General features: G+C 70.4%; 114 protein-coding genes, 7 pseudogenes and 1 riboswitch. Of the genes and pseudogenes, 53 read left to right on the top strand and 68 right to left on the bottom strand.

Annotated elements, in window-relative coordinates; all coding sequences use genetic code 11:
• Positions 1–91 precede the first annotated feature (91 nt).
• The 9 genes from ABZ876_RS31410 to ABZ876_RS31370 form a co-directional block, all read right to left on the bottom strand.
• Complete coding sequence (locus ABZ876_RS31410) at positions 92–1,018, bottom strand: NAD-dependent epimerase/dehydratase family protein (protein WP_361788296.1); 927 nt, start codon at positions 1,016–1,018, stop codon at positions 92–94.
• 7 nt (positions 1,019–1,025) lie between these two features.
• Entirely contained in the window at positions 1,026–1,739 is a 714-nt protein-coding gene (locus tag ABZ876_RS31405; RefSeq protein ID WP_361788294.1) for a sugar phosphate nucleotidyltransferase, read from the bottom strand.
• A gap of 45 nt (positions 1,740–1,784) precedes the next feature.
• Positions 1,785–2,786, bottom strand: coding sequence for a GDP-mannose 4,6-dehydratase (locus ABZ876_RS31400; protein WP_361788292.1), 1,002 nt, complete (start codon positions 2,784–2,786; stop codon positions 1,785–1,787).
• 123 nt (positions 2,787–2,909) lie between these two features.
• Complete coding sequence (locus tag ABZ876_RS31395) at positions 2,910–4,322, bottom strand: hypothetical protein (RefSeq protein WP_361788290.1); 1,413 nt, start codon at positions 4,320–4,322, stop codon at positions 2,910–2,912.
• Entirely contained in the window at positions 4,319–5,983 is a 1,665-nt protein-coding gene (gene pelF, locus ABZ876_RS31390) for a GT4 family glycosyltransferase PelF (RefSeq protein WP_361788288.1), read from the bottom strand. Before pelF ends, ABZ876_RS31395 begins: the two co-directional genes overlap by 4 nt.
• An 85-nt stretch (positions 5,984–6,068) precedes the next feature.
• Positions 6,069–8,204: a hypothetical protein gene (locus ABZ876_RS31385; protein WP_361788286.1), complete on the bottom strand. Its 2,136-nt coding sequence runs from the start codon at positions 8,202–8,204 to the stop codon at positions 6,069–6,071.
• Between the two features lie 398 nt (positions 8,205–8,602).
• Entirely contained in the window at positions 8,603–9,112 is a 510-nt protein-coding gene (locus ABZ876_RS31380; protein WP_361788284.1) for a hypothetical protein, read from the bottom strand.
• Between the two features lie 378 nt (positions 9,113–9,490).
• Positions 9,491–9,634, bottom strand: coding sequence for a hypothetical protein (locus ABZ876_RS31375; RefSeq protein WP_361788282.1), 144 nt, complete (start codon positions 9,632–9,634; stop codon positions 9,491–9,493).
• A 184-nt stretch (positions 9,635–9,818) separates the two neighbouring features.
• Positions 9,819–11,222 carry an amino acid permease gene (locus ABZ876_RS31370; RefSeq protein ID WP_361788280.1) on the bottom strand — a complete coding sequence of 468 codons (1,404 nt, stop codon included), beginning with the start codon at positions 11,220–11,222 and terminating at the stop codon, positions 9,819–9,821.
• Between the two features lie 400 nt (positions 11,223–11,622).
• Here ABZ876_RS31370 and ABZ876_RS31365 point away from each other — a divergent pair.
• A pseudogene (locus ABZ876_RS31365) lies at positions 11,623–12,101 on the top strand (molybdenum metabolism regulator); the annotation flags it as partial.
• Positions 12,102–12,210: 109 nt separating this feature from the next.
• Here the strand turns inward: ABZ876_RS31365 and ABZ876_RS31360 are convergent.
• Entirely contained in the window at positions 12,211–12,804 is a 594-nt protein-coding gene (locus ABZ876_RS31360; protein ID WP_361788278.1) for a TetR-like C-terminal domain-containing protein, read from the bottom strand.
• Positions 12,805–12,908: 104 nt separating this feature from the next.
• Between ABZ876_RS31360 and ABZ876_RS31355 the strand changes: the two genes are divergently transcribed.
• Complete coding sequence (locus ABZ876_RS31355; protein ID WP_361788276.1) at positions 12,909–13,691, top strand: SDR family oxidoreductase; 783 nt, start codon at positions 12,909–12,911, stop codon at positions 13,689–13,691.
• An 87-nt stretch (positions 13,692–13,778) separates the two neighbouring features.
• On the opposite strand, the gene ABZ876_RS31350 is transcribed toward ABZ876_RS31355, so the two are convergent.
• On the bottom strand, positions 13,779–14,258 hold the full coding sequence (locus ABZ876_RS31350; protein WP_361788274.1) for a MarR family transcriptional regulator: 480 nt from the start codon (positions 14,256–14,258) through the stop codon (positions 13,779–13,781).
• 104 nt (positions 14,259–14,362) lie between these two features.
• Between ABZ876_RS31350 and ABZ876_RS31345 the strand changes: the two genes are divergently transcribed.
• On the top strand, positions 14,363–15,244 hold the full coding sequence (locus ABZ876_RS31345; protein ID WP_361788272.1) for an NmrA/HSCARG family protein: 882 nt from the start codon (positions 14,363–14,365) through the stop codon (positions 15,242–15,244).
• 22 nt (positions 15,245–15,266) lie between these two features.
• Positions 15,267–15,692, top strand: a complete 426-nt coding sequence (locus tag ABZ876_RS31340) for a MarR family winged helix-turn-helix transcriptional regulator (RefSeq protein WP_361788270.1) — start codon at positions 15,267–15,269, stop codon at positions 15,690–15,692.
• Between the two features lie 633 nt (positions 15,693–16,325).
• Here the strand turns inward: ABZ876_RS31340 and ABZ876_RS31335 are convergent.
• Positions 16,326–16,817, bottom strand: coding sequence for a helix-turn-helix domain-containing protein (locus tag ABZ876_RS31335; RefSeq protein WP_361788268.1), 492 nt, complete (start codon positions 16,815–16,817; stop codon positions 16,326–16,328).
• A gap of 106 nt (positions 16,818–16,923) precedes the next feature.
• Here ABZ876_RS31335 and ABZ876_RS31330 point away from each other — a divergent pair, with 106 nt between their 5' ends.
• Together ABZ876_RS31330 and ABZ876_RS31325 are read left to right on the top strand one after the other, a co-directional pair.
• Positions 16,924–17,622 (top strand): SDR family oxidoreductase, encoded by a 699-nt coding sequence (locus ABZ876_RS31330; protein WP_361788266.1) that lies wholly within the window; start codon positions 16,924–16,926, stop codon positions 17,620–17,622.
• A 147-nt stretch (positions 17,623–17,769) separates the two neighbouring features.
• Entirely contained in the window at positions 17,770–17,988 is a 219-nt protein-coding gene (locus ABZ876_RS31325) for a hypothetical protein (RefSeq protein ID WP_361788264.1), read from the top strand.
• Between the two features lie 120 nt (positions 17,989–18,108).
• On the opposite strand, the gene ABZ876_RS31320 is transcribed toward ABZ876_RS31325, so the two are convergent.
• Positions 18,109–18,990 (bottom strand): MBL fold metallo-hydrolase, encoded by an 882-nt coding sequence (locus ABZ876_RS31320; protein WP_361788262.1) that lies wholly within the window; start codon positions 18,988–18,990, stop codon positions 18,109–18,111.
• A gap of 12 nt (positions 18,991–19,002) precedes the next feature.
• Positions 19,003–19,072: riboswitch (guanidine-III (ykkC-III) riboswitch) on the bottom strand.
• Between the two features lie 424 nt (positions 19,073–19,496).
• Here ABZ876_RS31320 and ABZ876_RS31315 point away from each other — a divergent pair.
• The 8 genes from ABZ876_RS31315 to ABZ876_RS31280 all read left to right on the top strand — a co-directional run bounded on the left by ABZ876_RS31315 (position 19,497) and on the right by ABZ876_RS31280 (position 27,367).
• Entirely contained in the window at positions 19,497–19,658 is a 162-nt protein-coding gene (locus ABZ876_RS31315; RefSeq protein ID WP_361788260.1) for a hypothetical protein, read from the top strand.
• A 36-nt stretch (positions 19,659–19,694) separates the two neighbouring features.
• Positions 19,695–22,397 carry a CHAT domain-containing protein gene (locus tag ABZ876_RS31310; RefSeq protein ID WP_361788258.1) on the top strand — a complete coding sequence of 901 codons (2,703 nt, stop codon included), beginning with the start codon at positions 19,695–19,697 and terminating at the stop codon, positions 22,395–22,397.
• A 16-nt stretch (positions 22,398–22,413) separates the two neighbouring features.
• Positions 22,414–22,776, top strand: coding sequence for a hypothetical protein (locus tag ABZ876_RS31305; protein WP_361788256.1), 363 nt, complete (start codon positions 22,414–22,416; stop codon positions 22,774–22,776).
• A 2-nt stretch (positions 22,777–22,778) separates the two neighbouring features.
• Positions 22,779–23,720, top strand: coding sequence for a hypothetical protein (locus ABZ876_RS31300; RefSeq protein ID WP_361788254.1), 942 nt, complete (start codon positions 22,779–22,781; stop codon positions 23,718–23,720).
• Positions 23,721–23,861: 141 nt separating this feature from the next.
• Positions 23,862–24,293: a DUF6234 family protein gene (locus ABZ876_RS31295; RefSeq protein ID WP_361788252.1), complete on the top strand. Its 432-nt coding sequence runs from the start codon at positions 23,862–23,864 to the stop codon at positions 24,291–24,293.
• 141 nt (positions 24,294–24,434) lie between these two features.
• Positions 24,435–25,934 carry an AlkA N-terminal domain-containing protein gene (locus ABZ876_RS31290; protein WP_361788250.1) on the top strand — a complete coding sequence of 500 codons (1,500 nt, stop codon included), beginning with the start codon at positions 24,435–24,437 and terminating at the stop codon, positions 25,932–25,934.
• 132 nt (positions 25,935–26,066) lie between these two features.
• On the top strand, positions 26,067–26,573 hold the full coding sequence (locus ABZ876_RS31285; RefSeq protein ID WP_361788248.1) for a methylated-DNA--[protein]-cysteine S-methyltransferase: 507 nt from the start codon (positions 26,067–26,069) through the stop codon (positions 26,571–26,573).
• A 62-nt stretch (positions 26,574–26,635) separates the two neighbouring features.
• Positions 26,636–27,367: a 2OG-Fe(II) oxygenase gene (locus tag ABZ876_RS31280; RefSeq protein WP_361788246.1), complete on the top strand. Its 732-nt coding sequence runs from the start codon at positions 26,636–26,638 to the stop codon at positions 27,365–27,367.
• A gap of 42 nt (positions 27,368–27,409) precedes the next feature.
• On the opposite strand, the gene ABZ876_RS31275 is transcribed toward ABZ876_RS31280, so the two are convergent.
• The 5 genes from ABZ876_RS31275 to ABZ876_RS31255 all read right to left on the bottom strand — a co-directional run bounded on the left by ABZ876_RS31275 (position 27,410) and on the right by ABZ876_RS31255 (position 31,356).
• Entirely contained in the window at positions 27,410–28,111 is a 702-nt protein-coding gene (locus tag ABZ876_RS31275; RefSeq protein ID WP_361788244.1) for a hypothetical protein, read from the bottom strand.
• Positions 28,112–28,344: 233 nt separating this feature from the next.
• Positions 28,345–29,229: a hypothetical protein gene (locus ABZ876_RS31270; protein ID WP_361788242.1), complete on the bottom strand. Its 885-nt coding sequence runs from the start codon at positions 29,227–29,229 to the stop codon at positions 28,345–28,347.
• Positions 29,226–29,966 (bottom strand): MerR family transcriptional regulator, encoded by a 741-nt coding sequence (locus ABZ876_RS31265; RefSeq protein WP_361788240.1) that lies wholly within the window; start codon positions 29,964–29,966, stop codon positions 29,226–29,228. The genes ABZ876_RS31270 and ABZ876_RS31265 overlap by 4 nt, the downstream gene beginning before the upstream one ends.
• Before the next feature lie 145 nt (positions 29,967–30,111).
• Positions 30,112–30,444: a hypothetical protein gene (locus ABZ876_RS31260; protein WP_361788238.1), complete on the bottom strand. Its 333-nt coding sequence runs from the start codon at positions 30,442–30,444 to the stop codon at positions 30,112–30,114.
• A 99-nt stretch (positions 30,445–30,543) separates the two neighbouring features.
• Positions 30,544–31,356: a TetR/AcrR family transcriptional regulator gene (locus tag ABZ876_RS31255; RefSeq protein ID WP_361788236.1), complete on the bottom strand. Its 813-nt coding sequence runs from the start codon at positions 31,354–31,356 to the stop codon at positions 30,544–30,546.
• Between the two features lie 89 nt (positions 31,357–31,445).
• On the opposite strand from ABZ876_RS31255, the gene ABZ876_RS31250 reads away from it, so the two are divergent.
• Positions 31,446–31,835: a VOC family protein gene (locus ABZ876_RS31250; RefSeq protein ID WP_361788234.1), complete on the top strand. Its 390-nt coding sequence runs from the start codon at positions 31,446–31,448 to the stop codon at positions 31,833–31,835.
• 54 nt (positions 31,836–31,889) lie between these two features.
• On the opposite strand, the gene ABZ876_RS31245 is transcribed toward ABZ876_RS31250, so the two are convergent.
• The 3 genes from ABZ876_RS31245 to ABZ876_RS31235 all read right to left on the bottom strand — a co-directional run bounded on the left by ABZ876_RS31245 (position 31,890) and on the right by ABZ876_RS31235 (position 35,054).
• Positions 31,890–33,413: a protein kinase gene (locus ABZ876_RS31245; protein WP_361788232.1), complete on the bottom strand. Its 1,524-nt coding sequence runs from the start codon at positions 33,411–33,413 to the stop codon at positions 31,890–31,892.
• Between the two features lie 238 nt (positions 33,414–33,651).
• A complete protein-coding gene (locus ABZ876_RS31240; RefSeq protein ID WP_361788230.1) occupies positions 33,652–34,464 on the bottom strand; it encodes a cytochrome c oxidase assembly protein in 813 nt (270 codons plus the stop codon).
• Positions 34,465–34,481: 17 nt separating this feature from the next.
• Positions 34,482–35,054, bottom strand: a complete 573-nt coding sequence (locus tag ABZ876_RS31235) for a DUF2243 domain-containing protein (RefSeq protein ID WP_361788228.1) — start codon at positions 35,052–35,054, stop codon at positions 34,482–34,484.
• Positions 35,055–35,346: 292 nt separating this feature from the next.
• Between ABZ876_RS31235 and ABZ876_RS31230 the strand changes: the two genes are divergently transcribed.
• Complete coding sequence (locus ABZ876_RS31230) at positions 35,347–36,117, top strand: DUF998 domain-containing protein (protein WP_361788226.1); 771 nt, start codon at positions 35,347–35,349, stop codon at positions 36,115–36,117.
• A 99-nt stretch (positions 36,118–36,216) separates the two neighbouring features.
• Here the strand turns inward: ABZ876_RS31230 and ABZ876_RS31225 are convergent, their stop codons facing one another.
• Complete coding sequence (locus ABZ876_RS31225) at positions 36,217–36,468, bottom strand: WhiB family transcriptional regulator (protein ID WP_361788224.1); 252 nt, start codon at positions 36,466–36,468, stop codon at positions 36,217–36,219.
• A 156-nt stretch (positions 36,469–36,624) separates the two neighbouring features.
• Positions 36,625–37,023 carry a helix-turn-helix domain-containing protein gene (locus ABZ876_RS31220; RefSeq protein WP_361788222.1) on the bottom strand — a complete coding sequence of 133 codons (399 nt, stop codon included), beginning with the start codon at positions 37,021–37,023 and terminating at the stop codon, positions 36,625–36,627.
• A 140-nt stretch (positions 37,024–37,163) separates the two neighbouring features.
• On the opposite strand from ABZ876_RS31220, the gene ABZ876_RS31215 reads away from it, so the two are divergent.
• Positions 37,164–38,009: an NAD(P)H-binding protein gene (locus ABZ876_RS31215; protein WP_361788220.1), complete on the top strand. Its 846-nt coding sequence runs from the start codon at positions 37,164–37,166 to the stop codon at positions 38,007–38,009.
• A gap of 95 nt (positions 38,010–38,104) precedes the next feature.
• Here ABZ876_RS31215 and ABZ876_RS31210 read toward each other — a convergent pair whose 3' ends face one another.
• Positions 38,105–39,064: a helix-turn-helix domain-containing protein gene (locus ABZ876_RS31210; protein WP_361788218.1), complete on the bottom strand. Its 960-nt coding sequence runs from the start codon at positions 39,062–39,064 to the stop codon at positions 38,105–38,107.
• Between the two features lie 144 nt (positions 39,065–39,208).
• Here ABZ876_RS31210 and ABZ876_RS31205 point away from each other — a divergent pair, with 144 nt between their 5' ends.
• A complete protein-coding gene (locus ABZ876_RS31205) occupies positions 39,209–39,508 on the top strand; it encodes an antibiotic biosynthesis monooxygenase (protein WP_361788310.1) in 300 nt (99 codons plus the stop codon).
• 141 nt (positions 39,509–39,649) lie between these two features.
• On the opposite strand, the gene ABZ876_RS31200 is transcribed toward ABZ876_RS31205, so the two are convergent.
• A complete protein-coding gene (locus ABZ876_RS31200; RefSeq protein WP_361788216.1) occupies positions 39,650–40,429 on the bottom strand; it encodes a PIG-L family deacetylase in 780 nt (259 codons plus the stop codon).
• Between the two features lie 61 nt (positions 40,430–40,490).
• Positions 40,491–40,847, bottom strand: a complete 357-nt coding sequence (locus ABZ876_RS31195) for a hypothetical protein (RefSeq protein ID WP_361788214.1) — start codon at positions 40,845–40,847, stop codon at positions 40,491–40,493.
• A gap of 247 nt (positions 40,848–41,094) precedes the next feature.
• On the opposite strand from ABZ876_RS31195, the gene ABZ876_RS31190 reads away from it, so the two are divergent.
• Positions 41,095–42,669: an alpha/beta hydrolase gene (locus ABZ876_RS31190; protein WP_361788212.1), complete on the top strand. Its 1,575-nt coding sequence runs from the start codon at positions 41,095–41,097 to the stop codon at positions 42,667–42,669.
• A gap of 146 nt (positions 42,670–42,815) precedes the next feature.
• Here ABZ876_RS31190 and ABZ876_RS31185 read toward each other — a convergent pair whose 3' ends face one another.
• The 6 genes from ABZ876_RS31185 to ABZ876_RS31160 form a co-directional block, all read right to left on the bottom strand.
• Positions 42,816–43,340 carry a S26 family signal peptidase gene (locus ABZ876_RS31185; protein ID WP_361788210.1) on the bottom strand — a complete coding sequence of 175 codons (525 nt, stop codon included), beginning with the start codon at positions 43,338–43,340 and terminating at the stop codon, positions 42,816–42,818.
• An 11-nt stretch (positions 43,341–43,351) separates the two neighbouring features.
• Positions 43,352–45,253 (bottom strand): ABC transporter ATP-binding protein, encoded by a 1,902-nt coding sequence (locus ABZ876_RS31180; RefSeq protein WP_361788208.1) that lies wholly within the window; start codon positions 45,251–45,253, stop codon positions 43,352–43,354.
• Positions 45,250–45,801 carry a redoxin family protein gene (locus ABZ876_RS31175; protein ID WP_361788206.1) on the bottom strand — a complete coding sequence of 184 codons (552 nt, stop codon included), beginning with the start codon at positions 45,799–45,801 and terminating at the stop codon, positions 45,250–45,252. Before ABZ876_RS31175 ends, ABZ876_RS31180 begins: the two co-directional genes overlap by 4 nt.
• Positions 45,802–45,803: 2 nt before the next feature.
• Positions 45,804–46,355 carry a MauE/DoxX family redox-associated membrane protein gene (locus ABZ876_RS31170; protein WP_361788204.1) on the bottom strand — a complete coding sequence of 184 codons (552 nt, stop codon included), beginning with the start codon at positions 46,353–46,355 and terminating at the stop codon, positions 45,804–45,806.
• Positions 46,356–46,485: 130 nt separating this feature from the next.
• On the bottom strand, positions 46,486–46,686 hold the full coding sequence (locus ABZ876_RS31165; RefSeq protein ID WP_361788202.1) for a hypothetical protein: 201 nt from the start codon (positions 46,684–46,686) through the stop codon (positions 46,486–46,488).
• A 366-nt stretch (positions 46,687–47,052) separates the two neighbouring features.
• Positions 47,053–48,030, bottom strand: a complete 978-nt coding sequence (locus tag ABZ876_RS31160; protein WP_361788200.1) for a helix-turn-helix transcriptional regulator — start codon at positions 48,028–48,030, stop codon at positions 47,053–47,055.
• 266 nt (positions 48,031–48,296) lie between these two features.
• Between ABZ876_RS31160 and ABZ876_RS31155 the strand changes: the two genes are divergently transcribed.
• Positions 48,297–49,025, top strand: coding sequence for a GntR family transcriptional regulator (locus ABZ876_RS31155; protein WP_361788198.1), 729 nt, complete (start codon positions 48,297–48,299; stop codon positions 49,023–49,025).
• 337 nt (positions 49,026–49,362) lie between these two features.
• Entirely contained in the window at positions 49,363–50,511 is a 1,149-nt protein-coding gene (locus ABZ876_RS31150) for a DUF3103 family protein (protein ID WP_361788196.1), read from the top strand.
• 129 nt (positions 50,512–50,640) lie between these two features.
• On the opposite strand, the gene ABZ876_RS31145 is transcribed toward ABZ876_RS31150, so the two are convergent.
• Positions 50,641–51,633, bottom strand: a complete 993-nt coding sequence (locus ABZ876_RS31145) for a LuxR C-terminal-related transcriptional regulator (RefSeq protein ID WP_361788308.1) — start codon at positions 51,631–51,633, stop codon at positions 50,641–50,643.
• Between the two features lie 372 nt (positions 51,634–52,005).
• Here ABZ876_RS31145 and ABZ876_RS31140 point away from each other — a divergent pair, with 372 nt between their 5' ends.
• The 8 genes from ABZ876_RS31140 (at position 52,006) to ABZ876_RS31105 (ending at position 57,680) form a co-directional block, all read left to right on the top strand.
• On the top strand, positions 52,006–52,224 hold the full coding sequence (locus ABZ876_RS31140) for a hypothetical protein (protein ID WP_361788194.1): 219 nt from the start codon (positions 52,006–52,008) through the stop codon (positions 52,222–52,224).
• Positions 52,217–52,795 (top strand): SDR family NAD(P)-dependent oxidoreductase, encoded by a 579-nt coding sequence (locus tag ABZ876_RS31135; protein ID WP_361788192.1) that lies wholly within the window; start codon positions 52,217–52,219, stop codon positions 52,793–52,795. The genes ABZ876_RS31140 and ABZ876_RS31135 overlap by 8 nt, the downstream gene beginning before the upstream one ends.
• A 64-nt stretch (positions 52,796–52,859) precedes the next feature.
• Positions 52,860–53,750, top strand: coding sequence for a helix-turn-helix domain-containing protein (locus ABZ876_RS31130; protein ID WP_361788190.1), 891 nt, complete (start codon positions 52,860–52,862; stop codon positions 53,748–53,750).
• Positions 53,751–53,829: 79 nt separating this feature from the next.
• Positions 53,830–54,003, top strand: coding sequence for a hypothetical protein (locus ABZ876_RS31125; protein WP_361788188.1), 174 nt, complete (start codon positions 53,830–53,832; stop codon positions 54,001–54,003).
• 126 nt (positions 54,004–54,129) lie between these two features.
• Positions 54,130–54,801, top strand: coding sequence for a MauE/DoxX family redox-associated membrane protein (locus ABZ876_RS31120; protein ID WP_361788186.1), 672 nt, complete (start codon positions 54,130–54,132; stop codon positions 54,799–54,801).
• Positions 54,710–55,255 (top strand): hypothetical protein, encoded by a 546-nt coding sequence (locus ABZ876_RS31115; protein ID WP_361788184.1) that lies wholly within the window; start codon positions 54,710–54,712, stop codon positions 55,253–55,255. Before ABZ876_RS31120 ends, ABZ876_RS31115 begins: the two co-directional genes overlap by 92 nt.
• Positions 55,252–57,090 (top strand): ABC transporter ATP-binding protein, encoded by a 1,839-nt coding sequence (locus ABZ876_RS31110; protein ID WP_361788182.1) that lies wholly within the window; start codon positions 55,252–55,254, stop codon positions 57,088–57,090. Before ABZ876_RS31115 ends, ABZ876_RS31110 begins: the two co-directional genes overlap by 4 nt.
• Entirely contained in the window at positions 57,090–57,680 is a 591-nt protein-coding gene (locus ABZ876_RS31105; RefSeq protein WP_361788180.1) for a S26 family signal peptidase, read from the top strand. The genes ABZ876_RS31110 and ABZ876_RS31105 overlap by 1 nt, the downstream gene beginning before the upstream one ends.
• Before the next feature lie 529 nt (positions 57,681–58,209).
• Here the strand turns inward: ABZ876_RS31105 and ABZ876_RS31100 are convergent.
• Positions 58,210–58,860, bottom strand: coding sequence for a maleylpyruvate isomerase family mycothiol-dependent enzyme (locus ABZ876_RS31100; protein ID WP_361788178.1), 651 nt, complete (start codon positions 58,858–58,860; stop codon positions 58,210–58,212).
• A gap of 42 nt (positions 58,861–58,902) precedes the next feature.
• Between ABZ876_RS31100 and ABZ876_RS31095 the strand changes: the two genes are divergently transcribed.
• The gene (locus ABZ876_RS31095) at positions 58,903–59,835 is read left to right on the top strand and encodes a LysR substrate-binding domain-containing protein (RefSeq protein WP_361788176.1); all 933 of its coding nucleotides are present in this window, start codon (positions 58,903–58,905) and stop codon (positions 59,833–59,835) included.
• Here the strand turns inward: ABZ876_RS31095 and ABZ876_RS31090 are convergent.
• The 4 genes from ABZ876_RS31090 to ABZ876_RS31075 form a co-directional block, all read right to left on the bottom strand.
• Positions 59,817–60,047, bottom strand: a complete 231-nt coding sequence (locus ABZ876_RS31090; protein WP_361788174.1) for a hypothetical protein — start codon at positions 60,045–60,047, stop codon at positions 59,817–59,819. The two genes, ABZ876_RS31095 and ABZ876_RS31090, sit on opposite strands and share 19 nt — an antisense overlap.
• Before the next feature lie 73 nt (positions 60,048–60,120).
• Positions 60,121–60,507, bottom strand: coding sequence for a VOC family protein (locus ABZ876_RS31085; protein ID WP_361788173.1), 387 nt, complete (start codon positions 60,505–60,507; stop codon positions 60,121–60,123).
• Positions 60,504–60,797 carry a metalloregulator ArsR/SmtB family transcription factor gene (locus ABZ876_RS31080; protein ID WP_361788171.1) on the bottom strand — a complete coding sequence of 98 codons (294 nt, stop codon included), beginning with the start codon at positions 60,795–60,797 and terminating at the stop codon, positions 60,504–60,506. Before ABZ876_RS31080 ends, ABZ876_RS31085 begins: the two co-directional genes overlap by 4 nt.
• 172 nt (positions 60,798–60,969) lie before the next feature.
• The gene (locus ABZ876_RS31075; protein ID WP_361788169.1) at positions 60,970–61,398 is read right to left on the bottom strand and encodes a MerR family transcriptional regulator; all 429 of its coding nucleotides are present in this window, start codon (positions 61,396–61,398) and stop codon (positions 60,970–60,972) included.
• Positions 61,399–61,606: 208 nt separating this feature from the next.
• On the opposite strand from ABZ876_RS31075, the gene ABZ876_RS31070 reads away from it, so the two are divergent.
• Together ABZ876_RS31070 and ABZ876_RS31065 are read left to right on the top strand one after the other, a co-directional pair.
• Positions 61,607–63,010, top strand: coding sequence for a glutamine synthetase family protein (locus ABZ876_RS31070; RefSeq protein ID WP_361788167.1), 1,404 nt, complete (start codon positions 61,607–61,609; stop codon positions 63,008–63,010).
• Between the two features lie 52 nt (positions 63,011–63,062).
• On the top strand, positions 63,063–64,268 hold the full coding sequence (locus ABZ876_RS31065) for an amidohydrolase family protein (protein ID WP_361788165.1): 1,206 nt from the start codon (positions 63,063–63,065) through the stop codon (positions 64,266–64,268).
• 371 nt (positions 64,269–64,639) lie between these two features.
• Here the strand turns inward: ABZ876_RS31065 and ABZ876_RS31060 are convergent, their stop codons facing one another.
• The 4 genes and pseudogenes from ABZ876_RS31060 to ABZ876_RS31045 form a co-directional block, all read right to left on the bottom strand.
• Positions 64,640–65,200: a hypothetical protein gene (locus tag ABZ876_RS31060; RefSeq protein ID WP_361788163.1), complete on the bottom strand. Its 561-nt coding sequence runs from the start codon at positions 65,198–65,200 to the stop codon at positions 64,640–64,642.
• 53 nt (positions 65,201–65,253) lie between these two features.
• Positions 65,254–65,379: pseudogene (locus ABZ876_RS31055) on the bottom strand (IS982 family transposase); the annotation flags it as partial.
• 138 nt (positions 65,380–65,517) lie between these two features.
• Positions 65,518–66,888: a VWA domain-containing protein gene (locus ABZ876_RS31050; protein ID WP_361788161.1), complete on the bottom strand. Its 1,371-nt coding sequence runs from the start codon at positions 66,886–66,888 to the stop codon at positions 65,518–65,520.
• A complete protein-coding gene (locus ABZ876_RS31045; RefSeq protein WP_361788306.1) occupies positions 66,885–67,742 on the bottom strand; it encodes a MoxR family ATPase in 858 nt (285 codons plus the stop codon). The genes ABZ876_RS31050 and ABZ876_RS31045 overlap by 4 nt, the downstream gene beginning before the upstream one ends.
• A gap of 253 nt (positions 67,743–67,995) precedes the next feature.
• On the opposite strand from ABZ876_RS31045, the gene ABZ876_RS31040 reads away from it, so the two are divergent.
• The 8 genes from ABZ876_RS31040 (at position 67,996) to ABZ876_RS31005 (ending at position 77,914) form a co-directional block, all read left to right on the top strand.
• Positions 67,996–68,271 (top strand): hypothetical protein, encoded by a 276-nt coding sequence (locus ABZ876_RS31040; protein ID WP_361788159.1) that lies wholly within the window; start codon positions 67,996–67,998, stop codon positions 68,269–68,271.
• Positions 68,272–68,808: 537 nt separating this feature from the next.
• Positions 68,809–71,532, top strand: a complete 2,724-nt coding sequence (locus tag ABZ876_RS31035) for a phosphoenolpyruvate synthase (RefSeq protein ID WP_361788157.1) — start codon at positions 68,809–68,811, stop codon at positions 71,530–71,532.
• Positions 71,529–73,181: a hypothetical protein gene (locus tag ABZ876_RS31030; protein WP_361788155.1), complete on the top strand. Its 1,653-nt coding sequence runs from the start codon at positions 71,529–71,531 to the stop codon at positions 73,179–73,181. Before ABZ876_RS31035 ends, ABZ876_RS31030 begins: the two co-directional genes overlap by 4 nt.
• Before the next feature lie 112 nt (positions 73,182–73,293).
• Positions 73,294–74,379, top strand: coding sequence for an SDR family oxidoreductase (locus ABZ876_RS31025; protein WP_361788153.1), 1,086 nt, complete (start codon positions 73,294–73,296; stop codon positions 74,377–74,379).
• Complete coding sequence (locus ABZ876_RS31020) at positions 74,376–75,323, top strand: nucleoside-diphosphate kinase (RefSeq protein WP_361788151.1); 948 nt, start codon at positions 74,376–74,378, stop codon at positions 75,321–75,323. Before ABZ876_RS31025 ends, ABZ876_RS31020 begins: the two co-directional genes overlap by 4 nt.
• Before the next feature lie 9 nt (positions 75,324–75,332).
• Positions 75,333–76,316, top strand: a complete 984-nt coding sequence (locus tag ABZ876_RS31015; protein WP_361788149.1) for a ScbA/BarX family gamma-butyrolactone biosynthesis protein — start codon at positions 75,333–75,335, stop codon at positions 76,314–76,316.
• Between the two features lie 54 nt (positions 76,317–76,370).
• Positions 76,371–77,270, top strand: a complete 900-nt coding sequence (locus ABZ876_RS31010; RefSeq protein WP_361788147.1) for a hypothetical protein — start codon at positions 76,371–76,373, stop codon at positions 77,268–77,270.
• Positions 77,267–77,914 carry a nitroreductase family protein gene (locus tag ABZ876_RS31005; RefSeq protein WP_361788145.1) on the top strand — a complete coding sequence of 216 codons (648 nt, stop codon included), beginning with the start codon at positions 77,267–77,269 and terminating at the stop codon, positions 77,912–77,914. The genes ABZ876_RS31010 and ABZ876_RS31005 overlap by 4 nt, the downstream gene beginning before the upstream one ends.
• 103 nt (positions 77,915–78,017) lie before the next feature.
• Here the strand turns inward: ABZ876_RS31005 and ABZ876_RS31000 are convergent.
• The 6 genes and pseudogenes from ABZ876_RS31000 to ABZ876_RS30975 all read right to left on the bottom strand — a co-directional run.
• Positions 78,018–78,362 (bottom strand): annotated as a pseudogene (locus tag ABZ876_RS31000) (DUF6114 domain-containing protein); the annotation flags it as partial.
• A gap of 136 nt (positions 78,363–78,498) precedes the next feature.
• Positions 78,499–79,122 carry a DUF6230 family protein gene (locus ABZ876_RS30995; RefSeq protein ID WP_361788143.1) on the bottom strand — a complete coding sequence of 208 codons (624 nt, stop codon included), beginning with the start codon at positions 79,120–79,122 and terminating at the stop codon, positions 78,499–78,501.
• A gap of 415 nt (positions 79,123–79,537) precedes the next feature.
• Positions 79,538–80,524, bottom strand: coding sequence for a M4 family metallopeptidase (locus ABZ876_RS30990; RefSeq protein ID WP_361788141.1), 987 nt, complete (start codon positions 80,522–80,524; stop codon positions 79,538–79,540).
• 497 nt (positions 80,525–81,021) lie between these two features.
• Positions 81,022–81,528, bottom strand: coding sequence for a hypothetical protein (locus tag ABZ876_RS30985; protein ID WP_361788140.1), 507 nt, complete (start codon positions 81,526–81,528; stop codon positions 81,022–81,024).
• 341 nt (positions 81,529–81,869) lie between these two features.
• Entirely contained in the window at positions 81,870–82,757 is an 888-nt protein-coding gene (locus tag ABZ876_RS30980; RefSeq protein WP_361788138.1) for a prohibitin family protein, read from the bottom strand.
• 233 nt (positions 82,758–82,990) lie between these two features.
• Positions 82,991–83,440 (bottom strand): hypothetical protein, encoded by a 450-nt coding sequence (locus ABZ876_RS30975; RefSeq protein ID WP_361788136.1) that lies wholly within the window; start codon positions 83,438–83,440, stop codon positions 82,991–82,993.
• Between the two features lie 360 nt (positions 83,441–83,800).
• On the opposite strand from ABZ876_RS30975, the gene ABZ876_RS30970 reads away from it, so the two are divergent.
• Both ABZ876_RS30970 and ABZ876_RS30965 read left to right on the top strand, forming a co-directional pair.
• Positions 83,801–84,379 carry a hypothetical protein gene (locus ABZ876_RS30970; protein ID WP_361788134.1) on the top strand — a complete coding sequence of 193 codons (579 nt, stop codon included), beginning with the start codon at positions 83,801–83,803 and terminating at the stop codon, positions 84,377–84,379.
• A gap of 118 nt (positions 84,380–84,497) precedes the next feature.
• Positions 84,498–85,004 (top strand): DUF6584 family protein, encoded by a 507-nt coding sequence (locus ABZ876_RS30965; protein ID WP_361788132.1) that lies wholly within the window; start codon positions 84,498–84,500, stop codon positions 85,002–85,004.
• A 35-nt stretch (positions 85,005–85,039) separates the two neighbouring features.
• Here ABZ876_RS30965 and ABZ876_RS30960 read toward each other — a convergent pair whose 3' ends face one another.
• The 7 genes from ABZ876_RS30960 to ABZ876_RS30930 form a co-directional block, all read right to left on the bottom strand.
• Positions 85,040–85,855, bottom strand: a complete 816-nt coding sequence (locus tag ABZ876_RS30960) for an enoyl-CoA hydratase/isomerase family protein (protein WP_361788130.1) — start codon at positions 85,853–85,855, stop codon at positions 85,040–85,042.
• Positions 85,852–86,988 (bottom strand): cytochrome P450, encoded by a 1,137-nt coding sequence (locus tag ABZ876_RS30955; RefSeq protein ID WP_361788304.1) that lies wholly within the window; start codon positions 86,986–86,988, stop codon positions 85,852–85,854. The genes ABZ876_RS30960 and ABZ876_RS30955 overlap by 4 nt, the downstream gene beginning before the upstream one ends.
• Positions 86,989–87,222: 234 nt before the next feature.
• On the bottom strand, positions 87,223–88,533 hold the full coding sequence (locus ABZ876_RS30950; RefSeq protein WP_361788128.1) for a cytochrome P450: 1,311 nt from the start codon (positions 88,531–88,533) through the stop codon (positions 87,223–87,225).
• Positions 88,534–88,655: 122 nt separating this feature from the next.
• Positions 88,656–89,246 carry an ATP/GTP-binding protein gene (locus ABZ876_RS30945; RefSeq protein WP_361788127.1) on the bottom strand — a complete coding sequence of 197 codons (591 nt, stop codon included), beginning with the start codon at positions 89,244–89,246 and terminating at the stop codon, positions 88,656–88,658.
• The gene (locus tag ABZ876_RS30940) at positions 89,221–89,595 is read right to left on the bottom strand and encodes a DUF742 domain-containing protein (protein WP_361788125.1); all 375 of its coding nucleotides are present in this window, start codon (positions 89,593–89,595) and stop codon (positions 89,221–89,223) included. Before ABZ876_RS30940 ends, ABZ876_RS30945 begins: the two co-directional genes overlap by 26 nt.
• Positions 89,592–90,005 carry a roadblock/LC7 domain-containing protein gene (locus ABZ876_RS30935; protein WP_361788123.1) on the bottom strand — a complete coding sequence of 138 codons (414 nt, stop codon included), beginning with the start codon at positions 90,003–90,005 and terminating at the stop codon, positions 89,592–89,594. Before ABZ876_RS30935 ends, ABZ876_RS30940 begins: the two co-directional genes overlap by 4 nt.
• Positions 90,002–91,207: an ATP-binding protein gene (locus ABZ876_RS30930; RefSeq protein WP_361788121.1), complete on the bottom strand. Its 1,206-nt coding sequence runs from the start codon at positions 91,205–91,207 to the stop codon at positions 90,002–90,004. Before ABZ876_RS30930 ends, ABZ876_RS30935 begins: the two co-directional genes overlap by 4 nt.
• Positions 91,208–91,487: 280 nt before the next feature.
• Here ABZ876_RS30930 and ABZ876_RS30925 point away from each other — a divergent pair.
• Positions 91,488–91,723, top strand: a pseudogene (locus ABZ876_RS30925) (IS630 family transposase); the annotation flags it as partial.
• Positions 91,724–91,805: 82 nt separating this feature from the next.
• Here the strand turns inward: ABZ876_RS30925 and ABZ876_RS30920 are convergent.
• The 10 genes and pseudogenes from ABZ876_RS30920 to ABZ876_RS30875 form a co-directional block, all read right to left on the bottom strand.
• Positions 91,806–92,447 (bottom strand): hypothetical protein, encoded by a 642-nt coding sequence (locus ABZ876_RS30920; protein WP_361788119.1) that lies wholly within the window; start codon positions 92,445–92,447, stop codon positions 91,806–91,808.
• Positions 92,448–92,562: 115 nt separating this feature from the next.
• A pseudogene (locus ABZ876_RS30915) lies at positions 92,563–92,685 on the bottom strand (IS5/IS1182 family transposase); the annotation flags it as partial.
• 116 nt (positions 92,686–92,801) lie between these two features.
• Positions 92,802–93,566 carry an alpha/beta hydrolase gene (locus ABZ876_RS30910; protein ID WP_361788117.1) on the bottom strand — a complete coding sequence of 255 codons (765 nt, stop codon included), beginning with the start codon at positions 93,564–93,566 and terminating at the stop codon, positions 92,802–92,804.
• Positions 93,563–93,793: a hypothetical protein gene (locus ABZ876_RS30905; RefSeq protein WP_361788115.1), complete on the bottom strand. Its 231-nt coding sequence runs from the start codon at positions 93,791–93,793 to the stop codon at positions 93,563–93,565. Before ABZ876_RS30905 ends, ABZ876_RS30910 begins: the two co-directional genes overlap by 4 nt.
• Before the next feature lie 81 nt (positions 93,794–93,874).
• Entirely contained in the window at positions 93,875–94,291 is a 417-nt protein-coding gene (locus ABZ876_RS30900) for a DUF3995 domain-containing protein (RefSeq protein ID WP_361788113.1), read from the bottom strand.
• 626 nt (positions 94,292–94,917) lie between these two features.
• Positions 94,918–96,336, bottom strand: coding sequence for an FAD-dependent monooxygenase (locus tag ABZ876_RS30895; RefSeq protein ID WP_361788111.1), 1,419 nt, complete (start codon positions 96,334–96,336; stop codon positions 94,918–94,920).
• Positions 96,333–97,538: an MAB_1171c family putative transporter gene (locus ABZ876_RS30890; protein WP_361788109.1), complete on the bottom strand. Its 1,206-nt coding sequence runs from the start codon at positions 97,536–97,538 to the stop codon at positions 96,333–96,335. The genes ABZ876_RS30895 and ABZ876_RS30890 overlap by 4 nt, the downstream gene beginning before the upstream one ends.
• Positions 97,538–98,074 (bottom strand): toxin-antitoxin system, toxin component, encoded by a 537-nt coding sequence (locus ABZ876_RS30885; protein ID WP_361788302.1) that lies wholly within the window; start codon positions 98,072–98,074, stop codon positions 97,538–97,540. The genes ABZ876_RS30890 and ABZ876_RS30885 overlap by 1 nt, the downstream gene beginning before the upstream one ends.
• A 41-nt stretch (positions 98,075–98,115) precedes the next feature.
• Positions 98,116–98,739 (bottom strand): hypothetical protein, encoded by a 624-nt coding sequence (locus ABZ876_RS30880; RefSeq protein WP_361788107.1) that lies wholly within the window; start codon positions 98,737–98,739, stop codon positions 98,116–98,118.
• Between the two features lie 181 nt (positions 98,740–98,920).
• Positions 98,921–99,811 carry a hypothetical protein gene (locus ABZ876_RS30875; RefSeq protein WP_361788106.1) on the bottom strand — a complete coding sequence of 297 codons (891 nt, stop codon included), beginning with the start codon at positions 99,809–99,811 and terminating at the stop codon, positions 98,921–98,923.
• Between the two features lie 158 nt (positions 99,812–99,969).
• Here ABZ876_RS30875 and ABZ876_RS30870 point away from each other — a divergent pair, with 158 nt between their 5' ends.
• Together ABZ876_RS30870 and ABZ876_RS30865 are read left to right on the top strand one after the other, a co-directional pair.
• A complete protein-coding gene (locus tag ABZ876_RS30870) occupies positions 99,970–100,095 on the top strand; it encodes a hypothetical protein (protein WP_361788312.1) in 126 nt (41 codons plus the stop codon).
• 8 nt (positions 100,096–100,103) lie between these two features.
• A pseudogene (locus ABZ876_RS30865) lies at positions 100,104–100,242 on the top strand (IS5/IS1182 family transposase); the annotation flags it as partial.
• Here ABZ876_RS30865 and ABZ876_RS30860 read toward each other — a convergent pair.
• Positions 100,185–100,438: pseudogene (locus ABZ876_RS30860) on the bottom strand (SAM-dependent methyltransferase); the annotation flags it as partial. The pseudogenes ABZ876_RS30865 and ABZ876_RS30860 overlap by 58 nt on opposite strands.
• Before the next feature lie 225 nt (positions 100,439–100,663).
• On the opposite strand from ABZ876_RS30860, the gene ABZ876_RS30855 reads away from it, so the two are divergent.
• Positions 100,664–101,050 carry an IS110 family transposase gene (locus ABZ876_RS30855; RefSeq protein ID WP_361788104.1) on the top strand — a complete coding sequence of 129 codons (387 nt, stop codon included), beginning with the start codon at positions 100,664–100,666 and terminating at the stop codon, positions 101,048–101,050.
• 371 nt (positions 101,051–101,421) lie between these two features.
• On the opposite strand, the gene ABZ876_RS30850 is transcribed toward ABZ876_RS30855, so the two are convergent.
• Positions 101,422–101,889, bottom strand: coding sequence for a MarR family transcriptional regulator (locus ABZ876_RS30850; protein ID WP_361788102.1), 468 nt, complete (start codon positions 101,887–101,889; stop codon positions 101,422–101,424).
• A gap of 123 nt (positions 101,890–102,012) precedes the next feature.
• Between ABZ876_RS30850 and ABZ876_RS30845 the strand changes: the two genes are divergently transcribed.
• Positions 102,013–102,387 carry an HGxxPAAW family protein gene (locus tag ABZ876_RS30845; protein ID WP_361788100.1) on the top strand — a complete coding sequence of 125 codons (375 nt, stop codon included), beginning with the start codon at positions 102,013–102,015 and terminating at the stop codon, positions 102,385–102,387.
• A gap of 91 nt (positions 102,388–102,478) precedes the next feature.
• Here the strand turns inward: ABZ876_RS30845 and ABZ876_RS30840 are convergent, their stop codons facing one another.
• Complete coding sequence (locus ABZ876_RS30840) at positions 102,479–103,102, bottom strand: TetR family transcriptional regulator (protein WP_361788098.1); 624 nt, start codon at positions 103,100–103,102, stop codon at positions 102,479–102,481.
• Positions 103,103–103,184: 82 nt separating this feature from the next.
• Here ABZ876_RS30840 and ABZ876_RS30835 point away from each other — a divergent pair, with 82 nt between their 5' ends.
• The 6 genes from ABZ876_RS30835 to ABZ876_RS30810 all read left to right on the top strand — a co-directional run.
• A complete protein-coding gene (locus tag ABZ876_RS30835; RefSeq protein ID WP_361788300.1) occupies positions 103,185–104,120 on the top strand; it encodes an oxidoreductase in 936 nt (311 codons plus the stop codon).
• A 22-nt stretch (positions 104,121–104,142) separates the two neighbouring features.
• The gene (locus ABZ876_RS30830) at positions 104,143–104,943 is read left to right on the top strand and encodes an alpha/beta fold hydrolase (protein WP_361788096.1); all 801 of its coding nucleotides are present in this window, start codon (positions 104,143–104,145) and stop codon (positions 104,941–104,943) included.
• A gap of 181 nt (positions 104,944–105,124) precedes the next feature.
• Entirely contained in the window at positions 105,125–106,255 is a 1,131-nt protein-coding gene (locus tag ABZ876_RS30825) for a cytochrome P450 (RefSeq protein ID WP_361788094.1), read from the top strand.
• Between the two features lie 2 nt (positions 106,256–106,257).
• Complete coding sequence (locus tag ABZ876_RS30820) at positions 106,258–106,467, top strand: ferredoxin (protein WP_361788298.1); 210 nt, start codon at positions 106,258–106,260, stop codon at positions 106,465–106,467.
• A 332-nt stretch (positions 106,468–106,799) separates the two neighbouring features.
• Positions 106,800–107,342 carry a response regulator transcription factor gene (locus ABZ876_RS30815; RefSeq protein ID WP_361788092.1) on the top strand — a complete coding sequence of 181 codons (543 nt, stop codon included), beginning with the start codon at positions 106,800–106,802 and terminating at the stop codon, positions 107,340–107,342.
• A gap of 263 nt (positions 107,343–107,605) precedes the next feature.
• On the top strand, positions 107,606–112,095 hold a 4,490-nt coding region (locus ABZ876_RS30810), incomplete at its 3' end, for a beta-ketoacyl synthase N-terminal-like domain-containing protein (protein ID WP_361788090.1).

The raw sequence follows: 112,095 nt of genomic DNA, 5'->3' as shown, positions 1-112,095 counted from the left end.
CCGGCTGGTGCTGATCGTGTAAGAGCTGGCGGACCGCTGGTCCCCAGCCAACGTGAGCCAGGAATCCCCGTCCTTTAGGGCGGGGAGGATGTCAAGGGACACGCTCGCCTTCCGGGCGTGGGGAGGTGCCGGCGGCCGTGGCCGCCCACAGCGCGGCGAGCGCGTCGTCCAGCGTGTGGGACGGCCGCCAGCCGAGGGCTTCCGCCGCTGCGGTGATGTCGGAACACTGCCAGGAAATCTCGGCCGAGCGGGCCGAGCCGCCCGTGTCCTCCTCCGTACGCCCACGGAAACCCGCCGCGCGGGCCAGTCCCCTCACCAGATCGCGTACGGGGACGGCCTGGCCGGCGCCGATGTTGAGGACCCGTGGCAGCGGACCGGGAGCGGCCACCGCCAAGTCAACCGCCCGTGCGACATCGCGCACGTCCACGAAGTCACGGAACGCGGACAGATCACCGAGCCGCAGCACCGCCTCCGGGTCCTCCCCGGCCGCGCGCAGCAGCGCCGCCGTCCGGCCGGGCAGCCCGCTGGACGGCGCACCGGGCCCCACCGGGTTGCCCACCCGCAGTACCACCGCGTCCAGGCCCGAGGCGGCCACCGCGACCGTGCCCGCGAGTTTGGTCGCACCGTACGGGGTGACCGGCCGGGTGGCCGCCGACTCCGTCGTCCGCGTGTCCGGCACGCCCGGGCCGTACTCGGCGGCCGAGCCCAGGTGGACCAGACGCGCCGCGGGCGCCGCCTCCCGCAGCGCCGCGCACAGCACCGCCGGGCCGCGGGCGTTGACCTCGGCGAGGGTCACGGCGTCGCCGCCGGTCGCACCCGCGCAGTTGACCACGGCGTCGGGCGCCACCGACGCCAGGGTCTTCGCCAGCGACTCAGGCCGGCCGGACGCGAGGTCGACGGCGACGTCGGCGCCGGGGGAGCGGCCGCCGACGAGGACCGGCACGCCCGGCCGGGCGCGCAGCCGCTCGACGACGTGACCGCCCAGAAAACCGGTTCCGCCCAGGACGAGAATGCGCATGCGGTGCTCAGGCTCCCTTGAGCAGAAGTGACTTGCGCGAGGTGAACTCGGCGTTGGCCCGGTCGTAGTCGTCCGGACGGCCGATGTCCAGCCAGTATCCGTCGAACTCGTAGGCGTACGGCGGTTTCTGGTCTCTCAGCAGGTCCAGGACCAGTTCGTCGAAGCCCAGCGGCAGCCCGGGGGTGTAGCCGTCGAGAGTCCCACGGGACACTCCGTAGACCCCCATGGAGACGCGGTAGTCCATGCTGGGCTTCTCGGTGAAGGCGACGACCTTGCCGGACTCCGTGGTCAGCACCCCGAAGTCGATGTGCACCTTGCGGGCGTAGGTGGCGATGGTCAGCGGTGCTCCCGACTCCCGGTGGGTGCGCAGCACATCTGCGTAGTCCAGGTCGGTGAGGACATCGCCGTTCATCACCAGGAACGTCTCGGGCAGCCGGTGGCGCAGGTTCAGCAGCGGGCCCATGGTGCCCAGGGGGCTCTCCTCGGTGGCGTAGTCGACGGTCATGCCCCACTGGGACCCGTCGCCGACGTAGGCGCGGATGATCTCGCCCAGATGGCCGATGGCGATGGTGCAGTGGGTGAAACCGGCCGTGCAGAGCTGACGCAGCACGATCTCCAGGATGGCGTGCTGGTCGCCGATGGGGACGAGCGGCTTGGGCAGTGCGGTGGTGTAGGGCCGCAGCCGGACGCCCTTGCCTCCCGCCAGGATCACTGCGTGCATGGGGCTCCTCCTTCGTCGGTGCCGGGGACGACGTGCAGGCTGGGATCAGATGTTGTAGATGCCGGTCTTGTACCGGTCCAGGTTGGCCGGATCGCGGAAGAACTCCACGGTGTGAGCGAGCCCTTCCTCCAGGGTGCGGGCGGGCTCCCAGCCGGTTGCCGCGGCCAGCCGGGACGCGTCCGCGACCAGCCGCATCACCTCGGAGTTCGCGGGGCGGATACGCTCGGCGTCCTCCCGCACCTCGAGTGCGGTGTCCATCACCTTGCCGATCAGCGCGACGAGGTCGCCCACCGAGATCTCCCCGCCGGTACCGGCGTTGAAGGTGCGGCCCACGACCCGCTCGGCCGGCGCGCCGCCCACCGCGAGGAACGCCTGCGCGGTGTCCTTGACGTAGGTGAAGTCCCGTGTGGGACGCAGGTCCCCGAGGGTCAGGGTGCGCTCGCCGGCCGCCACCTGGCCGATGACGGTGGGGATCACCGCGCGCATCGACTGGCGGGGTCCGAAGGTGTTGAACGGTCTGAGTGTCACCACCGGAGTACCGAAGCTCGCGTGGTAGCCGTCCGCCAGCCGGTCCCCGCCCGCCTTCGACGCGGCGTACGGGGACTGGGTGTTGATGGGGTGGTCCTCGGTGATCGGCACGGTTTGTGCGGTGCCGTACGTCTCGCTGGTGGAGGTGTGCACCAGCCGGGGCGTGCCGAGGGCACGCACCGCCTCCAGCACGTTCAGCGTGCCCGTGACATTGGTGTCCACGTAGCTGTGCGGCGCCCGGTAGGAGTACGGGATCGCGATGAGCGCGGCCAGGTGGTAGGCGACGTCGGCGCCGTCCAGCAGGGCGCGGACCGAGCCGGGGTCCCGGACGTCACCGAGGACGATCTCCACGTGGTCCAGGACGTCCGGGGCGAGGGTCTCCAGCCATCCGTAGGAGGAGAAGGAGTTGTACAGGACCATGGCCCTGACCCGGTGCCCGGCGGCGACCAGCGCCTCGGTGAGGTGGGAGCCGATGAAACCCTCGGCTCCGGTGACGGCGGCGAGCGGTGCGGAGGTCAACTCGTGTGTCCTTCCGGTCGGTTCGTGTGCGTGGTCGTGCGGGGACCCCCGGTGCCGTGCGGTGGCACCCGGAGGGCGGCGAGGCGGGCCTGCCGTACGGCGGGCCGCGCACCGGCCGGTTCTTCAGGCGTGTGGGGCCGGTCGTCCGAGCCGGCGCAGCGCGCACACCGTCAGACACAGCGAGGCGGCGGCGCAGCACAGGGGCAGGAACACCGGGCCCGGTGGCAGGTGCAGCAGCGTGACCGCCCCGGTGCCGGCTGCGGCCGCGAGGCAGATCACCGCCGGCGGCCAGGCCGCTCCGAACGCCTGGAGGAGCAGTGCGATCCACAGCGTGGCCGCGAGCAGCGGCAGCGCGACCGGCTCGGCGCCGGTGAGGAGTGCGGCGGGCAGCAGAGGCCCGACGTAGGCGAGCAGGCACAGGGCCAGGACGCCCGCCGAACGCAGAAGGAATCCGGCGGGTGTCGCGGTCGCGCGCAGCGCCGCGACCGACAGCCCTCGGTAGCGGTACAGCAGCCATTCGGCCGGCCCCATGCTCACGGTCAGCACGATCACCGCGTACGGCTCCCGGCGTCCCTCCAGCAGCACCAGCGTGCCCGCGGCCAGTCCGAACAGGCCGTACGGCAGGGACGACAGCAGCCGGGGCCGGCTGCCGACCGCTGCCGAGGGGAGGGCGAGGACCTGCCGCAGGACCCGGCCGACAGCGGCGAGCGTCGCGACCAGCGCCAGCAGCGGCAGACCGACCCGCAGCAGCCTCCCCGGCTCCCACCACGGGAGTACGGCAGCACCGGCGACCAATGGGGACAGTGCGGCCAGCAGCAGCCACTCCCCGCCCAGCACCAACAGCACCCCCGCCGCCGCCAGATACACCGACTGCGCGGCCGCCGCCAGGATGATGCGGCCGCCCCCGGCGGGCAGCGCGGCGAGGAGCGTGGCCACCGCCGCGCCCAGGGGCGCGCCGGTCAGCAGCGCGCGCCCGGCCTCCCGTCGCCCCGTCGCCATCCGCAGATGGGCGCGGTGGCCGAGGGCCTGCCCCCATGCCCAGGACGCGAGCCCCGCCACGATCAGGACGCTGGTGTGCCGACCGGGGTGCCACAGGGGTGCCGTGAGCAGATAGGCCAGTCCCGGCAGGGCGAACAGCACACCGCGCAGCAGACAGCGCACAGTGTCCGGGCGCCAGGGGTCGGGTGCCGGCACAGGCTCGGGGAAGGCCCGCGGTACGCGCTCGTAGAGCGCGGCGGCGAGGGAGAAAAGGTCCGGGTGCCCGTACCGCTCCTTGATCACGTCGGCGGACAGTCCCTCAGCCTCCAGCAGCGCGGCCACCTCATAGGGGTGGACGGCGGGACCGACGCGGTCGGCCAGCTCGGCGGCCAGCCGGCTGACGGCCTCCTCGTCGGGGCCGCGCCACGGAAGCCGCAGCGCCAGGGTGCCGTCGTCGGCCGGGCGAGGACTCGGCGCCCGCCTCCCGGTCCCGGCCAGCCGCAGTGCCAGCGTGTCCTGTTCCGTCCCGTTCGGCTCGAGCGCCATCGGCCCGCTCATCCGGCCAGGCTCCTCATGCCGGTGGCCGCCGGGGCCGCGGCGTTCGCGTCGTCCGACGCGTCCGGGTCCGCCGCGGGATCCGGGCCGTCCGGCGGGGACTGCGCGGCCGCTCGCGTGGCTACGGCAACCGCAGGCCGGGCGCCCGGCGGAGACTGCGGAACCGGCGCCGGCGACTTCGACGGTGGGGCCGGCGCGGACGCGGATGCCGAGGAGGCATGGGCGAGCGTCGGAAGTTCCAGGTAGATGGAGCGGAAGGTGTCGATGGTCTGGCGCAGGGTGAACTGCTCGATCACCCGCATCCGCGCAGCCTCTCCCATCGCCCGGCGGCGCGCGGGGTCGCTCAGCAACTCGAGCGCGGCCGCGGCCATGGCCGCCGGATCGCGCGGTGGAACCACGAGGCCGGTGCCGCCGACGGCCTCCCGCACCCCGCCCACGTCGGTGGAGACCGTGGCCCGCCCGCACGACATGGCCTCGATCAGGGTGAACGGGAAGCCCTCGCTGATGCTGGAGAGCATCACGACGTTGCCGGCCGCGTAGGCGTCCTTGATGTCGTCGACCCGGCCTTCGAAGGTGACCGCGTCCGCGTGCCCGAGGTCGGCGGCCAGCGCCTCGCATCGTTCCCGGTAGGCCTCCCCGCCACGAGGCGTCCCGCCGAACAGCCGAAGCCGGGCCCCGGGTATGCGCTCCCGGACGAGGGAGAAGGCGCGGACGAGCGTCTCCAGGTCCTTGATCGGGTCGACCCGGCCGGCCCAGCTCAAAGTGGGCACCTCCGGCTCGGGCCCGGCCGGCGGGAACGCGGCGGGATCCACGCCGTTGTAGACGGTGCGGATCGACTCCGGGACGGCACCGCCCTGTTCCTCCCACAGCCGGTTGTAGCGGTTGCCCGGCGTGATCAGGACCGCCCTGCGGTAGCTCTCCTCCGCCAGCAGCCGGAAGAAGCCGAGGACGACGGCCTTCACCGGCCAGCGGTAGGGGGCGGTGCGATAGCCGAGGTAGCGCTCGCGCAGATAGACCCCGTGCTCGGTCAACAGCAGCGGAACCTCGTACCGTTCCAGGCCGGCCAGACCCGGCAGGACGGCGACGCCGCCGCTGACCGCGTGCGCGACCCCTTCCCTGGGCGGCGGCGCGGCCAGGGGACGCAGGGCGTGCTCCAGCAGGGCTGTCGCGGTGAGCGCGTCGTGCAGGGTCGGGCGGGCCTCACGCACGGCCAGGCCCGGCCGGTTCCACACCCCGGCCAGGATCGCGATCGCCCGGTCGCCGCGCAGGAACGGGCTCAGTGCCCCGTCGGCCGCCGCCCGCGCCATCTCGTACAGCGCGGGGCCGAACCCGTCCTCGGCGCACGGATCGAGCAGCGCGGTCAGAAACCGCTCGTAGGCGGCGACCAGCCGGTTGCGGACGCGGCCCTGCGGCGGCCGGCCGTCCGGCGGGGCGCCCCACATCGGGACGGACCGGACACTGGCGATGTGGGCGGGCAGGTCCCACACGACGGGCTCGCGACCGGTGCCGGTGACGGCGATGACGTCGAAGGCGACGTCGGGCATGCCCTGGACCAGCTGGTCGCACCAGACACTGACGCCACCGTGACTGTGCGGATAGGTGCCTTCGGTGAGCAGGGTGACGCGCGTCGCGCCGGGGCGTCGCGCGCCGTGGTGAACGTGCATCGATGTGCTCCACGGCCGAGGTGTGGGGTGGGCGTGCCGGTCCCGGCCGCAGCTGGGCGGCCGGGACCTTCGGTCGGTGCGCCGTTCAGTGGTCCATGTCGTGGGAGGCCTGTGGCGTCACACCCTCGGGGAGACGGGTGTCCGGGGCGGGGCCGGTGGCCGGGGCCGGCCGGGTGACGCGGGCGGTCCGGGGCGGAGCCGCGGCGGACGTCGGCAGGGTGAAGGTGAGCGGGCCGCCGGAGGAGGGCGCCCAGGCGGACACCTCGCCCGCATAGGCGGTGCCGAAGGCGCTGCCGGACAGCCGGGTCCCGGTGGGCAGGGTCGCGGTCGCCGCCACGCCGTTCGGTGCCTGGATGGTCACGGTGTCGCCGACGCGGTAGGCGGTGATCCGGCCCGCGCGCAGGGCGGAGTCCCAGGCGGCACGACGTTGCAGTTCGGTGCCGATCTCCTTCATCCGCAGGTTCACCACGGGGCTGTTGTCCGCGAACAGGGCGTCGTATCCGTCCAGGACACCGGTGAGGACCGGGTAGGCGATGCGGTCCTCGGCGAGGTTGGACTGATGGATGAAGTGGGGCTTCGGGTCGTTGGACAGCACATGGCCGAGGGCGATCCGGGTCTCCAGCGGAACGATGTGGCCGGAGTAGCCGGTGGTGGTGTCCAGCGGTGCCGGCAGGCAGGTGGTGGTGGCCGGGTTGTCCTCGCAGATGCCGCTTCCGCCCTGGGCGCGGGCGGTGTACAGCCAGTTGTACTCGTCGACCTCCTCGGCGGCGTGACCGGCGTTGTAGAAGACGTTCATCGGGTAGCGGGGGACCGTCATGGCCGCACCGACCCGACGCTGCTCCGGCTCACGGGAGTTGTCCGCGGCGAGCCAGGTGACGTGGTTGTCGGCGAGGGCGGGCACGAGATCGGGGTTGTCGTCGGGCTGCTGCGGCAGCACCTTCAGCCCCGAGTGCTCGCCGGTGACCAACTCGCTGTCGTCCAGTGGCAGTCCGGCGATGAGTCCCCAGGCCCGATTGTTGGCGATCTCGTCGGAGATGGCGGTACGGCTGACCCACTGGGTGCTGCCGTCGGCGTTGGTGGCGCACCTCCAGGGCACCACGGTGGTGTCCTGTTCGCAGCCGAGGAAGGCATGCGTATAGGTGTGGTTGACCCAGCGGAACCGGTTGCGGTCGGCGATCAGCTTGTCGGCGAGCTGGTCCACGCCGTTGTTGTCCTCGCGCTGGTCCAGGCTGCCGGAACCGTTGAAGACCATGTCGAGGGTGAAGTGGTGGCTGTTCTGCCAGGCGGTGGCGTAGTCGACGTCGGCGGCGGTCATGCGGATCGGGTGGGGCGTGCCCGCGCCGCCTGTGCAGTCGACGTCTCCGGGAGTGCAGTTGAGCCGGGTGTCCCAGCGGTCGTCGGCGGCGAAGACGTCGTCGACGTGCACGGCGAAGTAGTTCCGGGAGGCCCCGAGGTGCACGCCCCCGGTCATCCACTCCACGACGCCCCGGGCCAGCAGCCGGAACTGCTGCTGGTACTGGTTGTAGACGAAGGTGACGACGAGTTCACGGCGCCCGTCGTGCCGGTACTCACCCACCAGCGAGCCCCGCTTCGACGTTCCCGGGACCGGCGCGTCGACGTACGGGGTGAAGTCCGCACCTGGGGCGGGCGCCGACAGATAGGCGTAACTCTCGTTCAGCTCGTTGGAGTTGTCCTCGAAGGGAACCGATCCGTCGAGATAACCGAAGGGCCCCGACTTGCCTGCGGCGGTCACCTCCGCCCGGACACCGTCGAGGCTCCCCGAGTAGCCGCCCAGCACCGGATACTGCAGGCCGGCCTCGGGGCGGGCGTAGGTGTAGGCGTCGACCTGAGGGATCGAGTACGTCTGCTCGTAGGCCGCGAGCGCCGCCATCTCGGGCGAGCCCGTGGCGAACGGGTTGTCGTTGGGCAGGACCACGGCCTGGAACCTGGCCCGCGGCCGGCCGTCCACCGTGTCGGCGAGGAAACCCGAGTCGATGACCGGCCGGTCGGGACGGTCGAGGTCGATCTCGGTGTACGGCGTTCCCGCGGCGTCCAGCTCGGCCGCGATGGCCTCGGTGGCCGGGCCGCCGTCACTCACCAGCAGGACGCGCAGGTCGATACGGGGTGCGGCGGTGTCTGCGTGGGCCGCGCCGGCCGGCAGCCCCAGTGCTGCGATGAGTGTGCCCACCGTCAGCGCGCTGGTGCGTATGGTCCGCTTCATGCGGTGAAGTCCCCTCCCCGGGCAGGGGCGAGTACAGCTCCCATGGAGCGGACGCACCCCCTGGCGTGACGCCGGCGCCCCCTCAGAAGCCGGTCATCGACGCTCTCGTCGCGTTACATGGTGATGTCTCTGTGTAGCTTTCGTGGTCATGCTGCGGAACATGACGGAAAAGCGAAGGTGGTCAACTTGTCGCAACCGCAAAGGAATCGACCTCGCGTCCACCGGCGCCGCCCGTGCCGGAGAGGTGCGTCGAAGGTCGCGTGTGCAGGTCCGGGGCCTGAACGCCGCGCCGGCCGACCGAGGGGGTCCGCCGGCCGAAGTGCCGGGGTTCCGGGCCGCGGCGGGCGCCCGGGCGCAGGCTGAATTCAGGTCGGTCCACCGCGGAACCGGACGGAGCGTCAGGCGCAGAGCACCCGGGTTTCGGGCGTGTAGACCGGGCCGCCGCTGGTGTTCGTGCTGTCGCTGAACTCGGTGTAGTAGTACGAGTAGAAGCCGATGTCGCCGTTACAGCCGGAGTCGGCGGCGATGTGGAGCGTCAGCGTGACGGTACGGCTCTGCCCGGGCGGGATGGTGGCGCCGTAGTTGCCGCCGAGGTTGGCCGGACCCGTGCCGGAGCAGGGAGTACTGCCGGCGGCCGTGGCCAGGGTGCAGCCGGTGAAGCTGTACTTCAGGTCGGGGCGCTGGGTGGTCAGCCATGTCGGGTCGATCGTCTGGTGCACGAACCAGATGTCGTAGGTCTTGTTGTTGGTGATCGTCATCGACAGGTTCACCGTGCCACCCGGTGTGGTGGTGCTGCTGTCGGTGGCGAACGTCAGCGTGGCCGGCGCGGGATCCGCGCTCGCGGCGGGGGCGAGACCGAACACGGCGAGGACGAAGGCGAGGACGGCGGTGAGGCCGAAGCGTCTCATCTGAGGTGATCGCATGGCCCGGGAGGCTAGGCACAACGTGAGCGCACCGTCTGCCCCTCCGGGCGAGCCGCGCGCACACGTCGGCCGGAAGTGATCCTTATGCGAAGACCGCGCGGTGAATCTGTGACGGTTACCCGCCGGCTGCGTCCGTGCACGGCACGGACGGGGTGGCACGGCGATCCACCGGACGGGTGGATCCGGAAGCGACGGCGACGCGGCCGGACGCTATTGGCGCATTACGAGACCGCGGAGCCGTGCGGTGGATGACTGTCCCGCGCTCCGAGCCTGTCGATTTCCACGGCGCGTCCAGCCACGCACACAAAGGTGTCCGTTGGTTACCGGCTCCGGTGAACCGGTGCGCCCGAGCCTGTGACGCTGTCAGACGGCGACCGCCTCGCCCATCTCCTCCTCGGCCGCCTCGTCTTCGGCGTCCTGGCAGATCCTGAAGGCGTCCGAGAAGGGCCTGGACCTGCTGAAGCGGGCCAACCGGCAGCGTCGTGCCTCCTTCGCGAAGCGGTTCACCGGCTGGAGCGACGCCGACGTGGCACGGTTGGCCGACTACCTGCGGTGTTACAACGCAGCCGACGTCGACTGAGCTCGGGGCGGCAGCACCAGACGGTCGGGCTCCCTGCACCGGTCGCCCGGCAACGGGGGCGGGGAGTGGTGTTCGGCGGGCCCGACCGCGTGATGACCTGGGGGCGGTGGGTCAGGCCGTGTTCCGCCGACGGGCTGCCATCACCGCGTAGACCATGATCCCGGCGAACAGGAACAGTACGCCCTGGTACACCGCCGCGTACCCGGCGCCCGCGACGAGCCACAGGGTGAAGGCCGCCGCGACCGCCGTGACCACGGCGTCCCGGGCCAGCCGCGCCCGGTCGACCCGCTCGCTCCGGCCGGAGACGAGGTGGAAGATCTGCGCGGCGGTGGCCAGCAGATACGGCACGGTCGCGGTGAACGTGGTGACGAGAACCAGGGCCTCGAACACCCCTCCCGAGCCGGATGTGTAGGTGGAGACGGTGAGCAGCGAGGCGAGAACGACGGTGACGCCGACGCCGACGGTGGGAACGCCTCGCCGCCGGCGTGCGAAGACGGCGGGGAACAGGCCGTCCTGCGCGGCCGCGTACGGTGTCTGGGCGCTCAGCAGGGTCCAGCCGTTGAGGCAGCCGGTCATCGACACGAGCGCGGCGAGCGCCACGGCCCAGCCGCCCCAGGAGCCGCCGAACATGGCGTTCACGGCGTCCGAGAAGGGGGCGGTGGAGTGCACCAGGCGGTCGTGCGCGACCGTGCCGAAGACGGACAGCGTGCCCAGCAGGTAGACCAGTGCGGCGCCCGTGGTGCCGATGACGGTGGCGCGCCCGACATTGCGCCGGGCGTTCTTGACCTCGCCCGCGCTGACGGCGGCGGACTCCACACCGAGGTAGGAGAACAGCAGGACCGCGGCGGAGGCGGACACTGCGCCGACCGCACTGCCGCCGTTCGCCTGGAAAGGGCCGAGGTTGTGCGGATCGAAGAAGAACAGCCCGCCGACCGCGACGAGCAGGAGCGGCACGAACTTCAGCACGGTGGACAGGAGTTGGACGGCACCCACGTAACGGGTGCCCGCGAAGTTGGCGAGGGCGGGCAGCCACTGGAGGGTGAGCGCGGCCAAGCACGCGGTCCAGCGGTGGCCGTTGACCGGGATCAGTACGTCGAGGTAGCCGACGGCGGCGACGGCGAGCGCCGCGTTCGACACCCAGGTGGTGATCCAGTACGCCCAGGCGGCGAGGAAACCGGCGAAGTCGCCGAAGGCCTCGCGGGCGTAGACATAGGGTCCGCCGGTACGAGGGTCCCGCTCGGCGAGCCGTCCGAAGAGCAGGGCGAGTGCGATGGCGCCGACGGTCAGGACGCCGAAGGCGACCAGGCTGACCGTGCCGTACGGGGCGACGGAGGCCGGGAGCAGGAAGATGCCGCCGCCGATGATGTTGCCCATGACCAGCGCGGTGGCGACGGGCAGTCCGAAGCGGCGGGCATGCCTGCCGGGGTTCCCGGCGGGATCTTCGGTGGGGGCGGGGGCCGCGGGGGTCTCCTGCGGGGCCGGAGCCGACGGTCGGACGGTTCCGGTGACGTGCATAGGGTGGTGCGCCTCTCTCGAACAGAAGCCCGGGATCGCCGGGAGCGGGCTCATTGTCCGACATGAGCCCACATGACTCCAAATCGAGCGCCTTTGTCCTGTGTGTCCGGTCGGGCGCCGCAAAAGGTACGCCTTCGGGGGCCCTGGGCCGGGAATCGTCCAGCGGCCAGCTCCCGAGTGGGCTGTGACACCTCTGTTGCCGGAACTATGGGCTCCGTCACAGCTGCCACGGCGTTGTCCTGATGGGCTCGGTGGATGGCGTTCCTGCTCCTGCTGCTCATCCCGGCCGGATCGGTCGTCCCCTCAGCCCTAGTCGGCCACGGACTCGGCACCCTCGGCCGAGTCGGCCTCCGACGCGCCGGCCGCCGAGTGTGGTTCCGGAGCGGAACCTCCCTCCCGCGCGGCGTCATCCGTCTACTGCTTCGGCCAGGACGGCACGCGCCTGTGGAAGCTCGGTACGGGCGGAGGGTCGGCGCTGTCGATGCAGTACCGCGACGAGCGGCTGTACTTGGTGACACGGACGGCTCGCTGGTGTGCGCGGACGCGAGCGAGGCGGCCGTCTCCGCGGCTCAGCAGGGCACCGTGCCGGTGGCGCGGGACGTCAAACTCGCCGCGGCCCTGCCGACTTACGCGTCGGCCACGGCCGCGGGCGCGGTGGCCACCGTCGCCCACGCCCCCTCCGGGGCGGTCGTCGTCGAGTGCGTCCAGGACGGTGGCCGCCTCCGCGTGCACGTGGTGTCCGACGGCTATGACTCGTCGTGGAACGTCCAGTTCCCGCGCGCGATACGGGAGCCCGGGGCGCGCTACGTGGTGGACGCCCTGCATGCGGCGGCCGGCGGCTTCTACCGGGTCCGGGGTGACATCCGACGGCTGCTGTAGGGCGGAAGGGGGAGGGGCCGTCCCGCGGCAGGAGGCCCCGACAGCGCCGGTGGTCGGCGGTGAGCGGGGCTGCGGGGCAGGGGCCCCGGGAGGCGTCGAGTCGCGGCACTCATGGGGTGGCCCGCAGCCCGGCCAGGAGCACCTGAAGGGAGAGATCGGCGGCCTCGTCCAACGGGGTGTCGTCGAGCAGTCCACCGACGGCCAGGGTGGCCAGACCGTGCACGGTGGAGAAGGCGACCTGGGCCAGCCGGACCGGATCGCCGGGACGGACGACGCCGCTCTGCTGTGCCTCGGCGATCACCCGGGCGGCGATCTCCAGGGCCTGGTGCCCGAGTGCGCGCAGTTCCTGGGTGGCCTGCTCGTCGTGTTTGGCGGCGAACATCAGCTGCAGCAGCGCGGCGCGCTCGACCGCGAACCCCAGATACGCCCGGCCGAGGCCGGTCAGCCGCTGTTCGACCGCCCCACGATCGTCCGCCGCCGTCTGGAGGCGACGGTTCAGTTCGGTGAAGCCGCTGACCACCAGCGCGTCCAGCACCGCCTGGCGGTCGCGGAAGTGGCGGGTCGGGGCGGCATGACTGACGCCGAGGTCGCGGGCGAGACCGCGCAGGGAAAGCCCGACGGGCCCCGACTCGGTCAGCACGGCCTCGGCCCGTTCCAGCAGGGCGGCCCTCAGGTTGCCGTGATGGTAGGAGCCTTCGGGCACAGCGCTCTCCTCAATGTTGGCGGTTGACTACAATGTTTTAGGTTGCCTACATTGATTATCCCGTACACCCGGCAAGGGAAGTGGAGCAACCGACGATGGCAGGCATGTCCTATCGAGGCACGACAGCCCTGATCACCGGCGCCAGCGCCGGCCTGGGCGAGGAGTTCGCCCGCCAGTGGGCCGAGCGAGGCGCCGGCGTCGTCCTCGTCGCTCGTCGCCTCGACCGGCTCCACGAGCTCGCCGCGGACCTGGAGAAGAGTCATGGCATCACCGCGACACCGATCGCCGCGGACCTGGCCCGGCCGGGGGCCGGAGCGGCGCTGCGGGCGGATCTCGACGCGCGTGGCATCACTGTGCAGACCCTGATCAACAACGCCGGCTTCGGGAGCCACGGGGCGTTCCTGGAGCAGGACCCGGAGCAGATCGCCCGCATGATCCAGCTCAATATCGGGGCGGTCTCCGAGCTGTCGCGGGTCTTCCTGCCGGACTTGGTGGCCGACGGCCGGGGCGCCCTGGTGACGGTGGCGAGCACTGCCGCCTACCAGCCGACCCCGGCCATGGCGGTCTACGGCGCCACCAAGGCGTTCGTGCTCAGCCTTACGGAGGCTCTCGCCTACGAGACCCGCCGGTCCTCGCTGCGCGTGCTCGCGGTGTCGCCCGGGCCGGTCAGCACCGAATTCTTCGACGTGGTCGGTACCCGCGACGCGATGGTCGGGCGCGTCGCCACCCCTGCCGAGGTGGTGACGGCGACCCGCCGCGCCCTGGGGCGCGGCAGCACCCCGCCGAGCGTGGTCGCGGGGCTGGGCAACCGTCTGTCGGCACTGGCACCCCGGTTCGCGCCACGCCGAGTCGTCCTCGCTGTCGCAGGGCGTGCGCTCAAGGCCTGAGGGCCGGATCGCCCCACGGCGCCTGCCGCGTCCCGCGCCTGCCGCAGGCCATCGGGTCATCCGCGCCCTGCCCGGCGGCTTCCCGGCTCAGTCCGGCTTCGGCATGGACCGCAGGCGCCGCATCTGGGCGTGGCTGAGGTCCTGCGCCCGGCGCATATGCCGGGTGATCACCTCCAGTTCGTCCTCGGTGTGCTCGTCGAGCAGTGCCTGCCAGGCCTGGCCGAGCTCGTCCCACACCGCGGTGACGCGGGCGATGCGCTCCGGCACCGTGGTGACCAGCACCCGGCGGCGATCCCGCCGGTCGGGTGTGCGCACCACGTAGCCCCCTCGTTCCAGCCGGTCCACCAGTCGTGTGGCCGAGCCCGTGGTCAGGCCGGTCATCTCGGCTATCTGTTTGACCGTCAAGGGCTCGGGCCGTGCCGTCAGCAGGCTCAGGCACTGCACGTCGGTCGCGTGCATTCCGAGGTGCTCGGCGACGGCCTGGTTGAACAGCACATACGCCGCCAGGTGGCGGCGGGACTCAAAGGACAGCTCCTCGTACAGCCGGCTCCGACGCGAGTCTCCCACTCCGGACTCACCTCCAAAAAAAGCTGCGCGACGCAGCGAATCTGGGTAGTCTGCTGCGCGACGCAGTTGATGCGTCACGCAGCTACTCTACCTTTGGGAGAACCATGCTCACCATCGCAGTCACCGGCGCCACCGGAGCCCAGGGCGGAGCCACCGCCCGCGCCCTGCTCGCTGCCGGACACCGCGTCCGCGGGCTCACCCGTCACCCCGACTCGCCGGCCGCCGGCGTCCTGCGAGCCGTCGGAGCCGAGGTGTGCCACGCCGACTTCGACGACCGCGCCTCTCTGGACGCCGCCCTCGCGGGAGTGGACTCCCTCTTCGCGGTCACCACCCCGTTCGGCACCGACATCGCCACCGAAGTGCGACAGGGCAAGGCCCTCGTCGACGCCGCGGCGGCCGCCCGCCTCGGGCACATCGTGCTCACCTCCGCCGCCCATGCCGACCGCGGCACCGGCGTCCCGCACTACGAGAGCAAGTACCTGGTCGAGCAGCACATGCGCACTGCCGGCGTGCCCTGGACGGTGATCGCCCCGGCGGCGTTCATGGACAACTTCGCCGGCGGCTGGAGCCTCGACGGGCTGCGCGACGGCAGCTTCGCCTGGCCCATGCCCGCCGACCGGCCGCTCACTCTCATACCGGCCGCCGACATAGGCGCCTTCGCCGCGTTGGCGTTCGAGCGCCGTGACGAGTTCACCGGACGCCGGATCGACATCGCCTCCGACGAGCTCACCTCCGGCCGGATCGCGGACGCCCTCGCAGCGGCCACCGGGCGCCCGATCCGCCACCAGGAAGTACCGCTGTCCCATGTCCGGACCCACTCCGCCGATCTGGCGGCCATGTTCGAGTACTTCACCACCGTCGGCCTCGACGTCGACGTCACCGGGCTGCGACGCGACTACCCCGAAGTCGGCTGGCACACCTTTGCCGACTGGGCCGCCGGTCAGGACTGGTCCGCACTCCTGACCCCCGCGCCCGCCCAGCAGTGACCTACCCAAGGAGCACAACTTCGTGAAGCCCATCGGCTACTGGCTCAACCGCACCGACAGAGTCATCACGCATTACATGAACGACATGCTGGAGGAGTTCGGCCTCACCAGGATCGCCTGGCAGGTCCTCCGACTCATCGACGACACGCACGAGGCCACCGACGGGGAACTTCTCGCGGCCCTCGAGGCCAACGCCGACACCGCCACGCTGACCGCGGCCATCGACACCGTGCTCGCCGACGGCTGGGCGACCCGTCACGCACCGTCCCGGCTCGCCCTCACCCCTGATGGCCGTCGGCGTCTGGCTCGTGTCGCCGAGCGCGTCGACGCGTTCCGCGAACTGTCCATGACCGGCATCTCCCGGGACGAGTACCGCACCGCCGTCCAGGTCCTTGAACGGATGACCCACAACCTGGAAGCGGTGGCGATGAGCGGCAGCCGTCGATAGCGACACCGCCAGGACGCCGGCAGGCGACCTCGCCCTGCCGGGCCCCCACTGTGAGGCTCCGGGCTCGATGTCTGCTTCGTCGCTTGTGAACGGACGGCTACGCGGCTGAGCCCTGCTGATGCACCACATGAACGATCACGGGGCGTCCGTGCATTGGACGGATCGATTGAGGGATCCCTCCGTTCACGGCATGCCCGCCGTCGGTACCGGGGCGTCTCTCACCACGAGCGCCTATGCCACCGCCATTCCCCACACCGCTTCCCGTCCGGCCCCCGGCGGCCGCGGCCACCGCCGGATGGGCCTCGCCCTCCTCCACGCCGGGACCGCGACCCTCGGGCTCCGCTACCTCACGCAGGCCCTGCTGCCGCTCGCCTTCCGTGACTCGGGGCCGATGGCGAGCGCACGCAGGTGGAGTGCGCCCGGCGAGGCGTGCGGAGTGGCGCCGGCCGTCCTGCAGATAGGCCAGGGTCTGGCGGGGCCTGTGCAGGGCCTTCCGCTCGGGATGAAAGTCATGCGTCAAGGAAACCTCCATGGCCGGTCGCGGGTGGCGGTGGCCGGATGCCGGTCACCGGAAGGCCGATGGTGGGTGCCGGGCCGAACCGGCCGCGGCGGTGTCAGTCGCCCCCGCCGGGTTCAGGCGCCCTCAGGGTTGGTGCGGATGAGGCCCGGACCGCGGTCGACGACCGTGTCCCCGTACCCGACATCGTGGCCGTCGTCACAGCGGAGTTCCGCGCGCACCGGGGCGCCGCACCCCTTGTGGCGTACGACCAGCGCGGGACCCTGCTCGTCCGTGGCCCAGGTGTCGCCCCACTGCCGCAGCGCCATGAGCACGGGCCGGAAATCACGGCCTTTCTCGGTCAGCTGGTAGGCGTACCGGGTGCGCTGGCCGGGTTCCTGATAGGGGACACGCTCCAGGAGCCCCGCGGCGGTCAGTTCCTTCAGACGTGCCGCGGCGGCGGGCTCGCCGACGCCCACGCGCTTGGCGAAGTCGTCGAACCGGGACGTGCCCAAGAAGGCTTCGCGCAGGATCAGCAGCGCCGTCTTGGTGCCGACGATCTCGAGGGTGCGGGCGATGGGGCAGTTGGTCATGGACCAGGTGTCGCGTTCCGTCAGCAGATCAGTCATGTTCCCAGCCTAGCCTGACTTGCCTCATCGGTAGCCAGACGTTAGCGTCATGGCTGACTTCTAAAAATATTAGTCAGCTGTTGGGCGCAGCCCCCGAGGAGGAATCATGGACATCAGCACCGCAAAGGCCCTGGTCACCGGAGCCAACCGCGGCCTCGGCAGGGCGCTCGCTCAAGAACTGGCCGCCCGCGGCGCCACCGTGTACGCCGGGGTCCGGCGGCCAGAGCAGGTCGACCTGCCCGGCGGGAAGACGATCCGGCTGGACATCACCGACCCCGCCTCCGTCGCCGCGGCGGCCGAGGAGGCCGGTGACGTCAACGTGTTGATCAACAACGCCGGAACCTTGACAGGGGCGGATCTGCTGACGAGCGGCTGGGACGACATCCGGCTGGAGATGGAGACCCACTACCTGGGCACCCTTCGCATGATCAGGGCATTCGCCCCGGTGATCGAGGCGCAGGGCGGCGGGTCGGTCCTCAACATCGCGTCCGTCCTGTCGTGGATCAGCCTCCCCACCACCGGCGCCTACTCCGCCGCCAAGGCCGCGCAGTGGAGCATGACCAACGCCCTGCGCCTGCAGCTGGCGCCCAAGGGCATCACCGTGGCCGGACTCCACGTCGGCTACATGGACACCGGCATGGCCCGCCATGTCAGGGACTCCAAGACCCACCCGTCGGACGTCGCCCGCGCGGCCGTGGACGGCATCGCCTCCGGCGCACACGAGATCGTCGTCGACGACCGCAGCCGCCACGTGCAGTCCCGCCTCTCCGGCGGCGTCGCCGCGCTCTACCCGCAGCTCGGCTGAGAAGAGGAAACAGGTGCCTTCGACTCCTGTCCCCGCCCCGCCGCGAGGGCTGGACCGGCTCAGACGCGTCGCCGGTGAGCACACCGGCAGCCCGCTCCCCACGCCCCCGCCCTCCCGGCTCTCCCCGGCCGTCACCCTCGTCGCCATGTGCCCCGCGCCGCCTGGCCCGCCGTCGAGCACGCCGTCTCCACCGGAGCCGGCAGGGGAGCGGCGCCACCGAATGTGACCGCCGCGGTGGCCGATGCCTTCACCTCCGGAGTACACGCCGGCATGGCCGTCATCGCCGTGGTCTTCCTGTGCGCAGCCCTCGCCGCGGCCCTCCTGGTCCACAACCGGCCGCACCACACCACGGCCACGACGAACTGACACCACAGGCGAGCCGAGCCGAAGCCGGCACAAGCGGATGCCCACGGCCGCGATCAGGCGCGCGGCACCCGCTGGTCAGGCGTGCGGGCACCCGCTGGTCAGGCGCGCGGCACCCGCTGGTCAGGCGCGCGGGCAGAGGATGAACTCGGGAAAGGCGTGTCGACCGGGCCGGTTGCCGACCTCCGCGAGCGCCGCACGGATCTCATGCAGGTGGCGAGTGGTCATCTGCAACGGAGGCTCGTCAGGCTGGTAGGTGGTGCGGATCGGGTAATCCACGCCCGGCTGCCGGGTCATCTCGATATGACAGCCGAGCACATGGGTGACCGGCCGGCTGTCGGAGAACTCGATCAGACGGTCGATGGACCGGACGAAGGCGGCCCGGTCCTGGATATAGAGCCTGCCCGGGTAGACCGTGTCACCCGTGAGCAGAAACCGGGTCCACGGGTCGTAGAAGGTCACCGCCGCCTCGTGATGGCCGGGGGTGGCCAAGGTCTCCAGCACCCGGCCCCCCAGGTCCACCCGCGCCACGGCGCCGGGGTCTTCCCCGAACCCGAAGAACTCCCAGGCCGTCGCCAGATCGGCGCCCACCACCGTGGTGGCGGGACGGTCCGTGAACTGGGCGTCGCCCGCGATGTGGTCGCCGTGCGGGTGGGTGTGCAGGACCAGCAGGCCGTAGTCGTCCCGGGGGTGCCGGGCGAGCCACTGTGCGACGAGTTCGTCGACAGTCCGGCGCAAGGGGAAGAACTCCGCGGAGGCGGTGGCACCGGTGTCGATCAACACCGCCTTGGCATTCCCGAACAGCAGAAACAGAAAGGGCGCCTCGTAGTTGATCGCCATGTTCTGCCGCAGGATGAACGTGTGCTCGTCGTACCGGTGAATCTGGATGTCCGGGTCGGTGTTGTGCTTGGCCGACGGCGAGCCATGGATCCACCGGATGTCGAGCGCCCCCGGGTCGGGCACCCCACCCGTGGCGAAATCCACCGACGACCTGCCTGCCACCACGACGACTCCTCCGGTGCGTCGTCTTGGCGGACCGGGTACGGCGCACATCTCGTCCGGGGCAGGCCCGGATACGAGCCTCCACGGGGAAGCTACCACGGCATTCGCGCGGCTCCGGAGGACATCGGGGCCACTCCGGCTGCCCACCACTCTCCTCCCTGCAACGTGGTGGCCAAGCGGTGCTCGTATGGCTGGGCTGGGTACCGCGACCGCGACGCGACCGTGATCGGGCGCCGCAGGCCGAGTTCCCCGAGCGCGCTGTCGATGGGTCCGAGGGGCTTGCCGAGCCGGGAGATGCCGATGTGGTCGGCCGCGGCGAAACGGCGGGCGTCGATCGGCCCGTGATCGACCCGGACCTGACGAGCCCCACCGTGGCCGCCCCGTGACATCGCCGCAACCGCAGCGCGGCTGCCGCTCGACCCCTCGTGGGAGGGGTCCGGCCAGGTCGCCCGCCTCGGCCCGGAAGACCTGTCGCCCAACGAGACGGCGAGCGCCTCACCGGATTCGGGATGACCGACGCGATGGCGCAGGCGATGGTCGACATGTTCGACGCCGAGGCCTCGACAACGCCGAGCCGCACGGCGGAGTTGCGCTCGCGGGCCTCGCTCCGCAAGCGGAGCAGCGGCCACCAATATCCCGAAGAGGAAGTGCGCGGTGACAGACCGTGCTAATTAAGGTGCGTGCGCGAGTACCCCTTGGCTTCCGGCATGGCCGGTCAACTCGGCTGGCTGGTCCTGCCAACCGTTCCCGACGAACTGGCACCGTTGGTCGACCGTAGCGATGCACTGCTGACAGCCTGGTGGCGGGACCACGAGATCGACGCCCTGGAACGGCTCGTCGCCACCTGGTCGGAGATCCTCGATCACCCGCACTTCCACGCCGCCGAGGCGGATTTCCGGTTGCTCTGCCAGGACCGTGCCGCAGTGTGCCTGTGCTGGCACGCGCTCGAGACCGGACAGGGCGAAGAGCTGGACGAGGCCCACGCCCGTCTGACGGAGATCCTCGCCGCCGCTCCGTCCTGGGCCGCCGATGTGGAGTACCACCTGGGCATCATCGAGGAGGGGCGGGCGCAGCTGCGTAATTCCCTGGCTCAGGCCCTCGTGGCGGAGCGCCGGCTTCGCGCCGTGCTCGCCGCACTGCCTCCCGAGGAGGCCCGATTACGCCCGCGCTGCATGGATGTCCTGGCCCGGACCCTTCTGTGGCTGCACAGGCATGATCGCGACCGCGGAAGCACGGACGAGGCCATCGCCCTGCACCGGGCCGCCGTCACACTGATGCCGCGCGACAGCGCCTACCGCGGGGTGATCGTAGTCATGCTCGCCTCGTCGCTGCGGGCACGGTTCAAGGAGACGGGGCGGCTCTCGGATCTGAACGAGGCGCTGACGCTGCTCCAGGAGACCATCAGGGGCATCGAGTTCTTGAGTGTCGCCGCTTACGGACACACGACACTCGGCGGGCTGCTGCGCGAACGCTACGTGCGCTCCGGCGACTTTGCCGATCTCCAGCGCTCGCTGGAAGCACACGCCGATGCCGTCCGGTTCGCGCCCGAAGGCCGCAGAAGTTGGCTGGTGGCGCTGAACAATCAGGCCAACGCCTTGAACGCGGCCTACTCCGTCACCCGCGATCGGACCCTGCTCGAACAGGCCATCGACAGCCTGACCCTGGTGGTCGAAGCGACCGACCCGCAGGACCACTCCTACCCGGCCCGGCTGAACAACCTGGGCAACAGCCTGACCTTCGGCTACGACGAGACGGGCGATCCCGCCTATCGGGACCGCGCCATCGTCATGTACGAGAACGCCATCGCCCATTCACCGGCTGACGACCAGGAGCTGTCGTCGCGCTATCTCAACCTCGCCACCAAGCTCGCCCGCCGACATCTCGAGCGGAGCCGTCGCCGCGACCGCCGACCGGCACACCGCTACTTCCGGCTGGCGTACGAGACCGGAATGGCCCGAGCGCCGGAGTGGGCCCTCACCGCCGCCTTCGCCTGGGGTGAGTGGGCAGGAGCCTGCGGCAGGTGGAGCGAGGCGGTGAAGGCGTACGAACTCGGCATCGAGACGATCGAGCTTCTTTTCGCCCGCCAGGACTCCCGAGTCGACAAGGAGGCATGGCTGCGCACCGCGCAGGGCGTGCCCGCCCGCGCCGCCTACGCCTGCGCCCGCGCAGGACGTCCCGAGCACGGCGTCCTGTTGCAGGAACGCGGCCGGACCCTGCTGCTGGCCGAGGCGCTCCGCATGCGGGGCGGCGACCCTCCGGACCTGCCGTCCATTCGTTCTGCCGCGGGCGACCGGACTCTGGTCTATCTCGACTCGGCCGACATCGGAGGGACAGCCCTGATCATCGCGCCGGGCGCGCGCAAGGTGCGTCCGGTCGAACTGCCCGAGCTGAGGAACGCCGCCGTCGATCCGCGTGTCGACCTGCTGGCCCGGGCCTATCAGGGGCGGCACACCGACCCGGAGCTGTGGTCGCAGACGCTCGACTCAACCGGCCGCTGGGCGCAGGAAGTGATCTTCGACCCGCTGCTGCCGAGCCTTCCGAAGGGGACCGATCACCTCGTCCTCATACCCGCCGGCCGGCTGACGCTGCTCCCGCTGCACTCCGCGTGGTCGCCTCACCCCGGTGGCGGCCGGCGGTACCTCGTCGACGAATTGATCGTCGGTTACACGCCGACCGCGCAGGCGCTGCGGCCCGCCGGCACCGCGCGGTTCCGGGAGGCCCTCGTCGTCGACGATCCCCGCCCGGTCTCCGCCTCCCCGCTGCCCTGGTCCGGTGCGGAATGCGCGGCGGCCCTCGCCGCCGCGGGCCCCGGAAAGGTACTCGCCGGTCCGGGCGCCACCCGCGCGGCGGTTCTGGACGCGCTGGACGGACCCAGCCTCATCCACCTCTCGTGCCACGGCGCCGGCAGGAGTGACGCGCCTTTGATGAGCGGGATGCTGATGGCGGGAGACGAGCCCCTGACCGTCGGTGACATCATCGCGTTGAACACCCGAGTCGAGGCCGAGCTCGTAGTGATGTCGGCCTGCGAGACGTTCCAGGTGGGAACCAAGCTCCCCGATGAGGTCGTCAGCCTGCCGACGGCGCTGCTTCAGCTCGGCTGCCGTGCCGTGGTCGCCACCCAGTGGGCGGTCTCCTCCCTGGCTGCCGCCCTGATCGTCGCGGCCTTCTACCGGCGGTGCGCCGAGGGGGACCCGCCCGCCCGGGCGCTGCGCACAGCCGTCAACCGGCTCCGGCCGCTCACCCATGCGGAGCTGGCCGCCCATCTGAAACCCGGAGCCGGGACGGACCTCTTCGGCCTGCCGCCCGACGCGGCACGACCCCTGTGGCGGACCCTGCGCCGTCGCGACCCCGATGCCCGGCCGCTTGCCCAGCCTGCCGAATGGGCAGCGTTCGGTGTTGTCGGCGGATGATCCAAGGAGACACCCGATGGACGATGACACGCTGTTGGAACTGGCGGTGGCCCTGGAACCCGAGATCGCCGAGCTGGCCGATCGGGTGACGGCCGACCGATTCACGGCACTCCTGGCGGCGCTGCGCGCCGGGGAACTCGTCGGAGACGACCTGTTCGAACTGCTCACCGCCGATGCCGCATTGCGTGACCGGGTCAACGCTCTGCTCCCGCCGGAGGAGGACGGTGAAAAGGGCTATCAGGAGATGCCGGGCAAAGGCGAGATCGTCGCCCCGCTCTTTTACGCCTGCCCCGAGGGTGACTACCGCTACCCGGTCCAGGAGATCGGTGAGCCGGTGCCGGATTGCCCGGCACACCGGATAGCGCTGGTGGCGGAGTAGACGTGCTCACCAAGCTCTGGACCGGTCTGGGCGGAAAGCTCGCGGAACGGTTTGTGCTCGCGCTGCTGTCCCCGGCCGCGACGTTCTGGTCGGCGGGAGCCCTGGCCTGGTTCGACGGCCACGCCTCCGGCGGCCGCCGGCCGACCGCGCTGAACGAGACGACCAGCCGGATCACCGGTCTCCCGGCCGCGGCTCAACTCTTCCTGGTCCTGGGCGTTCTCGCCCTCCTCACCGCCAGCGGTACGTTCGTCAACGCCCTATCCCTTCCCATGCTGCGCCTCATGGAGGGCTACTGGCCGCGGTTCCTGGCCGCGCCCCGCCGACGGCTCGTCGGCCGTAAGGCAAACCGGCGTGCCTTCGCCGCAACCCGCTGGCGCGCCCTGATGCTCACCGGCGAGGACTCACTGACCCCCGAGGAGACGGCCGAGGCCATCCAACTGGACCGCGTCCTCAACCGGATCCCGCCGAGCCCCGCCCAGCAGATGCCGACCCGCCTGGGCAACACCCTGCGCTCGGCGGAGTCCCGTCCGGCCCGCAAGTACGGCCTCGATCCGGTCGTGTGCTGGCCCCACCTCTGGCTCCTGCTTCCCGACCCGGCACGCGAGGAGATCTCGCACGCCCGCGCGTCCCTGGATCGCGCCGCCACCTGGACGATCTGGGGTCTCCTCCTCCTGGTGTGGACGCCCTGGAGCGCCTGGGCGATTCCCGCCGCGCTGGTCGTCGCAACGACCTCCTACCTCGCCGCAGTCCGCACCGCGACGGCCTACGCCGATCTCGTGGAAGCCGTCTGGGACCTCCACCGCTCCACCCTGTACAAGGCTTTGCGCTGGCCCCTGCCCGTCGACCCGGCGGCCGAGTTCGCCGCGGGCAAGGCCATCACGGCCTATCTCCGCCGCGGCGCACGTGGAACGCTTCCACGGTTCAGCCAAGACGTCCCGGCATGACGACCGCACCGTAAGCGCGCATCGACCACCGTGCGCGCAGCCTCGCGGTGGGCGGAGCGAGACAACAGATCGCTCGACCCGATACGAAGCTGAGCACGCGTACTCATGCGCCCGCCCATCGGGACAGGCAGCGTGGGGCCTGTGAACCTCCCCATAGGACCGCCGGCCTTCGACGCCACCACCGGTTCCCGGCGGCGCCACCGTGCCGACACGGGCGCCGACATCGGAGCCGGGTGCGGCCTGCTGCTCCTGGAACTGGCCGCCCTGGTGGTGATCTTCGGACTCTGGTTTCTGTCCGGGTTCAACCTCGACCCCGCCAGGACCGTCGAGACCGACTCGTTGTGGAGCTACCTGGCCGCCGCCGGCGGAGTCGGCGCCCTGGCCGTCCTGGCGGTCGTGATCGCCGCGCGCGCCGGGGCCCTGGTGACCGTCATCAGCCAGGGCGTCATGGTCGCCCTGGTCTCCCTCATCGTCCTGGGCGGGGCCATGGTTCAAGAGCACGAGGACGCGCGGGTCTCCACCGGCGGGAACGCATGCCATGCGGCACCGTCCGCACCGTGGTGCAACGGTTGAGCAAGCCCGGCGCTCTCCGCATCCCGCACAGCTGTCCGGTCGCAACAGGGCGGCTGGACGCCTTGCCGACACCACCCCGCCCCGCAGAGCAATGTCCGATTCCCGCCAGCACCCTGCGCCGAGGCGGTGCACAGTGGAGACGTGACCAGCGACGACAGCAGGGGCGACAGCCTGTACGAGGCGGTGTGCAGCCGCGACGCACGCTTCGACGGCGAGTTCTTCTTCGCCGTCGCGACGACCGGCATCTACTGCCGCCCCAGCTGCCCCGCCACCACCCCCAAGCGGAAGAACGTCTCCTTTTTCACCACCGCCGCGGCGGCCCAGCACTCGGGCTTCCGCGCCTGCCGCCGCTGCCGTCCGGACGCGGTTCCAGGCTCTGCCGCATGGAATATCCGCGCGGACGTGGTGGGACGTGCGATGCGGCTGATCGGCGATGGTGTCGTCGACCGTGAGGGTGTCGCCGGACTGGCGGCACGGCTGGGCTACAGCGCCCGGCAGGTGCAGCGGCAGCTGAACGCCGAAGTCGGCGCCGGTCCCATCGCGCTGGCGCGCGCGCAGCGCGCACACACCGCGCGGATCCTGCTACAGACCACCTCCATGCAGGCGGCCGAGATCGCGTTCGCGGCCGGATTCGCCAGCGTGCGGCAGTTCAACGACACCATCCGGCAGATCTACGCCGCCACCCCCAGCGAGCTGCGCGCCGCGAAGCCGGGCCCCGCCTCCCGCTACGGCTCGGTCGCCACGGCCCACGGCGTGGGAGGCATATCACTGCGGCTGGCCCACCGCGGCCCGTACGCCACGGCCGAGGTCTTCGACTACCTCGCCGCGCGCGCCCTGACCGGCGTCGAGGAGATCACCGGAGCACCCGGGAAGCGCACCTACCGGCGGACCCTGGACCTGCCGCACGCCCCGGGCATCGCCGAGGTGGGCGAGAAGTGCGGTGACGGCTGGCTGGAGTGCCGTCTGCACCTCGGCGACCTGCGGGATCTGACCACCGCCACCCAGCGCATGCGCCGGCTGTTCGACCTCGACGCCGACCCCTTCGCGGTCACCGAACGCCTCGGTGCCGATCCGGCGCTCGCGCCGTTCGTCGACCGCCGGCCGGGGCTGCGCGCCCCTGGGGCCGCCGACCCGCACGAGCTCGCCATCCGAGCGGTGCTGGGCCAGCAGGTGCCGGTGGCCGCAGGCCGGCGGCTCGGCAACGCCGTGGTCGCCGCCTACGGACGACCGCTGCCGACCCCGAGTGGCGCCCTCACCCATGTCTTCCCGACCGCCGGCACCCTGGCCGAGGCATCGCTGGCGGAACTCGGCATGCCCGAACCCCGCCGCGCCACCGTGCGCACGCTCGCGTGCGCGCTGGCCGACGGCACGGTGTGCCTGGACGCCGGAGCCGACCGCGACGAGGCCGAGAAGGCCCTGCTGGATCTGCGCGGTATCGGCCCGTGGACAGCCGGCTATGTCCGTATGCGGGCCCTGGGCGACCCCGACGTCCTGCTGTCCCGGGACGTGGCCGTCCAGGCGGGCATGCGGCACGCGGGCGCCGACGCCCTCGACGCGGAACGCTGGCGGCCCTGGCGTACCTACGCCATGCACCACTTCTGGAACGCCGCCGCCGGCCGGCACCGCACCCCGGCAGCGTGATGGTATGACGTCCGCTCCCCGGAACGGCGTCCGAATCCCGCCAGACCAGGTGGTGCGCACGCCGCACAGTGGAGGGTGAAGAGACCGAGGACCTCTTCAGACCGCAGAACTACGTGAAAGGACACCGGACCGATGACGGTCTATACGACGATGGACAGCCCGCTGGGTGAGCTGCTGCTGGTGGGGGAGGAGCCGGCGGCGGCCGAGGGCGGCACCGCGCTCGCTTCGCTGTCCGTGCCCGGTCAGAAGTACGGGGCCGTCGTCCAGGACGGGTGGATCGAGAAGCCGGAGGCGTTCACCGAGATCGTCGCCCAGCTGCGCGGGTACTTCGACGGCACGCTGACCCGCTTCGACATCGAGTACGTTCACCGGGGCTCGGACTTCCAGCGTCGGGTGTGGACCGCACTGGAGGCCATCCCCTACGGCACCACCCTCACCTACGGCGACATCGCCCGGGAGATCGGCGCCCCGAGGGCCGCGGTGCGGGCCGTGGGCACGGCGATCGGCGCGAACCCGTTGCTGGTCGTGCGTCCCTGCCACCGAGTGATCGGTGCCGACGGCGCGCTGGCCGGCTACGCAGGCGGCTTGCAGCGCAAGCGGCAGCTCCTGGACCTGGAGCGTCTTCACCAGGCTGTCTGAAAGACCTCACCCCGGCTCTCCCGGAGCAGGGCACCCCTCAGCGATCCAAGGAATCCCTCACCATGATCGAGACCACCCGGCTCGCGGGACCGGTCGCCGACCGGATCGCCCAGCAGGACTGGGCGGCCCTGACCGGCGAACTCGACGAGCACGGCAACGCGCTCACCGGCCGGCTCCTCACACCGGGCGAGTGCCACGAGATCGCCGCCCTCTACGACAAGCCCGCCCACTTCCGCACCACCGTCGACATGGCCCGCCACCGCTTCGGCTCCGGCCAGTACCGCTACTTCACCCATGAACTACCCGACCTGATACGTGAGTTGCGCGAGGCGTTCTATCCCCGGCTGTTGCCCATTGCCCGGGACTGGGCCGGCAGGCTCGACAAGCCCGCACCCTGGCCGGACACCCTCCAGGAGTGGCTGGAGCAGTGCCACGAGGCCGGGCAGACCAAGTCCGCCCAGATTCTGCTGCGTTACGGCCCCGGCGACTGGAACGCCCTGCACCGGGACGTGTTCGGCGAGATGCTCTTCCCGCTCCAGGTCGTCATCGGCCTCGATGCCCCGGATGTCGACTTCACCGGCGGCGAGTTCCTGATGACCGAACAGCGACCGCGCGCACAGTCGCGCGGCTCGTCCACGACCTTGCCGCAGGGCCACGGCCTGGTCTTCACCACCCGGGACCGGCCGGTGGCGACGAGGCGGGGCTGGTCGAACGGGCCGATGCGCCACGGCGTGAGCACGGTCCGCTCCGGCCGTCGGCACACCCTCGGCCTGGTCTTCCACGACGCGGCATGACACCCGCCTCGCCTCGCCGGCCGGCCGGACTGCCCGCACAGCTCAGTGGATGGACAACCCGGTGAACCCACCCGTGCCACCGGCGGCCGTGCCGCCGGGGCCACGGTTGACCTGGGCCGAGGAGCCGCTGCGCGTCGGCCGTGCACGACGTCCAACGGAGTATGCGTCGTAGTCCTCGGAGAACTGGTCCAGCCACCACCGCCAGAAGGTGAGCCCCGCCAACTCCTCCTCGGTCTTCGCCAGAGCCGCCCGATCCCAGACGACACAGGGTCGACCGAGGTCGGCGAGGACAAGCCGCAGGCGACGCACATCGACGAAGGACCCTTCGACGGTGGCCGATTCGGGCACATCACGTGGTGGAACGTCGTCGCGGAACACGAAAGTGAGGGGAGCCCCGTCGGCCCCCTGAGCGGTCGCTCGACCCCAGATCTCCCGCGCCGCAAGCCGCGCCCGCGCCGCATCGTTGTCTTCCTCGGCCTGGAGCGCCCACTGGATTTCCAGGCGGACAGGTTCGTACGCCTCGCACGCTTCCCGGACCACCTCCGGGTATCGAAGCCGGATCTTCCGCAGGGCCTTCTTGGCCCAGGGCCGGATCAACAGCATCCACCACCGGTTCGCCCGTTCCTGGGCAGCCATCAGCTCGATGCTGATGCCGTCCAGCGCGGCGGCATAGGCGTCGGCGGCCTTGCACCAACGGCGGCACTGCTTGGGGGTGCACGGGGCGGCCGGGCTCCCCGGGTCCATGGTCGGGCTTCCGGGTAATCCACGCGTGGGGGCGTTGGGTTCCACACGGAAGAAGGAGGGAAGCCAAGGCTCCCCGAGAAGACCGCGCGGAAACACTTCCCGTACCCGGAACCTGCCGTTGACGGGCTGGACCGGCTCCGGACGCTCTGTGCGCGGCACCAGATGCTCGTAACGAAGAGGAGACCGCGCCGCTGAGCCATTCATCGCCCGCACACCCCCGTTGTTCGGTGCCTTCAAGGATGCGCCCCACCGTGGCCCCGGGCAACGCACGACGGCGGGTCTGTTCGAAGCCGCGTGAGCGCGGTCACCGTTTCACACGGATGGTCCGCGTGGAACCGGAGCGTACGGGCGAACCCCTTCGCACCGAGCGGCCGCACGAACTCCACCGGTTCCGACAGTTCCACCGTCACCGTGGTCTGGCTGCCCACCGCCAGGTCGAGCACCCCGTCGGTATGCAGCCGCAGCAGCGGTCCGTCGGGGTAACGCCGCTCGACCCGGGCGCCGGCGATGACGGCGGCTGGAACCCACAGCTCGAACAGCGCGCCGTACCGTATGCGCAGCGAGCCGTCGGATCCCACCACATGAGGCCGTACCACACAGGACGCATGCAGGGCGAGGACCAGCACCAGTCCGTACCCGTCCACGATGAGCAGGATCGCGTGGACGAGCGGCCAGGGGATCACGATGGCCAGCAGGGCCGTTTCGATGACGGAGACGAAGAGCAGCCCGTACATCATGGCCGTCTGGGGGCCGGTGTACGCGACGGCCAGCGCACCCTCGGGAACCTGGTGGCGGCGGCGCAGCACCCACAACCCGAGGCTGCACAGCGCCCGGATCTCGTGCGCTGCAAGTCGGCGTGCGACGACCGGGACCAGGGCACGCAGCGCGTCCCGAACGACGTCCTGCGCGGCGTTCCACCGGCCGGCCCCGGCCCGTCGCCGGGCGGCGTACAGCCGCCACAGAATCACTGCCTCCAGCGCGAGTACGGTCGACACCAGCGCCTCGGCTCCCACGAGGACCGCTCCGGGGATCCGTAAGCCTGCCGTCCCGCACACCAGGAGGGCGATCTCGGTGGGCAGCATCGCCCATACCGCCGCCCGCGCGGCCCGAGGACTCATGACGGCCTCTGGTGTATCCGGGCGGTCAGCTGCTGCATCACCCGACGCACCACCTCAGCCTGGGCGGGCGGGTAGTCGGCGAGCAGCGCCTGTCCCAAGCCCGTCGCCACCGGTCCCTTGTCCGGAATCGCCGCCAGCACCTCGTCCGGTACGGCGGCGGCCATATCGTCGGCCAGCGCCGCTATCCGCGGATCGTCCGATGCCGCTTCCTCCAGTTCGTCCAGCCGCTCATAGAGCACAAGGACGGCCGGGTCCTCGGCCACGGGCCGCAGCGCCGCGTACACCGCGTCCCCGGCGGTTGTCGTGTCCAGCAGGGACAGGTGTTCGCGGTCCTTGGCCGCGGCGGGCGATGCCGTGGCGGGCGCGGCCGCCAGGAGCTCGACAAGAGCGGGGGAGAGCGGCGCGTCCGGCGTGAGCGGGCCGTCCAGGAGGCCCCCGAGCACCCTGCGGCGCTCTTGGATCTCGCGCTCCTGGCGTGCGAGGTCGGCGTCCAACTCGACCAGCATCTCGGCCAGTTCGCGCCCCGCGTCGTCCGCGAGGACGTCCCGCACTTCATCCAGGCTGAGCCCCAGCTCGGTCAGCCGTCGGATCCGGGCCAGCCGGACGGCGTCTCGGAGACTGTAGGCGCGATATCCGTTGGCCCGCCGCCTGGGCTCGGGCAAGAGACCGATGTGGTGGTAATGCCGCACGGCCCGGGAGGTGACTCCGACGAGCGCGGCGATCTCTCCGATGCGCATGCCGCCAGTAGAAACCTTGCCGCAGCGACAAGGTCAAGCCGGCATCCGCCCCGCAAGGTCGGGCACTGCCGACGGGGCGGGCTCGACGGCCCATGGGATCCCCTCGTCCCCGACCCGGCGCCGTCGCCCGCCGTGTGAGGCGCGCCTACCGGGCGGCCGGTGCGAACAGGGCCAGCTGATCGGCGATCCAGGGGTCCGGGGCCGGCCGCTGCGCGGTCGCGGGGCCGAACAGCGCCAGCTGGTCCGCGATCCAGGGGTCGACGGGCCGGTGCGCGGTGCGGTGCCCGGAGCGATGGTGGCTGGTGTCGCCCATGGTGGACCGGGCGGAGGTCTGTCCGGTGGTCTGAGGGGAGGCTGCCGTCGCCGATCCGCCGGTGGCGAAGAGAGCGCTTCCGGCGACTATGCAGGAAATGCAGGTGGTGGCGATACGCCGTGTCGGCTTCTTCATGATCTCCTCCGTGCGCTGTTCCTCGGACAACAGGTATTCCGTCGTCGTTGCTTCGAACGGTTGGACGGTGCGCCTACCCCACACGGCACAGCTCACACACGGGGCACCTCACACATGGGGCACCGCCCCTTACCGGGGGCCCGTGCCGCCCGGGTGTGATGGCCCGGATGTGCTCGCGTTACGGCCTTGGCCGATGAGGCCGGCGAAGGCGTCGAGGACGCGTTGCAGGCCGAAGGCGTAGGCGTGGTCGGGGTCGTAGGCACTGCCGTGTGCGGCGCCTGCCGCCGCGCCGACGCGGACGGCTGTGGGGTAGGCCTTCTCGTCGAGGACCTGGGCGAGGAGTGGGGCGTTCACCGCCCACCACTGCTGGTCGTTCATGGCGCTGTCGTGCCGGGCGGCGCGGGCGTCGGCGGTTGCGCGGGCGCATGCCTGGACGAAGGTGAGCAGATACGTCAGGCAGTCGTCCATCTCGACATCGGTGAGGCCGAGGCCGTCCAGCGCGGACAGTTCGTGCTCGTACTTGGCCATCAGCCCCGGTCCGAGCGGAGGCCTGGCGGTGGAGACCGCCGCGGCCCAGGGGTGCCGTTCGAAGAGTGCCTTGTTCTCCTCGGCGACGGCGGCGACCCGTCGGTGCCACGGCTGTCCGGTGGTGTCCGTACGGGGCATGCGCGCGTAGGCGGCGTCCAGCATGAGGTCGAGCAGCTCGGCCTTGCCCGGGACATAGGTGTACAGCGTCATGGGCACCACGCCGAGGGCCTGGGCCACTCGGCGCATGGTCAGCGAGTCAAGGCCTTCTGCGTCGGCGATGGCGGTGGCCGCCTCGACGACCGCGTCCACGCTCAGCCCTCGTCGTGGACCTCGGCGGCGGTCAGCGCTGGAGTGGCGCCACAGCAGTTGCAGGGTGCGGGCCGGGTCGCCCGCGCTGGTTCGTTCCGTCGGCACGGCGCAATCCTCTCGTACAAAATTGCTGTACGTTGTACTCTGTACGCCGTATAGAGAATTTGAGGTGCCCCAACCGTGAAGGAGTCTCCGTGAAGGTCACTTCCAGTGCCGTCTCGATCAACGTCGACGATGTCCCCGCCTCCACCGCCTTCCTCGTCGAGCACTTCGGCTTCCGGGAGGAGGCGAGCGCCGAGGGGTTCGCGTCCCTGACGCGTGACGACGTCGGCATGAACGTCGTCTTTCTGCGGCGTGGGCTGGCGACGCTCCCGGCGGACCAGCGTGAGGAGCACGCCACCGGACTGATCCTCGCCTTCGTCGTCGACGACCTCGAGGGGGAGCTGGCACGCCTGCGTGCCGAGGGCGTGACGATCACCATGCCCTTGACCGAGGAGGAGTGGGGTGAACGCGCCTTCCAGGTCCGCGACCCCAACGGGGTCATCGTGCAACTTGTCGACTGGAATGCGACCCCCGACCACTGAACCGCAACCGGGACCGGGGCCGTGCACCGGGACCGGGGCCGTGCACCGGCCTCTTCAGATTCTGGGCTTGCCCGTCAGGCTGGTCATGAGCCTGCTGCGAGGCGGTGCCACCTCGACGGACGGCCCTTCCGGCGCCCCCCGTCCGGCATCGGTCCGGCGCCGCCCGCGTGTGACGGCCTCCCACGCCATGGCGGCACCGGTCACCAGTGACAGGAGCAGATAGAAGACGAACAGCTTGTGCAGGTCGTCGAGGAAGTACCAGACCGATGCGGTGGCGCTGAACCAGAAGGCGACCACTGAGCCGCCGCCGCGCTCCGGGCTGAGCGCCGCGCCGACGAGACAGCCGGCGGCAACCAGCGCGAGCAGGGCGGCGATGCCGGCGTAGGAGCTGTCCCAGCCGTCGTAGGCGCGCCGCAGTTCGGAGTTGACCGCCACCGCCTCGGCCACCGGCCCCCAGCTCACCGCGCACGACAGGCGCGTGGACCACGGCAGCGTCACCGCGCCCAACAGGGCGGCCGCGACGGCCACCCGGCCGAAGTGGTCGGTCTCCACCAGCTGGCCACGTGCGCACAGCAACGACAGCAGGCAGCCGAGCAGCGCCAACGCGCCGTCGATGGAGGGGCGCAACGATATCCGGAACCTGTCCCTGAGCGTGGTCCGACCACCGGAGCGTGCCGCCGGAGCGATGGGGACGGGGACGGGGACAGAGATTGGGCCGGGGGCCTCGGCCGTCGGCATGGCCCCTTGTGCGAGGGCGTCGGTGAGGGCCGCACGCATCTGGCCTGCATCGGTGAACCGTTCCGCCGCGTCCTTGCGCAGGGCGCGCTGAATCACCGCCTCCACCGTCGGCGGTACCTGCGGCCGGAGCCGGGAGACCGGCTCCGGCTCGGCGAACAAGTGCTGGTGCATGACAGCGAACGGCGATGCGCCACGGAACGGCGGCTGCCCGGTCAGCAGTTCGTGCAGCAGGCACCCCATCGCGTACAGATCGGCTCGATGGTCGACCTCCGCCCCGCTGATCTGCTCGGGCGAGAGGTAAGCGGGAGTGCCTATGGCCGCACCGCTGCCGGTGATGCGGGTGGCGGCCTCGGTGAACGCCTTCGCGATGCCGAAGTCGAGGACCTTCACGGTGTCGGGTCCGGTGAGCATGATGTTGGAGGGCTTGATGTCCCTGTGCACGATTCCGCGCTCGTGGCTGTGCCGCAGCGCATCCAGCACCGCGCATGCCACGTTGATCCCCTCGGCGACGGGCAGCGGTCCGCCGCGCAGGGCCTCGGCGAGGGTGGTGCCCTGGACGTACTCCATGACCAGATAGGGCCGTGGGCCGTCCGGGTCCGGCTCCTCGCCGACGTCGTGGATGGTGGCCACGGCAGGGTGGTTCAGCGCGGCGGCCGCGTGTGCCTCACGCCGGAAGCGGGCTCGCGACTGCGGATCGTGGGCCAGCGCGGAGGAGAGCAGCTTCACCGCCACGGTGCGTCGCAGCCGTTGGTCCACCGCACGATGGACCGTTCCCATGCCGCCCTGCCCGAGCCTTTCGACCAGCTCGTACCGGTCGCCGAGGACCATGTCCCGCCCCACTCGTGCCTCCCCGTGAATCCTGCGCCCCGACGCAGCTTACGGTGTGTGCCGGGAGGGGCCCGCGCCGGCCGCGGACGCCGGGGCCACCAGGATTCCCAGCGGGCGCTGGAGGACCGAGGACCGGTCCACCGACACCATCCACCGCCGTACCGGCGCTCGGCCACGCCGGTTTGCGCGCGCACGCGCTACGAGAGGCGCATCGGTCTGCCGGCGTCCGGCGCCGGCAGACCGATGCGCGTCATGCCCGCGCAAGCGGGTGAGAGGGCGACCCCTTCGTGGCTCGGCGGGGGCCGCGGTCGGGGCGCCAGGTGGCTACGAGGGCGGCCGCCAGAAGGAGTTCGGCGATGTCGCCGCCGTAGTACATGATCTCCGCAGCGCCCTGGACCTCCGGGACGGGGGCGTGGATGTCGACCCAGAAGCCGCCGTACATCAGCTGCGCGATGACTGCGTGCGCGGCGATGGCACAGCCGAGGTAGACCAGACGGGTGCGGACGCCGGGCCGGGCGGGCGCCGGATCCGGGCCGGCGATGACGTAGGCGAACAGGCAGCCCGAGAGCAGGAAGTGGGCGTGCAGCAGCCAGTGTCCGGCCGGATGGGTCATGCCGGCGTTGTAGAGCGGAGTGAAATAGAGAACGGCGAGGCTGCCCGAGGACAGCAGCAGGGCGATCGCCGGGTGGGCGAGCAGGCGGGCGGCGCGGCTGTGCAGGACCCCGGTGAGCAGGCGGGCGTGGGGTGCGGGCACGGTCCGCAGCAGGAGGGACACGGGGGCGCCGAGCACCAGGGCGAGAGGGGCGTACATGCCGATGAGCATGTGCTGGGCCATGTGACCCCGGAAGTCGTCGTGGGCGAGGGGCGCGACCGGCGGCAGGAGCGCCACAGCCAGCAGGGCCAGCCCGGTGATGAAGCTTGCCGTGCGCCAGGGATCCCAGGCCCGCGCCGGATTGCGGCGCCGCGCCCGGCGAGCGAGGAGGAGATAGCCGACGGCGCACGCCGCCAGTACGAGCGCGGGCAGCAACGTCTCCAGCAGGCCGCCGCCCTGGCCAGGGTGCATGGGATGTGTTTCGTGGTTCATCGGGTCAATCCGGCGTCTCGTTCGGCCTGCCGGGCGGTGGGGGCTTCCGGATCGAAGGGCTGTCCGCTGCGCTGGAGAAGCCAGCCGCCTACCAGCAGCAGCGCGCCGAAGAGGAGGAAGCCGATGTCCCACCAGGCCTGATAAGGGCCGTCGTGGACGTGGTGGATGCCCAGGATGTGGTGGTCCAGGACGCCTTCGACGAGGTTGAAGAGGCCCCAGCCGACCAGGGTCCAGCCCCACAGCACCCGGGAGGTCCACACCCGCCGGCGGTTGTGGGTGACCCGGGAGTACAGGATCGCGAGACCGATGAGGACGGCGATCCAGCACACGGCGTGGAAGATACCGTCCCACAGGGTGTTCATCTCCAGACCGGAGACCGTGTGGGGGTTGTAGTACTTCACACCGATGCGGTCGTGGTTGGTGCTGCTGAGCATGTGGTGCCATTGCAGGAGCTGGTGCAGCAGAATGCCGTCCACGAACCCGCCCAGCCCCACCCCCAGCACGATGCCGGGCAGCTGGAGACTGGCCGGCGCCAGACCGGCCCTGGCCTCGCCCACGTGGGTTGCCATCACGCTGTCTCCCTCCATGCGGTACTGGTGTCGGCTTCTCGCGTGCCCCTGCGCTCTCCTCTCAGGGAGAGCGCAGTCATGGACAGCGCAGCCACTTCCCCCTCAGGGACTACCAGCTCTCAGGCGACAGCGCCGCCGCATCTTCGGCCGTTTGGCGCACTCGGTCCCGTGACTTTGACGGCGCGTGAACGTGCTTGGCCGTACTTCTTTCAGCTGCGCGACAGGGTCGATGGAGCACGCCGTTCGGGGAACTCTGCCTCTTGGTAGGTCCGGCAGGGGAGGGGCGGGCGATATGCGGGCGATCGCGAACGCTGGTCGACGGGGCGGCAGGCTACGGCGGACGCTGGCGGGGGCACTGCTCTCTGTGGCGGCGGTGACGTACAACGACTGGTTGTTGCAGTTCCTGCTGCCTACGGGGCTGGATCAGCGTGACTCCTACGTCAGTGAGGTCTTTGCCGCCGATCAGCCCTACCGGCTGCTTTTCAGCGGTGTGGAACTGGCCACGGCACTGCTGGTCGTGACCGGCGCCTGTCTGGCCCTGGCCGGAGCACCGTGCGGTTGGGCCGCTGCGGGCTGGGGCGCACTGGTGGCCTTCGGGGGCTCTTCCGTCGCGGACGTCCTGCTGCCGATGCGGTGCGCGCCCTCGCGGGAGACCGGCTGCCCCACCGACAGCGTGTGGCACACCGTGACCAGCGGCTCGGTGCACTTCGCCCTGTTCGCCTCGATGGCGGCCTTCGCTGTCGCCGCTCGCTCACACCCCGGACGCCCACAGCCCGCCGGGCACTGGGCGCCGAGGCTGCTGCCGGTGTCGATGGCGGCGGCGATCTGCTCCGCCGGACCCTATGTGGGCCATCCGGGCGGACAGGGCATTGCGCAACGGATTCACCTCGTGACCGTGGCGATGTGGTTCTGGCTGCTGGCAGCGCAGGTCTACCGGGACCGTGAGCACTCCGGCAGCCGCGTCCCACGGCGCCCACTGCCGGAGCCTGTCGAACGATCGACGGGGCGGCTCGTCAGGCCAGGCGGTCCTGGGTGCTCCCCGGCAGGTGGGATCCGGCGTTGAAGGAAGGGCGGGCCGCGGTGGACCGGCAGGAGGCCGGGTGGGGGCCGCTGCGCCGCGCCGGCGTGCCGCCCCCACTCCGCGCCGGGCGTACACGAGGTCCTATTCCGAGCGGCGCCCGGCGCCCGCGCGCCGTTTCAGTACGCGGCGTTCGGCCTCGTTCGTGCCGCCCCACACACCGACGGTCTGCTCGGTGTCCAGCGCCCACTGCAGACACCGCTCCTGCACGGGGCAGCGCCGGCAGACCGCCTTGGCCTGCTGGGTCTGCATCAGCCCCGGTCCCGTGGTGCCGATCGGGAAGAAGAGGTCGGGGTCCTCCTGGCGGCACGCGGCGTGGTCTCGCCAGTTGTCCATGTAAGTCACCTGCGATCGAAAGTCCGTGCCTCGGAAAGGGTGTACTCGGCTCCGGGTCACCTGCCGATGCGCGGGTGAAACAGTTCCATGACCGTACGGGTCGGAGTTTCGCCAAATCATCACAACGCCGGGCCCGGGAAAGCACGCCGCGGCGTGCTACCGGGCCGGATCGGCGTCGTAGTCCTGCCGGGCCTGCTCGACCTTGCCCAGGTTGTCGGCGGCCCATTCGGTGAGGTGCGCGAAGAGTGGAGCGAGGCTGCGGCCCAGCTCGCTGATCTCGTACTCGACCCGAGGGGGAACCTCCGGGTGGTACGTGCGCACGATCAGACCGTCGCGCTCCAGTTGTCTCAGCCGCTGCGTCAGCACCTTCGGCGTGATCTTGGCGATCCGCCGTTCCAGCTCGACAAAGCGCTGGCGGCCGTACGTGTGAAGGCTCCACAGGATCGGAGTGGTCCACCGGCTGAACACGATGTCGACGACCGGGCCGATGGGGCAGGCGAGTTCCGGGTCCGTCGCCGCGGGTGCCGTCCAAGTCGCCTTGCCGACCATGCGCATCCCTTCGGGGTAGCCACTTTCCTCTAGGTACCTACTATATCGCCGGTGTTAGCGTCCCCTCACGCCCTGGAGATCTGCTCTCCGTGGCGGAATCGCCATCTGAGGCATCGTCAATCAATTTTATAAGAGGGGGAGTTACCGTGATCGCAGTGACGGGAGCTACCGGCAATGTCGGCCGAAAGCTTGTGCAGGCTCTTGTGGCATCCGGTGAGCGGGTGACCGCAACGTCGCGGGGTATCTCGGAGACCGACGTGCCGGAGGGCGTCGTGCAGCGGCGGGCGGATCTGACCGACGCCGCGACCCTTCGGCCGGTGTTCGACGGTGCGGAGGCGTTGTTCCTCCAGAACGGCGGCGCCGACGCGCATCTGTTGAAACCGCAGGACGTCCTCGACGCCGCCAAGGCCGGCGGAGTGCGACGGGTCGTACTGCTGTCCTCCCAAGGAGTCGCCACCCGGCCGCGGTCGGCCTTCCATGGGGACACGGCACGCGCGATCGAGGACGCCGTCCGGGAGTCGGGCATGGACTGGACGATCCTGAGGCCGGGGGGCTTCGACTCCAATGCGTACGCATGGGCGGAGTCGGTCCGTAGCCGGCGAAGCATCGCCGCGCCGTTCGGTGACGTGGGCCTGCCCACCATCGACCCGACCGACATCGCCGAGGTCGCCGCCGTGACACTGCGCGAGAAGGGACACACCGGGCGGATCTACGAGCTGACCGGGCCCGCCCTCAGCACCCCCCGGCAACGAGCTGAGGAGATCGGCGCCGCCCTCGGTGAACCGGTCCGGTTCATCGAGCAGACCCGAGAGGAGGCCCGCGCCCAGATGCTGCGGTTCATGCCCGAGCCCGTGGTCGAGACCACCCTGGCCATCCTCGGGGGGCCCACCCCCGCCGAGCAGCGCATCAGCCCTGACGTCGAACTGGTCCTCGGCCGCACACCCCGCACGTTCGCCGACTGGGCCCGGCACCACATCGCCGCCTTCCGATAGAACCCCGGCTTCCAGGAGCGCAGCTCCAGGACTCCTGCCTTCAGGACTCCTGCTTCCAGGGCTCGGCCCGCGCCGCCGGTCCGCCGGCCGGCCGATCATCGCCCGCGCAGGGCACTCGCCGACTCTCCCGTACGCTCGCGCAGCAGGATCCGCAGGGTGTGGGCGTGCTCATAGCCGACCTTGCGGGCGATGACCTCCACGGGCAGGTCGGTGGTCCGCAGCAGATGCGAGGCGCGCTCGACACGCAGGTCCTGGACGAACCGGACGGGTGACATGCCGAGCGTCCGGCGTACGGTCCGTTGCAGTGTGCGCTCACTGACGCCGACCGCGCGCGCTCCCTCCGCGATCGAGACCGGCCCATCCAGGTGCACCCGGACCCAGCGCTCGAAAGCCGCCAGCGTCGGATCGCTCTGTGCGAGTGCCGACGAAATGGTGTACGCCGCTTGGGACGGACGCTCGTCGACGACCAGATAGCGGGCGACCAGATCGGCCAGGGCGGGACTGCTCCGCCGCACGATCGCCAGCGCGAGGTCGACGTGCCCGAAGGCCGCGCCGGCGGTGGTCACGCCGTCCGACTCGGTGACCATGAGGGTGTCGTCGACCGTCACCGCCGGGTACCGCTTGCGGAAGTACGGGGCCAGCCACCAGCTCGTCGTGGCGCGGCGCCCGTCGAGGACTCCCGATTCGGCCAGCAAGAAGGTGCCCGTGCAGGCGGAGGCCAGGGGTGTGCGGCGTTCGCGTACGGCGTTCACCAGGTCTCGTACCGGCGCGGCGGCCGGACCCGAGACATGGTCGATCAGAGCGTCGGGGCGCCGCTCGGCCAGCGCCGGCACCAGCAGCAGTTCCGCGTCCTCCACCGCGCCGACCGGGGCGGTCTCGACCAGGTGCCCCGCGCCCGTGCGGATCCGGCGGCGGAAACCGATGGTGGTGACCTTCCAGGCGGGCGGGGGCTCCGGGAGCTCCCCCCGCATGGCGTTCGCCCCGTCCAGCACATCGAGGAGGGCGGCGAGCCCCGAGTCGAAGACGCCGTCGTAGGCCAGCACAGCCACGTTCATGACGGGAACGATATCAAGGGTGTCGCTTCCGACACTGGGTGGACTGGTTCCAGCGGCCTAGATTCTTCGGTGTCCGGACGAGACCCGGTGCCCGGTACCGGCACCGTTCCTTCCATGAAGACCAACCAACCACTGGAGTGCACCATGACCAAGCTCGGACTGCTGGCACGGATCGAGGCCAAGCCCGAGTACGCCGAGAAGGTCGAGGCCCTGCTGCGCGACGCGCTGCAGCTCGCGCAGCAGGAGGACCACACCGTCAGCTGGTTCGCGTTCCGGCTGAGCGCGACCACCTTCGGTGTCTTCGACACCTTCCATGACGAGCAGGGGCGTCAGGGGCATCTGCAGGGCCGTATCGCCGCCGCGCTGATGGACGCCGCCCAGACCATGCTCAGCGAGGCACCCGACATCCGGCCCGTCGACCTCCTCGCGGTCAAACTTCCCTGATCGGGACGCCCGTGCTCCCGCGGACCGCGCGTGAGGAAACCCGGCGCGACAAAGCCGGCGACACGCTCAGGCCGACGGGCGTCCGGGCGACGCCGTACCCCTCCCAGGGTGCCGCCCCGCTTCCCGGGGGCGGCACCCCCGTCAGGCTGTCAGCTGCCGCAGACCACCCCGCGTGGGCGCGGCCTCCAGACGTGTGTAGTACTCGGTGGAAAGGATCCTTCGCCGATCTGCGGCGGACAGACCGGACAGGATGCCGGGAAGCGAGCGCTCACGCTCCACTTCGCTTCGGTGCGCGAGGATGGCAGACCACTTCCGCTCCAGCCACGGACTCACGTCCACCGTGGCGGTGACCCGCTCGTCCGGCACGCTGAGCACGGACTTGCCGACGCCGGTCAGGAGGCTGCCCAGCTGTGCGACGCCCGAGTGCGGATGCGTGGCCAAGTACAGCGCGCCGGGCTGCCACGGTTCCCCGGCCTCGACGTACACGCGCTCGAGTCCGGCAGCCTGTACGGCGAGCAGGGTCACCCGGTGGGTGTGCACATGGTCCGGGTGACCGGTGAGACCGCCGTACGCGTCGTGGGTGACGACGATGTCCGGGCGGACCTCGCGTAGATGCCGGACGAGCCGCTCGACGGCCTGCTCGAGCGGAGCGTCGCAGAACCGCGGTTGACCGGGCGCGGACTCGGGTACGCGGGCGTCCGCATACCCGAGCATGCGAGGCTCCCCGGCTCCCAGGATTCGCAGCGCGTCGGCGAGTTCCGCCGCCCGATGGCTGTCGGGGGCCCAGGTCGCGGTGACGACGACGGTGCGTGCTCCGCCTTCGGCGTGCTGGGCGAGGACGCCGCCGGCCACCAGGGACTCGTCGTCCGGATGCGCGAACACCGCGAGCAGACTCGGCGGGGGAGAGGCGGATGTGATCACAGGGGTGGAGCCTTTCTCACGGCAGATGACCGACGGCCGGCCACCGACACACACGAACCGGTCAGAACCCTGAAACAGCGCCCTCCCGTTCGGCCAGGAAGGCGTCGAGCAACTCGAACAGCACCCTGAGGACTTGCTCTTCCTGCTCCTGGGTCAGCTCCGGCCCGCCCTCCCGGCCCGGCAGGGCGATCTGCCGGATCCGAGCCTCCCTGATCAGGTTGCCGCCGACGGAGTGATACGCCATCAGCCACTGACGGCAACCCTCCAGACCAGCCCCGCCATGCCGACGGGCGGCCTGGTCGTAGCCTGCCAGGAAGCCGGTCACGCCGCTGAGAGAGGTGCGGCCGATGAGCATGCCGGTCCGCCCGGCGAATCGGGCGAAGTGCGCGCGCTCACTCATGGCGATCGGATTCGTCACCCTGGCATCCTGCTGTCCCGGCCCCTTCTTGTCGAAGTCAGCCCTTCGGCTTCCGCTCTTCGACTCGCGGCCGAGGCCTGTGAGCTGTCCGAAAGCGCACACCTACCCGTACGACCTCAGGACCATCCGTCCCGCGACTCGTCCGCCTACGGTCGGACTCATCCCGCCTCGTCGGCGGATTCCTCCAACTGCCCTGCACGAGAGGGTTGGTGGGTCCCACACGCACCGATCCGAAGGACCGCCCCACGTGCGAAGCAGACGAATAGCAGCATCCCTTCTCGCGGCGAGCGTTGCCGCCACCCTCGTTCCCGCGCTCGCTCCCGCCACGGCTTCCGCCGCCGAGAACCCGCTGACGCAGTACCTTCGGCAGAAGCCGCGCTGGCACCGCTGCGACCGTGACTCGCCCGCCACGTTCCAGTGCGCCGACATCAAGGTGCCGCTGGATTACAGACACCCCAACGGCAAGAAGATCGGGCTTGCGATCTCACGGATCCGGACGAGCGCCGCCGGTGAGCGTCGCGGCGTTCTGCTGCTCAACCCTGGGGGCCCCGGTGGCGAGGGCCTCAGCATGCCGCAGTGGATGGACTCCGAGCTGCCCAAGTCCGTGAAGAAGCACTATGACCTCGTCGGCTTCGACCCGCGGGGCGTCGGGCAGAGTTCGCCCCTGAGCTGCGGCCTGACCGGCGCGGAGCAGAACTGGCTGCGCCCGTACAAGGCCAGTGCGTTCGCGAAGGACGTGAAATGGGCGCGCACCGTCGCCGAGAAGTGCCGCGCCAAGGAAGGCGACAAGCTGCGGTACATCACCACCCGCAACACCGCCCGGGACATGGATGTGATCCGGGCCGTCCTGGGGGAGAGGAAGATCTCCTACCTGGGGTACTCCTACGGCACCTATCTCGGCGCTGTCTACGCGCAGATGTTCCCGGCACGCGCCGACCGATTCGTGCTGGACAGCGCCGTGGATCCGCAGCGGATCTGGCGCGGCATGATCCAGGTGTGGGCGGAGGGCACAGAGCCCGCGTTCACGAGGTGGACCAAGTGGACGGCCCAGCGTGCCGCGCAGTACAAGCTGGGTGACACCCCGGACCAGGTCCGCAAGACCTTCTGGGACCTGGTCGCCCAGGCCGACCGCAAGCCCATCGACTTCCACGGGCAGCGCACGACCGGCGACGACATCCGCTCCGGCCGTGCCATGTTCTTCAGCGTGCGAGCCGCCGCCGAGACGGTCGCCGACCTGAAGAAGGCCGCCGCCGGCGGGCGGCCGGCCGTCACCCGTGAGCTCAGGCCGACTTCCCCGTCCTTCGGTACGTCGTTCGGGCGTTCCGTGCCCTCGGACAACGGCGATGCGAGCTTCTGGTCCGTCGTGTGCGCCGACACGGCGGCGTGGCCGCGCGACCCCGAGCAGTACCGGCGCGACGCGATCCGCGACAAGGCCAGGTATCCGCTGTACGGCGACTTCGCGTCCAGCATCAAGCCGTGCGCGTTCTGGAAGAACGGCACTGAGCCGGCCACCAAGGTGAACAACAAGGTCGGTGTGCTCATGCTGCAGAACGAATGGGACCCCCAGACGCCGCTGCCCAGTGGCATCGGGATGCACCGGGCTCTCAAGGGCTCGCGGATGGTCATGGTCGCCGGTGGCGAGGGACACGGCGTCTACGGTTCCAAATCCTGCGCCGACAAGACGGCCAACGCCTACCTGGCCACCGGCAGGCTCCCGGTGAGGGATGTGACCTGCCAGGCCGCCGCCGGGCAGGAGCGGCACGGGCTGACACCTCCGCTGCCCGCCCCTTCGGGCATCCCCGGGACGCCCGGGCGCTTCTGAGGCCGGCACCGCGCAGTGAACGACGTGGGGCTCTCCGCCGCCGGAGAGCCCCATGGTGCGTGCACAGCGGCGGGATCTGCCAGGCGAACAGGGCCGGCAGGTGGGTGCCGTCATCGATCCCGGCCGCGGTGCCGGTGGCGGTGGCCTCACCGGCGGGGCTCGAGCCGGCGGACGACCACTCCGAGGATGTCGCCGCGTTCGAGGTAGCCGATGTGGCGCGAGTCATGGCTGAGAGCGGCGTTGTCGCCCAGGATCACGAACCGGTCTCGTGGCGCGGGCCTACCAGCCTCGGCGGCAAGGGCGGGTCCCAGGCCCTCGGGAACCGGATCGCCGGGGCCCGCCACGACGCGCTTGATCATCCAACTCCGGGTACCGAGCGGCTCACCCGTCGTCCGACGAGGACCGCCGTGCCTCACCGCGGCCCCTCCCGGCGGGTCACCGGAGGGGGGCCGCCACGCGGCTACGACGACCTCGCCTTTCTCGATCCCGGCGCCTCCGTGTCGGCCGAGCCTCCGCATCAACACCCGGTCGCCGCTTCGATAGGCGGGTTCCATGCTGGCTCCGGCAACGGTGATCACGGCAAGGCGGCGCCGTGCCAAAAGCACGCCCAGCAGCGGCGTCCCGACCGCGGCGACGGCGAACGGGGACAGACGGCGGCCGACCGGCCACATGGAGCACCTCCTCACGGCTCGGGGGAATCAGAGGTCACCGGTGCCGTCACCGGCCCCGTCATCGCCGAAGCCACCGGTGTTCCGCCCCGGTAACCGCGGGCCTGAAGAGCGAACAGCCGGGCGTAGGACCCGTCGGCCCGCATCAGCTGCTGGTGTGTGCCCTGTTCGGCGATCCGGCCGTTCTCCAGCACCACGAGGAGATCTGCGTCCCGGAGCGCGCCGAGCCGGTGCGAGATCAGCAGGCTGGTGCGGCCTGCCCGGTGGCCCCGCAGCCGCAGATGGATCTCGTGCTCGGCCTCCGCGTCGAGCCCGGAGCTGGGCTCGTCGAGAATCAGCAGGTCGGCATGGTCGCGCAGGAACGACCGGGCCAGGGCGAGGCGCTGCCACTGACCGCCGGACAGGACGATGCCGGTGCCCGGGTCGTCCTTCTCTTCCTCGCAGAGGAACGTACGACTCAGCATGGTGCGGTAGCCGTCGGGCAGGCGGGCTATGGAGTCGTGCATACCGGACAGGCGCGCGGCCCGTTCGATGCCGTCCTGCTCGGTCAGTCGGTCCAGGTCACCGAGCCCGATGTTCTCGCCGGCGGTGAGGTCGTACTCCATGTAGTCCTGAAAGGTGGCCGCGATGCGCCGGCGCAACTCGGCGGGGCGGAACGCCCGCACGTCGGTGCCGTCCCACAGGACCTGGCCTCGGTCCGGATCGTAGAGGCGGCACAGGAGTTTGATCAGCGTCGACTTCCCCGCTCCGTTGAGTCCCACCAGGCCGACGGAGCAGCCCGCGGGAATCGTCAGGCTCACCCCGCGCAGCACCCAGGGGTGTTCGGGGCCGTAGCGGAACCACACATCACGCAGTTCGACGCCTGTCCGGAGGCGGGGAACGGGCCGGGGGCGGGTGCTGACCGGCAAGTCGTCCTTCGTCTCCCGGATCGCGACGTAGTGGTCGAAGAGCAGGAGCGCCTGGTGCCCGTTGGCGATCTCGTTGGCCAGTCCGGCGAGTGCAGTCTGCACGGCGGGCACCGCGGCCACGAGCAAGGAGACTCCGCCGATGCCGATACGGCCCTGCCCGGCGGCCCGGACCGCCCACAACACGCCCAGGCCGGCGACCACGGCCGAGAGCGCCCCGAGGCCGAGCTGGATCGCCAGCTCCTGGCGGTCCACTGCCTGCCTGGCCGCGTCTGCCTTACGGCGCGCGGCGAGCATCCGTCCGCGCAGGAAACCGCCGATGCCGAACAGCCGGACCTCCTTCGCGGCCTGCGGGCTGGTCAGCAGCTGGAAGTAGAACAACTCGCGCCGTTCGGCGGGGCCGATGTCCCAGAGCATCGCCGCCCGTCGCCGACTCACCGCCAGTTCACCGAGCAGCACCGGAACACCGGAGAGCAGCACGGCGGTGGCCAGAAGGGGGCTGAGCACGATGAGCGAGCCGAGGAACCCGCCGAGGGTGAGCACCCCGTGGAGCACTCCCAGTGCGCCGTTGACCGCCCGCGTCGGCGTCATTCCCCCGGCCTGCTGGGCGAGTCGCAGCCGGTCAAGAAACCGAGGGTCCTCGAACCTGCTCAGGCCGGTCAGGGCGTCCACGGCCAGGTGGAGGGATTCCTGGGCGCGGAGCCCGGCCGCGCGTTGTGTCTGGGCTTGGACGTACTGGGCGAGGTGCGGCACGGTGGCGGCCGCGACTCCCACCGTGGCCAGCAGCCCGGCCGGCTCGAGCAGCGCTCCGGGCCCGCCGCCCGCTGCCAGCCTGTCCAGTACGGTCCGCACCGTCCACGCGGAGGCGAGGGGCAGCAATGCGCCGAGGACGGTGAGGAGCGTGAGCGCGGCGAGCTGCCGGGGCGCCGCCCTCAGGGCGAGTCCGGTCGCGGCACGGAAGACGCCGGCCAGCCTCCGGGGCCCCGCTGACGACGCCACCGCCGTACTCATGGCGCCGCGGTGACGGGGGCGGGCAAAACCTGCTCGCCCACCGCCTCCACCACGAGTTCGTCACCGATGGCGCGGACGCGGCACATGACGGGGAAGGCGCGGACGCCGAACGCCTCGCTCACCGGCCCTGTGCCGCTCTCATGGACGACCCTGGTGACCGGACCCAGTTCCTTGACCATCTGTTCGGTCTCCGGGTCCCCGTCGACCCCGCCCACGACGACGGCGACGGCCCCGTCCGGCGGGGCGGCCGTCAACGCTGCTGTCACGTACGGCAGTTGCTCGTGGCACGGAGGACAGCCAGGAGAAAGGAACACCACCACGGTCCCGGAGCCGAGATCGCGGTTGAGCAGAGGCCGCCCGTCGACGGTCCGGGTCTCGAAGCCCCCGACCACCCCACCCACGGGGAGCATCCCCTCGAAAGAGGACTCGTCTGCGGATCCGCGTGAGACTCGCTGCGCGCGCAGCCTTCGTACCAGCCCCACCGTCAGCAGGAGGTCGAACAGACACAGCGCGCCGACGAGCACGACGGCCGCGATGAGATACGGCATGATCACCTGTGCCCTTTCCGTGCGGCGACGGGGAAGGCGTCGCGCAGCAACTCGGATATGTCGTCGAGGTTGGTCACCACGACACCGAGGACGAGGCCGGTGGCGCAGGCCACCGCCAGGCCCCCCGGGCTTTTCGGCAGCCCGTGGACCGTCCCGACGGCGCCGCCGGCCGCCACGGCCATCAGGAAGCCGTTGCGGACGAGCTGAAGGGGGCCCGTGCTCCGCGTGGAGGCCCCGAAACAGCGGCACGGCACCCGCACGCCGCGCCGGAGCGACGCCGCCATCGCAAGGGCGAACGCCCCGAGCAGGCACCCGACCAGCGCGAAGCCGACCATCGCCATCCGCGAAGGCAGCACCAGCAACACAACTCCGGCCACCTCCGCCCCGGCGACCACGCGGGCCACGGCGCGACTGCGGTGCGGAGACAGCGCGGCGAGGCCCTGGACAGAGCGCACAAACGCTCCGAAGGCGTCCGCACTGCGGAGTTTGCTCACCACCGCGACCGCGAAGACGACCACGAGCAGGATCCGGCAGCACATAGCGGCGAACTCCATGGCGGGGAACACCCTTCTGTCATGCCAAGGGGAGTACGAGGGCCGGGGACCCCGGTGGACCCGCGCGGGAGTCCACCGGCGCCCCCTGGCCGCCTCGGTGAAGACCGAGCGTTCGGCCGGACTGCCGGTATCAGCAGCCGCAGTGGCCGAACGCGTAGTAGTAGCTGCCGTCGTCGCAGTTCATCCGGTACTGGGTGTACTTGCTCTGGCCCGCGCAGCTGCCGTGGATGCACTTCGAGCCGGCCTTCCAGCACCTGACCGCGTGAGCCGTACCCCCGGGTACCAGGCGTTCCACCAGGCGGTCGGTGAGCGTCCGCAGGAGCTTGGTCATCTGTGACTCCTTCCACTGAGGTCGTGTCGCCGATGGGCGACGCGGTGAGAACCGAGTGCGCTGTGCACGGCCCCGTAGGGCCACAACCGAGCCTGCTGGCGGTAGCCCGGCGGCCACAACGGCATGGGAGTGTCCCGGACAGCCCAAGAGCTGTCCGGCCTGGTCGGAGCCGGTGTCCGGAGTGCTGTCCGGGACGCTGTCCGGGGCTGGGGACATCGGCGGGCCGATGACGGCGGCTCGTCTGTGGGCGAGGGTCACCTCACGCGGGCACGGCGAACGGTACGCGTGACGGGGTGAACGAGGGTGGCACCCTCACTGGGAAGAGGCACCGTCCCTGGGGCGCTGCGCCCGGGCGGCCTCGCGGGCTCAGGAACGCACGGGAGCCTTGCGCACCCGGCGTTCCCCGGTGCTCGGTCCGGAGGTGGGGTACGGCTTGACCCGTGTCATGCCGTCGCTGCCCGTGCATGCCTCCAACTTCCGGTAGGCGACGCAGACCTCGGCATGCCGGGGGGTGTCCTCGGAGGGCAGCATGGGAGTGCGGACCATGGTGCCCTGGGAGGAGACGGTGCCATGAAGACGGTCGCGGCCCACGGCCAGCGCGACACCGCTGTCGGACTTCAGATACACGGAAACGAGGCTCGGGTCGTCGGAGACCTCGGCCCACAGCGCCTGGCACGCGGAACTGCGGAAGAGGTCGACGAGGCCGAGCTGTGTCTTGACGCCGCTCACATGACGGCCGTCGTAGAGACAGCCGCGGATTTCGGGGTCCTCGTCGCGGCAGGCCGCGCCCCGGCACGACGCGCCGGAGTGCGGCGCCCGGCTGCTCCGGCCGCCGTCCGCTACGGCGGGAGGCTGCGCCCCGTCCTTCTCGCCGCCCGGGTCGAAGGCCAGAACGCCGGCCACCCCGAGCGCAACGGCAAGAGCCCCTGCCACCGCCAGAATCCGGTTACGTCCACGGGAGAGCGGGGCCGAAGGGTGCGATGTGGGCGCCCCTTCCGGCCCGGCTCCGTCCTCTTCGGGCGGCCACCCGTCGGCTTCGTCACCGGCGGGCGACACAACGGCCTCGCAGATATGGGTGCGGACCGACAGCCACACAGCGACCTCATCCCGGTCGCAACCGCATGCGCGCACGAACGCGGCGAGCACCTCCGCACGTGGCATCGTCGAGCGTGACAGGGTGTCGGCCAGCGTGCTGGACGGCAGCACGTCCCCGGCGCGCTCCGAGCGGGCGGACAGCTGCCGGTAGGTCAGCCCTGCCCACTCCTTCAACTGCCGCATGGAGGCGACCAGTTCCCGGGCGTTGCGCGCCCGCAGCGGATCCGGCCGCTCGGCACGGTCCCCCATCCCCCGGCTCCTTCTCGCGCGGTCCCCGCCAGGTGTCGGAAGCACATGCTCCCGTACCCGTCCGGCCGGCCGCAGCGGCGGTTCCGGACAGGGGTCCGCCGGGGGAGCCCGCGGTCCCCGCTTCCAGACCTCGCACACAACTCGCCTTCATCGGTGGAGGATTGACGAGATCGTCGTGAGGCTGCTTCACTGAAGTTGTGGCTGAGCCACTGAGCCAGTGAACCGCTGATCCGCCGAACTGCTGACCGTAGCTCTGGAGACCCTCCGTGGCAGTCGAAGGCATTCCTCGCCAGTCCCTGGTCGACGTGCTCGAAGCCCGACTGCGCGAAGACATCCTGAGCGGCACCCACGAGCCCGGCTCCCTGCTGCCTCCCGAGCGGGAGCTGGCGGCCGGGTACGGTGTCACACGCACGACCTTGAAGCACGCGCTGACCCGGTTGGAGAAGGCGGGGCTGCTGAGCACCCGCCACGGCATCGGCACCCGCGTACTGGACTACCTACGGCTCGGCGGTGCCGAATTGCTCCCGATGCTGGCCGCGCAGGACCCCGCGTGGCTGAGGGAGATCTTCGAGGTGCGACGGCACATCGGTACGCTTGTCGCCGGTCGTGCGGCCGTCCGCCGAACGGTACGGCAAGCCCGGCGCCTCGAAGAACTGCTGCAACAGGTCGCCGGCGCCCCGGACGCCGACGCCACCCAGCTCGCCGACGTGGAGGTGCACCGGGAGCTGGCCCGGGCCACCGGCAACCGGGTCTATCTGCTCCTCACCAACACGCTGTTCAACGCCTACCTTCCGGTACGGCGGGCCCTGCGGGCGCCGTTCGAGGACGCGGCCGAGGCGGCGGTCCGGCTCGCGCCGGTGGTTCACGCCGTGTCCGAGCGCAGGGAGGAGGAGGCGCGGCGCGCGGCCGAAGCGTATCTGCGCTGCACCGAGAAGATCATGCTGAGTTCACTGAGCCGTGCCCGGAAGAGGCCGGTGGACGACCGCTCCGCATAGCGGAGGGCGGATTCCGTCGCGTCGCCCGACTTCGGCCGCGGGTGCGGTAGTACCCGAGCCGGGGCCGCCGGTGGGACGAGCTCCGAACGGCATTCGATCGGCATGCGAGCGGCATGCTCCCATGCCGCGACGGAACTGTTCCTGCCCCGGCCGCCCGATGGTCATGTGGTTGTCGTGGTTGTCATGAACTGATCAATATCTCCCGGCGGGCCGCTCGCAACAGCGCGGAATGCGGAGCCCTGATCACGCAAGTCGCCCGAGTGGACTCGGGCCCCACCAGCCCCTGCGGCACCCCGCTCATCGAAGTGCCGCAGCGACCAACAACAGGAGGAGCACGGTGAGCAGAGCAAGAAAGCGGCGCGGCGCCCTGATCGGCGCGATGCTGTCCGTCGTCGTCGGCAGCGCGGCCCAGCCCGCGGTCGCCGCGGCGGCAGCGAACACAGGAGGGCAGCAGGCCACCGCAGTTCGGCAGCCCCCGGTCCACGATGTCGAGGAGGGGGTCGCGCGGTCGCTCTCCTCCTCACTCCGGAATCCGGAGTGGAGATCGCAGGTGCGCACGGCCGCGCTCGGCACGGGGGAGTCGGACCTGCAAGCGCTGGCCGGCAAGGCCACCGGCCCGGCGGGGAGGCAACTGGAGGCCTCGGTCTCCGCCGCGGACCGACGCATCGCAGCCCTCAAGGGCCTTCCCGCGTCCACCGGGTCGCTGTTGCGCATACGTCTGGGTGCTCCCTCCATGCGCGCGCACCTGAGTGCCGACGCCACCCCGTGGGTCGCCGTCGCGGCGGCCGACGACCACGCCAAGACCATCACGGCCTACGACAGCCAGGGCCGCCGTCACGCCGTGGACGTGACCCGGGTACCCGCACGCCCCCTCTACATCCTGGACGTCGACGTCTCCAAGGCCCATCGGGCCGGACAGGCCGTGCTGCGGAAGGCGCTCGCCGACAAGGGCCTCAACGCGCAACCGGCCAGGCATGCGAGCGCTTCCGCCGCGGCGGGCTGGTGGGCCACGAAGGTCACGGCCGTCCAGGTGAAGGACGACGAAGAACCCTGGTTCAAGGGCGGAGCCGAGATGTTCTCCCTGGTGACCGGTTTCGGGCAGGACGGCAAGGCGCGCGTCGACTCGGTCGACATGCCGTACCTGGACTACGACAACACCGTCTACTACCCGAACCAGATCCTGGTCAACTGGTCGGACTACAAGTACAACCTCGCCGATGTCGTCATGATGGAGGACGACGACGGCACCAACTACAAGGCGCTGGCCCAGGCGCTCACCACAGCCCTGCTCACCATCACCGACCAGGGGGCCTACACCCCGTTGGTGAACGCGGTGCTGAGCGCGATGCCCGACTCGTGGTTCACCGACGACCCCGACTACGTGGAGTCCTGGTACACCCTGTCGAGGAACTCCTCGGGCCGGCTGAACGGTGCCGCGGGCAACGGCTGGATGACCGTCGAACCGTACTTCGTCGAGCAGTTCTGATCCTGTAACCGCCCGGCGGTGTGCTGTCACCGTGCTTCGGCACAGGCAACTCGACAGCACACCGCCTTGCGGTCTCCAACGGCAGCTGCAACGGAGACCGCGTTCGGGAGCCGGAGGCCTGAACCGCCCTCACACCCAGCCCAGCTTCGCCGCCTTCACCCCCAGTTCCAGGCGGCTGGACGCCCCCAGCCGGGCGGTGATGTCGGCGACCATGCGGCGCTCGGTGCGCACGGAGATTCCCAGGGCGCGGGCCACCGTCTCGTCCTTGTCCCCTGCCGCCAGCATGCGGAGCACCTCACGCTCCTGTGCGGTGGGCTCCCCGGGCACGAACTGGTCGGGGTCCGGCTCCAGGGGTTCGGCGTCCTTCCAGTAGGCGTCGAAAAGGGCGAGCAGCGCCCGGACGACGGGCGGCGTGTGGATCACGACGGCGGTGGGCCGGGGCGCCGGGCGGTCACCGGGAATGACCGCCAGGTGCCGGTCGACGATGAGGAGACGCATCGGGAGTGTGGGTGCGAGGCGTATTTCGCTGCCGTGCTCCGCCGCCCACTTGGCGTAGGCGACGGTGACCCGGTCCTTGACGATGCTGTGCAGATAGAGGCTGCGGAACTTCACCCCACGCAGGATCGCGTGCTCGTTCAGCGGCTGGCCCGCCTCCACCGCCTCCGTCGGAAGAACACCGCCCGGCTGGAAGGACAAGGCCTCCTGCGTGCAACGGCTGGCCAGCGTCTCCAATTTCGTGCGGATTTCATCCATGCCGTCCAGCAGCTCGGTGCCTGCCCGCGACGGGTCGGCAGCCGACTCCGCCGACGCGTACTCGGCGGCGAGCATGGCCAGCGTCGCGCGGGTCTGGGCGATGCGTTCCTGCCGCAGGGCGAGTTCTTGCTCCTCGCGTTGAAGCAGCAGCTCCAGGCCGAGTTCCGGACTGACCGCCCGTACCATGCCCGGCTGGTCCCACGAGGGCTTGAGCAGCGAGAGGGAGATCAGCCGTTCGACGGCCGCGGACACCTGCTGCTCCGTCTGCCCCAGCCGCCCGGCCAGACGGACGTGGTCGTGCTCCTGGTGGAGCAGCATCGCGCGGTACACGGCGAGGGTGTCGACATCGAGCTCGGGGACGTCCTCCATGGTGGTCAACGGGCCGGCAGACGGCCAGGGGACGGCAGAGACCAGCGAACGAGCGGCATGTATCAACTCCCGTGTCCTGCGAGCGAGGGTCGATGGGATCACGATGCCCCGCACGTGATGCCGGAACCAGACCACTTTGCGTCAGCGCTTCGCGCCTGCACGGCCGCCGTTCCCGGCCATGCGGCCGGGGGACGCGTGGCAGGTACGTGCCCGGCAACTGGCTGCCAGACGTTCAGCCTTACGGCCCGTCCGGGCCGGTGGTTGTCTGAGGACACGGCGGACGGGCCGGGGCCGGCAAGGCCCAACCGGTGCCCGCCGAGCCCGTACCGGGCGACTCGACGGACATACTCACCACCGCGAAGGAGTTCTTCCATGCATGTCGTGAAGCGGCAGCCGACGCGCTGTTCCCTGACCGCGATCGCCGTCCTGGCCGGGGTGCTGGGCATGACCGCCCTCACCGGCTCCGCGTGGTACGGCGAACCACACCGGCAGGTGGTGCCCGTGCAGTCCGTCGGGCGAGCCCCCGGGGACTTCGTGTGGCCCTCCGTGTCCGCCTCGGGCGTGCTCAGCGCAAGCGGGCAGGATGTCTGACCCGGCACAGCCCCCCAGGGGCCGTGTCGCCTTGGTCGTCGACGGCTACAGCCCGGTGGGCCGGCTGGTCTGCGACCGGCTCGCCGAACATGGAACGGCCGTCGCGGTCGCCGGCCCCTCCGGCCTGCGCGCCGCCGCCTACTGCCGGGAGTTGCAGAGCCGTCGGCTGAGGGCCGCCCCCTATCTGGTCGAGCCGGGTGAGCCCGCGGCCGTACGACGCCTGCTGAACGAGATCGCCGCGGATCTGGGACCCCTCGACGTCCTGGTCGACCTGATACCCGCCCGGCCGCCCGCGTTCGCGCTGGCCACCGCCGTGCGCGAGGTGATGCTGGGCACGACCCGTGCGGGCCGTGCCGCCCGGATCGTGCTGGCGGGCCCGCCCCGCACCGCACCGGACGTCTCGCGCTGGGTGCGGAAGCCCAGGATCGAGGGCCTGTGCGTCAACGCCGTGACGGCCTTCGGCACTGCGCCGGCCGTGCACGTCGCGGGAGCCGTGCTGCTCCTTCTCACCCGGGACGCCGACGGCATCACCGGGCAGCGGATCGAGGTCGGCGGGACAGCCGCGCGCTGACGCCCCCGGCCGCCTCCCCGCTTCTCCTCCGCGCCCCGGGGCGCGCCTCTCGAAGGGACCACCAGTGGAGTGTTCGGCATGCCCGCGCTCCTCGGAACCGCCTGCGACCGGCACGCCGGAACCCGGCACCGCTCCGGGAGTCCTGCGCTACCGCGGGTTCGTTCTGGGGGAGGGGCAGCCGTGCGGGCATCTCGAACCGCCCGCGGACGCGGTCTGCCTGATGGTGCTCTTCCGGGGGAGAGTGACGCTGGGCAGCGTACCCGGCGGTCCTGTCCACCCGGCCGCGTACGACGCCGCGGTCTGCGGGCTGCGCACCCACGCCCTGCTCAGCCGGCACGGCCCCACGCTGGCCGGAGTCGACATAGCGCTCGCCCCCTGGGCGGCGTACCGCCTCTTCGGCGTACCCATGAGCGAACTGAGCGAGCGCGTCACGGACGCGCACGAACTGCTCGGCGGATCGCCGCCGGGTCTGGAGGGCCTGGCGCTCGCCTTGGCCTCCCTGCCCGGCTGGCCCGACCGGTTCGCCCTGCTCGACCGGTGGCTCACCCGGCTGATGGCCGACGGGCCCCGCCCCGCCCCGCACATCACCCAGGCCTGGCAGCGGCTCACCCGTGGCCCGATGCGGATGCCGGTCGCGCAGCTGGCCCGGGACGTCGGCTGGAGCCAGAGCCAGCTGGAACGCCGCTTTGTGCAGCAGATCGGGGTGACACCCAAGACCGCGGCCCGCATCGTCCGGCTGCGGCGGAGCCTGGGCCTTCTGTCGCGCGGCCGTCCGGCCGCGGAGGTAGCCGTCCTCGCGGGCTATTACGACCAAGCGCACTTCAGCAGGGAGATCAAGACGATGACGGGGTCCCCGGCCAGGCTGCTGCAGAAGTGCGCACACTGCTCCGAATTTCTACAAGACCGGTCGACACCGCGACCGGCACAGTACTTCTCGCCGGTACTTGTCCGGTGAGAGGACCGGGAATTCCGTGGCATTCCGCGCAACGGCCGCCCGGTATGCGATCCGACCCGACCGAATCGAGGAATACGACATGTTCAAGAAACTCGAGTCCGCCGGCGCTGCCCTCCTGGAGCGCCTGGTGCCCCGCGTCGAGGCGTCGGCGTGCGGCTGGAACTGCTGGAACGACTGCTGGCAGTGCGCCCACTCCGCCTGCAAGGTCAACACCTGCACCGGCCAGTTGGTGTGCCTCTCGGGCCGCTGCTGACCGCCTGTGGCCCGGCGGTACGGCGGGCGCTCCCATGCGTCCGCCGCACCGGCGCATCATTCCGCGTCACATCGTTACGAGTGCGACCGGTGCGCGGAACTCCCAGAACTGCGACAAGGGCATTCCATGACGAACACGCTATGGGCGATCCGGTGCCTCATCGGAGTCGTCTTTCTGGTGTCGGCGGCGAGCAAGGCGGGCCGGAGTTCCTTTGCCGCATTCGTGACGTCGGTCGTCGACATGCGGATTCTGCCGCGGGGGGCGGCGGCGCCCGCCGCCGTCTGTACGGTGGCCGCCGAGGGGGCTGTGGCCGGTTTGCTGGCCGCTCCGGCGCGGCACGCGGTCACCGCCGGCCTGCTCCTGGCCGCGGGGCTGCTGGCCGTCTTCACGGCGGCCATCGCCCTCGCCGTACGGCGAGGCACCACCGTCCCCTGCCGCTGCTTCGGGGCCTCGGTGACTCCCCTCGGCTCCCCGCACATCGTGCGCAACACCCTGCTCGCGGGCGCGGCCGCCTTCGGCGCGGTCTGTTCTGCCGTCGCCGCCCGGCCCGCCCCCTCCCCGGCCGGAGTCGTCGTGCCGGCCGTCCTGGGCCTCACGGCCGGCGCTCTGGTCACCCGCCTGGACGACCTGAGCGCCCTGTTCCGCCCCGTTCCCAGCGGCTCCGGCAGCGCGCCGCGGCCGTCGTCACGCCAAGAGGAGAAACGCCATGTCCGTCCTGATTCCGGTCCTGGTCCTCGTCGGGGCCCTGTGCGCACTCGACCTGATCCTCATTCTGGGCATCGTCAAACGGCTGCGTGAGCACACCGAGATGCTGGCCTCGGGCGGTTCCGCCGTGGACACCTACACCATCAACGTCGGCGCGAGTGTGGGGGAGTTCGACGCCGTCACCGTCGACGGCGAGCGGCTGACCCAGCAGATGGCGGACGAGACGCTCGTGGCGTTCTTCTCGCCCACCTGCGGCCCGTGCCGCGAGAAGCTGCCGCGCTTTGTCGAGCACGTCAGCGACGGCCGCGTTCCCCGCGACCGCGTCCTGGTGACCGTGGTCGGGGACCCGGGGGAGTCCGCGTCCTTCATCGAGCGTCTGCGCCCCGTAGCCCGCGTCGTCTCCGAACGGTCCGACGGCGACCTGGGGGCGGCCTTCCAGGTCAAGGCCTTTCCCACCGTGCTGAGGGTCGCCCCCGACGGCGCGGGTGGCACGGTCGTCACCGCCAACGACGTGCGGCTGGACCGCCCCGCCATGGCCGCGGCATGACCCGGGCCCGCCGGGGCGCCCCACGTCACCTGGCACTGGCGCTGGCACTGGCCCGCGAAGCCGCCCCCGGCGTCCTGGCGTGGTACGCCGCGCTGATCCTGACCGGCGGGGCCCTCCCGGTCGGGGCCGCCTGGCTGACCAAGCGGCTCGTGGACGGGCTGGTGCGCGGTGCCCCGGCGGGTGAGCTGGCGTACCTCGGCTGCTGCCTCGCCGCCGCCGGAGTGGTCGCGGGCGTCCTGCCCCAGTTGACCACGTACCTGCGGGCCGAACTCGAACGAGCCGTGGGCCTGCGCTCCCAGGACCGGCTGTTCGAGGCGGTGGCCGGCTTCGTCGGCCTCGGCCGTTTCGAGAATCCGGAGTTCCTCGACCGGCTGCGCCTGGCCCAGCAGGCCGGGCGGATGTCCCCGAACCAGGCCGTGGACGGCCTCCTGGGCATCGCACGGTCGGCGGTCACCGTGACCGGCTTCCTGGGGACACTGGTCGTGGTCAGCCCGGTCATGGCGGCCCTGGTGCTCTTCTCGGGCGTGCCCGTCCTGCTGGCCGAGGTGGCCCTGTCGCGCCGCCGGGCCCGCATGTTCTGGGACATCGGCCCCGCAGAGCGGCGTGAGACCTTCTACAGCGAACTGCTGGGCACCGTGGAGGCCGCCAAGGAGGTCCGGCTGTTCGGCACGGGAGCGTTTCTGCGTGCCCGGATGCTCGCCGAGCGGCGCACGGCCAACCGCCTGCGCCGGGCGGTCGATGTGCGCGAAGTCCGTGTGCAGACCGTGCTAGGCCTGCTGGCGGCAGCCGTCTCCGGCGCCGGACTCGTCTGGGCGGTACACGTCGCCCACGCAGGGACACTGACGGTCGGTGACGTCGCGGTCTTCGTCGCCGCAGTCGCGGGGGTGCAGTCGGCGCTGGCCTCCACGGCCGGTGAGTTCGCCCGCGCCCACCAGGCGCTGCTGATGCTGGGGCACTACGGAGCGGTGACCGGCGCCGGACCCGACCTGCCGGTCCGCCGTGCGGCGGCCGACCCGGGACCGCTGCGGCGCGGCGTGGAACTCCGCGACGTATGGTTCCGCTACGCGGACGGCCACCCGTGGGTACTGCGAGGTGTCACACTGCACATACCGGACGGTGCCTCCCTGGCGCTGGTCGGTCTGAACGGGGCGGGCAAGTCGACGCTGGTGAAGCTCCTGTGCCGGTTCTACGACCCGACACGCGGTGCGATCCTGTGGGACGGAGTGGATCTCCGTGACCTCGACCCCGTGCGGCTGCGCGCACGTATCGGCGCGGTGTTCCAGGACTTCATGCACTACGACCTGACAGCCGCCGAGAACATCGCGCTGGGCGACCTCACCGCCCTCGACGACCCCGAGCGCGTCCGGGGGGCGGCGAAGCGGGCCGGAGTCCACCCCGCCGTCGCAGCCCTCCCCGACGGCTACGGCACTCTCCTGTCGCGGGCCTTCCCCGGCGGCGGTGACGACCCGTCCGGAGTGGAGCTGTCCGGCGGGCAGTGGCAGCGGCTCGCGCTCGCCCGGGCGTTCCTGCGCGACCGCAGCGACCTGATGATCCTGGACGAACCGGCCTCCGGGCTCGACGCTGCGGCCGAGCACGAGATCCACGCGGCGCTGCGGCGTCACCGGCGGGGGCGGACCAGCGTGCTGATCTCCCACCGGCTGGGAGCAGTTCGCGACGCCGACACCATCGTCGTACTGTCCGGCGGCCGCATCACCGAGCACGGCGACCACCGCAGCCTGATGGCGCTCGGCGGCGAATACGCCCGGCTCTTCGCCCTCCAGGCCCGTGGATACGAGGACGGCGCCGGCACTCGCACCGCTACGGGAGGCTGCTGATGGGCGGACCACGACCGGGTGCGCGGACACCCGCCCTCGCCCTGTGGGCCCATGCGGCCGTGCCGGGCGCCGTCGCGGTGGTGTGCGCGGCCGGCGCCGTGAGACTGCTGCGTCAGCGGCTGACGGCGGTGACTGTCCGGGGACGCAGCATGGAACCGGGCTACGTCGACGGCGATCGGGTCCTGGTGAGCCGCCCGGGCCGGCTGGTGCCGGGGCGCGTGGTGGTCCTGGAGCGCAGCTGCCCCGACGGCGGCCGGAGCCTTCCGCCCCTGCCACCCGGTGCGTCCCCCGAAGCCGTCCGCGGCCGCCACTGGATCGTCAAGCGCATCGCCGCGGTCCCCGGCGACCCGGTGCCGCGGACCACGGTGCCCGCTCTCGCGGCGGTCCCCGAGACCCGCGTACCGCCCGGGCGGCTGGTGCTGCTGGGGGACAACCCGGACGCGAGCATCGACTCCCGTCAGGTGGGCTACTTCCCCCTGGACCGGATCCTCGGAACGGTGATGTGTCCCTTGGGGCGGAGTGAGGGGACAACGAGCAGCGAGGCGTCAGTGCGGGCGGCCGCGTCCCGCAGCCGGCGGGCGCGGTCGTAACCGCGGGGCGCGGTCATCTCCAGGACGTGCCCACCGAGACCGCCGGATCCTGGGTTCAGCGCTGCGTGGCGGTCACGGCACTCGCACGGCGGCGCGAGCTCGGTGCGTTCCTGCGTGCACGGCGCGAGGGGACCACCCCGGCCGGAGGCGGGTCTCCCGGGTTCGGCCCGGCGACCCACGCGCGGCCTGCGTCGGGAGGAGCTCACCGTGCTCGCGGGCGTGAGCAGTACCCGGCACGCCTATCTGGAGGGACGGGACGTGCACCGGTCCGGCCATGGTCACGCGGCGATTGCCGACGTACTGCGGCTCGCCGGGGACGAGCGCGCTCACCTACACGTACTGGCCGAAGCGGCCGCCGACACGGGGCTCACCCCAGACGACGACCGGTTCATCCGGCTCCCGGCTCAACTCCGCGGGGCAGTGCCGAGGCGACCGCGGGTGGCCCCGGTACGACATCGCGACAGACCGCTCGGACAGCCAGACGTCCGGCATCCGACTCGCGGCCCGCTGACACTCGGGCACTCCGCGTTCACCGTCGCCGATGCTCCCGTCGGTCCAAGCCGGCTGGGAGCTTGCGCCCGTAGGCGAGCAACAGAAGCTCCTGAGCCGGGCGTATCACCCGGGTGCCCGAGCCGTATGACCAAGCGAGGTCGGTTGTCCGCAACTCGACATCCTGAAGGTTCGCCCTGAAGAACCGCAGCGTCTGCGGCTTGACGGTTTCCAGCACGACCCGCAGGCGTTCCTTCGGGACCTGCCGCGCCAGGCCGAGCGCGACCGTGATGTCCAATCCGTGGACGACATCGTGGCCGAGTGCCGCAGCCAGACCACCCACCGGTGGCTTCCAGGGGTGATGTGCGTTGTCCCGGAGTGCTGCCCCGAGTTCGGCAGGAGTAAGGGCAGCAGCGTCACGGCGCGCGAGGCGGTCGGTCATCCGGTGCAGCTTGCCTCCCGCCCGGGCGAGCTCCAGTGCGGTCCTGGCGAACGAGTACCGGAATCCCATGCTCATATGGGCGGCGACCTCCCGCACCGTCCATCCGTCGCACAAGCTCGGCGCTTCCCACTGATCGCCCGTCAACCCATGGAGAACATCGGCCAGTTCACGTCGTTCGGCCGCGATGGCAGCGCGGACATGCTCAGCTGCCCTCTCCATGATCAACGGGCCTGTCGAATCGGCTGCCATATGTCCAAGACCAGGGACTTCTCACAACTAGAATCCCTGGTTATGGAGCTCCGCCAGCTGCAGTACTTTCTCGCTGTCGTCGAGGAGGCCAACTTCACCCGCGCCGCCGCTCGCCTGCGCCTTGCCCAGCCCGGCGTAAGTGCCCAGATCCGGCAACTGGAGCGGGAACTCGGACAGCCTCTGCTGGACCGCTCCGGCCGCAAGGTGACCACCACGGCCGTGGGTGAGGCGGTGCTGCCCTACGCGCGGGCGGCACTCGCCGCGGTCGAGGGGATACAGCAGACGGTGGACGAGTTCACCGGCCTGGTCCGGGGGCAGGTCACCATCGGCCTCGTCTCGGCAACGGCGACCGACAGGTACGACGTGGCCGCCGTACTGGCCGAGTTCCACGAAGAGCACCCACAGGTCGAGATATCTCTCACCGAGGACACATCGGCGCGCATGCTCACCGCCCTGCGCCGCGGTGAGCTCGACTTCGCGGTGGTCGGCATCGCCGACGACGACCCGCCACCCGGCATCAGCCTCCGGATCGTCATCGACACTGCGCTGGTCGCCGCCATGTCCCCGGACGACCCACTGCTCACACCCTCCGACCGCACAGAGCTCCCCCTGACCGCGCTCGCCGACCGGCCTCTCATCAGCCTTCCGCGGGGCACCGGCCTGCGCGGGACACTCGAGCGGGCCTGCACACAGGCCGGATTCCAGCCACGTATCGCCTTCGAGGCTGCCGAGCCGACCCTGCTGGCACGCCTCGCCTCCCGCGGTCTGGGCGTGGCCATCCTCCCGGAGATCCCGCCCGAGGCGGCAGCCGCCCTGGGCCTTTGCACCCTCCCGCTCACCTCTCCCCGCCTCCGCGGGCGGATCGCTCTCGCATGGCCGACCGGCGGCCCCACGACCCCGGCGGCACGCGCCCTGCTCATCCGCATGCAGAGATTCTTCTCGTTGGTTGGGAGCCTTCAGCCGCCGGTCGGCTGAAGGAGACGAGTCGCGATCGCGACGATCGCCAGGATCCCGGCGATCACGCGGAGACCCGTCGGACCGGGCCAGGTCTTCCGTGCCGCTGCCGGCTGCATGTCCCACATCAGCCGCGCCACGCCCCCGTAGTCGCACGCCACCAGGAGCAGTGCGCCCACAGGGAGCACCCAGATCCACTCGACGCGCAACTTCTCACCCTTCATCTGTCCCACAGCCGTGACCCACAGCCGTGACCCCGGGCTTCGATGCCTGAACGGCTGCCGAGTGCCGGTCGCTGCGCCGGGCCTACTTGTACTGGGCGATCTGGATGAGGTTGCCGCAAGTGTCGTCCAGCACCGCCGTGATGACCGGACCCATCTCCGCCGGCTCCTGCGTGAACCGCACCCCGAGGTTGCGCAGCCGGTTGAACTCGGCGTGCACGTCCTCCACGGCGAAGGAGGTGGCCGGGATGCCGTCCGCGACCAGCGCCGCCTTGTACGGTTTCACCGCGGGGTGACCGTCGGGCTCCAGCACCAGTTCGGTGCCGTTCGGGTCCTCCGGCGAGACCACGGTCAGCCACCGGTAGTCGCCGAGCGGGACCTCGGTCTTCTTCAGAAAACCCAGGACGTCGGTGTAGAAGCGCAGGGCCTTGTCCTGGTCGTCGACGAAAACGCTGGACAGGTGGATCTTCATGGAGTGCTCTCCGGCACATCGGGCCTGAGCCATCGGGTGACCATGCGCTCAAGCGGTTCGGTGTTCAGATCGTGGAATTTGTAGCGGCCCTGGCGTCGTGTCCGGACCAGGCCCGCCGCCTCCAGCACGGCGAGATGCTGGCTGACCGCCTGGCGGGACAGCCCCAGACCGTGCTTGGTGGCCAGCCGCGCGCAGATTTCGAACAGGGACTGCCCGTCCCGTTCCACCAGCTCGTCGAGGATGCGTCGGCGGGTGGGGTCGGCCAGTGCCTTGAAGACATCTTCCGCCACAGCCACACCATAGGCAAGTGACGGCTTGCCTGACAATCGGATGCGCTCGCACCATCCGATGCGCTACCTGACGCGTCATCTGGTACGGCTGCATCTGGTACGGCTGCCTCTGGACGGGCCGCGACCCACAAAGCCGAACGCGGCGCCTACTCGTCCGGCTGCGCGGTGGGGTTCAAGAGCCGGCCCCACCCGGGGTCATCGCAGGCGCGGACACATTGCCGACGGCCCGCTTGAACTCCGGGCAGTCGACGATCGGCTCGTGCTTGCGGACCGCGGCGTGCCGGAGGCTGTCGCGGAGCCGTGTGAGCCGGCCGATCTGCTCGTCGAGGGTGCGGGCCTTGTCGGCCATGCGATCGCGCAGGTCCGCGTCGGACGGCCGTGCCACCAGGAACCGGCCGATCTCGGCGACCGAGAACCCTGCGCTGCGCGCGCAGGTGATCAGCTCCAGGCGTTCCAGCACGCCCGGGTGGTAGGTACGGCGGAGACCGTTGCGGCCCGCGGCGGCGATCAGCCCCTTCTTCTCGTAGAACCGCAGCGCCGAGGGCGCCAAGCCCGACCGCCGCGCGACCTCGGCGATGTCCAACAACGGTTCTTCCCTCACTGCTCTGACCCCTTGACTCGAATCGCGGTTCAAGTCGCAGAAAAGGCCCTTGCCAGGGCGTGGCTTTCGGCCTCGACGGCGTGGCCGACCGCCTCGGGCCTGCCGGTGTGGGTGATTCTGGCCTGGTGCATCGGCTGCGTGCCACCGCGCTCCAGGCCCGCTCGCAACCAGGGGGCCGGAACGCGCCGAGGAGGACGGAGGAGGACATATGACGACCCTGGCCGACCCTGTCCCCGGCGGACGTCCGAGTGAGGTGGAGCGGGCCACCGCACTGGCTGCGGAACTGTCGGCGCGGAGCGTGCACGGCATCGTTCTTGCGTACGTCGACACGGCGGGTATCACTCGCGTGAAGACCATTCCGACGGCCAGGCTCGGGCCCGCGGTCGCCTGGGGCCTGGGGATGTCACCGGTGTTCGACACCTTCCTGGCGAACGACTCCATCGTCACCACCGACGTACTCGGCTCCCCCGACGGTGATCTTCGTCTGTACCCCGACCTCGACCACCTGGTGGTCCTCGCCGGACAGCCGGGCTGGGCATGGGTCCCGGTCGACCGGATCACCCAGGAGGGTGAGCGGCATCCGGGGTGCAGCCGGACCTTCCTGCGCCATGTGGTCATGGACGCCGCTGTTCGGTACGGCGTCACCTTCAAAGCGGCCATCGAAGTCGAATGGACCCTCGGGCGGGGAACCACGGCGGGCGACGAGTTCGTTCCCGCGACCACGGGTCCGGCGTACGGGGCCACCCGGCAGGTCGAAGTAGGCGACTACACCGTTGAACTGCTGGCCGCGCTTGCAGCCCAGGGCGTGGACGTCGACCAGGTGCACCCCGAGTACGCGGCCGGGCAGTTCGAGGTGTCCGTGGGGGCGCTGGATCCGGTGGCCGCGGCCGACCGGAGCGTGCTGGTGCGGCAGACGATCCGCGCGGTGGCCGGACGCCATGGGCTCAGGGTCTCCTTCGCGCCGGCGGTGACCGCGGAGGGGGTCGGCAACGGCGGGCACGTCCATCTCTCCGCCTGGCGCGGCGGGATCAATCTCCACACCGGCGGCGACGGCCGGTACGGAATGACAGCCGAAGCCGAGTCGTTCGCCGCCGGCCTGCTCGCCCACCTTCCCGCGCTCACGGCGGTGACCGCCCCGAGCCCGGCCAGCTATCTGCGGCTCAAACCTTCGCAGTGGGCCGGGGCGTTCGCCGTGTGGGGCCGTGAGACACGCGAATCCGCGGTGCGCGTGATCACCGGCACCGCAGGACTACACGAGCAGGCCGCGAACCTGGAAGTGAAGCCGGTCGACCTGGCCGCCAACCCGTACCTCGCACTCGGCTGCCTCATCACCGCCGGACTCGACGGCGTTGCCGCCTCCATGCCGCTGCCCGAGGAGGTGACCGGGGATCCCGCGCGGTTCACCGGAGAGGAGGCGCAGACGCGAGGAGTGCGCCGTCTGCCGGAATCACTCGAGGACGCCGTGGAAAGGTTCCGCGAGGACGCCGAACTCCGCACGGCGTTGGGGCCGGTCCTGGCCGACGCGATCATCGCCGTACGCCTCGGGGAGATGGCCACGGTGGCCGGGTTGGACGACGAGCAGGTGGCGACGGCGTACCGGTGGGTGTACTGATCGCGGCCGAGGACAGCGGATTCCCATCGACCGTGAAGGAGAGCGCCCGGTCATGAGCAGCACGCCACCGGCCGCCGGGCCGGTCCACGAGACCCTGGCCCGGTTGCCCCTCGTGGATCATCACTGTCATGGCGTCGTCACCGCCGATCTCGATCCGGAGGCGTTCCAGTCGCTCATCACCGAGGGCGATGTATGGCCCGCGAGCGGGATCACGCCTTTCGACACCCCGGCCGGCGTGGCCATCCGCCGGCACTGCGCTCCCCTTCTGGACCTGCCGCGGCACGCGCCGGCCCCGGAATACCTCGCCCGGCGGGCCGAGCTGGGCTGGCGCGAGGTCAATCGCAGGTTCCTTGCCGCAGCCGAAACCGACGTGTTCTGCGTGGACACCGGCTACCTTCCGGAGCGCCTCACGACACCGGCGGAACTGGCCGCTGCCACGGGCCGCCCGGCCGCGGCAGCGTACGAGGTGCCACGACTCGAGGCCGTCGCCGAGACCGTGGCGGCCGGGGGAGTGGAACCCGACGAGTACGCCGGCGCGTTCCTCACTGCCATGAGCGAGGCCGTGACCGAGCGAGCCGCGGTGGCGGTGAAGTCCGTCGCCGCCTACCGCACGGGATTCGACCTGGATCCCCGTCGGCCTTCGGACGCCGAGGTGACCACGGCGGCCCGGCGCTGGCTGGCCGCGGAAGCGACCAGGAGCACCGCGCCCCGTGCCGAAGAGAACCCACCGGATCGCCCCCGGATCGACGACCCCGTCCTCGTACGACATCTGCTCTGGACAGCGGTGGACCTCGGGCTGCCCCTGCAACTGCACACCGGTTTCGGGGACAACGACATCCGGATGCACCGGGTCGACCCCGCCCACCTGACGGACTGGCTGCACCTGATCTCCGGTACCATCCCGGTCCTGCTGCTGCACTGCTGGCCGTACCAGCGCCAGGCCGCCTATCTGGCCGCCGTCTTCGAGCAGGTGCACCTCGATGTCGGGCTCATCCTGCACCACTCCGGTCCCGTCCGCGCCCGGGCGATCCTGGAGGAGGCACTCGAGATCACCCCGTTCCGCAAACTCCTCTACAGCTCCGATGCCTACGGGGTCGCCGAGTTCTACCAGCTCGGCGCACTGGCTTTCCGTCAGGGTCTGGCGGGGCTGTTGCAGGACCGGGTGGATGCGGACGAACTGAGCCTGCCGGACGCGCTGAGGATCGCCACGTGGGCGGGGCGCGACAACGCCGTTCGTGTGTACGGGTTTTCTGCGTGAGAGGAGCTGGGCCGCGCTCTCTCGCATGCGCTCGCCCATCTGCACGCCGCCGGGCGCCGCACCGGGCCTGTCGTCGAAGAGGCATGCGATCTGCTCGGCGCCTTCGACCGGGTGGAGTGCGGCCGCGACGCTCACCATGGTCAAGCGCGGGGAGGGTCGTCCTCGGACTACCGCCTGCCGGAGACGGGTTGGGGCACGCTGACGCCGCGGCGGAGGCGACCCGTTTCCGGCAAGCAGTGGACCGATTCAGGGGAGTGGCACGACCGACGAGGCCTGAAGGCGCGGGAGGCGACCAGTGACCGAATGGTGCCGCTCCCATCCATCGCCGCTACCACGGGCCGCGCCGACGGCCACGGCACCCGACCCTCGCATCAGAAGCCCAGCAGCGAACGCAGGAATGTCGCCGCCGTCGATGCGGCACCCTCGTACCTGGTCCAGTCGACAGTCCGTTGTGGCGTCACGGGGTTCTGATTCCAGGCGGTCAGGAGCTCCCTGCTTTCGGCGGCCAGCAGACCCATGCACACCATCAGTTGCCTTCGGGCGAGATCGACCGGGAAGCCGGGGGCTATTGGGAAACCGGTGTGCAGGCTGGGCTGACCCTGGGGGCTGATGCCAAATGCCGGCGAGCCCGACGTCTCATAGGTTGCGACCAGCAGCTTTTGGGGATCGTGGATAGTAATGCCGGTGAACTGGACTACTGCGACGAGGCGTCCGGCGGACACGTTCCGCTCGATGCCCTCCTTCCACCGATGGAGCTCCCGGGTGTAGATGGCGATTCCGTCGACCGTCACCTCATAGTTTGGGGTTCCGTCGGCAAGATGAATCACCCGTCTGATCGGCACGTCGCCGGCTGAGTAGTTCCAACCATCTGTCCGGTCGAAAATCTTGTCGAGTACCCAGGTCTCGGTCGGCCTTGGCGGGTCCCAATCCACTTCCATCCCCCCGGATCGCCGTGTACGCGGTGCCGCTCGCCAACATACTGCCCGGAGGCCACCACGTCCGGCGCGGTGCCGAGCACGTCGCGCAGCGTCTCGCGCTCGTCGGCCTTCGCGCCGGTGACGGCGAACAGGACCGGCAGCCCGCCGAGGGTGCACACCAGGTGCAGCCGCAGGCTGTTGTGAGGGTGTCCGGATCGTTCGTCAGTGCCCCGGTGTCGTGCCTCAATCGACGCAGGTCTCCGATGATCATCGACGCTGCAAAGCTCGATGCCGCTCGCAGTCGACCGGGCGGCCTCGGGTGCCGGGTGTGGTCAGATCGGCAGCAGGCGAGCGATCAGGGCGCTGAGCTGGTGGACGTTGCGGCACTCGTGGATGTCGAGGAGTTCGGCGTAGTCAGCCGTGGCGGAGTCGCCCGTGCCCCACAGGGAGCGCCGCTCGGGGTTCAACCAGTACACGCGACGGGCCCGTTCGGACAGCAGCCGTACCGCAGGCAGGTTCGGGTCGCGAAAGTTCGTCCGCGCGTCGCCCAGGACGAACACCGTCGTACGGGAGCCCACCGCCTCCGCGTACCGCTCGGCGAACTCACCGAAGGCGGCGCCGTAGTCACTGCTGTCATGCCAGTCCGTCAGTGCCGCCTCCGACCGGATTCGTGCCGCCAGTCCCTCGGTATCGGCCGTGCCGTGCGCGACCAGCCCGGTCACCTCGTCGATGCGGTTGACGAAGGCGAACACCCGCACCTTGCTGAACTGGTCGTGCAGGGCCTGCACCAACAGCATCGTGAAGTCCGAGAAGCCCGACACCGAGCCCGACATGTCGCACAGCAGCACCAGTTCGGGCCGTACGGGACGGCGTCGGCGCAGCACGGGCCGCATCGGTACGCCGCCCGTCGACAGCGATCCGCGCAGGGTCCGCCGCAGGTCGATGGTGCCGCGTGCGGCGCGGCGGCGGCGCGCGGCGAGCCGGGTGGCGAGCTTGCGCGCCAGCGGCTGAACCACCCTGCGTACCTCGGTGAGCTGCTCTCGCCGGGCGAACAGAAAGTCGACCCGGTCGAGGGGCGGGGGGACCGCCCGCCGGGCGATCTGGTCCCTGCCCCGCCGCTCGGCGACCCGGCGCCGGGCCTCCGAGGCGACCTGCCCGCGGAAGACGTCGATCCGCCTGCGGATCTCGTCCTCCAGGAGCCGGTCGGTAAAACCCGCCCCGTCCGCCTGTGCTCTGACATCATCCCGGACCCGTGCCATGAGCGTCTGCGGGCGCAGCCGGTCAAGGGTCTGGTACGACGACCAGCCGTCCGATCCCGGCGAGGACCCGTATCCGCCGAAGCCGTTCACCGCCTCGACCGCCAGCTGAGCCATCATCGCCTCGTCGTTGGCGGCGAGGGCGGCCGCGAGGCGCTCCCGAAGGGCTTCCCGGTCCGCGGGCGGCTGTGCGTCCGGTGCCCCGACACGGCTCGGGAAGTACACATCGAAGACCTGATCGAATACCCGCCGCTGCGCCTCACCGTGCAGCAGGGTGGCGGCCAGCCCTTCCCGCAGCCGCTCCCGGTCCGTGAGGCCGAGCGCCTGGAGGGCCTGCGCGGCGTCCAGTGTCTCCCCGGTGCCGATCCGGACGCCGTGCGAGCGCAGCGCGCCGACAAGACCCGTCAGCCGCTCGGCGACCCCTGCTTCCGCCGCGGGGGAGTTCACACGGCGCCCAGGTCGAGCTTGGCCGCCGCCTTGAGGATGTCATCCTGGTGCTTGAGGAGCACGCCGAGGCTGTCGCGCACGACGGCTTCGTCGAGGGTGTCTGCGCCCAGCGCCAGCAGGGTGCGCGCCCAGTCGATGGTCTCGGCGACCGACGGGACCTTCCGCAGATCCATCGAACGCAGTGCCCCCACGACGCGCACCACCGACTGCGTCAGCACCTCGTCGAGCCCCGGCACCTTCAGCCGCACGATACGCCGTTCCAACTCCTCCTCCGGGAACCCGATATGGAGGAACAGACAGCGGCGGCGCAGCGCCTCCGACAGCTCGCGACTCGCATTCGACGTGAGGACCACGAAAGGCCGGTTCGTCGCGGTGATCGTTCCCAACTCGGGTACGGTCACCTGGAAGTCGCTGAGCACTTCCAGAAGCAGACCCTCCACTTCCACGTCGGCCTTGTCGGTCTCGTCGATCAGCAGCACCTTCGGGTCGTCGCCCCGGATGGCGCTGAGCAGCGGACGCGGCAGCAGGAACTCCTCGCTGAAGATGTCGGTGCGCGTCTCGTCCCAGGTCTCGTCACGGCCCGCACTGATGCGCAGCAGTTGCTTGGCGTGATTCCACTCGTACAGCGCACGTGATTCGTCGACGCCTTCGTAGCACTGCAACCGGACCAGTCGGGCCCCGGCGACCTGGGCCACGGCCTTGGCCAGTTCCGTCTTGCCGACCCCCGCAGGGCCCTCCACCAGGAGCGGCTTGCCGAGCCGGTCGGCCAGGAAGACGGTGGTGGCGACGGCGGAGGACGCCAGATAGCCGGTCTCGGCGAGTCGCACGGAGACGTCGTCGACGGATGTGAACAGCAACGAGGCCTCCGGCTCGTGTGACGGACTCCGAAAGCACTATCTAAGCGCTTGCTCAGCGCTCTTGTCACGTGTGACGCAGCCCACTCGCCTCGACGGGCCAAGAGAGACCGCCGGACAAGCGGGGGCGGTGCCCCGAGACGGCCCGGCATGCGGACCGCAGATCACAACACGGACACAGCGTCATCCATACATCACTGAAAGTGCTTGTTCGGGTGCATGATGCCGCCACCACCGGCCTCCAAGGAGACCCATGCGCCGCACCTGCATCTCGATACTCGCCGCCACTGCCGCACTCACGCTGACCGGATGCTCCAACTCCGAAGCGGGCAGTGACAAACCCTCGGCGCCGAGCCCCGCCGTGACGGCGGGCTCGGTCTCCGACGCCTCTCATGCGCGGAAGATCGCCGCGTGTGCCGCCGCGATCGCCGCCGCCAAGCACGACTCCGCGGACAGCAGCCTGCCCGAGTGCGCGAAGCTGCCCCCGGAGGACTACCTCAAAGCGATCCAGGACGCGAACAAGCAATAGCGGCAGGCACTGCACAGGCAGATCGACGGGCCCTCGGCGTCCGCCGCGCAGCAGCGATCAGGATGCGGCCCCGCCCAGGCCAGGGAGCTCGGCGGGCGTCGTATCCCGCGTGAACACCACCGCGCCCGGAGCGACCGGCGACCGACCTCGGCGGAGGCCGGTACAGGGTCAGTGTCCCAAAGCGGATCTCCCCGAGGCGTGCGTCAAGGGCCGTACCGGTCGTCTTCGGCCATAGAAGCGGAAGCCGGCAAGGACCGAGACCCCGGGGAACGCAACAACCCGCGGCAGTCGAAGGCCGTGGTCACGGGGGCGGTTGGGGCCTGCCATGACCGGTCGGTCCTGCGGGGCTGCCGGCCCACGCGACCGTCCTGATCTGACGGTGAACCATGGGCGATATTCAGTTAAAACGGCCGCAGCGGCCGACTCAAGGGTTTTGAAGGGTACGGTCGTGAAACATCTCGGTGAGGTTGAGAAAAAAATTCTTCGGAAGGAAACGAGTTGTCGCTCACCGCAGGGCCCGATGGTCGACTCCTTCGCGTGCTCACCCCTTCCCATGAGGGTTCCCTGATCGCGGAGTTGGCCGGCGGGAAAGGCAGAAACCTCTACGCTCTGACGGAGTCCGGTTTTCAAGTACCGCGCTGGTCCGTGCTCGGCCTCGACGTTTTTGGAGAATTTTGCCGCGGCAGTGGGCTGGACGAGCACCTGGGACACCTGCTTGCCGATGGCTGGGCGGGCAGGGCCCGGCAGATCGCCGAGGACATCGCCCGTCGGATCGAGGCCGCGCCGCTCGACGAGCGCCTCGCCGCGGCCATCGCCCTGGCCTACCGGCAGGCCGGCGGCGGTCTGGTGGCCGTCCGCTCGTCCGGCCCGGACGAGGACGGCTCGCAGCACTCCTTCGCCGGCCAGTACGACAGCTTCCTCAACGTCTCCGGGCCGGACGAGGTCATCGCCCATGTGCGCCGCTGCTGGGCCTCCGCATTCTCGGAACGCTCCCTGCGCTACCGCGCACAACGCGGACTGCCGCCCGACACCCGGGGCGTCGCCGTCGTCGTCCAGCGCATGGTGCCCGCCGAGCGCAGCGGCGTGCTGTTCACCGCCGATCCGACGACCGGCCGCACGGACCGCTATGTGGTCAGTGCCGTCCACGGACTGGGGGAGGGGCTGGTCTCCGGCGCGGTCGACGCGGACACCGTGGTCCTGGACGCCACCACGGGGGAGACGCTGAGCACGCTGATCGGCGACAAGCAGGAGCGCTACGAGGCAGGCAGCGGACCGGGCTGCGAAGTGACGCCGGTCCCCGACGAGGACCGCACGGCGCTGTCGCTGACCGCCGACGACCTGGCCCGGCTGCATGTCGTCGGAAGGCGCGCCGCCGAACACTACGGTGCTCCGCAGGACATCGAGTGGGCCATCGCCGACGGCACCCTGTGGGTCCTGCAGAGCCGGCCCGTCACCACCCTCGCTCGCACGCCCCGCACCGCGCCCGGAGCCGAAGGGGAGCTGCGGATCTGGGACAACTCCAACATCATCGAAAGCTTCAGCGGTGTCGTCTCCCCCCTCACCTACAGCTTCGCCGCCGACGTCTACGCCAAGGTGTACGAGAGCTACGCCCGCGCGCTCGGCGTCAAGGGCGAGGCACTGCGCGAGGTGCAGGAGTGGACCCCGCATCTGCTCGGTTATGTCCATGGACGGGTCTACTACAACCTGTACCACTGGTACCGCATGGTGCGCCTGGCGCCGCTCTATCCGCTCAACCGCCGAGTTCTCGAGAAATCCCTGGGCGTCGAGGAGAGCGTTTCCGACGAGACCGCCGACACCCTTCATCCCTTTACGCCTCGAGCCGGGCTACGCGGCCGGATTTCGCGGCTGACCCGTACGGTGATCTTCGCCGGAAGGTTCCTGACCATCCGCAGATCCGTGGAGACCTTCCACCGGGATTTCCACCGCTCGTACGCGATCTTCAACAATGTCGATTACGACGCGCTGCCCGGTGACGACACTTACCGCCGATTCCGTCGGTTACAGAGGGAACTCATTGAGAAATGGGGCCCGATGCAGGTCCTGGACGCCACGATCCTGCTTTCCATCGGCCTGCTGGCTCTGCTCACCCGAAGGTGGTTGCCCCAGGCCCCCGAGTGGTTCACATGGGCCGCGGCCGCCCCGGGCGGGAACGTCGAGTCCGCCGAACCGGTGTGGGCCCTGGCCGCGCTGGCCGTGCAGGCGCATGCCGACCCCGAGGTCCGGCACCTGCTGGAACACACCCCCGACACCGACGCCTACCGAGCGCTGCGCGAGGCCGGCCATACCGAGTTCCTGGCCCACGTGGACGCGTACGTCGCCGACTACGGCTACCGCAGCCCCGACGAACTCAAGCTGGAGGTCCCCGACCTCCGTGAGAACCCGGCTGGACTGTTCACCCTGCTGCGTGACGCGCCGCGCAACGGTACGGGCGGCGGGGACCGCCATGGCGGCGAGGCCGACGCCTACCTCGACCAGCATCTTCACGGCCCCCGCCGCTGGGTGTACGAGAGGGTCCGGGGCAAGGCCAGGGCGGCGCTCGCCGACCGTGAACGGCTCAGGTTCTGCCGCACTCGTGCCTTCGGCGCGGCCAAACGCATGCTGCGCGCCATAGGCCGCGACTTGGCGCGGACGGGAGCCATAGAAACCTGGAACGACGTGTTCATGCTGCGCCTGGAAGAAGTCCGGGGCGCCTACGAGGGCATGATCGTGCACACCGAGCTGAAGGAACTGGCCGCGCTGCGCCGCAGGCAGCTCGCCGCCGACGCGGCACTGCACGCGCCGTCTCGCTTCTCCACCCGCGGCGCCCCCTACTGGTCGCACAACCTCGAGCGGGCGGGCTGGACCAGCGAACCGGCCGCCCGCGGCGGTGCCCGCGAACTGCGCGGCACACCCTCCTGCCCCGGCATCGCCGAAGGACACGCCGTGGTCACCGACACCCCACGCGACGTCGGAGGCGGCATCCTGCTCGCCTACCGCACCGACCCCGGCTGGGTGGCCGTGCTTCCCTCGGCCGCCGCTCTCGTCATCGAACGCGGCAGCCCGCTGACCCATGTCGCCGTCGTGGCACGGGAGCTGGGTATCCCGACCGTGGTCCAGGTCAAGGACGCCACCACCGAGATCCGCACCGGCACCCCGCTGCGCGTCGACGGCGCCGCCGGAACGGTGACCGTACTCGGCGACCCGCCCGACGGCGACACGACCGTGCATCCGGACGTCCCCAGGAGGGAGACACATCCGTGATCCTCACCGAGGACCACCTGCAATCCCTGCTCGGCAAGTCCCTCGCCGAACTGCCCGGGGACACCGAGTGGGCGGTGGCGCTCGAAGGCTCCATCGCGGAGGGGTTCGGCAACTCCACCTCCGACATCGACTTCCTGCTTATCGACCGTTGCGAGGACGCCCTGCCCACCATGCCGTCGCTGCTCTTCGTCGACGGCCACAGGGTGGAGATCCGCACCCGCTCGATCGACCAACTCGCCGACCAGTTCCGCTTGCTGGAGGAGGAGGCGAAGCGGCCCGGACGGATCTCCGAGGACCTGCTCAACCGCTGCCAGAGGCTGCTGCACAGTCACCCGCTGCGCGGCCATGCCCTGGTCGACGAGGCCAAGGCGATGCTGCCCCTCGAACGGTTCCGGCGTATCGCGGTCGACTGGTGGGCGCACCGGGCCCGTCAGTCCCTGCGACACGCGATGGCGCTGCTCTGCCTCGGTGAGACGGACGAGGCGGTCGACTGGAGCCGCGCCGGACTCGTCCAGACGATGAAGTCGTGGGCGGCCGAACTGGGCGAGACCTACCTCGAACCCAAGTGGCTGTCGATGCAACTGGACCGGGCCGCACGGCCCGACGTGCGCGACCGGTACTGGGAGCTGGAAGCCGCCGCGCCCGCGCCCGGCGACGCCGACGCCGCCCGAGCCCACCTGACCGCGTGCCTCGCCTTCGCCGAAGACCTCGGTCTCACCGGGGTTCCCTGGCGAACCGAGCGGCTCACCGCGGAACGTGTCGCCGGTGTCACCACCTGGCAGACCGGCGAGCGGGTGCACGTGATCCGTGGGCGGCGCGAGGTGTTCGCGCTGGGCGACCGCGCCGGAGCGGTCTGGCGCTCCCTCGTTCTCGGCCGGCCGCTGCCCCAAGTCCTGGCGGCGTCCGCGGACACGGGCGTCGTCGACCCGGGCCCGCGGCTCGCCGCGTTCCTGCGATACGGGCTGATACGGCTGGCGTGGAAGGGCGGGGGCACGGTCACCCCGTCGCTGCCGCTCGGCGCGCCGCCCGGTCCTGTCACCCCGCCTCCGTCCACCGTGCAGCCGCTGCTGTCGGTGCGCGGCGCCGCTGTGAGCGGCCCTGACGGCATCGACCTGGTGCCGCTGCCCGCCGGCCGGTTCGCCGCCGCCACCATGACCCTGGTGTGGTCCAACGTGGTCGTCGAGAACGCCATCGAGGATCTGACGGGCGCGCTGGAGCGCGGTCAGTGGCGGGTCGCCGAACTCACCGCACGCCGCGCCCTGCACGCGGCGCTGCGCGGACTGTTCAGCGCCTACGGGGTCAACCCCTTGCCCGCCGACTTCGACCTGGTCCGCCGTATGGAGCTGCTGCCGCCAGCCGTCCGGCCGATCCGGGCGCGTGCCCGACAACTGCTCCGGCGTACCGTCGACTCGGCGGAGCGCGGCGACACCCTTCTCGCGGAGCTGCGCGCCTGTGTCGCGCTGGTGCGGAACACCGTCGGCTCCGACACCTTTCCCTCCTCGTTCGACTCCGCCGACACCTGGCGGGCCACCCTGGAACTCGGCTACGACTGGCTGCGCATCGGCGCCTATCTCGACGCGGAGCTGCCCATCGAGGAGGCCCGCGACCTGCTCGCCAGCAGTGGTGTCCAGCCCCACCCGGCCGCGTGACGGCCCGCCGTACGACACCGGACCGCCCACCCGCCCCGACACGGCTCCGCACTGCGGCGGCCCGCCCCTTCACGACCACAGGCACGACCTGGGAACCCTGGAGGACCGACTCATGACCGACACGATGACGGTGTTGGTGACCGGTGCCAGTGGCCTCGTCGGCGCGGAGGTGACCGCCCGGCTCACCGCCGCGGGCCACACCGTGCTGGCGCTCCTGCACCACAACGGCGACCTCGTCCGGAACAACGGCAGAAAGGTCACCCCCGGTCCCGGCGCCGTCATCCGGATCACCGGCGACATCAACCGCCCCGGCCTCGGGCTCGCCTCCGGCGACCGGCACATCGTCGCGACCGCCGACCGCATCGTGCACTGCGCCGCCGTCACGGACTTCGGACTGCCCGAGGAGCGGTACGAGAGCATCAACGTCACGGGCGCCGGGCACGTCCTCGACCTCGCCCTCGCCGGCCGTATCCCTCTGGTCCACGTCAGCACCGCCTATGTGTGCGGGGAACGCGACGGCACAGCCCGCGAGGACGAACTCGACGTCGGACAACGCCCCGGCAACGGCTACGAGAAGAGCAAACTCACCGCCGAGACCCTGGTCCGCAAGGCCGCCGCGGAAGGCCTGCCGGTGACCGTGGTGCGCCCGAGCATCATCACCGGAGCCGCCCGCACCGGCCGCGTCCGCGACTTCAAGACCATCTATCCGGTGCTCAAGATCCTCACCAGGGGATTGGTGCGCACCGTCCCCGGCCACTACGACGCCGTCCTCGACCTTGCCCCGGTCGACCGCGTCGCCGACCTGGTGACCGAGGCCGCCACCCGCAGCGAGGACGCCGAGGGCCGCACCCTGCACGCCGTCGGCCACGAGCTGACCCTGAGGGATTTCTCCGACATCCTCGCCGAGTACCCGTCCTTCCACGTGCCCCGGTTCGTCCCCCCGTCAGCCTTCTCCGCGTCCGCCCTGCCCGACCGCGAACGCCCCTACTACGACCGGATCATCTGCCTCTACGACACCTACTTCAGGCGGCGCATCCATTTCGACGACACACAGGCAGCCGCCTTCAGCGGCCCTCGGGCGCCCACGGGCGGACGGCCCTACCTGCGCCGCCTCCTCGACCACTGCCTCCGGGCCGGCTACCTCGGCGCCTCGCCCCGGAAGCCCACCAGCGCCCGAACCGACGGGAGGACCCCTTGACGCCCCGATCCCGCCTCGCCGGGACCCCGCACGGCATTCCGGTCTCACCGCTGCTCACCTGCCTCCCGGACAAACAGCGGCTGTACGGCGCGGACACCTACTACCAGGAGAGCTACGAACAACTCGCCGCCCTCACCGACGATGTCATCGGCTTCGCCCACCGCCATGCCGCTCTGCTGCTGAAGCCGGACGCCGTGGTGGCGCGCAGGCTGCACGCCGCCGTGGACTGGCTCGCCGAGCACGGCTACCGGATCGTCGGCGCCGCGGTCACACGGCTGACCCGCACCATGATCCGGTCCCTGTGGTACTTCCAGTGGAATCTGGCCACCCCCTACCGCAGGCGGCTCGCCGCGCTCTTCCTGGAGGACGCCGACGCCCTCGTGCTGCTCGTCCGTCCCGAGCACCACCCCGAGGTCCCGGCCTCGGCAGAACTCACCCGGCTCAAGGGGCCCACAGACCCGGACGCCCGCAGGCCCGGCCAGCTACGGCACCTCCTCGGCCGCTACAGCTATCTGCTCAACCTGGTGCACACCCCCGACGAACCGGCCGATGTGCTCAGGGAGTTGGCCGTACACTTCGACGAATCCGAGCGCCACCGCCTCTTCTCCTCCGCGCTGGCGGACGAAGACCGGACAGCCCACTCACTGGAGCTGACCGACCGGCTGTATACCGCCACCACACCCCGGGAACTCGACTTCGAACCCGCGGTCGAAAGGCTGCGCGACGTCGTCTCCCGCCACTTGGGCGTCGGCCCGGCCGCCACTCCGCGTTGCCTGCTGGAATCGGCCTGGGAGCACGGCATCGACCTCGACCCCTGGGACACCGTCATCGTCGGCTCCACGGCGCTGCCCATGCGGCAGCCCGACCGAGTCCCGGTCCTGGACGGGGCCGGCGTCGACACATGGCGCCGCCACCTGAACGCCGTCCGCACCACGCTGACCTGAGGAGCGGCCATGCAGTTCACCCGGACGCTCCCCAAGGAACTGGTGCATCGAGCCGCCGTCGCGGAGGTCTTCCTGACCGACGCGGAGCGCCACGGCGAAAGTGAAGTGATGCTCGCCGCGCAGCTTCCCCGCCTCCACGCGTTCTACGACGACACCCTCGGTCCCCGCACCCACCACGATCCTCTGCTGTTGCTGGAGGCGTGCAGACAGGGCATCTTCGTGGTGGCCCACCGCTACCTAAACGTCCCCCTGGGCCACAAGTTCCTGCTCCGCTCCGTCGAGTTCGAGGTGCCGGACCCGGCTGCCCTCGAGTGCGGTGACGCCCCCACCGAGGCTGTCATCGGCATCCGTATCGAGCAGCGGTTCCGGAACCGCTCCGGGCCGACAGGTCTGCGACTGCGCTTCACCGCGTCCATCGGTGCCCGAGAGGCCCTGCTGGCCCGTATCGACTACTCCTGGATGCCGCCGCAGGACTGGACGCGCATGCGAGCCGGTCAGCGCGATGCACTCGGCCTTTCCCAACTCCCTGTCGCGCTGCCGGGACCACGCATCGATCCCACCCTGGTCGGCCGACGTGACCCGGCCAACGTGGTGATCTCACCGCCGTGCACCTCGGGCGACGGCATACGCACGGCCCGCCTGGTCGCCGAGACCGCGCACCCGATCCTGTACGACCACTGGGTCGACCACGTGCCGGGGATGCTGGAGCTGGAAGCCTTCCGGCAACTGGCCGTGACGGCCGCCCACGCCGAGGGCACGGTGCGTGCACCCAGAGCGCTGCCGGTGGGCCTGGCCGTGCGGTTCCGCTGCTTCGCCGAGATGGACCTGCCCCTGGAGTGCAGCACCGCCCCGGTGCTGCCCGGCGCCGACATCGAGTGCACGCTCCGCCAGGCCGGATACCTGGTCGCCGAGGCCCGGATCAGGCTGGCGGACCGGGTCAGGGCCGATCTGGCAGGCGTCGGCGCGGGCCCGGGAACACACAGGTCCTCCTGAGCCCGGCGCGACCGACCCGACCCCGACCCGTAACCGAACAGGGGGACACCCCTCGTGACCACCGTCGCCGTACCTCAAGTACCCGCCCGGCTGGGCCGTTTCGTGCTGCGTATGTTCAGGCCCCACATCTACGCCACCTACGGACTGCTGTGGGTCCTCGCCCTGGAAGGCTCGGCGGTGGCCCTGACCGGCACGGCCTGGCGACCGTCCGGCGCCACCTGGGTCCGGGTCGTCAGTGTCGTCCTCGCCCTGCTGTTCCTGCGGATGCTCGACGAGGAGAAGGACCTCGAGTACGACCGTGTGCACCACCCGGACCGGCCGCTCGTCACCGGCGCCATCACCGTCGTCGAACTCCGCGGCGCCGTTGCCGCGATCACCGCAGTGGTGGCGGGCCTGAACGCCACACAGTCGGCGGCGGCCGTCCTCCTGGTCCTCTCGGCCCTCGGTTACGGACTCCTCCTCGCCGCGCTGGAACGACTGTCCGCGCCGTTGCGCGACCGGCAGCTGCTCAGCCTCGCCGTCACCTACCCGGTGCAGCTGCTGCTCGGCGTCTATGTGTACGGTTCGCTGGTCGCCGCCGGGACCGTCACCGCCGACTGGCACGCGGCGGCGCTGCTCGCGCTGTGCGCCTGTGTCTTCCTGCACTTCGAGTTCGCCCGCAAGACGGCATGGGAGGCGGAACCGGGTGCCCGCCTGTACTCGGCGCAGATCGGCGCCCGGCGCAGCGCGGTGGTCACCGCGGGCTTCGCGGCCGGGGCGGTCGGCTGCCAGGTGCTGCTCTTCGCTCCGCACGGCCCGCTCGGCATGCTGCCCTGTGTGACGGCGGCCCTGCCGGCGTGGGGCACCCACAGGTTCCTGGCCACGCGCCGCGGCAGCTGGCCGCTGCCGGCCGCGATGGGCTTCGTCGTGGGAACCTACCTCCTCCTGGCCGTTGAGGCGGTGCTGCTCCCGTGATCGGTGAACCTTCCCTCGCCTGCCGGGAGTTGCTGACCACCACGCGTTCCGTGCGGCGCGGCCTCGACCTCGAGCGGGCTGTGGACCCCGAACTGGTCAAGGACTGTCTGCGCATCGCCCTTCAGGCACCCAACGGCAGCAACCGGCAGAACTGGCGCTGGATCCTGCTCACCGACCCACGGGTGCGCACGGCGGTCGCCGAGGTGTACCGGGCCGCCTTCTACGACCGTAACGCCGCGGCCCTGGAGCGGCTGGACGAGGCGCCCGAGGCAGCCCGCTCCGTGCTCACGGCCGCCCGTGGGCTGGCCGACCGACTGCATCGGGTGCCCGTTCTGGTCATCCCCTGCCTCGAACTGGCCGACGGCCGGCTGCCGACGGGCAACCAAGCGGGGCTGTGGGCGTCGCTGCTGCCGGCCGCCTGGAACTATGCGCTGGCCGCCCGAAGCCGTGGCCTGGTCACCACCTGGACGTCGGTCCATCTGGACCGTGAGCAGGAGGTCGCCGACCTGCTGGGCCTGCCGCCCGCCGTCCGCCAGGGGGCGCTGCTGCCCACGGCGTACCCGCTGCGTACCACCTTCCGGCCCGGGCCACGCCTTCCACTGGAGAAGGTCCTGCACCACAACGGCTGGCAGGACCGCGGCTGAACGACGCACGGCTTGCGGGGTCGTGTACTCGAGCTCACTCGCGCGGTCCCGGGGCGTCGAGGTCGGGGTTTGCCACGGGCAGCGGTGTGGAGGTGCCCGCGGGCGGAATCCAGGCGCAGGCCAGCGAACCGCCGATCAGGCCGGGGACCAGGCCGAGGAAGAGGCCGCCGAAGTTGGCGACGGGAAACGAGACAAGGGCGAGCAGCAGGGTGGTGATCCCCATGAAAACGTGAACGTGCGGCTGGAACCAGAGGGAGACACCCAGGACCACGAGCAGCACCCCGATGATCAGGGACCCCGCTCCCGAAGTGGTCGACAGCGCCAGAGCGATCCCCTCCACATTCAAGTGCGTGTACGGGAAATACATGATGGGCAACCCCGCAGTGAGGGTGAAGAACCCGGCCCAGAAGGGCCGTGCACCCCGCCACGCACTGAATCTGAGCCAGATGTCGGCTGCGGTGGCGCGTGGTCCTGAGCGACTGCTGAAGGGATCCAAGAACACGTGTCTTCCCAGGGTGAGGGCGGGCGGGCATGAGGCGAGCGGGTGCCGGGCCGCACCTGGGCCGATGTGGGTCGACCCGGCATCAGAAGCAGCGGTGGCGGCCTGGCTTGAGCCGGAGATTGAGGCCGGGGATGTTGAGTGTTCCGGCCGTGACCGCGACCGAGGTCACGCGCACGTCAGCCAGGAAGACCGACTGCGCCTGCTGTGCGAAGACGTTGGGGTCGAAGAACCGCGATTTTCTGTCGCCCGGATTGATCGGCCCTTTCCTGATGGCACCCGCAGCCACACCGATATCGATGTCGGTGGTGTTCGCCTGAGCGGCCGATACGGAAGTCGCGTCGATGAACAAGTTGGACGCCTCGACGCGCCGCCGTTCACCGCCGGTGAGCACCAGCGTGTACGGACCCAGTACCGGGACCGGGAGCTCCACGGACAGGCACAGCCCAGTGATGTAGGCCTTCCGGAAGCCAAGGACCACGACCGGCACGAGGGTGCCCTTCTTGGCAACGTCGATCATGGGGTAGATGCTCACGCCGCGGGCACGCAGCGTGTGCGCAGCGACCTGGAAGCGTTCGCCCGAGATGAGGAACGAGGCGGCCAGCGCTCCTTGCGCCATACCGATGCCGAGGGCCGCGGACGTGGTGACACCCGCGATGAGGACGCCGGTGAAGCGTTTCCAGCACGTCCTGCCGGAGCGGTGCAGCATTCCGCCTCCTCGGGCGTGCAGGTGGCCCCACCCGTGCCGGACAAGGGCGGTCGAAGTGCTGGTGGCCTGGTGACGGAGTCTAGACTTGCGGGCAGGGCAGCCGACGGCACGTCAGGTCGGCCGGTCGGGTGATATGCCTACTCGGCCCCATTTCCGTCGGTCCCGGCGTTGCCGCCTATGACCAGCGCACCGCCGACTAGGCGTACGCGGGCGCCTCGACCAGGTGCTGCCGGACCGGGCGGCGAATCCGGCTGCTTCCACCCTTCGGTCGCGCAGACAGTCCGACTCGCTCTCCCCGGCTGCGGCGGCCCCGCCTCGCAGGAGGGCGGCGTTCACCGGGATGCTGTAGTGGCTGATCAGCTCCTGAGCCCAGGCGGTCAGATCGGCGTCAAGTCTGAGTTCGCGCAGTACCGCATCACTGCACGCCGCTGACCTGGGACCCGCCAGTGCCGCTCAGACCCACGCCGTTCCATGCCTCCAGTACGGCTCGATGTTCCTCCCCATCGCCGTACCGGCTGAGCGCGGCGGCTCCAGTGAGCCGGGCAAAGTCCAGGAACTGGGTGTTTGCATCGAGCTCACCGCCGGTCAGGACATCCCACCAGATCCGGCCCGCTCGCTCCCATGCCTTGCCGCCCAGCTGTTCAGCCAGCAGATAGAAGGCCCGGCTGGGGATCCCCGAGTTGATATGGATACCGCCGCTGTCGTTCCGGGTGTGCACGTAGTCGTCCATCACCGCGGGCTGCGGATCCTTCCCCATGTCCACATCGTCGTAGGCGGTGCCAGGTGCCTTGATGGACCGCAGTGCGACGCCGTTGATGCCGGGGGCGAGGAGGCCCACGCCAAGCAGCCAGTCGGCTTCCTCGACTGTCTGCTGTTCGGCGTACTGCTTGGTCAGCGTCCCCAGGACATCACGGATCGAACAGCGGAGCGCCCCGTTCTGCCCTTCGACTCCCATGGACCACAGTTCGGGCAGCCCTTGGCATAGTTCGGTCGCCATGACGTCGACGTGGGTGAACCGGGAGAAGTACCGGTTGTCCCCGTCGCCGAGGAAGAGCACTTCGTTGTGCATGAAGGCGTTGTTGTAGTTGGTGCCGTAGTGGACGACGGCTGCGTAGGGCGCCCCGGGTCGATGGAGGTGGTCTCGTCCGAACACCTCGCGCAGGAAGGTCGCGGTCGCCACGAGGCCGTCGTAGGCTTCGTCAATCGCCGGATCGCCGGACGGATCCTCGCCGGTCAGGCGCGCCACCGGGTGTCCCATCAGTTCGTCGCTCCCCGCAGCGTCGAACACTATGTGCCGGGTTCGCTCGGCCGAAGCCGTGTTCTCGTCGACCACGAGACGGTCGTCCCTGAGTCGTATCCCGAGATGGGGCAAGATCCGTGTGGAGTACCCCGTGTCGGCCATGCGCTCCTGCAGATACGTGGGGATCGTTCCCGATGTGGATGAGACTCCCGTGCGCGAAAGGGGCCGCGCATTCCTCAGCCGAGTTGTTACGACGTCAAGCCGGGCTCTTGGTATGTGAGCCACGCGGCCGATCTCGCTGATGGCCGTCACCAGATCCTTGACCGCGTCCCGCGCGAGCGCCTCTCGGTGCCCCGGTGAGAGAGTGTTGCCGTCGATGAAGGGCATGAATTCCAGGGCCTCGTACCCGCGGAGCACGGCCTCGAAGGACGCGCTTCTACGGCGGCGCGCCAGCACTCCGCTATTGCTGTCCCATGCGGCACGGCTTGGCGTGGGGGCTGCCCAGTGCCCGTACGTTCTGAAGTACGCCACAGCGGTGCATTCCCTGGTGAGCTCGGCGTAGATCAGTCGGGCAGCTGTACGAATGCTGCTGCGCGTACGCAGCACCGCGCCGGCCGCTGTGGCCAGGGCACCTCCGGCTACGCCAAGCAGCGTGGAGATCAAGGTGCTGTCGATTTCCCCCACCCCCGTGAGCCTCCGCCAGGCCATCGTCCCGGAATCGGGCTCCGGTGCCAATGGCCCAGCGAAGGCAGTGTCACTGGTGCAGGGCGATTCCCGGAGAGCGGGTGATGAGCCGGTCGGCGGGCAAAGGCTGCTTCATCCCTCCAGCGGCGGGTAATCGGTGTAGCCGACGGTATCCGGGCCGTGGAAGAGGTCCTTCTTCGACGAGCGGTGCATGGGAGGCGAACCGAGCCGGCAGATCCGGGTTGGCGATGAACGGCTGCCGCCAGCTCCTCCAACGGTTCTCCGCTGGGGTCGGCTCGGGCGCGGTTCTCGATCGAAGCGCCGTAGCGGTCCGTGCGCAGGTTGGTCCGGGGGTTGAGGAACTGGCTGATGAGGTAGTTGAAGCCGGCCTGCAGCTGCACACCGTCGAATCCTGCCGCCATGGCGTTCCGAGCCGCCGTCGCGTAGTCCGCAACCGTCTGCCGGAGGTCGTGCGCCGACATCGCACGGGGCTCCACGGTGGGCTTGCGCCCAGTCGGCGTCGGGACCAGTAGCCCCGGGTTGACGGCCGAGGGTGCCAGGGGCGGGCGGCCGTCGGATCGATGCCGCGACGGTCTGAGGTTTGAGCGCTACTGATCAAGCGGCACCCCGCATGGGCGGACCGGGGGATCCGCTGACCGGATCCTTCCGGAGCCGACCGCCAATCCGGTGCGGTCCGAGGGCACTGGGTGACCTGCCGTACCGCTTCGCGTCGTGGAAGACGGTGTCCGCATGCCATCGGCAGACGGGCTGCGCATGCCATCGGCTGAGGACGGCGGACGGCGCCTGGGAACGGCTGTTGCAGCTAGTTCTTGCCGCTGTTCACGATGACCGGTGTGCCCCCCGAGTCCGTACCGCACGGCACCGCGTACACCGGATTGGCCTTGGCGGCTTCCTTGTATGCCTCCAGGCACTGGTTGTAGAGCACCTTGTCGCTCAGCGACTGCTGGATGATCTTGTTGGCGCGGGCGATGCCCTCCGCCTCGATCCGCTTGCGCTCCGCCTCCGCCTTGGCAGTACGCGCCGCCTCGCGGGCCCGCTCGGTGGCCTGCTCCTGCTGGATCTTCTTGTCGATCTGGTCCTGCAGCCTGTCCGAGGGCCTCACATTGCGCAGGTTGACGGCGGTGACGTCGATACCGCGCGGTGCCAGGCGCGCCTTGACGAGGCCGGCGATCTCCGAGCCGATCTGCTCGCGGGCGGAGGCATAGCCCTCCTCGCTGGTGTGCTTCGCGAAGACATTGCGGATGATCTCGCGGCTGTCCGGCAGCACGAGCCGCTCCTGGATGCCGTCCTCGCTGCCCGCCAGTCGGTACAGCGCGACTGCCTTCCCCGGAACCACGGACCACTTGATCGTGACGTCCGCGTACAGTACCCCGCCCTGCGATGAGCGGACCTCGACCACGTCCTTGTCATTGAGGTCGAGGTCCACCGGACGGGTGGAGAAGGACGTGACATCGGTGAACGGCGATGTGACCTGGACACCGGAGGTCAACGGCGAGCCGACCCTGCCGAAGGTCACCGGCACGCCGACCTCGTAGGCGCTCACGACGTGGACGCAGGAGAAGACGCCGGCCAGCACGCCCGCCACGGCGCTGAGCGCCGCCCCCAGCTTCCAGCTGCCGGCGGTGCGGCCGCGGCCGACGAGAAACAGCACGACTGCCGCTATGAGCAGCAGGACGGACAGCACGAACACAGGTATCCCCCTCCGGAAACGGATGCGCGCGCCTCGGGCGCGACCCGGGGCGCATCGTAGTGGGCCTCGCTGCCTGGGTCGTACGCAGCCCCGCGGTTCGTCGAGGAGGTATGCCAACTACCCGGCCCCTGCCGCCGATCCGTCGTCACTGGGGACATCGACGTCCGCCTCACCGCCGTGTCACGCCGGCCGACCTCCCGGCGGGGCAGGCGAACGGGATGGCACTCCCCGGATCAGTCGACCCCAGCGTTGCGCTGGTCGGCGAGGCGAACCTCCAGGTGGGGCCAGTGAGCGGTCCACCGCGTCAGATCATCCGCGGTCGGCAAGCGCTGCGAACCAAGCGACTTGACCGGCAGAAACCGCACCAGCGTCCCGGAAGTCCCGTCGGCCTCCAGAGGTGTCAGGTCAGTCACCGGAACACCGAGTTCGTAGCGCTGGGTCCAGGCTCCGTCGCGGCGGCGGTTGGTGTGGATCAGCCACTCACTGAGCGCCGCCACGACGGACATGCCGCGACGCGGATACCCGTCCGGAAGCCGCTCCGCATGCGGGGAGTCGAAGAACCGCAGATCCTTCGAGGCCATCACGGGCTTCTTCACGATCCGGCCGTGCTCATCGACGCGAGTGTCGGTGCCTCGTCCGTCATCGACCACGGACAGGGAGCCGTCGCGGTACAGAGTGATCACGCATCGTCCCCCTGCTCGACTCGCTGCTTCGTCGGCGGCATAGGCAACGACCTCGAGGAGGAGGTGCGCTGGACCCCCGGGAGCGAACTCCGCCGGCCCCTGGCGAATCCGAGCGAGATGGCCCAGGTCCACGCTACTGGCCCAATCGTGGGTGGTGTTGACCCAGGAAGCCCTTGATCCATTCATCCGGCAAGTATCCAACGTCCTGTGCCCGTTGTAGCCGTAACTCCCGGCCGGCGGCGCACCGCACGCGGTGAGTCCCGCCATCCGGGCGGGCCTTGCCGCCGGCCCGGCGCGGTGCCGGGCCGGGAGCGCGGTCAGAGCGCACACTGATGCCCTCGGAAGCAGGCGGGAGCTACTGTGGAGGACCTCAGCCTTCAGGGAGCGTGGAAAGAGGGTGGCACGGGCGGTCACGACGCTCCGCCTCAGCCGGGAGTCGTCGGCATCGCGCTCGCCGCAGTACTGACAGCCGCGTTCGCCAGTGGATCCTGGCAGTGGTTCGCCACGTACATCGGGGTGACGCTGCTCGCACTGATCTTCTGCTTTCATCGCCTGCCGGCCTGCACTCCCGGTCGGCGCGGCGCGTACCTGCTGAATCTCGCGGCGTACGCGGTGGTGGTGGGGCTGTGCGTCGCGATCGCGGTGGCTCCGATGCTTCAGCGCTGGCCGTGGTTGTTTCCCATGCCGGGCACGCGCAACGAGTGCCGGGAGCTGGGCAGGTACGAGCGCGCGGTCGTCGAGGCCTCGTTGGGAGACCTCGCCGGTCGCGAACGCACTGCTGTGGCTTACGCACAGAACATCAAGAGCCATGAGGCCGTGGCCGACTGCCTGGCGGCCACCACCACCCTGTGGCTGCCGGTGTACGGATTCGGCATGGCCGTACTGGTGGGTGTCGGCGCGTGGTCCTTCGACCGGAACCGGAACCGGAGGCGGCAGTGAGGTGTGCGCGGATACTCGAACTCCGACAACGGGCCTCGCGCGCGTACCGGGCCCTGCTGCGGGACTGGAACGAGAAACCGGGTCGACGGCGGTCCCCGCGGTGGCCGATCATGCGCATATGCCGCTGAGAGACACCCTTGCCCGAGTCGACTCAGACCTGGCCGCAGGCCGGGTCCCCGTCGCGCGCCAACGCCTGCGTGGGCTGGTGTCGTCCTTTCCGAACGACCTGATGCTTCGCCGCCGACTGGCCGAGGTGTACCGGCTGTACGGGGAGCCTGCGGAAGCGGGCCGCTGGATGTATCTCGAACAGGACCGGGACGCAGCCGAGACCTCCGCCTTCGAGGCGCGCTACCGCACAGCTCCACAGCGCATGCGGGCGCTTTCCTGGCATGGTCCCGAGTCGCTTGCCCCATCGGACTTCGCCAGAGAACAACTGGCAGCGGTACGAGCAGCCTCCTCTCGTGTCATGGGACGCCCGGTCGACTGGGACACGCTGCCATCCGGCTGTGAGGCGGACGGCAAGGGAGGCGGGTTCGCCGACTTCCTGGCGGGGGCCGGATGCCTGGTGGCGGTCCTTGCGTTCCTGGCCATCTGGGTGAACGGGCTCGTGGCCCTCTTCGAATGACTCGGGTCGCCGGGACCGCCGAAGGGTGCCCTTGGTCAGATGAGGTGCCCGGTGCGCCGTTGTCCCTGTGCGCGCGTGTACTCGGCTTCGGCGAGGACCGAGGCCATCAGCTCGGAGTCGAGGGTGGTGGCGTCGGCGAGTCGAGCGCCCGCGGCGTGGGCGTTGAGCAGGAGTTTGGTGACGCGTAGAGCGGCGGGGGAGCGGCGGAGGATGGGTTTGGCCCAGGCCGTCACCGCAGCGTCGAGTTCTTGTTCGGGTACGACGTTCTGCAGGATGGACAGGGCCTGGGCCTCGTGAGCGGTGAAAGCGCGGCTTGTGAGGACGAGTTCGCGGACGCGCGCCGCGCCTACCTCCGCGAGGAGTCTGGGGAGGAGGCCGCCCCAGGCAAGAGGCAGGCCGAGGGCGAGTTCGGGCAGCCGGAAGGTCGCGGTGTCGGCTCCGACCCGGAGGTCGCAGGCGAGGGCGAGGGCGAGGCCGGCGCCGATGGCTTTGCCCTGGATTCGTGCGATGGTCACTGCCGGGTTGTCGGTGAGGGCTTCACAGACGCGGCGGGCCTTGGTCCCGGAGATGCGGATACCGCCGCCGGTGGGGTCGTCGGCCAGTTGCTCGGTGAACTCGGTGCGGTCTCCGCCGAGGCAGAAGTCGGTGCCGGTGCCGGAGAGCACGATGACGCGGGTGCCGGGGTCCTGCTCGTCGAGGACGGCAAGGAGCTCGTCGAGCAGCGTGTCGGTGACCGTGTTGCCCTGGTCGGGCGTGTTCAGCTCGATGGACAAGACGGGCCCCTGCCGGTCGGCGCGCAGTGTCTTGAGGGTCTGAACGGTGTAGGTGGCCGAGGTCGGCAGGGCGCTCATGTCGTCACTTTCAGGGAGGTCACGCGCCGGAACACCATGCGCGGTGCGTAGCTGGGGCCGGCCGCGAGTGTGAGGGTCGGAAATCGTTTCAGCAGGTGGGTGAGCAGGGTTCGGGCTTCCAGGCGTGCAAGGCCCGCACCGAGGCAGTAGTGGGCGCCGCCGCCGAAGGTGAGGTGGGAGCCGCTGCGGAGGATGTCGAAGACGTGAGGGTTCTCGTTGCGGCGGGGGTCGTGGTTGGCGGCGCCGTACAGGACGTGAACCACCTGGTCCTTGGCGACGGGCACGCCGGCCAGGATGGTGTCGTCGGCGGCGATGCGTGAGTTGAGGTGGATGGGCGGGTCGTAGCGCAGTGCCTCGTCGATGGCGTCGTCGATGTGCTCGGGGTGGTGGCGCAGCCAGTCCCAGCGGGCCGGTTCCTTCAGGAGAAGCCAGACGGCGACGGAGAGCAGGGTCGCGGTGGTCTCCAGGGAGGCGATGGTGATGAACATCGTCAGGTAGTACAGGATGCGGTCCGCACCGGCCCGGTCGTCGGGCAGCTGGGCATCCCAGTGGCCGATCCATCCGGAGAGCGCGTCCTTGCCGGGGTGGGCGCGGCGTAGCCGGATGAGATCGGTGAAGAAGGCCCGGAGCCGGCGGGTGGCATCGGCGGAGATCGCGAGCTCGCTCTTGGTGGGCAGCAGCTCCTGGGCGTGGACCTGGCGGTGAGTGAGGTTCAGGATGTGCGGGTAGTGCTCGGCGGGGATGTCGAGCCAGTGCCCGACGGTACGGATGGGTAACTGCTCGCTGACGGTGGTGGCGAAGTCCGCTGCGCCGTGTTCCCGCATGTTCTCGGCCAGGGTGTCGAGGAGCCGTCCGACGTGGCTCGTGATGTCGGGCTGCATCTCCTCGAGGGTCCGGCGGTCGAAGAGATTGCCCAGACTGCGCCGTTGGCTGGTGTGGGCCGGGGCGTTGACGCGGGAGAGGGTGTGGCTCATCTCCTGGGTGGCAAGGGCCTGCCAGCGTTCCGGGTCGGGCTGCCGTTCCTGCCAGGCGATGTCGGGCACGAGCCAGTTCCTGCCGCGCAGGACCTGGCTGCATGCCTCGAACCCGGTGACGAAGTAGCCGCCCCACGGGGCGGGAACGACGTCGCCCATGGCGCGCAATTCGTCCCAGAGGGGCAGAGGATTGGTCTGCCCTTCCGGAGATCGCAGGCGCCGGAGGACGGAGATGACGGCCCGACGGTCGGTGGTTATGCCGCCTATGTCATCCACAGCGGTCACGCAGAGCTCCTCGTCTGGGCTGGGCGCTACCGTTACTGGCGGAACCTACCCTTCCCCCACCCGCCGGAATGCGCCGCTGCGTGTTGCTCCTGTCACATGCTGTGTGCTCTAGACGCGAAAGATATCCAGGAACGTGCTCCAGAAACCCTTCCTGGCCGACCTGGCTTGTTGACGGGGTATCGCCACGGTGGATCCGCGGGGCGGTTCCACTGCCGCCGAGCGCGTGGGCTGTGCGGGGGATTGGAGCGTGGCCATCCGCGTGCCCGGAGTCGGGGTGAAGCGGACCGGAAGAGCGGCCAGCGCCCGGTGGAAGGGACCCGGTCGCCACTCCTGCGATTCCGCCGGGGCGTCGAGGGCCAGGTCGGGCAGCGCGTTGAGGATCGCCTCGATCGCGGTCAGGGCGATCACGGTCGCCGGCGACTTCGCCGGGCAGGCGTGTGGGCCGGCACCCCAGGCGAGATGGGCTCCCTTGCTGAGGGACTGGCGGGCTTCCCTGAGGGCGGGGTCGTTGTTGGCGGCCCCGAAACTGATCACCAGCGGAGTGTTGGCCTCGACGTGGACGCCGCCGAGGTCGACGTCGTGGAGGGGGTAGTGGGTGGCGTAGTTGGCGATGGGCGGGTTGTTCCACAGGACGTGGTCAAGCGCCTCTTCGGTCAGCATGCTGCCGCCCCGGCCCGAGGGTCCGCTGGTCAGCAGCAGGAGCAAGGCGTTGCCGATGAGATTGCGCTCGGGTTCGACGCCGGCGCCCATCAGCATGACGAGCTGGTCCTTGAGTTCCTCGTCGTTGAGCCCGGCAGGGTGCTGGATGAGCCAGGAGGTGACGTCGTCGCCGGGCTCACGCCGCTTGAGACTGATCAGCTCCATGAGGCAGGCGGTGAGCTCCTCGTTGGCCCGCAGGGCGTCCCTGCCGTCGAAAATCGCGGACATCGAGCTGGTGAGCCGGTCGCCGATGCCGGCCGGGCAGCCGAAGAGCCGGTTGAACAGCAGCAGAGGCAGCAGTTTGGCGTAGTCGTGGATGAGGTCGGCCCGTCCTCGCTCGCTGAACTGGTCGATCAGAAAAGCGGCAATGGGCTCGACGTCACGGCGCAGTCTGCCGATATTGAGCCGGTCGAGGCTGTCGGTCACGGCCTTGCGCAGCCGGAGGTGGACGGCACCATCGGTGAACAGGCAGTTGGGGCGGTAGGCCATCATCGGCAGCACCGGGTTGTCCAGCGCTATGAGGCCCTCGTTGAGTGCCTTCCAGCGGCGTGGGTCCCGGCTGAAGTCCGTCGTGTTCTGCAACACCTTGAGTGCGGCCTGGTACTCGGTGACGAGTGTGGCGTCCACGCCTGGAACGAGTTCGACCGGAGCCGCGGGCCCGTGGGCGCGCATCTTGGCGTAGATGCCGTGGGGATCGGCGGCGAAGTCCTGGCCGTGCATGGGGCATCGTGCAGGCGCACCTGGTGCTGCGACTGACTGCTGGAATTCCATGAGTGTTCGGTTCCTTTGTGTTCCCGGCGTCCTTGTGGCCCGGGGCGGGGGGTGCAAAGGGGTGCGCGGGATCAGGCCGTACGGATGAGGAGGTGCCGTACAAGAGTGATCAACGCTCTGCCCGATGACTCTCGATTCCGGGCGTCGCAGTACGAGACGGGAGTATCGGGCAGGAGATCGAGCGCCTCGCGGATCTCGGCCTCGTCGTACCGGTTCTCCGGCGCGAAGCTGTTGACCGCGATGGAGTACTCGAGGCCGTACCGTTCGACCAGGTCGATCACGGGGAACGAATCGGCCAGCCGGGCGGGGTCCACGAGGATCAGCGCGCCCAGGGCGCCGCGGGCCATGTCCTCCCACAGCTGCATGAACCGCTGCTGACCGGGTGTACCGAAGAGGTACAGCACGACCTCGTCGCCCAGCGTCAGGCGCCCGAAGTCCAGGGCGACGGTGGTCGTCACCTTGTCCGGCACGCCCCGCAGATCGTCCACGTGGGTGGACGCCTGGGTCATCTTCTCCTCGGTACGCAACGGGGCGATCTCGGAGAGCGAGCCGATGAACGTCGTCTTGCCCACAGCGAAGTGCCCCACCACGAGAATCTTCGCGGTGGTCGTCACTGCGCCTGATACGTACCGGGGCTCAGGCGTAGAGAGTTTGGAGTCCATTCAGCACCTTTTCGATGAGGGCTCTGTCGGCAGCCTGGGCGGGAGGTGGCGCGGCGCGGCGCAGCAAGTGGCCTTGCTCGGCTAAGTCCGTCAGGAGTAGTCGGGCGACTCCCACCGGCAGGCCAAGGTGCGCGGCCACTTCGACCACGGCCAGGTACCCCCCCGCGCACAACTCCCAGATGGCGCGTACCTCCGGGCCGGCACCCAGCGGGGGTTCCCGGTCGGGCGCCAGGGTGACGAGCGTGTGCAGCGACAGGTCATCGGCGGAAGGCAGTCGCCTGCCGCCGGTGATGACGTAGGAGCGGACGAGTTCGCTGGAGACCGGAGCTTCCTCGCCGGGCGCCGTCATGCCTCAGCACCAGCGCTCTGCCGCGGCTGCGTGCTCAGTGCCTGCCCCAAGGCCTTGACCTGCTGCTGCATGCGGATCGACATGACCTCCATGTCGACGTCCAAAGCCGCGGAGACCGCCAAGTAGGCTCCGCTGCCCGCTGCGATCAGGAAGATCCAGCCGCCGTCGTACTCCATGAGCGTCTGCTTCCAGGTTCCCTTTCCGCCCGCCACGAAGCCGGCGACAGCCCGGCTGAGCGACTGCATCGAGCTCATCGCGGCTGCGTTGGTCTCCGCATCGTCCCGGGGGATTTCGCTGGAGCGCTCGAGGAGCAGGCCGTCGGCAGAGACGAGAATCGCATGACGGGCGCCGCGCACGTTCAGCACGTCGTTCAGCACCCAAGACAGATCGGGCTTCCCTGCGGGGTTCACTGGTCCTGAGATCCTTCCGTGGTGGTCGTGTCCCGCCCGAGGAGGGTTCCGCGCGCGAAGGCCCCGATACGCGACGCGGTCACCTCACCGTCGTGCTCCGGCTCAGGCTCGAGTTCCGGCGAAGGGGTCTGCTGTGTCACCACTGCGGCCGCTCGACGCCGCCTCGGAAGTCCGCCCGCCGTCTTTCCGACGATCGGCACCGGCGATCGCGCCGGGCCCACGCGCGGCCCAGGCGCCGATGCGTGGGTGTTCCTCACGGCCTCGGCATCGGACGCGGAGTCGGGCTCGGGTGCATCGTGGGTCAAGAGACTCTCCGGCAGGAGGATGACCGCGCGGACGCCGCCGTACGGCGAGACGGAATCGACCGAGACCTTGAAGCCGTACCGGGCGGCGAGTACTCCCGCAACGGCGAAGCCCACCCTCGGCGGGTTGCCGAGGCTGGTGATCGAGACGGGTGCCTGCGGGTTCAGCAGGGCGGCGGCGCGGTCCTTCTCCTCTTGGCTGATGCCAAGGCCGGCGTCGTCGATGATCAGGCACACACCGGTCGGAACGGCCTGGATGTTGATCTCGACGGGCGTGCCGGGCGCGCTGTAGTTGGTCGCGTTGTCCAAGAGTTCCGCGAGGACGACCGCCACGGGCTCGACGGCCGTGCTGGCGACCGCGACGTTCACCTGCGAATGGATCTGCACCCGGTCGAAGTGCTTGATGCGTCCCTGCGCGCTGCGCGCCACGTCGTACACGGAGGCAGCAGCCTCACGGCGGCCGAGCCAGCCGCCGCACAGGGCCGCGATACCTTGGGCCCGTCGGCCGAACTGGCTGTTGGTGTGGTCGATGGTCATGAAGTCGGCGAGGAGTTGCGGATCGTCGCCGTACTTCAGTCTGGCCAGGTCGCTGATGGAGCGCTGCTGTTCGTCGGCGAGGACCTGCAGGGTCCGCATCCACGCCCTGAGAACGTCTTTCGTCTCCGCTTCAGCGTCATGGCGCACCTCCGCCAAGGCCCGCTCCTGTTCGGAACGCAGACCTGCGTTCTCGATGTGGAGCCTGCGAACCTCCGTGCGGGTGCCGTGCAGGTCTGCGTTCAGGTCGGCGTTCTGCTTCCGCAGCGCCATGTTGGTTCTCCGGGCACGCATCACCGCGGCAACCGCAGCGATCAGTACAACTAGCAAGATCCACAGGAGTGGATCCCTGGTGAATGACGTCATGAGACTCTCTTCAAGTCGCATCGCGGGGGTAGGTACAGGCCGCACGGCAGTGGCCGCAGTCGCGAGCCTCGCACCGCGCTGCGGGCCTCACTCGCGGACCAACGGCTACTCCTTCGCGATGGGGCCTCGAGACTGACTTGTCCCCCGTGACGCGTACATGACGCGGCGCCAGCCTACTGTAAGTGCGATGATCTTAGCAGTGCGCAAAGTGTCAACGCCCTTTCGCTGACGCCCACTTGACACCCAGTGGAAGACTCTCTCCGTCCTCTTCCGGACCGCCTTGCCGCACGACTGCGATCGCAGCGCATCGCAGAAACGTCCCTGTGAGGTACCGCTCGGGCGACCCTTCACCCGCTGGTCGATCCTTAAGCTCGCCGACCACCTGCGTGATGTGCACGACCGCGCGATCCGGATCGGTCGTGAGGCGTTACGGGGCCCGCTCGCCCGCCGTGGTATCACGTTTCAGCGGACCAAGACGCGGAGGAGTCGCCCGATTCCGAATGCGACGACAAAGTACTGTCCCGTAAAGATCCAACTGGCCACCTCAAGCCTGAAGACCGCTGCCAACGGATCGCAGGTGGTGCGCCGGCACGTAGCCCTATGGGTTCGGCGGTATCACTGGTGCCGGCAGGTCTAGAGCACGGCCGATGGCGGAGGTGACAGGGGTGGCGTAATCGGGCAGGTGCCGGGCAGCCCAGGCGGCGACCAGTTGGAGGAAGTCGACCAGGTCGCGCTCTGCGCCAGCGAGCAGGTGACGTAGCTCCGTGACGGGTAGTTCAATCACCGCGCTGTTGTCATGCTCGGCGTCGACGGTCAATCGGACGATTCCGCCGTGCCGTTCAGCGAGCGGAGAGGGGTCGTGACCGAAGGAGGCCCAGCCCTTGCCGTCGACGACCTCAAGCCAGTCGCGCCTCTCGTCCAGCCCGCTGCAGCAGCCCGGCAGCAGCGTGGTGCCGGTTGCGGTGTCAGACATCCGCAGGCCGCCGGATGCGAAGAGGTCGTCCATGGTGAGTAGTCCGTGCAGGAAGTCCCCGAGCGGGTCGGCGGGCCTCGGTGGGCGACCGCCGTTCTCGGGATCGATGTTGTTGCAGTCGGCGATGCGCATCACCGCTGTGCCGACCTCGGCAGGATCGAGTGCGCCGCTGAGCGCCAGGAAGCCGTACGGCTCGGACTCGGCGACAGGCCAGAGGGTGAAGCCTTCGGAGGCGTAGATCTCCAGGACGGGCTGCAGAACGATCACCCGGAAAGTCTGCGGCACGCCTGCTCGCGCCGCATTGCGATTACTGCGCGACATCCTGCTGTCTCGCATTCCTACCGGCTGTCACTCCGCCGACCGAAGCTGGACCAGGCATCGATCATCCGGTCAGCGCGAGTTTGTGCAGGCGGACGATGCCGAGCACACCATGGCGGGCACCGTCGCCTTCGAGACGGCAGTCACGGAGGACCTTCCCCCTGTTCACGCGGGCGACGACGTGCTCCCCGCCCCCGAGGCCCTGGTCGCCCCACTCCACGAGGGCGGCCGTATCCGCAGGGACAAAGGCACCCGCTGAGGCGGCCGCCGCTGGGCGGCCTGACCGGCACACGGCAATCACGCTCAGCAGGCGGGAACAGTCTCACGCAGGAAGTCGGCCAGCAGGTGCGTCACGGCGGCAGGCCGCTCCAGGCTGGGGAGGTGACCGGCCCAGGACAGTTCCAGGTGCCGGGTGTCGGCGAGCAGAGCCGGCAGCTGGGCGGCGATCTGCCGAAAATCCGGCAGGTCGCGGCGGCCCGAGAGAGCCAGACAGGGTGCCTTGATCGCTGACAGGTCGATCCCCACCTCGATCCGCCCGGCCCCCTCGGGGGCGGCCAGTTGCACATCAAAGGCATGCCGTTGCATCGCGCGCACCTGCTCCCGGACAGCCTCCTCGGCGTCCGGCCCCAGCCAGGTGTCCACGTTCAGTTCCACGGCCCCCGCGATATCGCCCGCCTCGAGCAGTGCGTCCTCCCGCTCGCCGAACGTGCGCAGCTCATCGGTGGGTTCATGCCCTGGCAGCCCGGCGCACAGCAGTGCCATGGCGGATACCCTGTCCGGATGGCGTGCGGCGATCTCCACGGCAACACGTCCGCCATACGAGGAGGCGATCAGCGCGGCTTGCCCGATGCCCAGGGCGTCCAGCAGGTCCAGCACATCCTCTGCGTCGTTGTGGCGCCGGTCCGGCAAAGGAGACTGGCCGAAGCCCCGGAAGTCGCAACGAACCACCCGGTATCCGGCATCGACCAGGGCCGGCCACTGGGGATCCCACATCCTTCGGTCACACACCGCGGAGTGCAGCAACACCAGCGCCGGACCCTCCCCGGCCGCATCGTAAGCGAGAGTCATGTGGCAGACCCTAGACGATCAAGTCCGATGTATTCAGTGGCCGAAGGCCGCTGCGGCAGGTGCGGGAACATCGCACCCAGGTGCGCGTTCGCGTACCGCAGCCGGCGCGTCTCGGAGTGGAGGCCGAGCGGTGCCTGCGCGACCGCGAGGGTGACCAGGTCGGAGTCGGTCAGCCACGGTGGTCTGCCCATCCACCGATCGCTCTCCAGCTCGTCATCGATCTTCACTTACAGTGCGGTCAGCAGGCTGTCCAGGTCGTTCGTCACACAACGACCTCGGATACGCTGCTCGTGTTACCTGACGTGCCGTCAGGTGCTTTTGCTACTCGGGTCCTTCGCTCTTCCAAACTCCCGAGCGGCCAAGCCGAAGACGAGACCGCCGACCAGGAACCAGGGATTCCACAGCGCCAGCGTCCACAGCCGCTGTTCAGGGCTTACGTCTACCTCCTGGCCTGCCGGGTCGGTCAGCAGCAGCAACTCAATCGCGATGCAGCGCACCAGCAGCACAGCGCAGACACACCAGCCGAGAGCCTTGACCACCTGTCCGGCCAGGCCGCGGGGCCGTGGCCGGGCGAGAAGCCATCCCAGCACACCGCCGACAAGACACAGCACTCCCACACCCCACAAGCCAACCGCCACGAACCACGTGGGGCGTTCCTCGGCCAGGGGCCCCGCCGAGACACTCAGCCCCCGGCTGCCGCCCAGCGCCCAGTAGAAATGAAGCATGGCGAAAGTGACCGCCCAGGCACACGCGATACACCCCCACACCCCCGCCCTTGTCCTGTCCTGTCGATCTTCATGCATAGCGAGGAGCATGCCACTGCCGAGGCACGCCACCGCCGGCAGCACTGAGAAACCAGCACGCCCACCATTGAGCTAGGCACCGCATGCGATCGAGCACATCGGACTTGATCGTCCAGGCGGCGAGCGATCGCAGCACCCGTGGACTTCACCGCCGGCCGCCTCGCCAACAGGGCGAGTCTGCACTCTTGAGCTCAGCTACCGGTGCGGTGCCGGTTCTCGACGTACCGGCGTACGACGGTGATCGGCGCTCCTTGGCACGATCGGCGAAGCAGGAGCCGGACCGGAAGCGGCCGCCCCCACAGGTACCGGCGCACGCGCGTGTCGTATTCCTTGCGCGGCAGCCGGGCGGAGGCGCCTTTGAGGGAGTCGCGGTCCAGACGCCTTCAGTGATGCCGTCCGCCGCTTCGCTCAGCAGCTCCCTGCCGTCGGCTGATCGCGCCGTCGCCGCGACCGCCCGGCGTGCGTCTGGCCGCTCTCTTCGTCCGCGGCCGTGCATGATGGGGCCCGTCACCGCACGCGCACGGACGCAGGCGTGCTCTGCCGACGTGTCAAGCGGTGGCGAGTGCCTGACGTTCCTCATCGGTGAGCGGCGGATGTGCCAGTTGGGGCCTGAGCGGGCCACGGATGGCCGCTACGAGGGTGCTCGGCCGTGCGAGGGTGCGCGGGCCCGCCTCGAGGGTCATGACGTCGGTGACATCGCGGGCGACGCGACCGGAGCCGGTGGCCGTGTATATCAGCCGGTCCACGAATCGCGCTGCGGCTCTCTCCCCAAGGGTGGGGCCCTGCTGAGTGGAGCCGGGATAGAAGACGTCCGAACCGGCCGCGAAGGTCCAGGCCGTGTTGATGTGACGCGTGATGCCTTTCTGGATGCGGCGGGCGAGTCCCGGTGTGGCCCAGCCGTGGCGGCGAACGGCATGCCTGAGCGTGACGGCGCCCAGCGCGGTGACGGACATTCCGTGGCCGTAGACGGGGTTGTATGCGGCGACAGCGTCCCCGAGTACGACGAACCTCTCCGGCATGCCGGCCTTTTCGTAGAACCGTCTGCGATTCACCGTCATCCGCGTGACCTTGACATCGGTGAGGGGTGTGAGCTTCTCGATCACCTCGCCGACGATGGGGTGACGGAGTCGCAAGGCGAAGGGCAGGAAGGCGTCGTTGCTGCTGGCGGGTTCCCCGCCTCTGGTGCCGGAGAGGGTGACAAGCCAGCGGCCGTCTTCGATGGGCAGGATGACGCCGGCCTGCCCGGGGCCGTCTCCCCGGACGGTTGCCTGCACGTTGATGATGGGCCAGGCCATGCCGTGCGTCTTCTCAGGCGCGCGGTAGATCCGGCTGGCATACACCAGCCCGGAGTCGACTTCGCGGACGGCAGGTTCCTCAACGCCGAGCTCACGCAGCCACGTCGGGGTGCGGGACGCCCTGCCGCTCGCATCGAAGACCATGTCGGCGGACAGGGTCTCCTCTTCTCCGTCAGCGCGGCGGACGCGAACGCCCGTGACGGCGGCGGCGTCACCTTCCAGGCCCAGGACTTCGGTCTGCTGCATGACGGTGATGCGGCCGTGGGCGCCCGTGAGCACCTGGTCGCGGATGACCCAGTCGAGAAGGTCACGGCTGCAGCCGATCACGTAGTGGCTCTCGTTCCAGCGCCGGAACCACCCCTGTGGACTGTAGGCGACCATCCCGGTGGTCAGAGGGATCCGTCGCGCGCCGTACGCGGCAAGGATTTTGACGGTGCCCGGAAGGAGACTTTCGATGGCGTCCGCGCCCCCGGACCACAGCAGATGAACGTGGTGCGCCTGGGGCAGGCACCTTCGCGGTACGGGAGCGTCGGGCAAGGTGTCCCGTTCGACGATGACCACGTCCGCCTCGCCGGCGAGCGCCTGCGCGGCCAGCATCCCCGTCAGGCCCGCGCCGATGACGACCGCTCGCCTGGGATTTCCGGGGGAGGGCACTATATTGCTCGCGCTCATGACATCACGCTCTCTTCTTCGGCGGTCGCGGTCCGGTGAGCCGGCAGCGTGCTGGGGCCTCGGCGCAGTGCGCGGGAGATCGACACGAGATCCTGCATGCTCTCGGTCGGCAGCCGCAGTGCCTGTTCCGGGGCCCGTCGGCCGGTGGCGCGCATGTGCGAGACAGCGGCTGTGATGGTGATGGCATCCGCCACGGCCTCGGCCGTGGCGCGGTCGCATCCCGCCGCCAGGTGACGCTGCCGCAGCTCCTTGCGCAAGGCGGCGTCCATGAAGGGAGCCGCTTGCCGCAGCGCGTCACGGATCAAGGTCTGCCGCCGGGTCAGACGCAGCTCGAGCGGGGCGAACCGGCCGAGCGCCACAGGCGCGGATGCGGCAGGTACCGAGTGCAGTGCTCGGGCCAGCGGGCCCAGAGCCCGGTACTCGCGGCCGGTGGCCCAGCGATGGGACAGGCGCTCCCCGACATGAGGCAGGATGAATCCCAGCGCGATGAGCAGGCCGACCAGGGCGGCGATGAGCGGGGCGAGGTCGGTACTCATCCAGTCCAGGTCGTCACGGCCGGTCCACCGGGCGACGACAGGCGTCAGTTTCACCACGTCGTAGATCAGGTTCATGGCGTAGCCGATGCCGAGGAGCACGACGCCCTTGTGCAGCCAGCCGGTTCCCCGTACGCGGCTTTCCCAGCTCCACAGCAGGGCGGATGTGATCAGGACCGCCACCGTGTGCCCGAGGAGATACAGCACGATCATCTCGCGCATGTACGGCGTGTTGGCGTAGTAGGTGTCCAGGTCGCGCAGCCGCTCGACGTGGTGGTCGCCCAGCGCGAAGAGGATCCAGAGAGCGGAGAGGAGGGTTCCGTAGCTGCCGTACACCCAGTACCTGGCGCGGCGGATGTTCTCCGGCGGACCGCCACGCCATTTGATGATCAGTAGCAGACACGAGGCGCAGAAGCCGGTGAGCAGGCTGTAGACCCAGGGCGCCGAGAAGTTGGTGACACCCGTGATGTCGTTGACGACGGCGATGGTGGGGGGCGCGGCGAAGATGAAGACACCGCAGGCAGCCAGAAGCAGTCCGCCCACCTGGCGCAGTAGGGGATTGCGTCCCGCCCGGATCACCGCCGGGAGCTTGTAGGCGAGCGAGACGACCAGGACGACCGCCGTGATGCTGTACGGGTTGTAGGTGAGGGCGCGTACGTTCAAGGCCATCAGCCCTGTGGTCCGGGATATCCCAGCGACGCATTGATGCGGCGCGCGACGTCGTCCAGGTGGCGAACGCCGGTGTCGTCGGGTTCGGCCAGCCAGGTACGCATATGGCTGCCCAGGAGAAGGCCGAACGTCTCGGCCGCGACTTCGTCCTCTTGCTGTGAGTGGCTGCGAGCCGCGACACGACGGGCCACCTCAGGCCAGTCGACCTCCGACGCGAGAGCCGCCCGGGCCGCCACCGCCGCGCCGCCGACCTCGTGTCCGCAGTGCCCGGCGTGCATGTGCCACAGCTCGTGTCCCAGTACTACGAGCTGGTGGTCCGGGGCGAGGCCCTCCTCGACGACCACCACATCCTGTTCGGCCAGGTCGAGCCAGAGACCGGTCGTGGTGTTGGCGATCTCCTTGGGGAACTCTCGAATGTGCAGCACGACCGGTCTGCCCCGGCGGTGGCTCATGGCCGCGCACAGAGCCTCGAAGATGGTCCTAGGCTCTGCTGGGACGTCGACTTGCTGTGCGACTGCTGTGCTGAGCTCGGACATCAGCTTGCGCTGGGCCTTGCCCACCGATCGCATGGCGGACCTCACCGGGTCTCCTCCTGTTCCATCCGAGCCACGGTGTTGGCGACGCGCTCGAGGTCCTTGGCAATGCTCGCGACCATTCTGGTGACCTCTACCAGCTGGTCCCTGCTCCATTCCGAGGTTCTGCCGGCCATGTGTGCCACGCCGAGATCCTTCAATCTCTTCTCGGGGTCGGCCCGTACCTCCAGATCAAGGAGGACGGGCTGGAGTTCCCGGTTCAGGGCGTCAGCCGGCGAGTCCGTGAGAAAGCCCGTTGATACTCCGTAGAACTTGGCGAGACCATGACCGGCCACAATGCTGGGCTTGGCCTCTCCCGCCACCAGTTTGCGGGTCCATGTGGTGGTAGCACCGATGGCGGCGGCGATCTCCCGGATGTCGATCGGCGTCCCCTGCCCGTTCTTACGGGACTCGTAGAGGAAGGTCACGCGGTGCCGCACCCGTGCCTCCGCCCCTCTGTCGTGCACTTCCTGACCAGCGAGCAGAGCGCGCACACCATCCTCGGAGACACCGCTCTGGTAGGACAGGCGGGCCATGTCGAAGACCTCGTCACGGCCGAGGCCACATGACTCGCGCAGTTCCTCGATGCGGGCCAGCGTTCGGTGCAGGGGAGGGTAAGGCTCACTCACGAGTCAAGCTCCCTGGATCTGACGGTAGTTGGCTGTGGCTTGATGATGCGCGCCGCACCCGAACTTACGGGCTCGAACGATCGTAAGCCAGAGACGGAAACGATCGTTTCCCGAGTGCGGGATCGATCTGCGAAGTCCGACCACGGGTTCTTGGCGGAGGGCCCCTGGACTCCCGCCCCGCTCAGGAGGAGTGGTTCCGACGGCGGGACCGGGCCCGTAGCAGAAGCGCCGCGCCCGCTGCGGCGGCGAGGAGCACGCCGCCCGCGGTCCAGGCCACCGGCGCGCCGCGGGATGTACCGGGGGAGTGCGCCGCCGCCTGAGTGGAGCAAGTGCTCCCTCGTGCGGCGGGGGCGATGCGCAGCCGGGCCCAGGGTTGGTCGGGGCGGCCTTGGTCCTGGTCGCGGACGTGCCGGTAGACGGCGTAGAGGCCGGGGGCGGCGTCGCACCTGAGAATGGTGGTGGCGGTCAGGACGGCTCGAGCGCCGCGCAGGACAGGCCGGTCCGCGAACGCTCGGGAGGTGAGGGTGACCTCCCCGTCCAGTCCTTCGTCGTCGTTGTCGGTGATCAGGATGCGGCTGCCGGCCTGGAAGGTCCTGACGTCCCAATCCGATTGGGGCCAGGTGTAGTCCACCGCCCAGTGCTCCTCGTAGTCCGCCGGAGCCATCTTCTTCGCCTTGTCGCGGCAGGCACGGCGTGCGGCCTCGGTGGCCGGTTCGACGCGGACCCGTGCCCAGCGGGCCGGGTGATCGACCGGTCCCTCGGCACCGGCGCTGGTGCGGCCGACCGGATACGTTCCGGGCCGGGCATCGCAGGTGATGGTGACGGTGGCCGTCAGCAGTGGTGCCCTCATGCGCATCCGGGCGGCCGCCAGAAACACGGGGGAGTCGACGGTGTCGCCGTTCACTGCCTGTCCACTCTTGGCCGTGACCGTCAGCGTGTCGCCGGGATGCACAGACCGGACGCTGTCGAGCGGGAGCGGTGGTGCCGACGGGGAGGCCGAGGCGGGTCCGGCGGCCAGAAGGGGCAGCAGGAGCGGAAGCGCCGCCCACGCGGCCGTACGCAGTCGATTCATCGCCTCGCCCGTCGTGTCCTTCTCTTGACGCTGTGTCAGACAGCACGTGACCGGTAGGCATACTGTCGATCCTGATGTCGAACTGTCGTGTGATTCCGGGAACTGCGGTGTCACTCGCTGTTCGGCTTCGGCTCCCTCCAGGACGGAAAGACGCCTCGTTGCGTTCCAGCGGTCTCACCGACGGCCTCGTCATCCGCTGGTCCGACGGCGGGACCACCCTGTACACCGATACGGTCGTCAACCGGCTGGGCACCGAGCACAAGCTCGTCGCCCCGGCCTCCTGAGGACCTGCAAGCGCAGGAACAAAGTGCAGCGGACCATCAACGCCCTGAAGGACTTCCGGGCTGTGGCCACGAGGTTCGACAAAACGCGCCTACATCTTCCACGGCACCGTCATCGTCGCCTCGATGCGGCCCTGGCTCCGCTCGTGATCCGCGGCTGGCCAGTCGTCCGAGCCGGTAGCCGACGGCGGTACCTCGACGACGAAGAAGAGGAAGGTGGTTTCGACCGGAGGTCATGGAAGCCGTCGGGGAACAGCTCACGGGCACCTGAGGCGTGCTGCGGCTCGCTGATGACGGCAAGGCGGAAACCGGCGGTGCTGAAGGGATCGGTCAGGTCGAGCGCGTGCGTCTGCTTGGTCTCGCACTTGCCTTCCGCTCAGCGAGGGCGCTGACCAGAGAATGCGCCTCTGGTTTGCTGTCGGGCCTCTGGCGCGCGTAGCTTCGCGGGCCATAGCGCCGCGTCCGCCGCCGGCGAGGGGACGATGCTCCACGCCACCCACGTCACCCTGTGTCTCCTGGCCCGGCGCATCAGGCAGCTCAGCGAAGAGATCCAGGACCTGGAAGGCCGCCTGTGGAGCGCCACGCTCCGCAGCTGCTCGAGGTGGTGGGCACCGGTCCGGACACAGCCGTCACTTTGCTGATCACGATCGGAGACAACCCGGAACGCCTGGGCATTGAGGCGTCCTTCGCGGCGCTGTGCGGGGTCAGCCCGGTCGAGCGTTCCTCGGGCAGTCGGCAGTACCGTCGCCTCAACCGCGGCGGCGACCGGCAAGCGAACGCGGCTCTGTACCGGATCGTGCAGACCCGCCTGCGCGTCGACCCGCGCACCCAGGACTGCTACGAACGCCGCAGCAAGGAGGGCAAGACCCGGCGTGAGATAGTCCGAAGCCTCAAGCGCTACGCGGCCCGGGAGGTCTTCCACCTGGTCAGACTTGTGCAGTGGCAACCCACGTCATAGGTGCAGTGTGAGTCTATGCATTCAGGGCGTGCGCTGTCAGTGCCTCTTTGTACCGTCCCGGTGTGCCACGCAGCCAGTGCTCCTTGAGCGACCAACAAGCCCAGTGGGAACTCCAGTCCATCGCCAGCGGCCACATCACGAGAGCGGAGGCCGCAGAAGAACTACCGGTAGCCGTGGGCCTGCTCGGCGTGGTCCTCGGCGTAAGCCGGGCGGTCGCCGGCGGTGGTGTGGGCAGCGGCTTCGGCAGGGGCGGTGCCTTCGTGGTCATGATCGGCAGGTGCGGCGCTCGCCGGGCCGGCCATGGCTCGCTTCCGGCGCGCCCTCGCCCGACCCGGCTCCGTACCGCCGCCGGCCGCCAGGGGGCTCTGTCCTCAAGTCGCGCAGGACTCGTCGAGGTAGGTGCGGGCCAGCGTGGCCGCGTGGGCGAGCCAGTCGGCGATGACGGCGATCTCCTCGGGCGTGTACCGCGAGAACGACTGGGTGAGTAGCGTGTGGTAGGGGCCATAGACCGCCTGCACCCGCTCGGCTGCGGCCGGGACGGGCACGACCCGCACGCGCCGCCGGTCGGCGGGGTCGGGTTCCCGGGTGACGAATCCGCCGCGCTCCAGCCGGTTGAGGATGCCGGTCACGGCGCCGGTCGTGACGTGCGCGCGAGCGGCGAGGTCGCCGGCGGTCAACGCGGCGTCCCGGGAGGCCAGTACATGGGCGAAGCAGATGAGGTCGGTGGTGCTCAGACCCAGATTGCGGGCGAACTCCTGCTGTCCCAGGACGCTGGTCGCGACGAGATCGTCCAGCGCCGCAAGGGCGTCCGAGGCGGTGGCCGGCCGCTGCCTGTCCACGCCTGGAATTTCCTTAGCATCCAAGATAAACTCCTTAATCGCTAAGACATCATAGGTTCGAGCGTCGCCGACGGGCCATGGCACTACGGGGGTCCGGGCAGGTGGCCGCGGAGGGGCAGACGCGTGAGCGGGAACTTGCAAGACGACGGACACACCGTGGCGGGATGGACGGGCTTCTTCCTCGCGACGACAGGGGCCGCGGTGGCCGGGATGGGCGTCATCGCCTGGCGGCCCGCGATCTGGCTGGGAGTCGGCCTGGCGGCGGTGGCCGGCCTGGTCACCTGGCTTCTGCACCTGGCTGGCTGGGGTAAGCCGCCGGGGCCGCGGCCCGCCGGTCAGCGGAGCATGCGGATGCGGGACCTCTCTGCGCGTCAGGGCCACCCGGACTGCCTCGGATGCCGGCTGGCCGGCCGACGCGGGGCTCCCGTGCGCACGGTCGAGGTGTCCGCCCCCGCGGTGCCCCAGGGGGCGGCCGCCGCCTCCGACACCGCCTCCTGACGGGCCGCCAGGATCGCTACGACTGCCGCCGCCCCCAGACGGACCGCCAGGGAGGCACGTCCGCAGCTTCCGGTCGTGTCCTGATGGGCCGTCAGGATGCCGCGTTCGCCACCACCGCGTCCAGCGCCGGCGCGATGACGGCGAAGGCCCGGTCGGTCAGCGTGGCGGGGTCCTCGGCTCCGCCGCTGTCGCTCCAACGCTGCAGAACGGCGTGAAAGGCCGTCAGCGCCATCCCCGCCGCCAGCTGCGGATACAGTTCCGCCGCGGGGTCCATGCCGACCCGGTGGGCCATCTCGGCCGCCAGCGCGTCCCGCCACTGCGCCTGGCGCTCAAGGAAACGGGCGAGCAGGGCGGGCGTCCCCAGGATCAGCCGGACGACGCTCAGGGTCTGGTCCTCGTGCCCCGCGCAGGCGTCGACCGTGCGCCACACCGTGTGCCGCAGGGCGGCCGACGGCGGGTCCTGTGCCGGGCGGCCGGCCAGCTCGTCCCGCATTCCGGTGCCCATCTCGGCCAGGAACTGGACGACCACGTCCTCCTTGGAGGAGAAGTACCGGAAGAACGTCCGCTTGGACACGCCCGCGGCGGCGGCGATCTCGTCCACCGTGACCGCGTCGAAGCCTTGGCGTGCCAGCAGGTTCAAAGCGGCCTGCGTCAACTCGTCGGCGACGAGCTGACGCTTGCGCTGGGCCATGGTTCCAACAGGGCGGGAAGTCATTCACCCATCGTAAGCGGCGTGCCGTTCTGGGCCCAGAGTGCCGCACTTGACACTCGGTGTCATCATCGGCACGATGGGCCATATGACGAGTCAGAGCAGTTGGAGCGCCGATCAGATCCCGAACCAGAACGGTCGGTCGTTCGTCGTCACCGGAGCCAACAGCGGTCTCGGTCTGGCGACCACCCGGGCCCTCGTGCGCAAGGGCGCCCACGTGGTCCTGGCCGTACGCGACGAGGAGAAGGGCCGCCGGGCGGTCGCAGAGCTGACTGCCCAGCGGCCGGATGCCCGTGTGGAGGCCCGCCGGCTGGATCTGACCGACATGCAGTCGATCCACGCGTTCGCCGACCGGCTCAAGTCTGACGGTGTCCGCCCCGACGTGCTCGTCAACAACGCCGGCCTGATGGCGCCGCCCCGCACGCTGACCGACGAGGGTGTGGAGGTGCAGTTCGCCGCCAACCACCTCGGCCACTTCGCCCTCACCGGCCTGCTGCTGGAACTCATGGCAGGCGGCAACGACCCCCGCGTGGTCACGGTGACGTCGACCAACCACCGCCAGGCGCAGATCTTTTTCGACGACCTGACCGGTGAGCGGAAGTATTCGCCGATGGGTTACTACAACCAGTCCAAGCTCGCCAACGCCGTCTTCGGATGGGAGCTGCACAGGCGGCTGAACGCGGCAGGCAGCCCGGTCCGCAGCGTGCTCGCCCACCCCGGTTACACCTCCACCAACCTGCAGACGAGCTCACCCGCCGGCATGGTGAAGCTGCTCTTCGGCCGGCTCCTGCTGCCGCTCGCCCAGTCCCCGGACCGGGGCGCCCTGCCCCAGCTGTACGCGGCGACCGCGCCCGATGCGAAGAGCGGGGAGCTGTACGGGCCGGACGGTATGGCCGAACTGCGCGGCGCGCCCAAGCGGGTGCAGCTGGCCCCGCGGGCCGCCGACCCGGAGACGGCCGCCCGGCTGTGGGAGCTGTCCGAGCGGCTGACGGGTGTGCGCTTCGCGCTCCCGGCCGTCGCCTGACTCGCGAAGGGACCATGACAGGGTGAGTGCCGAACCCGAAGCAGGTCTGTGGATACGACGCTTCCGTCCGTCGGCGGACGCCCGCGTCAGGCTGCTGTGCCTGCCCTACGCCGGCGGGGCCGCGCCGTTCTACCTCCCCTTCGCCCGGTCGCTCGCACCGGACGTCGACGTGCTCAGCGTGCAGTACCCCGGCCGTCAGGACCGGCAGCAGGAGGCATGTGTCGACTCCGTCGCGGGTCTCGCCGACGCACTGGTCGGGGAGGTGGTGCCGTGGGCCGACCGGCCGCTCGCCCTGTTCGGGCACAGCATGGGCGCCTCGGTCGCGTTCGAACTCGCCCTGCGGCTGGAGCGGTTGGGGCACCGGCCGCTCGTGGTGTTCGTCTCCGGACGGACCGCCCCCTCCCGGCCGCGTGTGAGTACCGTGCATCTGCGTGACGACGCGGGCCTGGTGGCAGAGATCCTCTCGCTCGGCGGCACCGATCCGCGGGTCTTCGAGGACGAGGACCTTCGGCGCATGGTGCTGCCCGCGCTGCGCGGCGACTACCGGGCGGCTGAGACTTATCGCTCCACCCCCGGCGCCCGCCTCGCGGCGCCGCTGCTTGCCCTGGTCGGCGCCGACGATCCCCACGCGCCCCTGGACACCGTGCGCGCCTGGGAGGATCACACCGAGGGCGGGTTCGACCTGCGCACGTACCCGGGGGGACATTTCTACCTGGCAGACCGCATGGAATTCGTCGCGAGGGAAGTTCTGGGGCATATTTCGGCCATTCGAAACCGCGAGCACGTCGTCGGCAGCAACGTCAAGATTATTCACGCGGCGTGAGTCACCTCACATTCCGGCTCGTGTTCGATTCAATTTGTTATGCTGGGGCCGTCAATTAGAAGCAGAGCGGTACGGGGGATCTGAATTGACGGCATTATCTGAGGTTGACGTCGCGAGTCTTCCGGCGTTTCCCTTCATCGGTCCTGACAGCAATCCATTCATTCCCGTCCAGGATGCCGATGTGGCGCGACTGGACGAACCGATGGGCAAGGTCCGGCTCCCGTTCGGGGGGTGGGCCTGGCTGGTCACCCGGCACGAGCACGTCCGGGAGCTGCTCCGCCACCCGGGGTTCAGCTCCGACCAGTACCGGCCCGGTTTCCCGGTGCTGAACCCGCTCCCGCCCAAGCAGGAGGACGCCTCCGGCCTGTTCATCTTCATGGACGGCGAGGCGCACAGCCGTTTCAGGCGCATGCTCACCGCCGAATTCATGATCAAAAACATCCGGCGGATCGAGCCGCTGATCGAGGAGACCGTCGTCGGCGCGCTGGAGCGGATGCGCGCCGTCGGGCCGCCCGCGGACCTGATGAACGAGTTCGCGCTGCCCGTCCCGTCGATGACGATCTGCCACCTGCTCGGCGTTCCCTACTCCGACCACGACTTCTTCCAGCTCCACAGCCGCGCGATCATGGACCGGAACTCCGGGCCTGAAGACGTGGAGGCTGCCCTCGGCGCCCTCAGCGGCTTCCTTGGCGAGCTGATCAAGTTCAAACGCACCTCGCCCGGCGAGGACCTGCTGAGCAGGCTGGTCGCCGAACGGGTCGTGACCGGCGAACTGCGCGAGGACGAGCTGCTGAGCATGGCCCAGCTGCTGCTCGTCGCCGGCCACGAGACCACGGCGAACATGATCGGGCTCTCCGCTCTCGCCCTGCTGGAGCACCCAGAGACCCTGGACGCCCTGCGTGCGGACCCGAGCCTGGCGCCCGGCGTGGTCGAGGAACTCCTGCGCTACGTCACCGTCGTGCGCACCGGCCTGCCCCGGCTGGCCATGGAGGACGCCGAGATCGGCGGCCAGACCATCCGGGCCGGCGAGGGCGTGGTGGCCATGCTCTCCATGGCCAACCGGGACGCCTCCGTCTTCCACGACCCCGAGGTCTTCGACCCCGCCCGGCGCGAGGCGCACCGGCACATGGCGTTCGGGTTCGGCTTGCACCAGTGCATCGGCCAGCCGCTGGCCCGGGCCGAACTGCGCATCGCCCTGGTGGAACTCGCCCGCCGCTTCCCGGGCCTGCGCTCCTTGACGACCCTCGCGGACGTCCCCAAGCGCCACATGGCCGTCACCTTCGGTGTGGCCGAGGTTCCGGTGACGTGGTGAGCATGCGGATCACGGTGGACAGAGAACGCTGCTGCGGCTCCGGCAACTGCGTGGTGAACGCGCCGGAGGTGTTCGACCAGGACGACACCGACGGACTGGTGACACTGCGGCTCCAGGAACCGCCCGAGCACCTGCACGAGCCGGTCGAGCTGGCCGCGCAGCTGTGCCCCGTGGGCGCGATCAACGTCACCCGTCAGGCCGCGACGCGCTGACGAAGTCGTACAACGGGGGTTGAGTACGCCGTGTGCCGAAGACCGTCCGGTTTCGGCCCCATGAGTTCCGTCTGACCGCCGGAGAAATCCGGCGGGAAGCGGACGGACACGGTCTTGCCACGTCGGAACGGATCGACGCACCGCTTTTCCGATCCGCACCTTCGGCGTGCCTGCTCACTGACAGCGTTTCTCACCCCTGCGTGAATTCAATGTCAAGCAGGAGAGCGGAAAAGTTGGAAAGTCGTCCTGAGACACGCATTGTTGTATGTGATCGACACCCGTACGCGCGTCTCGGTATTCGGGGAGCGCTGGAACAGGATCCCGCACTGGCCGTGGTCGGTGAGGCGGCGGACACCGCCGAACTGCTATCGGTCGTCGCGCTGTGTGAACCCGACGTCGTCGTGCTGGTCGACGCACCCACGCACTCGTACGCCGACGCGGACGAGCTGGTCCATGTCGACGCCGCCATGGTGGTCGTGGTGGCGGACGCGGACGCCGCCGCCGACTGGATCCGCTGTACCCGGGCGGACGTACGGGCCGTCGTCGACTCCGACGACCCCGAGGAGGAACTGGCCACGGCGGTCCGTCGGGCCGGCGACGGCACCGGATATGTCTCGGTCGGCCTCAGCGGCTCGCTGCTCAGGTGGGTACGCGCCACCCTGCCGCGGCGGCTGTCGGTCGTGCCCACCCACACACCCCTGACCTCACGCGAGTCGGAAGTGCTGGACTTGGTGCGGCGGGGGATGGCCAACAAGGAGATCGCCCGCCGACTGGGACTGAGTGAGAAGACCATCAAGTTCCATGTGTCCAACGTGCTCGCCAAGGCGCACATGGCGTCTCGGGCCCAACTCATTGCCTCCGCAGCCGGAATGTAGCTCTGCGCCGAGGTGAGAGCACACGCTCCCAGCCCCTTCGCCGAGTCTCACGGGGGCCCGCACGCGGATCAGCCGCGCGTGGGCCCCCGTCGGCGTTTCCGCTTGAACTCCCGTCAGTATACGGGTGGTTGGGGGAGGAGCCACTTGGACCAAAGTCCAGAGGTTCGCCCCGACGACCCCGACCGAAGCCCCGTCATCGAGCCCTTCCTCTGGCCGAAGTCCCGTCTGCTTCCAGCTCGGATACTCCCGTTATGCAGCCTTCCATGTCTGGTGACCAGGTGATCGACGGCTCCCGCGACAACGCCATTGCAGTGATCGGCATCTCCTGCCGCATCCCGTCGGCGTCGAATCCGGCAGAGTTCTGGCGCCTGCTGACGGAAGGCACCGACGCCGTCTCACCGTGGCCGGACAGCCGCGGTCCCGGCGCAGCGGCCTGGCGCGGCGGCTTCCTCGACGACGTCGCCACGTTCGACGCTGCCTTCTTCGGCGTGGACCCCGACGAGGCCGCCGCCATGGACCCCCAGCAGCGCCTCGCACTGGAACTCGTCTGGGAGGCGATGGAGGACGCCGGACTGCCCGACGACCGGCTGAGGGGCTCGCGCACCGGCGTGTTCGTCGGCGTCTCCTCCGACGACTACGCCACCCTCGCCTCGCGCAGTGAGCGGGCCGGCCGCGGCGAACTCCACGACTTCACCGGCCGGCACCGCGCCATCATCGCCAACCGGGTCTCCTGGACCCTCGGTCTGCAAGGCCCCAGCGTCGCCGTCGACGCGGCGCAGGCCTCGTCGCTGGTCGCTGTCCACCTGGCCTGCGAGAGCATCCGCCGCGGCGAGTCCGACCTCGCCTTCGCCGGCGGCGTCAACCTGATCCTCGCACCCGACAGCATGGCGGCCACCGCCGGACTGGGCGCCCTCTCCGTGCGCGGCCGCTGCGCCGTCTTCGACGAGAGCGCCGACGGGTTCGTGCGCGGCGAGGGCGGCGGCGTCGTCCTGCTCAAGCCGCTCGCCCGGGCCATCGCCGACGGCGACCCCGTGATCTGCGTCATCCAGGGCAGCGCCGTCAACAACGACGGCGGCGGCGAGCGACTCACCGACCCCGACGTCGACGGCCAGCAGGACGTCCTGCGCCGCGCCTACGCCGACGCCGGGATCAGCCCGGAAGCCGTGCAGTACATCGAACTCCACGGCACCGGCACGCCCGTCGGTGACCCCGTCGAGGCCGCGGCCCTCTCCGCCGTCGCTGGACGCGGCACACGGCGCGCTCCGCTGCGGGTCGGCTCCGTCAAGAGCAACATCGGCCACCTGGAGGCCGCCGCCGGTGTCGTGGGCCTGCTCAAGGCCGCGCTCGCCGTACGCCACCGGCAGCTGCCGCCCACCCTCCACTTCCGCACCCCCAACCCGGCGATCCCGCTGGACGAGCTGAACCTGCGGGTGCAGACCGCACTCGGCGCCTGGCCCGAGCCCGACGCCCCCCTCGTCGCGGGCGTCAGCTCCTTCGGTATCGGCGGCACCAACTGCCACGTCGTCCTGACCGAAGGCCCCTACTCCGGACGGCCGCGGCGCCCGGTGGCCCGGCCCGCCACCCCCCGCCCCCTGCCCTGGGTGCTGTCGGCCCGCACCGGCCCCGCCCTGGGCGCCCAGGCCGGCCGCCTGGCCGACCACCTCGAGCGGCACCAGGAAGGCGACGCCGCCGACATCGCGCGCTCCCTGGCCGTCACCCGGTCCGTCTTCGAACACCGGGCCGTCGTCGTCGGCACCGACCGCGCCGACCTCACCGCGCGCCTGCACCGCCTGCACGAGGAGGCCGTCACCGGCGTCGCCACCACACCGGGCCGGACCGCCTTCCTGTTCGCCGGCGGCGGCGCCCACCACATCGGCATGGGACGCGAGCTGTACGAGGCCCACCCCGTCTTCGCCGAGGCCCTCGACGAGGTGCTCGGCCACTTCGACCCGGCGCTGGGCCTGCGCGGGGTGCTCTTCGGCGAGCGCGAGGACGCCGCCGCGGCCCTCGACGGCATGCGCTGCATGCAGCCAGCCCTGTTCGCCTTCCAGGTCGCCCTGTACCGCCTCGTCACCTCCTGGGGCGTCGCACCGGACCTCCTCGTCGGCCACTCCTTCGGGGAGATCGTCGCCGCGCACGTGTCCGGCGCCCTCTCCCTCGCCGACGCCGCCGCCTTGGCCGCGGCACGCGGTGAACTGATGGAGGCCCTGCCGCCCGGCGGCGCCATGATCGCCGTCGAGGCCACCGAGGAGGAGGCCGACGCGGCACTCCAGGACGTCCACGACGTGTCCATCGGCGTCATCAACGGACCGCGAGCCGTCGTGCTGTCCGGCGCCGAGGAGAGCGTGACCCGCATCGCCGAGGAGTTCCGGGCCCGCGGCCGGCGCACCACCCGGCTGCGCGTACGCAATGCCGCCCACTCGCCGCTCACGGCCCCCATGCTCGACGAGTTCGCCCGCAGGATCGACGGCCTCGCCGTCGGCGAGCCGCGCATCCCGATCGTCTCCACCGTCACCGGACACACCGGCACCCCCATGACGGAGGAGTACTGGATCGGACACGTCGGCGCCACCGTCCGCTTCCACGACGCCATCGTCGCCTGCCGCGAGCAGGGCGTGACCCGGTTCGTCGAACTCGCCCCCGACTCCGTCCTCACCCCGCTCGTCCACCCCACCGACACCGAGATCGCCGTCGCCCTCCAGCACCGCGACACCCCCGAACCCCAGGCGCTGCTGAGCGGGCTCGCCGAAGCCTGGACCGCCGGCGTGCACGTCGACTGGGCCGCGACAGTCGGCGACGCCCACCTCGTCGACCTGCCCACCTACGTCTTCCAGCGCGAGCGCTACTGGCTCGACGAACGCCCCGCCGCACCCGCCGCCGAACAGCACCTCAGCTCGGCGACCCTCGCCCTGCGCGAGCGCATCCGCACCGAACCCGAGGGCTTCCTGACCCGCTGGCTGGCCGGCCATCTCGCCGACACCATCGGCACCACCCCGACGGACCCCGACACCACCTTCCGCGACCTGGGCTTCGACTCCGTCCTCTCCGTGCAGCTGCGCAACCGGCTCGTCTCCGCCACCGGGCTGCGCCTGCCCACCAGCGTCCTCTTCGACCACCCCACCCCCCAGGCCCTCGCCGCCCACCTGCACCAGCAGATCGTCGGCGTCCTGGACCCGGCCGAGACCCCGGACGACGCCCGCACCACCGGAACACCGGCCGCGACCGCCACCGACGACGACCCCGTCGTCATCGTCGGCATGGCCTGCCGGCTGCCCGGCGGCATCGACTCACCGCAGCAGCTGTGGCAGGCCGTGATCGGCGAGCAGGACGCCATCTCCGCATTCCCCACGGACCGAGGATGGGACCTCGCCGGCCTCTACGACCCCGACCCCGACCACCCCGGCACCACCTACGCCCGCCACGGCGGCTTCCTCGCCGGGGCCGGTGACTTCGACGCCGAGTTCTTCGGGATCAGTCCGCGTGAGGCGGCGGCGATGGACCCGCAGCAGCGGCTGCTGCTGGAGACGGCCTGGGAGGCGCTGGAGCGGGCCGCCATCGACCCGTCCTCGCTGCGCGGCAGCCGCACCGGTGTCTTCGTCGGCGCCATGAACATGGAGTACGGGCCCCGCCTGCACGCCCCGCTCGACGGCACCGAGGGCTTCCGCCTCACCGGGAACACCACCAGCGTCGCCTCGGGCCGCATCTCCTACTCCCTGGGCCTCGAAGGTCCCGCGATGACGGTGGACACGGCCTGCTCGTCGTCCCTGGTCGCTCTGCACCTGGCGGTCCAGGCCCTGCACAACGGGGAGTGCTCCCTGGCCCTGGCCGGCGGCGTGACCGTGCTGTCCACCCCCGGCATGTTCGTCGAGTTCTCCCGCCAGCGCGGCCTCGCCCCCGACGGCCGCTGCAAGCCCTTCTCCGACGACGCCGACGGTACCGGCTGGGCCGAGGGCGTCGGCCTCCTCGTCGTCGAACGGCTCTCCGACGCGCGGCGCAACGGGCACCGGGTGCTGGCGGTGGTCCGGGGCTCGGCCGTCAACCAGGACGGCGGCAGCAACGGGCTGACCGCGCCGAACGGTCCCTCCCAGCAGCGGGTGATCCGGGCCGCGCTGGCCAGTGCCCGGCTGACCCCGGCGGACGTGGACGTGGTCGAGGCCCATGGCACGGGCACGACCCTCGGTGACCCGATCGAGGCGCAGGCGCTGCTGGCGACGTACGGCCAGGACCGCCCGGTGGAGCGGCCGTTGTGGCTGGGCTCGCTCAAGTCGAACATCGGTCACACGCAGGCCGCGGCAGGCGTCGCCGGCGTCATCAAGATGGTGCAGGCCATGCGGCACGGCGTCCTTCCGCGCTCACTGCACGCCGACGAGCCGACCCACCACGTCGACTGGGAGTCGGGTGCGGTCAGCCTGCTCACCACGGCACGGGAGTGGCCCGAGCTGGAGCGTCCGCGCCGGGCCGGTGTGTCGTCCTTCGGCATCAGCGGGACGAACGCGCACGTGATCCTGGAGGCGGTGCCGGAGGAGGCGGCGTCGGTCGAGGAAGCCGTGTCTGCTGGGTTGGTGCCGTGGGTGGTGTCGGCGCGGAGTGGGGCGGCGTTGGGGGAGCAGGCGGGGCGGTTGCTCGCGCATGCGGCCGAGGGTTCGTCTTCTGTTCGTGATGTGGCGTTCACGTTGGCGTCGGGGCGTGCGGTGCTGGAGCACCGGGCGGTGGTGCTGGGTGCTGATGTGGGTGAACTGGTCGCGGGTCTGGG

Origin of the sequence: Streptomyces sp. NPDC046931, from assembly GCF_040644655.1 — a bacterium.
Lineage (GTDB): Bacteria > Actinomycetota > Actinomycetes > Streptomycetales > Streptomycetaceae > Streptomyces.
The sequence above is the reverse complement of the archived record's forward strand: the minus strand, read 5'-3'. Positions and strand labels throughout refer to the sequence as shown.

Excerpts from the sequence above, each read along its gene's own strand:
- ABZ876_RS31410 (WP_361788296.1), bottom strand. The coding sequence starts at position 1,018 with ATGCGCATTCTCGTCCTGGGCGGAACCGGTTTTCTGGGCGGTCACGTC.
- ABZ876_RS31405 (WP_361788294.1), bottom strand. The coding sequence starts at position 1,739 with ATGCACGCAGTGATCCTGGCGGGAGGCAAGGGCGTCCGGCTGCGGCCC.
- ABZ876_RS31395 (WP_361788290.1), bottom strand. The coding sequence starts at position 4,322 with ATGAGCGGGCCGATGGCGCTCGAGCCGAACGGGACGGAACAGGACACG.
- pelF (WP_361788288.1), bottom strand. The coding sequence starts at position 5,983 with ATGCACGTTCACCACGGCGCGCGACGCCCCGGCGCGACGCGCGTCACC.
- ABZ876_RS31385 (WP_361788286.1), bottom strand. The coding sequence starts at position 8,204 with ATGAAGCGGACCATACGCACCAGCGCGCTGACGGTGGGCACACTCATC.
- ABZ876_RS31380 (WP_361788284.1), bottom strand. The coding sequence starts at position 9,112 with ATGAGACGCTTCGGCCTCACCGCCGTCCTCGCCTTCGTCCTCGCCGTG.
- ABZ876_RS31370 (WP_361788280.1), bottom strand. The coding sequence starts at position 11,222 with ATGCACGTCACCGGAACCGTCCGACCGTCGGCTCCGGCCCCGCAGGAG.
- ABZ876_RS31355 (WP_361788276.1), top strand. The coding sequence starts at position 12,909 with ATGTCCTATCGAGGCACGACAGCCCTGATCACCGGCGCCAGCGCCGGC.
- ABZ876_RS31345 (WP_361788272.1), top strand. The coding sequence starts at position 14,363 with ATGCTCACCATCGCAGTCACCGGCGCCACCGGAGCCCAGGGCGGAGCC.
- ABZ876_RS31335 (WP_361788268.1), bottom strand. The coding sequence starts at position 16,817 with ATGACTGATCTGCTGACGGAACGCGACACCTGGTCCATGACCAACTGC.
- ABZ876_RS31330 (WP_361788266.1), top strand. The coding sequence starts at position 16,924 with ATGGACATCAGCACCGCAAAGGCCCTGGTCACCGGAGCCAACCGCGGC.
- ABZ876_RS31315 (WP_361788260.1), top strand. The coding sequence starts at position 19,497 with ATGACCGACGCGATGGCGCAGGCGATGGTCGACATGTTCGACGCCGAG.
- ABZ876_RS31310 (WP_361788258.1), top strand. The coding sequence starts at position 19,695 with ATGGCCGGTCAACTCGGCTGGCTGGTCCTGCCAACCGTTCCCGACGAA.
- ABZ876_RS31305 (WP_361788256.1), top strand. The coding sequence starts at position 22,414 with ATGGACGATGACACGCTGTTGGAACTGGCGGTGGCCCTGGAACCCGAG.
- ABZ876_RS31285 (WP_361788248.1), top strand. The coding sequence starts at position 26,067 with ATGACGGTCTATACGACGATGGACAGCCCGCTGGGTGAGCTGCTGCTG.
- ABZ876_RS31280 (WP_361788246.1), top strand. The coding sequence starts at position 26,636 with ATGATCGAGACCACCCGGCTCGCGGGACCGGTCGCCGACCGGATCGCC.
- ABZ876_RS31275 (WP_361788244.1), bottom strand. The coding sequence starts at position 28,111 with ATGGACCCGGGGAGCCCGGCCGCCCCGTGCACCCCCAAGCAGTGCCGC.
- ABZ876_RS31270 (WP_361788242.1), bottom strand. The coding sequence starts at position 29,229 with ATGAGTCCTCGGGCCGCGCGGGCGGCGGTATGGGCGATGCTGCCCACC.
- ABZ876_RS31265 (WP_361788240.1), bottom strand. The coding sequence starts at position 29,966 with ATGCGCATCGGAGAGATCGCCGCGCTCGTCGGAGTCACCTCCCGGGCC.
- ABZ876_RS31240 (WP_361788230.1), bottom strand. The coding sequence starts at position 34,464 with ATGCACCCTGGCCAGGGCGGCGGCCTGCTGGAGACGTTGCTGCCCGCG.
- ABZ876_RS31235 (WP_361788228.1), bottom strand. The coding sequence starts at position 35,054 with ATGGCAACCCACGTGGGCGAGGCCAGGGCCGGTCTGGCGCCGGCCAGT.
- ABZ876_RS31230 (WP_361788226.1), top strand. The coding sequence starts at position 35,347 with ATGCGGGCGATCGCGAACGCTGGTCGACGGGGCGGCAGGCTACGGCGG.
- ABZ876_RS31225 (WP_361788224.1), bottom strand. The coding sequence starts at position 36,468 with ATGGACAACTGGCGAGACCACGCCGCGTGCCGCCAGGAGGACCCCGAC.
- ABZ876_RS31220 (WP_361788222.1), bottom strand. The coding sequence starts at position 37,023 with ATGCGCATGGTCGGCAAGGCGACTTGGACGGCACCCGCGGCGACGGAC.
- ABZ876_RS31210 (WP_361788218.1), bottom strand. The coding sequence starts at position 39,064 with ATGAACGTGGCTGTGCTGGCCTACGACGGCGTCTTCGACTCGGGGCTC.
- ABZ876_RS31205 (WP_361788310.1), top strand. The coding sequence starts at position 39,209 with ATGACCAAGCTCGGACTGCTGGCACGGATCGAGGCCAAGCCCGAGTAC.
- ABZ876_RS31185 (WP_361788210.1), bottom strand. The coding sequence starts at position 43,340 with ATGTGGCCGGTCGGCCGCCGTCTGTCCCCGTTCGCCGTCGCCGCGGTC.
- ABZ876_RS31180 (WP_361788208.1), bottom strand. The coding sequence starts at position 45,253 with ATGAGTACGGCGGTGGCGTCGTCAGCGGGGCCCCGGAGGCTGGCCGGC.
- ABZ876_RS31175 (WP_361788206.1), bottom strand. The coding sequence starts at position 45,801 with ATGCCGTATCTCATCGCGGCCGTCGTGCTCGTCGGCGCGCTGTGTCTG.
- ABZ876_RS31170 (WP_361788204.1), bottom strand. The coding sequence starts at position 46,355 with ATGGAGTTCGCCGCTATGTGCTGCCGGATCCTGCTCGTGGTCGTCTTC.
- ABZ876_RS31165 (WP_361788202.1), bottom strand. The coding sequence starts at position 46,686 with ATGACCAAGCTCCTGCGGACGCTCACCGACCGCCTGGTGGAACGCCTG.
- ABZ876_RS31160 (WP_361788200.1), bottom strand. The coding sequence starts at position 48,030 with ATGGGGGACCGTGCCGAGCGGCCGGATCCGCTGCGGGCGCGCAACGCC.
- ABZ876_RS31145 (WP_361788308.1), bottom strand. The coding sequence starts at position 51,633 with ATGGAGGACGTCCCCGAGCTCGATGTCGACACCCTCGCCGTGTACCGC.
- ABZ876_RS31140 (WP_361788194.1), top strand. The coding sequence starts at position 52,006 with ATGCATGTCGTGAAGCGGCAGCCGACGCGCTGTTCCCTGACCGCGATC.
- ABZ876_RS31135 (WP_361788192.1), top strand. The coding sequence starts at position 52,217 with ATGTCTGACCCGGCACAGCCCCCCAGGGGCCGTGTCGCCTTGGTCGTC.
- ABZ876_RS31125 (WP_361788188.1), top strand. The coding sequence starts at position 53,830 with ATGTTCAAGAAACTCGAGTCCGCCGGCGCTGCCCTCCTGGAGCGCCTG.
- ABZ876_RS31120 (WP_361788186.1), top strand. The coding sequence starts at position 54,130 with ATGACGAACACGCTATGGGCGATCCGGTGCCTCATCGGAGTCGTCTTT.
- ABZ876_RS31115 (WP_361788184.1), top strand. The coding sequence starts at position 54,710 with ATGTCCGTCCTGATTCCGGTCCTGGTCCTCGTCGGGGCCCTGTGCGCA.
- ABZ876_RS31110 (WP_361788182.1), top strand. The coding sequence starts at position 55,252 with ATGACCCGGGCCCGCCGGGGCGCCCCACGTCACCTGGCACTGGCGCTG.
- ABZ876_RS31105 (WP_361788180.1), top strand. The coding sequence starts at position 57,090 with ATGGGCGGACCACGACCGGGTGCGCGGACACCCGCCCTCGCCCTGTGG.
- ABZ876_RS31100 (WP_361788178.1), bottom strand. The coding sequence starts at position 58,860 with ATGGCAGCCGATTCGACAGGCCCGTTGATCATGGAGAGGGCAGCTGAG.
- ABZ876_RS31095 (WP_361788176.1), top strand. The coding sequence starts at position 58,903 with ATGGAGCTCCGCCAGCTGCAGTACTTTCTCGCTGTCGTCGAGGAGGCC.
- ABZ876_RS31085 (WP_361788173.1), bottom strand. The coding sequence starts at position 60,507 with ATGAAGATCCACCTGTCCAGCGTTTTCGTCGACGACCAGGACAAGGCC.
- ABZ876_RS31070 (WP_361788167.1), top strand. The coding sequence starts at position 61,607 with ATGACGACCCTGGCCGACCCTGTCCCCGGCGGACGTCCGAGTGAGGTG.
- ABZ876_RS31065 (WP_361788165.1), top strand. The coding sequence starts at position 63,063 with ATGAGCAGCACGCCACCGGCCGCCGGGCCGGTCCACGAGACCCTGGCC.
- ABZ876_RS31040 (WP_361788159.1), top strand. The coding sequence starts at position 67,996 with ATGCGCCGCACCTGCATCTCGATACTCGCCGCCACTGCCGCACTCACG.
- ABZ876_RS31025 (WP_361788153.1), top strand. The coding sequence starts at position 73,294 with ATGACCGACACGATGACGGTGTTGGTGACCGGTGCCAGTGGCCTCGTC.
- ABZ876_RS31015 (WP_361788149.1), top strand. The coding sequence starts at position 75,333 with ATGCAGTTCACCCGGACGCTCCCCAAGGAACTGGTGCATCGAGCCGCC.
- ABZ876_RS30995 (WP_361788143.1), bottom strand. The coding sequence starts at position 79,122 with ATGCTGCACCGCTCCGGCAGGACGTGCTGGAAACGCTTCACCGGCGTC.
- ABZ876_RS30990 (WP_361788141.1), bottom strand. The coding sequence starts at position 80,524 with ATGGCCGACACGGGGTACTCCACACGGATCTTGCCCCATCTCGGGATA.
- ABZ876_RS30985 (WP_361788140.1), bottom strand. The coding sequence starts at position 81,528 with ATGTCGGCGCACGACCTCCGGCAGACGGTTGCGGACTACGCGACGGCG.
- ABZ876_RS30965 (WP_361788132.1), top strand. The coding sequence starts at position 84,498 with ATGCCGCTGAGAGACACCCTTGCCCGAGTCGACTCAGACCTGGCCGCA.
- ABZ876_RS30960 (WP_361788130.1), bottom strand. The coding sequence starts at position 85,855 with ATGAGCGCCCTGCCGACCTCGGCCACCTACACCGTTCAGACCCTCAAG.
- ABZ876_RS30955 (WP_361788304.1), bottom strand. The coding sequence starts at position 86,988 with ATGGGCGACGTCGTTCCCGCCCCGTGGGGCGGCTACTTCGTCACCGGG.
- ABZ876_RS30950 (WP_361788128.1), bottom strand. The coding sequence starts at position 88,533 with ATGCACGGCCAGGACTTCGCCGCCGATCCCCACGGCATCTACGCCAAG.
- ABZ876_RS30945 (WP_361788127.1), bottom strand. The coding sequence starts at position 89,246 with ATGGACTCCAAACTCTCTACGCCTGAGCCCCGGTACGTATCAGGCGCA.
- ABZ876_RS30940 (WP_361788125.1), bottom strand. The coding sequence starts at position 89,595 with ATGACGGCGCCCGGCGAGGAAGCTCCGGTCTCCAGCGAACTCGTCCGC.
- ABZ876_RS30930 (WP_361788121.1), bottom strand. The coding sequence starts at position 91,207 with ATGACGTCATTCACCAGGGATCCACTCCTGTGGATCTTGCTAGTTGTA.
- ABZ876_RS30910 (WP_361788117.1), bottom strand. The coding sequence starts at position 93,566 with ATGACTCTCGCTTACGATGCGGCCGGGGAGGGTCCGGCGCTGGTGTTG.
- ABZ876_RS30900 (WP_361788113.1), bottom strand. The coding sequence starts at position 94,291 with ATGCTTCATTTCTACTGGGCGCTGGGCGGCAGCCGGGGGCTGAGTGTC.
- ABZ876_RS30895 (WP_361788111.1), bottom strand. The coding sequence starts at position 96,336 with ATGAGCGCGAGCAATATAGTGCCCTCCCCCGGAAATCCCAGGCGAGCG.
- ABZ876_RS30890 (WP_361788109.1), bottom strand. The coding sequence starts at position 97,538 with ATGGCCTTGAACGTACGCGCCCTCACCTACAACCCGTACAGCATCACG.
- ABZ876_RS30885 (WP_361788302.1), bottom strand. The coding sequence starts at position 98,074 with ATGTCCGAGCTCAGCACAGCAGTCGCACAGCAAGTCGACGTCCCAGCA.
- ABZ876_RS30875 (WP_361788106.1), bottom strand. The coding sequence starts at position 99,811 with ATGAATCGACTGCGTACGGCCGCGTGGGCGGCGCTTCCGCTCCTGCTG.
- ABZ876_RS30840 (WP_361788098.1), bottom strand. The coding sequence starts at position 103,102 with ATGACTTCCCGCCCTGTTGGAACCATGGCCCAGCGCAAGCGTCAGCTC.
- ABZ876_RS30835 (WP_361788300.1), top strand. The coding sequence starts at position 103,185 with ATGACGAGTCAGAGCAGTTGGAGCGCCGATCAGATCCCGAACCAGAAC.
- ABZ876_RS30820 (WP_361788298.1), top strand. The coding sequence starts at position 106,258 with ATGCGGATCACGGTGGACAGAGAACGCTGCTGCGGCTCCGGCAACTGC.